General features: G+C 65.3%; 84 protein-coding genes and 1 pseudogene (2 of these 85 cut by a window edge). 31 read left to right on the top strand and 54 right to left on the bottom strand.

All coding sequences use genetic code 11. The features are described from left to right. Both WG208_RS00945 and WG208_RS00950 read right to left on the bottom strand, forming a co-directional pair. Positions 1-2,044, bottom strand: partial view of an insulinase family protein gene (locus tag WG208_RS00945; RefSeq protein ID WP_337169436.1) — the 5' portion only. The gene continues 767 nt to the left of window position 1, outside the view; the window shows 2,044 of its 2,811 coding nt (coding positions 1-2,044); its start codon is at positions 2,042-2,044; the stop codon falls past the left edge of the window. 236 nt (positions 2,045-2,280) lie between these two features. Further along, positions 2,281-2,628, bottom strand: coding sequence for a hypothetical protein (locus WG208_RS00950; RefSeq protein ID WP_337169437.1), 348 nt, complete (start codon positions 2,626-2,628; stop codon positions 2,281-2,283). Positions 2,629-2,645: 17 nt separating this feature from the next. On the opposite strand from WG208_RS00950, the gene WG208_RS00955 reads away from it, so the two are divergent. Then, positions 2,646-2,948, top strand: a complete 303-nt coding sequence (locus WG208_RS00955; RefSeq protein WP_337169438.1) for a type II toxin-antitoxin system RelE/ParE family toxin — start codon at positions 2,646-2,648, stop codon at positions 2,946-2,948. Positions 2,949-3,071: 123 nt separating this feature from the next. On the opposite strand, the gene WG208_RS00960 is transcribed toward WG208_RS00955, so the two are convergent. Beyond that, entirely contained in the window at positions 3,072-5,114 is a 2,043-nt protein-coding gene (locus WG208_RS00960) for an ATP-dependent helicase (protein ID WP_337169439.1), read from the bottom strand. A gap of 757 nt (positions 5,115-5,871) precedes the next feature. Between WG208_RS00960 and WG208_RS00965 the strand changes: the two genes are divergently transcribed. After that, positions 5,872-10,842, top strand: a complete 4,971-nt coding sequence (locus tag WG208_RS00965; RefSeq protein WP_337169440.1) for an Ig-like domain-containing protein — start codon at positions 5,872-5,874, stop codon at positions 10,840-10,842. A 223-nt stretch (positions 10,843-11,065) separates the two neighbouring features. Further along, positions 11,066-11,590 carry a hypothetical protein gene (locus WG208_RS00970; RefSeq protein ID WP_337169441.1) on the top strand — a complete coding sequence of 175 codons (525 nt, stop codon included), beginning with the start codon at positions 11,066-11,068 and terminating at the stop codon, positions 11,588-11,590. A 405-nt stretch (positions 11,591-11,995) separates the two neighbouring features. On the opposite strand, the gene WG208_RS00975 is transcribed toward WG208_RS00970, so the two are convergent. From WG208_RS00975 to lipA, 12 genes and pseudogenes are all read right to left on the bottom strand, one after another. Further along, entirely contained in the window at positions 11,996-14,263 is a 2,268-nt protein-coding gene (locus WG208_RS00975; protein WP_337169442.1) for a hypothetical protein, read from the bottom strand. 622 nt (positions 14,264-14,885) lie between these two features. Next, positions 14,886-15,266: a hypothetical protein gene (locus tag WG208_RS00980; protein WP_337169443.1), complete on the bottom strand. Its 381-nt coding sequence runs from the start codon at positions 15,264-15,266 to the stop codon at positions 14,886-14,888. Positions 15,267-15,272: 6 nt separating this feature from the next. Next, positions 15,273-15,599, bottom strand: coding sequence for a hypothetical protein (locus tag WG208_RS00985; RefSeq protein WP_337169444.1), 327 nt, complete (start codon positions 15,597-15,599; stop codon positions 15,273-15,275). 13 nt (positions 15,600-15,612) lie between these two features. Further along, positions 15,613-21,513, bottom strand: a complete 5,901-nt coding sequence (locus WG208_RS00990) for a choice-of-anchor D domain-containing protein (protein WP_337169445.1) — start codon at positions 21,511-21,513, stop codon at positions 15,613-15,615. Positions 21,514-22,078: 565 nt separating this feature from the next. Further along, positions 22,079-22,852, bottom strand: a complete 774-nt coding sequence (gene lipB / locus WG208_RS00995) for a lipoyl(octanoyl) transferase LipB (RefSeq protein ID WP_337169446.1) — start codon at positions 22,850-22,852, stop codon at positions 22,079-22,081. Further along, complete coding sequence (lpdA, locus tag WG208_RS01000; RefSeq protein ID WP_337169447.1) at positions 22,845-24,248, bottom strand: dihydrolipoyl dehydrogenase; 1,404 nt, start codon at positions 24,246-24,248, stop codon at positions 22,845-22,847. Before lpdA ends, lipB begins: the two co-directional genes overlap by 8 nt. A gap of 445 nt (positions 24,249-24,693) precedes the next feature. Further along, entirely contained in the window at positions 24,694-28,392 is a 3,699-nt protein-coding gene (locus tag WG208_RS01005) for a hypothetical protein (RefSeq protein ID WP_337169448.1), read from the bottom strand. A 184-nt stretch (positions 28,393-28,576) separates the two neighbouring features. Further along, complete coding sequence (locus tag WG208_RS01010; RefSeq protein WP_337169449.1) at positions 28,577-30,955, bottom strand: hypothetical protein; 2,379 nt, start codon at positions 30,953-30,955, stop codon at positions 28,577-28,579. Between the two features lie 236 nt (positions 30,956-31,191). After that, positions 31,192-32,517, bottom strand: coding sequence for a pyruvate dehydrogenase complex dihydrolipoamide acetyltransferase (locus tag WG208_RS01015; protein WP_337169450.1), 1,326 nt, complete (start codon positions 32,515-32,517; stop codon positions 31,192-31,194). A 12-nt stretch (positions 32,518-32,529) separates the two neighbouring features. Then, positions 32,530-33,552 (bottom strand): annotated as a pseudogene (locus tag WG208_RS01020) (pyruvate dehydrogenase complex E1 component subunit beta); the annotation flags it as partial. Continuing rightward, the gene (gene pdhA, locus WG208_RS01025) at positions 33,524-34,549 is read right to left on the bottom strand and encodes a pyruvate dehydrogenase (acetyl-transferring) E1 component subunit alpha (RefSeq protein ID WP_337169451.1); all 1,026 of its coding nucleotides are present in this window, start codon (positions 34,547-34,549) and stop codon (positions 33,524-33,526) included. The gene pdhA and the pseudogene WG208_RS01020, both read right to left, overlap by 29 nt. Before the next feature lie 81 nt (positions 34,550-34,630). Then, positions 34,631-35,518 (bottom strand): lipoyl synthase, encoded by an 888-nt coding sequence (gene lipA, locus WG208_RS01030; protein WP_337169452.1) that lies wholly within the window; start codon positions 35,516-35,518, stop codon positions 34,631-34,633. 216 nt (positions 35,519-35,734) lie between these two features. Here lipA and WG208_RS01035 point away from each other — a divergent pair, with 216 nt between their 5' ends. After that, positions 35,735-35,950, top strand: a complete 216-nt coding sequence (locus WG208_RS01035) for a hypothetical protein (protein WP_337169453.1) — start codon at positions 35,735-35,737, stop codon at positions 35,948-35,950. Between the two features lie 389 nt (positions 35,951-36,339). Here WG208_RS01035 and WG208_RS01040 read toward each other — a convergent pair whose 3' ends face one another. Next, positions 36,340-38,397, bottom strand: a complete 2,058-nt coding sequence (locus WG208_RS01040) for a glycosyltransferase (RefSeq protein WP_337169454.1) — start codon at positions 38,395-38,397, stop codon at positions 36,340-36,342. A gap of 152 nt (positions 38,398-38,549) precedes the next feature. Between WG208_RS01040 and WG208_RS01045 the strand changes: the two genes are divergently transcribed. Next, positions 38,550-39,140 (top strand): hypothetical protein, encoded by a 591-nt coding sequence (locus WG208_RS01045; protein ID WP_337169455.1) that lies wholly within the window; start codon positions 38,550-38,552, stop codon positions 39,138-39,140. A gap of 11 nt (positions 39,141-39,151) precedes the next feature. Next, positions 39,152-40,963 carry a hypothetical protein gene (locus tag WG208_RS01050; RefSeq protein ID WP_337169456.1) on the top strand — a complete coding sequence of 604 codons (1,812 nt, stop codon included), beginning with the start codon at positions 39,152-39,154 and terminating at the stop codon, positions 40,961-40,963. Between the two features lie 162 nt (positions 40,964-41,125). Here WG208_RS01050 and WG208_RS01055 read toward each other — a convergent pair whose 3' ends face one another. From WG208_RS01055 to WG208_RS01085, 7 genes are all read right to left on the bottom strand, one after another. Further along, complete coding sequence (locus tag WG208_RS01055) at positions 41,126-42,676, bottom strand: peptide MFS transporter (RefSeq protein ID WP_337169457.1); 1,551 nt, start codon at positions 42,674-42,676, stop codon at positions 41,126-41,128. Beyond that, positions 42,673-43,674, bottom strand: coding sequence for an ABC transporter ATP-binding protein (locus WG208_RS01060; RefSeq protein ID WP_337169458.1), 1,002 nt, complete (start codon positions 43,672-43,674; stop codon positions 42,673-42,675). Before WG208_RS01060 ends, WG208_RS01055 begins: the two co-directional genes overlap by 4 nt. Then, positions 43,671-44,666 (bottom strand): ABC transporter ATP-binding protein, encoded by a 996-nt coding sequence (locus WG208_RS01065; RefSeq protein WP_345786952.1) that lies wholly within the window; start codon positions 44,664-44,666, stop codon positions 43,671-43,673. Before WG208_RS01065 ends, WG208_RS01060 begins: the two co-directional genes overlap by 4 nt. A gap of 20 nt (positions 44,667-44,686) precedes the next feature. Next, positions 44,687-45,610 (bottom strand): ABC transporter permease, encoded by a 924-nt coding sequence (locus WG208_RS01070; protein WP_337169460.1) that lies wholly within the window; start codon positions 45,608-45,610, stop codon positions 44,687-44,689. Between the two features lie 25 nt (positions 45,611-45,635). Beyond that, complete coding sequence (locus WG208_RS01075; protein WP_337169461.1) at positions 45,636-46,646, bottom strand: ABC transporter permease; 1,011 nt, start codon at positions 46,644-46,646, stop codon at positions 45,636-45,638. Positions 46,647-46,648: 2 nt separating this feature from the next. After that, entirely contained in the window at positions 46,649-48,331 is a 1,683-nt protein-coding gene (locus WG208_RS01080) for a peptide ABC transporter substrate-binding protein (RefSeq protein ID WP_337169462.1), read from the bottom strand. 84 nt (positions 48,332-48,415) lie between these two features. Further along, positions 48,416-49,243 carry a hypothetical protein gene (locus WG208_RS01085; protein WP_337169463.1) on the bottom strand — a complete coding sequence of 276 codons (828 nt, stop codon included), beginning with the start codon at positions 49,241-49,243 and terminating at the stop codon, positions 48,416-48,418. Positions 49,244-49,355: 112 nt separating this feature from the next. On the opposite strand from WG208_RS01085, the gene gcvP reads away from it, so the two are divergent. Continuing rightward, complete coding sequence (gcvP, locus tag WG208_RS01090; protein WP_345786945.1) at positions 49,356-52,247, top strand: aminomethyl-transferring glycine dehydrogenase; 2,892 nt, start codon at positions 49,356-49,358, stop codon at positions 52,245-52,247. Between the two features lie 110 nt (positions 52,248-52,357). Here the strand turns inward: gcvP and gcvH are convergent, their stop codons facing one another. The 3 genes from gcvH to WG208_RS01105 all read right to left on the bottom strand — a co-directional run bounded on the left by gcvH (position 52,358) and on the right by WG208_RS01105 (position 54,862). Beyond that, positions 52,358-52,744: a glycine cleavage system protein GcvH gene (gene gcvH / locus WG208_RS01095; RefSeq protein WP_337169465.1), complete on the bottom strand. Its 387-nt coding sequence runs from the start codon at positions 52,742-52,744 to the stop codon at positions 52,358-52,360. A 27-nt stretch (positions 52,745-52,771) separates the two neighbouring features. Next, complete coding sequence (gene coaE, locus WG208_RS01100; protein ID WP_337169466.1) at positions 52,772-53,422, bottom strand: dephospho-CoA kinase; 651 nt, start codon at positions 53,420-53,422, stop codon at positions 52,772-52,774. Positions 53,423-54,046: 624 nt separating this feature from the next. Beyond that, positions 54,047-54,862 carry a helix-turn-helix domain-containing protein gene (locus WG208_RS01105; RefSeq protein WP_337169467.1) on the bottom strand — a complete coding sequence of 272 codons (816 nt, stop codon included), beginning with the start codon at positions 54,860-54,862 and terminating at the stop codon, positions 54,047-54,049. Between the two features lie 191 nt (positions 54,863-55,053). Here WG208_RS01105 and WG208_RS01110 point away from each other — a divergent pair, with 191 nt between their 5' ends. Beyond that, complete coding sequence (locus tag WG208_RS01110; protein ID WP_337169468.1) at positions 55,054-57,768, top strand: PAS domain S-box protein; 2,715 nt, start codon at positions 55,054-55,056, stop codon at positions 57,766-57,768. A 24-nt stretch (positions 57,769-57,792) separates the two neighbouring features. On the opposite strand, the gene WG208_RS01115 is transcribed toward WG208_RS01110, so the two are convergent. Both WG208_RS01115 and WG208_RS01120 read right to left on the bottom strand, forming a co-directional pair. After that, on the bottom strand, positions 57,793-58,404 hold the full coding sequence (locus tag WG208_RS01115; RefSeq protein ID WP_337169469.1) for a thymidine kinase: 612 nt from the start codon (positions 58,402-58,404) through the stop codon (positions 57,793-57,795). A gap of 3 nt (positions 58,405-58,407) precedes the next feature. Continuing rightward, positions 58,408-60,285 carry a DbpA RNA binding domain-containing protein gene (locus tag WG208_RS01120; RefSeq protein ID WP_337169470.1) on the bottom strand — a complete coding sequence of 626 codons (1,878 nt, stop codon included), beginning with the start codon at positions 60,283-60,285 and terminating at the stop codon, positions 58,408-58,410. A 219-nt stretch (positions 60,286-60,504) separates the two neighbouring features. Between WG208_RS01120 and WG208_RS01125 the strand changes: the two genes are divergently transcribed. Both WG208_RS01125 and WG208_RS01130 read left to right on the top strand, forming a co-directional pair. Continuing rightward, on the top strand, positions 60,505-61,695 hold the full coding sequence (locus tag WG208_RS01125; protein ID WP_337169471.1) for a pyridoxal phosphate-dependent aminotransferase: 1,191 nt from the start codon (positions 60,505-60,507) through the stop codon (positions 61,693-61,695). 31 nt (positions 61,696-61,726) lie between these two features. Next, a complete protein-coding gene (locus WG208_RS01130; RefSeq protein WP_337169472.1) occupies positions 61,727-62,005 on the top strand; it encodes an Lrp/AsnC ligand binding domain-containing protein in 279 nt (92 codons plus the stop codon). 13 nt (positions 62,006-62,018) lie between these two features. Here the strand turns inward: WG208_RS01130 and WG208_RS01135 are convergent, their stop codons facing one another. After that, positions 62,019-62,945: a hypothetical protein gene (locus tag WG208_RS01135; protein WP_337169473.1), complete on the bottom strand. Its 927-nt coding sequence runs from the start codon at positions 62,943-62,945 to the stop codon at positions 62,019-62,021. A 146-nt stretch (positions 62,946-63,091) separates the two neighbouring features. On the opposite strand from WG208_RS01135, the gene WG208_RS01140 reads away from it, so the two are divergent. From WG208_RS01140 to WG208_RS01150, 3 genes are all read left to right on the top strand, one after another. Next, on the top strand, positions 63,092-64,003 hold the full coding sequence (locus WG208_RS01140; protein WP_337169474.1) for a hypothetical protein: 912 nt from the start codon (positions 63,092-63,094) through the stop codon (positions 64,001-64,003). Between the two features lie 101 nt (positions 64,004-64,104). Then, on the top strand, positions 64,105-65,298 hold the full coding sequence (locus tag WG208_RS01145) for a metallophosphoesterase (protein ID WP_337169475.1): 1,194 nt from the start codon (positions 64,105-64,107) through the stop codon (positions 65,296-65,298). A 2-nt stretch (positions 65,299-65,300) separates the two neighbouring features. Beyond that, entirely contained in the window at positions 65,301-67,697 is a 2,397-nt protein-coding gene (locus WG208_RS01150) for an SMC family ATPase (RefSeq protein ID WP_337169476.1), read from the top strand. Positions 67,698-67,819: 122 nt separating this feature from the next. Here the strand turns inward: WG208_RS01150 and WG208_RS01155 are convergent, their stop codons facing one another. Beyond that, the gene (locus WG208_RS01155; RefSeq protein ID WP_337169477.1) at positions 67,820-68,710 is read right to left on the bottom strand and encodes a PEP-CTERM sorting domain-containing protein; all 891 of its coding nucleotides are present in this window, start codon (positions 68,708-68,710) and stop codon (positions 67,820-67,822) included. Between the two features lie 195 nt (positions 68,711-68,905). Between WG208_RS01155 and WG208_RS01160 the strand changes: the two genes are divergently transcribed. Beyond that, complete coding sequence (locus WG208_RS01160; protein ID WP_337169478.1) at positions 68,906-69,886, top strand: GNAT family N-acetyltransferase; 981 nt, start codon at positions 68,906-68,908, stop codon at positions 69,884-69,886. Between the two features lie 45 nt (positions 69,887-69,931). On the opposite strand, the gene WG208_RS01165 is transcribed toward WG208_RS01160, so the two are convergent. Continuing rightward, positions 69,932-70,120 (bottom strand): hypothetical protein, encoded by a 189-nt coding sequence (locus WG208_RS01165; protein ID WP_337169479.1) that lies wholly within the window; start codon positions 70,118-70,120, stop codon positions 69,932-69,934. A 446-nt stretch (positions 70,121-70,566) separates the two neighbouring features. On the opposite strand from WG208_RS01165, the gene WG208_RS01170 reads away from it, so the two are divergent. Genes WG208_RS01170 through WG208_RS01185 form a run of 4 tightly spaced genes read left to right on the top strand, consistent with a single transcriptional unit; the run spans position 70,567 to position 73,147 of the window. Then, a complete protein-coding gene (locus WG208_RS01170; RefSeq protein ID WP_337169480.1) occupies positions 70,567-70,980 on the top strand; it encodes a 6-carboxytetrahydropterin synthase in 414 nt (137 codons plus the stop codon). Positions 70,981-71,038: 58 nt separating this feature from the next. Next, a complete protein-coding gene (folE, locus tag WG208_RS01175; RefSeq protein WP_345786953.1) occupies positions 71,039-71,623 on the top strand; it encodes a GTP cyclohydrolase I FolE in 585 nt (194 codons plus the stop codon). Between the two features lie 19 nt (positions 71,624-71,642). Continuing rightward, positions 71,643-72,416: an SDR family oxidoreductase gene (locus WG208_RS01180; protein ID WP_337169482.1), complete on the top strand. Its 774-nt coding sequence runs from the start codon at positions 71,643-71,645 to the stop codon at positions 72,414-72,416. A gap of 29 nt (positions 72,417-72,445) precedes the next feature. Beyond that, positions 72,446-73,147: a hypothetical protein gene (locus WG208_RS01185; RefSeq protein ID WP_337169483.1), complete on the top strand. Its 702-nt coding sequence runs from the start codon at positions 72,446-72,448 to the stop codon at positions 73,145-73,147. 20 nt (positions 73,148-73,167) lie between these two features. Here the strand turns inward: WG208_RS01185 and WG208_RS01190 are convergent, their stop codons facing one another. From WG208_RS01190 to WG208_RS01205, 4 genes are all read right to left on the bottom strand, one after another. Then, positions 73,168-75,003, bottom strand: coding sequence for a long-chain fatty acid--CoA ligase (locus WG208_RS01190; RefSeq protein ID WP_337169484.1), 1,836 nt, complete (start codon positions 75,001-75,003; stop codon positions 73,168-73,170). Positions 75,004-75,079: 76 nt separating this feature from the next. Next, the gene (locus tag WG208_RS01195) at positions 75,080-75,790 is read right to left on the bottom strand and encodes a hypothetical protein (RefSeq protein ID WP_337169485.1); all 711 of its coding nucleotides are present in this window, start codon (positions 75,788-75,790) and stop codon (positions 75,080-75,082) included. 83 nt (positions 75,791-75,873) lie between these two features. Beyond that, on the bottom strand, positions 75,874-76,641 hold the full coding sequence (locus tag WG208_RS01200; RefSeq protein ID WP_337169486.1) for a ParA family protein: 768 nt from the start codon (positions 76,639-76,641) through the stop codon (positions 75,874-75,876). 3 nt (positions 76,642-76,644) lie between these two features. Further along, on the bottom strand, positions 76,645-77,190 hold the full coding sequence (locus tag WG208_RS01205; RefSeq protein WP_337169487.1) for a tetratricopeptide repeat protein: 546 nt from the start codon (positions 77,188-77,190) through the stop codon (positions 76,645-76,647). Positions 77,191-77,394: 204 nt separating this feature from the next. On the opposite strand from WG208_RS01205, the gene WG208_RS01210 reads away from it, so the two are divergent. After that, positions 77,395-77,934 (top strand): phosphoribosyltransferase domain-containing protein, encoded by a 540-nt coding sequence (locus tag WG208_RS01210; RefSeq protein WP_337169488.1) that lies wholly within the window; start codon positions 77,395-77,397, stop codon positions 77,932-77,934. Positions 77,935-78,015: 81 nt separating this feature from the next. Here the strand turns inward: WG208_RS01210 and WG208_RS01215 are convergent, their stop codons facing one another. Together WG208_RS01215 and ligA are read right to left on the bottom strand one after the other, a co-directional pair. Next, complete coding sequence (locus WG208_RS01215) at positions 78,016-78,585, bottom strand: hypothetical protein (RefSeq protein ID WP_337169489.1); 570 nt, start codon at positions 78,583-78,585, stop codon at positions 78,016-78,018. 109 nt (positions 78,586-78,694) lie between these two features. Continuing rightward, on the bottom strand, positions 78,695-80,737 hold the full coding sequence (ligA, locus tag WG208_RS01220; protein ID WP_337169490.1) for an NAD-dependent DNA ligase LigA: 2,043 nt from the start codon (positions 80,735-80,737) through the stop codon (positions 78,695-78,697). A 95-nt stretch (positions 80,738-80,832) separates the two neighbouring features. On the opposite strand from ligA, the gene WG208_RS01225 reads away from it, so the two are divergent. Both WG208_RS01225 and WG208_RS01230 read left to right on the top strand, forming a co-directional pair. Beyond that, a complete protein-coding gene (locus WG208_RS01225; RefSeq protein ID WP_337169491.1) occupies positions 80,833-81,123 on the top strand; it encodes a YtxH domain-containing protein in 291 nt (96 codons plus the stop codon). A gap of 91 nt (positions 81,124-81,214) precedes the next feature. Next, entirely contained in the window at positions 81,215-82,066 is an 852-nt protein-coding gene (locus WG208_RS01230; protein WP_337169492.1) for a CoA transferase, read from the top strand. On the opposite strand, the gene WG208_RS01235 is transcribed toward WG208_RS01230, so the two are convergent. Then, a complete protein-coding gene (locus tag WG208_RS01235; protein ID WP_337169493.1) occupies positions 82,050-82,898 on the bottom strand; it encodes a hypothetical protein in 849 nt (282 codons plus the stop codon). The genes WG208_RS01230 and WG208_RS01235 overlap by 17 nt on opposite strands. 5 nt (positions 82,899-82,903) lie before the next feature. On the opposite strand from WG208_RS01235, the gene WG208_RS01240 reads away from it, so the two are divergent. The 3 genes from WG208_RS01240 (at position 82,904) to WG208_RS01250 (ending at position 86,852) form a co-directional block, all read left to right on the top strand. Then, positions 82,904-84,238, top strand: coding sequence for a thymidine phosphorylase (locus WG208_RS01240; protein ID WP_337169494.1), 1,335 nt, complete (start codon positions 82,904-82,906; stop codon positions 84,236-84,238). Between the two features lie 61 nt (positions 84,239-84,299). After that, positions 84,300-84,545, top strand: a complete 246-nt coding sequence (locus WG208_RS01245) for a hypothetical protein (RefSeq protein ID WP_337169495.1) — start codon at positions 84,300-84,302, stop codon at positions 84,543-84,545. 186 nt (positions 84,546-84,731) lie between these two features. Beyond that, entirely contained in the window at positions 84,732-86,852 is a 2,121-nt protein-coding gene (locus tag WG208_RS01250; protein WP_337169496.1) for a cation:proton antiporter, read from the top strand. Between the two features lie 33 nt (positions 86,853-86,885). Here the strand turns inward: WG208_RS01250 and WG208_RS01255 are convergent, their stop codons facing one another. Further along, positions 86,886-87,419 carry a CHRD domain-containing protein gene (locus WG208_RS01255; protein ID WP_337169497.1) on the bottom strand — a complete coding sequence of 178 codons (534 nt, stop codon included), beginning with the start codon at positions 87,417-87,419 and terminating at the stop codon, positions 86,886-86,888. 186 nt (positions 87,420-87,605) lie between these two features. Here WG208_RS01255 and WG208_RS01260 point away from each other — a divergent pair, with 186 nt between their 5' ends. Together WG208_RS01260 and WG208_RS01265 are read left to right on the top strand one after the other, a co-directional pair. Further along, on the top strand, positions 87,606-87,959 hold the full coding sequence (locus WG208_RS01260; RefSeq protein WP_337169498.1) for a metalloregulator ArsR/SmtB family transcription factor: 354 nt from the start codon (positions 87,606-87,608) through the stop codon (positions 87,957-87,959). A gap of 2 nt (positions 87,960-87,961) precedes the next feature. Continuing rightward, positions 87,962-88,936 (top strand): SRPBCC family protein, encoded by a 975-nt coding sequence (locus tag WG208_RS01265; RefSeq protein ID WP_337169499.1) that lies wholly within the window; start codon positions 87,962-87,964, stop codon positions 88,934-88,936. An 82-nt stretch (positions 88,937-89,018) separates the two neighbouring features. Here WG208_RS01265 and WG208_RS01270 read toward each other — a convergent pair whose 3' ends face one another. Then, the gene (locus tag WG208_RS01270; protein WP_337169500.1) at positions 89,019-91,622 is read right to left on the bottom strand and encodes a serine/threonine-protein kinase; all 2,604 of its coding nucleotides are present in this window, start codon (positions 91,620-91,622) and stop codon (positions 89,019-89,021) included. A 43-nt stretch (positions 91,623-91,665) separates the two neighbouring features. Continuing rightward, entirely contained in the window at positions 91,666-93,348 is a 1,683-nt protein-coding gene (locus tag WG208_RS01275; protein ID WP_337169501.1) for a hypothetical protein, read from the bottom strand. A 209-nt stretch (positions 93,349-93,557) separates the two neighbouring features. On the opposite strand from WG208_RS01275, the gene WG208_RS01280 reads away from it, so the two are divergent. Beyond that, positions 93,558-94,109, top strand: coding sequence for a fasciclin domain-containing protein (locus WG208_RS01280; protein ID WP_337169502.1), 552 nt, complete (start codon positions 93,558-93,560; stop codon positions 94,107-94,109). Positions 94,110-94,225: 116 nt separating this feature from the next. On the opposite strand, the gene WG208_RS01285 is transcribed toward WG208_RS01280, so the two are convergent. Further along, entirely contained in the window at positions 94,226-95,767 is a 1,542-nt protein-coding gene (locus WG208_RS01285; protein ID WP_337169503.1) for a serine hydrolase, read from the bottom strand. Between the two features lie 240 nt (positions 95,768-96,007). On the opposite strand from WG208_RS01285, the gene WG208_RS01290 reads away from it, so the two are divergent. Together WG208_RS01290 and WG208_RS01295 are read left to right on the top strand one after the other, a co-directional pair. Then, on the top strand, positions 96,008-99,001 hold the full coding sequence (locus WG208_RS01290) for an amidohydrolase family protein (RefSeq protein ID WP_337169504.1): 2,994 nt from the start codon (positions 96,008-96,010) through the stop codon (positions 98,999-99,001). Positions 99,002-99,039: 38 nt separating this feature from the next. Beyond that, complete coding sequence (locus WG208_RS01295; RefSeq protein ID WP_337169505.1) at positions 99,040-100,410, top strand: amidohydrolase family protein; 1,371 nt, start codon at positions 99,040-99,042, stop codon at positions 100,408-100,410. A gap of 81 nt (positions 100,411-100,491) precedes the next feature. Here the strand turns inward: WG208_RS01295 and WG208_RS01300 are convergent, their stop codons facing one another. Further along, on the bottom strand, positions 100,492-102,675 hold the full coding sequence (locus tag WG208_RS01300) for a hypothetical protein (RefSeq protein WP_337169506.1): 2,184 nt from the start codon (positions 102,673-102,675) through the stop codon (positions 100,492-100,494). A 172-nt stretch (positions 102,676-102,847) separates the two neighbouring features. Here WG208_RS01300 and WG208_RS01305 point away from each other — a divergent pair, with 172 nt between their 5' ends. Next, on the top strand, positions 102,848-103,249 hold the full coding sequence (locus WG208_RS01305; protein WP_337169507.1) for a hypothetical protein: 402 nt from the start codon (positions 102,848-102,850) through the stop codon (positions 103,247-103,249). A gap of 691 nt (positions 103,250-103,940) precedes the next feature. Beyond that, positions 103,941-104,111: a hypothetical protein gene (locus WG208_RS01310; protein WP_337169508.1), complete on the top strand. Its 171-nt coding sequence runs from the start codon at positions 103,941-103,943 to the stop codon at positions 104,109-104,111. 198 nt (positions 104,112-104,309) lie between these two features. On the opposite strand, the gene WG208_RS01315 is transcribed toward WG208_RS01310, so the two are convergent. From WG208_RS01315 to WG208_RS01360, 11 genes are all read right to left on the bottom strand, one after another. Further along, positions 104,310-104,810 (bottom strand): hypothetical protein, encoded by a 501-nt coding sequence (locus WG208_RS01315; protein ID WP_337169509.1) that lies wholly within the window; start codon positions 104,808-104,810, stop codon positions 104,310-104,312. 1,736 nt (positions 104,811-106,546) lie between these two features. Beyond that, positions 106,547-106,918: a hypothetical protein gene (locus tag WG208_RS01320; RefSeq protein ID WP_337169510.1), complete on the bottom strand. Its 372-nt coding sequence runs from the start codon at positions 106,916-106,918 to the stop codon at positions 106,547-106,549. Between the two features lie 98 nt (positions 106,919-107,016). Further along, positions 107,017-107,496: a hypothetical protein gene (locus tag WG208_RS01325; protein ID WP_337169511.1), complete on the bottom strand. Its 480-nt coding sequence runs from the start codon at positions 107,494-107,496 to the stop codon at positions 107,017-107,019. A gap of 490 nt (positions 107,497-107,986) precedes the next feature. Then, positions 107,987-108,244 carry a hypothetical protein gene (locus tag WG208_RS01330; protein ID WP_337169512.1) on the bottom strand — a complete coding sequence of 86 codons (258 nt, stop codon included), beginning with the start codon at positions 108,242-108,244 and terminating at the stop codon, positions 107,987-107,989. A gap of 19 nt (positions 108,245-108,263) precedes the next feature. Continuing rightward, positions 108,264-108,752, bottom strand: a complete 489-nt coding sequence (locus WG208_RS01335) for a hypothetical protein (protein WP_337169513.1) — start codon at positions 108,750-108,752, stop codon at positions 108,264-108,266. Between the two features lie 180 nt (positions 108,753-108,932). Then, entirely contained in the window at positions 108,933-109,394 is a 462-nt protein-coding gene (locus tag WG208_RS18745; protein ID WP_345786946.1) for an RHS repeat-associated core domain-containing protein, read from the bottom strand. A gap of 471 nt (positions 109,395-109,865) precedes the next feature. Next, complete coding sequence (locus WG208_RS01340; protein ID WP_337169514.1) at positions 109,866-110,324, bottom strand: hypothetical protein; 459 nt, start codon at positions 110,322-110,324, stop codon at positions 109,866-109,868. 945 nt (positions 110,325-111,269) lie between these two features. Further along, the gene (locus WG208_RS01345; protein WP_337169515.1) at positions 111,270-111,590 is read right to left on the bottom strand and encodes a hypothetical protein; all 321 of its coding nucleotides are present in this window, start codon (positions 111,588-111,590) and stop codon (positions 111,270-111,272) included. 682 nt (positions 111,591-112,272) lie between these two features. Continuing rightward, positions 112,273-112,614: a ribonuclease E inhibitor RraB gene (locus WG208_RS01350; RefSeq protein ID WP_337169516.1), complete on the bottom strand. Its 342-nt coding sequence runs from the start codon at positions 112,612-112,614 to the stop codon at positions 112,273-112,275. Continuing rightward, a complete protein-coding gene (locus WG208_RS01355) occupies positions 112,611-113,405 on the bottom strand; it encodes a hypothetical protein (protein WP_337169517.1) in 795 nt (264 codons plus the stop codon). The genes WG208_RS01350 and WG208_RS01355 overlap by 4 nt, the downstream gene beginning before the upstream one ends. Positions 113,406-113,497: 92 nt before the next feature. Next, positions 113,498-115,343: the 3' end of an RHS repeat-associated core domain-containing protein gene (locus WG208_RS01360; RefSeq protein WP_337169518.1), read on the bottom strand. It continues 2,843 nt past the right edge of the window; the window shows 1,846 of its 4,689 coding nt (coding positions 2,844-4,689); its start codon lies off the right edge, out of view; it ends in the stop codon at positions 113,498-113,500.

The following is a 115,343-nucleotide window of genomic DNA, read 5'->3' on the forward strand; positions in this document are numbered from 1 at the left end:
CCGGTGTGAGCGGACGCACCCGCGGATGACCACCGGCGAGCGTCACCTGCACCGTGTCGGAGAACACCGCGCCGGGGTTGGCGTCCTTGTTGCGCAGCGCGGTTTCCAGTGGCGGCAGCAGCGCCTGGAACGCCGCGGTGTCGGCACGGGGCGATGTCATGCGCAACCACGTCAATTGCAGCAGCGTTTCCAGATCCTGCGGAGAGGCGCGTCCCGACAGATTCTCGCTGAGATCGCCGATGCTCGTGTTCACGCTGGCCGCTTTGCCGGTGAGCTTCTTGACGAGATCGGGAAGCGCGAACGCCCCCACGCCACCACGTTCGATCACGGTGGGGGTGAGCGATGTCTTGAAGACATCACGATCGCTCACGAGACTGGCGCCACCGGGACTCCATGCGCTCATGACGATCTGATCCGCGTTGAAGTCGGTGGGCTTCACGAGCACGCGGACACCGTTGGCAAGTGTCCAGTCGGTGACCCCGAGGGTGGCGATGTGTTTTTCGCTGGTCACGCGTCCCGGGGTCGGCAGCGTGGGCACGAGCGCCGCGTCGGAAACCGTTTCCACCCAGGGCGCGATCTCGGCCGCGACGAGGGTACCGAAGACGCGACGCACCTCGGCTTCCGTGGGAACGACGAGACCGTCCTTGTCGGGCACCGTCACCGTGACCACACGATTGGCGGCGCCGCCACGCGACTGCGCGAGGGCGTTCACTTCGGCGAGCGTGACGCCGGGAAGCAGCTTCTGCACCACGGCATACTCGAACGCGATGCCGGGAATCCCGTCACCCGTGAGATAGTGGTTCACGTATTCGTCCACGAACGCCCCCGAGGGGGTCTTGTCACGCTCCGCATGGGCGCGCTCGTAGCCGCGCAACATGTTGGTGCGGGCCCGATCGAGTTCGGCGGCGAGGAATCCATGACGCTGCACCCGTTCGGCTTCGGTGAGAACGGCCTGCAGCGATTCGACGACCTTGCCTTCCCGCGCATTGGCGTCGAGCGAGTAGTAGGCGCTGCCACGCACGAACGTGCCGCTGCTTGCGCCCGCGTTCACGAACGGCGCATCGGCCCTGAGCGCGAGTTCCGTGAAGCGCTGGTTGATCATGCGGTCGTAGAGATCGTCCAGCAGATCGTTGCGCAGATCGCCGACGGTGCGCGTGGGGGTTCCCGGCCGTTTCCACAGCACGCCCACATTCGAGGATGTCAGTTCCTTGTCGGTGGCTATCGTGACGAGCGTGGAATCGTGGCTGGGCACCGTGGCGAGCAGTCGTGCGCGCAGCGCAGTGCGTTTGGGGATCGGCGCGAACGTGGTGCGGATGAGCCGTTCGAGACGGGCAGGATCGGCATCCCCCACGGCGATCACGGCCATGAGATCGGGTCGATACCAGTCGCGCCAGAACCGTTTGAGCGGTCCGGGATTGGCGTGCTCGATGATGTCCGGCTTGCCGATGGGCAGACGTTCCGCGTACCGCGAGCCGCGGAAGATCACGGGGAACTGTTTGTCGCGCAGCCTCTCACCGACCCCAAGTCCATCCCGCCATTCGGCGAGCACCACGCCACGTTCGGCCACGACGTCGAGAGAGTCGAATCTGATGCCGCTGGCGACATCGCCGAGGAAGCGGAAACTGCGTTCGAGGATCCCGGCGCTGTCGGTGGGCACGGGCAGGATGTAGACGGTTTCGTCGAAACCGGTGTAGGCATTGAGGTCGGCGCCGAACCGTACGCCGATGGACTCGAGGTACTTCACGATGTCGTTCTTCGCGAAGTTGGTCGTGCCGTTGAACGCCATGTGTTCGACGAAGTGCGCCAGGCCGCGCTGGTCCTCGTCTTCCAGAATGGAACCGGCGTTCACGACGAGCCGGAGTTCGGCACGCTGCTCGGGCTTGCTGTTACGGCGCACGTAGTAGCGGATGCCATTGGGCAGTGTGCCCACGCGGACAGCGGGGTCCACCGGCAGCACCGCATTCAGCGCGAAGGAGTCGCGGGAAACAGTCCGGCGCGCCGGGGAGGCCGTCTGTGCCTCGGCGGTCGCGACCGAGGCAAGCATGACAGCCGCAAGGCATACGGTCCGCAGCATGGAACTGGGCATTGCGTGGGGCGAAGGGGGACCCGGATGGGTAACCTTGCAAGATGTGTCTGCCGGCCGGGCAATGGCAGGGGACACCGGTCTTTGCATGGGGCGGCAGGCCGTGAACGGCGCCCTGCGGGCGCGATACCAGCAGGATGAACAACAGGATACCTGCAGGATGAGTTCGGAGGCGTTCTCGGGGTCTTGACCGATGATCAATTGAGGTACAAAATACAGTACATAATTCTGTACACGACAAGATCGAGGGCTGCCTGATGCTCGCCAAGGACATCGTACCGCTGACCGAACTCCGTTCCCGTCTGAGCGAGAATTTTCAGCGGATTCAGGAGACGGGTCGGCCACTGTTCGTGACCACGAATGGCCGCACGGCGGCGGTGGTGCTGAGCCCGGAAACCTACGATGCGATGCGGACGCTCATCGATGAGATCGGCCAGAGGGAACTGGCCGAGAATCTCGCACTGATTCGAAAGGGCAGGCGGGACTTCGAAACCGGGCGTGTTCGCGATGCCCGTGAAGGCATCCGGCAGTTGGCTGAACGGCACGGGATCGATCTTTCGAGATGACCTACCGCGTCCTCTATGCTGAACAGTTTCACGAGAAACTGAATGACCAACTGACGTATTTCGCGGACCAGGGTGTACCCGAATCTCGCGTATCCAATTGGCTCCGCGGGTTGCTGTTCCAGATGGACAGCTTCGAACGGAATCCGGAACGTTATGCGGTCGCCGAGGTGGAAAGTGACATTGAGGGGATCGAACTGCGGAGGTTGGTCTACGGAGACTATCTGATCCTCTACCACGTCGAAGAGAATCTGAGGGAAGTACAGATCTACGGTTTCCGGCACGCTGCCCGGCTTCCCTGATGCCACACCAGAAATGATCCTGCTGTTATCCGCTGTTCATCCTGCCGGTATCGCCGCCGCAGGCGGCCCCTCATGGCGTGTGAGTGACCCAGTGCCGGCGGGTCGCCGCACAAGCCGCCCGCCCTACCCCCCAAACTTCCCGCGCAGCAGCGCGCGCAGATCCACCACCGGCTCCATGCGGGCGAGTTCGTGCGCACCGGGCAGCAGCAGACCGGGCACCTCACCCACCGTGACGCGCTGCATGGTCTCGCGCACACCCGGATCGAGAAAACGGGACAGCTGCGAATACGAAAAATCGGCGCCGGTCCGCGTCGCGTAGCTGTGCAGCGGATACGTCACGTACAGCTCGTTCCGCGCACGCGTCATCGCCACATACAGCAAACGACGCTCCTCGTCCACCTGCGCATCGTCCACGGCGGCGCGGGCCATCGGGAACACGCCATCGGACGCGTGGATGACGAACACGACGTCCCACTCCTTGCCCTTGGCCGAATGCACCGTGGACAGAATCAGCGCGTCGTCTTCATCGGTGCTGCCCACCGCCAGATCTTGCGTGTTCGACGGCGGCTCGAGGGCGAGTGTGGCGAGAAACTCGGTGCGATCGACATACCCGGCGGCGATGATCTCCAATTGATCGAGATCGGCGAGACGCGGGGGCGCGTCGTCGTACGTCGCTTCGAGCAACGGGTCGTACAACTGCCGCACGAGACGGATCGTTTCCGATGGATTGTGCGGCCGGTCGCCGCGTTCCACGCGCGTCATGCCGTCGAGCAGCGCCCCCAGCGCGTGCAGACCGGGACGGGCCCGGGCGGGGGCTTTTGCGGCGCCGATGACCATGGGGGCCCAGGCATGTTGCGCCAACAGGTCGATGACGTTGCGCGCGGTGGCGTCACCCACCCCGGGAAGCAGACGCAGCAGCCGGTACCAGCTCACTTCATCGCGTGGATTCTCGAGCAACCGCACGAAGGCGAGGATGTCCTTGATATGGGCGGCTTCGAGGAACTTGAGGCCGCCCCATTTCTCGTACGGAATGCGTCGGTTCGCGAGTTCGATCTCGAGATCGGCCGAGAGGTAGCCGGCACGGAACAGTACCGCGATTTCGCGCAGCGGTGTGCCCTGCTCGTGCAACTCCAGCAGACGATCCACGACGAATGCGGTCTGCGCGTTCTCGTCCCGCACGGTCACGAGCCACGGATGTTCGCCGTCCACCCGCGTGGTGAAAAGCTGTTTCGAATACCGTTCCATGCTGCGCGAGATGAGCACGTTGGTGGTATCGAGAATGTGCGGCGTGGAGCGGTAGTTCTGCTCCAGGGTCACGATGCGCGTGCCCGGAAACTCGTGCGGAAAGTCGAGGATGTTGCGGATGGTCGCGCCGCGAAAGGCATAGATGCTCTGGGCATCGTCCCCGACCACGGTGATGTGCCCGCTGGTGCAGAGGCCGCGCAGGATACGCGACTGCAGCGGGTTCGTATCCTGATATTCGTCCACCAGCACATGGTCGTACAGCGCCCGCATCTGCTCCGCGATGGGCGGGGCCTGTTCCAGCAGCAGGGCCCACGACAGCAGCAGGTCGTCGTAGTCGAGGAGATTGCGTTCGCTCTTGCGCCGCGTGTAGTCGGCAAAACAACGCTCGATGTCGCCGGTCCAGGCCTGGAAATGCGGCCACTGCTCGGCCAGCAGATCGGCCACCGGGCGATCGGTGTTGACGTGGCGCGAATAGACGGTGAACAGCGTTTCGGCGCGGGGAAACCGCGGGGCGGAGCGGGGCGCGTTCTTGAGGTCGCCGTAGCCGAGGGCGGAGCGGGCGAGTCCCATGAGATCGGCGGCGTCGCTCTGGTCGAGGATCGTGAAGTCGGCGGGGAGACCGGCGGCGGGGCCGAAACGACGGAGCAGCCGGTGGGCCACGCCATGGAACGTCCCGCCCTGCACCTGATGCGAGGCGGAGCCGACGAGCTGCTCGCAGCGGGAGAGCATCTCCTGCGCCGACCGCCGGGTGAAGGTCAGGAGCAGGATGCGATGGGCGGGGATGCCGCGTTTGATCAGGGCGGCGACCCGATAGATGAGCGTGCGGGTCTTCCCGGACCCGGCCCCGGCGACGATGAGCAGGGGGGAATCGCCGTGGGCGGCGGCGTCGGCCTGGGCGGGGTTGAGGGGGGCGGTGGGCATTGGGGTGGAAATTAGACAACGGGGACTGCGGGGGCTGGAACTACGGGAGCTGGAACTACGGGAGCTGGAACCACGGGTGCTGGAACTACGGTGCCTGTCCTGTGACGCTGTTGCGGGTGAGGCGTCCCTCCCTCTGTACCGGTGGACCGGAGGAGGGGCGGGGCAGAACGTGCTTTCCGGCGCCGAATCGCCAACCTGGCGGTGCCTCCTCAGACCCACCACCCGGCACCCGAAATCCGACGGTTCATCCCGAATCCATCCCCACAACCCCCCACCGGATTGTGGATAACTGGCCGAAAACGGGTTTTTGTGCCACCATTGTGACTGCCATTACAGGACACCAGGGGTTCCGCTGCTTGACCGTGTTGCGGATCACCCCTAGTTTCCGCGCTTGCTATTGTCGCGAGGAGTGTGTGCGTCACCCTATCCCGGAGTGACGCGCGCACGGTGCGCCGCAGTAGAAGCAGGTGTGGGGCTCGTGCCCCGGCGGAGCTTGGACCGTCCGGCGGCGTGAGTGCAGGGCTGTCGTGTGGCGGGTTTCCCGCCGGATGACAGGCAGGACATGACGGGCATCGCGTCTTTTCGCACGACTTCGATACTCCCATCGGCCGCTCCCCGAGTCGAGTTCAGGTCCCCTGTGAAGTGCACGTGATGAGACGCAGGCCGAGCGGCCGGCGTCTGTCACAGCAGAACGTTGTCGGCGGGCACCCGACCCTTCGACGGCAGCTACCTCCACTACCTCGCAAGAGGGGGATGAATGCAACTCTTTTCTCGGAACAAGACGCTCGTCGCCTTGAGCTTGGGTGCCCTCGTGGCACTCGGTGCTTGCGGTGACGACGTCACGGTGACGGAGACTCCGCCACCAGAAACGGTGTCCATCACGCCCCAGAGCGCCAGCATGAACGTTGGCGAATCGCTGAACTTCGCGGTTCTGATCTCGGGCGGCAGCGCAACCGCGGCCCCCACGCTCGCCAGCTGCACGTCGAGCAACACGGCCGTGGCCACGGCCACGTCGGCCGGCTCGGCCTGCCGCGTGACGGCAGTGGCGGCGGGTAACGCGACGGTGACGGCTGCGACCTCCACCGGCAAGGCGGCGGCGGCGTCGATCACGGTGGCGGCTCCGGCTGCGGCCATCAATACGCTGACGGTTTCGCCGACCTCGGCGAGCCTGGCGGTGAACCAGACGGTCACGATCGTCCCGAACGTCAACAAGGCGGCGTCGTCGGTCACGACCACGAACTCCTTCACGTCGTCCAACACGGCCATCGCGACGGTGACGTCCGCTGGTGTGGTGACGGCCGTGGCGCCTGGCGTCGCGACCATCACGGTGTCGGTGCAGGGTTCGGGCACGGGCTACACCACGACCACGCTCACGGGCGCGGCGACGGTGACGGTCACGGCGCTTCCCTCGGGCATCACGGCCCTGAACGTCCAGCCCAGCTCGCTGGTGATGGGCCTGCTCACGACGGCGCAGCTGTCGGCGTCGGTCCAGCAGCCGGCCGGTGCGGCGGCGGCGACGGTCACCTACGGCACGACGGCTCCGTCGATCGCCACGGTGTCGTCGACTGGTCTCGTGACGGCGGTGGCGTCGGGCACGGCGGTGATCACGGTGACGGCCACCTCGGCCGCCAACACGAACTTCGCCGCGTCGACGCTCACGCAGCAGGTGCCGGTGACGGTCTCGCCCTCGGCGAACGTCACGATCCAGACGATCACGCAGGGTCCGATCTCGACCTACTACTCGACGTCGTCGGGTGCGGAAGGTCTCGTCACGTCGGCCAACGCGCAGGTCAACCAGCCGGTCGACATCACGAACGTTCGTGACCAGATCCAGGTGGTGCTGAACCTCCAGCCGAACGGCCAGCGCGTCGACTCGGTGGTCGTGTTCATCGCCAACGCCGATGGCTCGAACCGCCGTCCGGCGGCCCGCCAGCTCTACTCGAACGGCACCGCGAACCAGGGTGACATCACGCTCTTCGTGAACACCGCGGACTTCACGGCGAACTTCGAGACGGGCGCGGCTGACGTCTTCTACCCGAACGGCCAGAAGCTCGTCTCGGCCTCGGTGTTCACCACGCAGGGTACGACGGCGCTGGAACAGCAGAACGCGGTCAACAACCGTCAGGTGCTGAACTTCAACAACCTCGACGGCTACGCGGCTCGTTACACGAACCCGTCGCGGTCGGCCATCCACGCGTCGAACAACCTCACCTGGTGGGGTGGTCCGGGCGCCGAAGGCACTGGCACGTACTCGATCGTCCCGGTCTTCTATACCCCGGGTCGTACGGTTACGCGCATCGACATCGGCCTGCGTGAAGGCCTGAACGGCTCGTCCGCCATCTGTAACCAGAGCGGCCAGGCCGATCGCACCCTGGCGCTCGGCGTCTCGAACGTCGACCCGCTCAAGACGGGTGAAGGCACCAGCTACGAGCGTTACACGGCGCTGCCGTTCAACGGTTCGTACAACAGCGAAGTGGGTCGCATGACCTCTTCGTCGAGCAACACGTACACCAACTTCTCGACGGCCGCGAACAAGGTCATCGAGTGCCGTGGTTACTCGCACCCGGCGTCGGATGCCTCGAACTTCGTGGGCGTCGTCGCGGGTACGGACAACTACAACAACCCGGCGCCGGTCGTGACCCGCGTCGACGGTTACCGTTTCTCGGCGCAGGTTGCGCGTATCCAGGCGAACCGCCTCGACTACGCCGGCCCGACGACCCGTGAGCCGGACATCCGTCGCACGGCCCCGACCACGACGGTGGCGCAGAACGCGATCTGGAACACGCCGGCCGTCACGGGCTGGGTGAACGCCGCGTTCAACTTCCAGTCGCAGACGGCTTCGTCGTCGGACAACGGCATCGGCCTCCCGGCCACGTCGTCGCGCGCCTGGCGTTTCTTCGGTTGCGCCGCGGGCACGGGCGGTTCCGCCGCTGCGATCGACACCGCCTCTGCGGCGATGCCGAACGCGACGGGTGCGGACATCCCGGAATGCTCGAGCGACAACCAGGGTGGTTGGAATCCGTCGGCCACGGCCGCGGGTGACTACAACCTGAAGACGCGTGGACCGTACACGGTGGGCTACACCGAAACGGACGTGCTGGGCAACCTGAGCTACTCGCCGCTGTCGCAGCGCCTCGGCGTCGACAAGACGGCTCCGCTCATCCGCTTCTCGACGGCCTCGGCTGCCGACACCGCGTGGGGCTCGGCCTCGCGTTCGGTGCAGGCGGAAGTGATCGACGAGCGCGCCGGCTTCATCGACAACAACGACCAGGACGCTGTCCTGCGTGTGTCGGCGTCGTCGACGTACCAGCTGCAGCCGTCGGTCTACGGCTCGTTCCAGCACTTCGCGACGCGTGGTGCCTCGAGCGCGAACCCGCAGACGCTGAACCGCGCCAGCTCGAACAACTTCAACTGCATCAACCCGAACAGCCTCGTGGCGATGAACACCTCGTCCACGAATCCGTTCGCGAACACCACGTCGACTGCGACGGGTGGATCGAACCCGGTGACGAACCCGTCGTGCCCGTTCATCAACCAGGGCAACAACGGCTTCTCGATCGGTATCTTCGGCGCGCTGGCTGACGGCTACCGTCAGGCGACGGCCGTGACGTTCGGCAACCCGGGCATCTACGCCTACCGCGCCAAGGTCTATGACCGCGCCGGTAACGTGTCGGAAGTCCTGAGCCGTGCGGTCGCGATCGACAACGGTCCGGCGCCGATCTTCGGCGACCTGAACGTCCCGGCGTCCATCGCCGCTGGCTCGGCCCCGGTCTTCCAGGCCCAGATCAGCGACGACGTCGAAGCGCGTGCCTACAATCTCAGCCTCCTGTGGCCGACGATTGGCAGCCGCTTCATCTACCCGCAGACGCTCCTGAACGCGCGCTTCAACGACGAAGTCGTGACGCCGTTCGCGGGTAACGTGCAGCTCCCGACGGGCGCGCCGTTCATCACGGCGCTCGAAACGACCACCGGCACGGTGCCCTCGTTCTCGAACAGCCCGGCCGCGCTGGCCAACATCACGAACATCCAGGGCACCGGATTCGACGTGAACAACGCCGCCTCGGCCGCGTACACGACGTCGTTCGGCGCGGTCGCGCTGAGCAACCTGAATTCGATCTCGGGTGTGAACGGCAACGCGACGGCGAACAACTACAGCAGCTGGACCGTGCTCAACACGCAGGCGTCCCTGCAGCCGGCCTTCCTCGCCCCCGCGGGCCTGAAGGCGCAGCTGACGGGTAACACCAACGTGCCGAACCCGCCGTTCAGCCGCGTGGAGTTCTTCCGTTACAACGCCACCTCGGGCAACTACGAGTACCTCGGCCAGGCCACGTCGGCGGCCCAGTCCGACCAGGGCGTGATCCGCTTCTGGACGTGGACGCTGACCTCGGATGCCTATGCCAAGACCCCGACGTCGCTCGAGACGACGCAGCGTCAGGTCGCGGTGAACGATCGTATCATCGCCATCGGCGTGCGCAGCAACGGCGCCGGCCTGGCGACCGATCCGAACGGCATCGTCATCGGTGGTGAGGCGATCGCGATCTCCGTCACGGGCCTCCCGGCCGGTGCGGCGGCTTCGATCACCATCTCCAACGGCCTCGGCTACACGCAGACCGTGACGGGCCCGGGCACGTACGTCGTCCCGGCGGCTGGCACGTACTTCGTGACCGGCTCGCAGGTGACGTTCAACAACAACAGCTACTCCGTCCAGTCGGTGACCCCGTCGGGCACGGTTGTGGTCAACGCGAACAGCGTCGGCTCGGCCACTGTCAACTACACGCTGTCCACCACGCAGGTCTCGGTGACGGTCAGCGGCGTCGTCGGCGGCGGTACCCCGTCGTTCACCATCGCGGGCCCGAACGGCTTCAGCCAGACGGTCTCGCAGGGCAACGGCACGCAGAACTACGTGGTCCCGGGTGCGGGCACGTACTCTGTGACGCCGACGGGCAGCTCGGTCCTCAACGGCTACACGCACACCGCTCCGGCCGCCGTCACGGGCCTGAACGTTGCGCTGCCGCCGGCTGCGGTGCCGAACGCTGCGCTCGCCTACACCAATACCACCAACCACATCCAGTTCAACGTGTCGGGTCTCCCGACGGGTATGAACCTGCCGAGTGCGGCTGGTTGCGGTATCGGTTCGATGGCCAACGGCAGCAACCACTTCCTGGTTGGCGCCAACGCGAACTGCACGCTCGCGGGTAACCAGAGCGCCTACGTCGCGGCTGACACGGCGTTCTACAGCACGACGTTCGCCAACCCGTACGCTGCGGCCGTCACGGCCTCGGGCTTTGGTACGAATGGCGCGCCGGCCTACAACGTGGCCTACACGAAGCAGAGTGCACAGATCACTGTGAACCTGGTGACTGCGGGCGGCGGCTCGAACAACCTGCCGAACGGTATCCCGTACACGGTGCGGTTCACGAGCTCGGCCTACGCAGCCACGGGCGGCTTCCGTGACTTCAGCGGCACGACCGGTACGCCGCTGGTCGTCCATGCTCCGACGGGCACCTACAACGTGTCCATCGCGATCACCCAGGTTTCGGGTGGCCAGACGTGGACCGGTACCACGGGTAACACGACCGCCTCTGGCGGTACGGGTACCAACAACATCACGACCGCTGGCTCGAACCTCGTGGTCCAGAACATCGTCATCTCGAATGCCCCGGCGACTGCCGCCGACATTCAGGCGACGGTGAACTTCGGCCTCACTGGTCCGACCGGTACGCCGTGATGATGGAAACGGTGGTGCTCTAACGGCCACCGTGCAGGAATGAGTTGGGGAGGCGTCCTTCGGGGCGCCTCCCCTTTCTCTTTCCCTCCATCCCAAGTGAGGAGTGGACGGAGTCGACGGCTCCCCGGTGGCGTGGTACAAAATCGCTGGCTCTCAATCGGTCGTTTTCCGATCGGGAACCTCCGCCCTACGAAAGCGTACCCAAGCTCACTATCTTTCTTTGTTGTGCGCGGCAGATCTCCTGCGCGTCAGCTCCCATCATCCGGCAAAAACCGTTCGTCACGTGATCCATATGAAACCTGCTCTTGTCCGTTCTCTTTCCGTGTTCACCGCGACCCTCACACTCAGTGTACTGGCCGCCTGTGGTCCTTCCGATATGGTCGGCAAGGAAAAGCTCGGCCCCGTCAATACGGGTATGACGATGGCGGATGTGGATGCCGTCATTGGCAAGGGCATGATCGAGCCCCTGCAGCCGGGCGACTCCCTGCGTCTCCACAATGGCTATCGCACCCAGGTGTTCCTCACCCAGGGCGAGCGCTATACGGTCGTGTGGTACCGCGACACGCCCGGCAGCATCGAAGACGAAATCAGCCGCACCACCGAGACGCCGATCCTGTTCAAAGGCAATCAGGTGCTCGCCAAGGGATGGTCGGATTTCGATGCGAAGGCGGAGGAGCTGAACATTCCGAATCCGTATCGTTCGCGCGAACGCCTCGACTCCATTTCGCAGGCGCAGTCGAAGCACTGAGCCGGATCGGTGACACCGCGATAGACAACGCCCCCGCGTCCACAGGATGCGGGGGCGTTGTGATGTCTGGGCGGACTGTCGATGTAGCAGTCGATATCGGGGTGACCGTTGAGATTCATCACGGGAACCCACCATGGTGACCTCGTCCAGATACGTCACCGCACTCGAGCACATCCTGTCGGTATCCTGTCGGTATCCCGTCGGCATCCCGCTGTTCATCCTGCTGGTATCCGCCCCGCAGGGGCGCCCTCGATGCCTGTGGTGACACACGAATCCGTGAGGCGCTCAATCTAGGCAAGCGGGATCGTCGAACGCGCGCCGCATGCACAACAGCCCCGCGGAGAGAGTCCGCGGGGCTGTTCCCAAGACCGGGTCGCTTCTTCGAAGTGACTCAGTTCAGGGAGTTCACGGCGTCAGGGTGATCGAGGCCGAGGCCTGTGTGAGCCCGGGATGTGAGGTGCTCGTGATCGCGAGGCTCTGTGTTCCCGCCGTCGTGCCGGCATACCACTGCACCGCCGCACCGCCGGAACTGTCAGTGGTCAGCAGGGACACGGTCTGTGGCACGGACGGGTGCAGGCTTCCCGCAGTCGCTCCCGGATTGAGCAGGAACTGAATGGAGACGCCCGCCATGTTGACGTTGTTGTTGAACGCATCCTGCAGTCGCACGGCGACGGCGCCCTGCCAGTTGCTCGCCGCGGTCACCGTGGAGGGAATGCTGCTGACGATCACGATCTTCGTCGGCGCACCCGGCGTCATCGTCGCCGTGAACGTCACCCCGCTCAGGCCAGACACCTGGGCCACCACCGACACGATGCCGGCGGTCGTGGGCAGCGTCCAGCTTCCCAGCGTGGCCACACCGTTGGTGTTGGTGGTCTGCACTTCACCCGTGATGGTGCCGGAATTGGAGTTGCCGAGGCTGAACGTCACTTCGGCACCGGCAATGGGGTTACCCGAGGCGTCGGTCACACGAACCGAGGGCAGCGTGGGCACGGCCTGACCGAATGCCACCACGATGTTGCCGAGGCTCTGGGTGCTCACCGCCTGAATCACGGACGCCGCGCCAGCCGTGGCCGTGGCCGTGAATACCACATCGGACAGGTTCGTCGCCCGGGCGATCAGCGTCTGGGTGCCCGCCGTACCGCCAAGCGTCCAGCCGCCGACCGTGGCGATACCGGCGTTGTTGGTCACGGCGGTGGCGCCGGTGACGGTACCGTTGCCGCTGCCGATCACGAAGGTCACGGTGATGCCCGAGACGGGGTTGCCGCGATTGTCCCGCAGGACCACTGAAGGCGGCACCGGAACTGCCGTGCCGACCGTGGCCGTCTGCGTCGTGCCGGACACGGCATTCATGGACACCGGCGTGCCCGGCGTGGCCGTGGCGCTGAAGAGCACGGGGTTGCCGGTGATCGTGCCGGAGGCCTGGACGGTGGCGCGCAGCTGGTTGCTGCCCACGTCGTCACCCAGCGTCCAGCCGCCCACCGTGGCGATGCCCTGCGCGTTGGTGACCGGACGACGGCCCACAGCGGTACCGCCGCCGCTCACGACTTCGAACAGCACTTCCACGCCCGCGATGGGGTTGTTGAAGGCATCCGAGACACGAACCGCGGGTTCGGTGGCGACGGTGCGTCCCACCACCGCCGACTGGTTGTTGCCCGCCGAGATGGCGACCTGGGCCACTGCACCGGCGCGGGCCGAGGCGGTGAACACCGCCGGGGTCAGCGAGCCGACCGTCGCGGTCAGCGTGTAATTCTGGACGGTGTTGCCCAGCGTCCAGCTGTCAGGCGACGCGAAGCCGTTGGCATCGGTGTTCTTGGCCGCGCCGGCCACCGCGGAGCCACCCGAGCCCGTGAAGGTGACCGAGACACCCGACACCGGGTTGCCGCCGGCATCCGTCACGCGGATCTGCGGCACCGGAGTCACTGCCGTCCCGACCGTGCCGGTGATGGTGGTGGCGTTCTGGGCCGTCACGGTCGCCGCGGCGCCCTGCGTGGCCGTGGCGTTGAAGGTGATCGGGTTGCCGGCCACGCCGTTGTAGACGGCCAGCGCGGTGAGGCGATTGGCGCCCACCGACGGGCCGAGCTTCCACTCGGTGACTGCGGCGACGCCCTGGGCGTTGGTGGTGGGACCGGCGCCCGACACGGTTCCGCCGCCGGCCGCCACGGTGAAGAACACCGAGACGTTAGGGACGGGGTTGTTGTAGCGGTCCTTGAGGACGACTGCGGGGGCGGTCGCGACGGCGGCACCCGCCACGGCGGTCTGATTGTCACCAGCCTGGACGGCGATGGTGGCCGGGGCGCCGGGGTTGGCGGTGGCCACGAAGTTCACGTCACCGGTCACACCCTGGGCAGTGGCGGTGACGCGCTGGGCGACTACCTGCTGACCAAGGCGCCAGGTCGTGCTGGCGAGACCGGCGTTGTCCGTGGTATCGATGGCCGGCGAGACGGACCCGCCGCCTTCGGCCACCGCAAACGTGACCTGAACTCCTGCCACGGCTCCACCACCGGCGTCGGTGACTTTCACCGTGAGCGGACCGACCGTTTCACCGACCGTACCCGTCAGTGCGGGGGAGGTGACGGACGTTATGACTGCTGGAGGCGGAGGACCGTCGTCCTTACAGGCGCTGACGGCCAGCAAGCCGAGCAGCGGGAGAGCGAGGCGGGCGATAGGGCGCATTGGAAGGCGGTTGGGGGGAATGACGCCAGCAAGGGGCCGACACACTGTGCTGCTATGACCCACGCTAGCACGCTGACAGTGCGTGGTAAAGGTTACAATCGGGGACGTGATGTGTATCGATGCCCGATGTGTAACGCAGCGCACATTCAGGTGCGTTGAGCGGGATGCATCACAGTCTGATGGAGACCCGCCGATACGCGGGGGCCCTATGCAATACCCGGTGAAACGGTGGTGATGTCACACGGAGAGCCTCGGCTCTGGTGTTGGGCTTGAGAGGTCCGAAATCAGTAGGTCAGAACTGAGACGGCGATCGAATGATGAGAAATCAGATGACCTACGAGATGAGAAGTCCGAGCACTTCGTCCGCGGGTAGGGTGCTGACGCGAGAGCCCGGCGTTTTGCGGGGCGCTTCACGCCCCGAGGGGCCCTGCGGGCGCCTGGGCGGTAGCCGGTGGCGCGCACGAACGGTCGTCGCCGCAGCGCTCAGATTTCTGAACTCGTGGTTGTCTGATCTCTCATCTTTCGATCGCCGTCTCAGTTCTGACCGGCTGATCTCTGACCTCTGACCCCGTCTGAAGATCTGAGGCCAGACCAGAGGCCCGAGATCATCCGCCATCAGTCCTCATTTTTCCACGTTGATCGTCACGCCGCGCTTCTGCAGTTCCTGCACGATCAGTTGCGCGTTGGCATTGCCTTCATCGGCCAGGCGCTTCGTCGATGAAGCCAGCGCGTCGAGCGCCTGTCGCACCTTCGCCGCTTCCGCGACGGATGTTTCCTGGTTGCCGGTGATCGTCGCCAGCTCGCCGCGTTCGCGCACCAACTGCACGGTCTGGAAGGCGAACCAGACCACGAGCGCCGTCGACAGCAGCATGAGCGGCGCGAAAATCGAATACTCGACAGGGTTCGTGTGGCGACGGCTGTGTGACACCGCGTCCCGGGCGACGGGCTGGATGAGCCGTTCGGACAGGTCCGTCCCTTCTTCGGCAATACTGGGCATGGTCATGTCCGATCAGCGCGTGGAGGGGGAAGGGGCGGGAGTGGACTTGCCGGTGGTGCTCCCGCCGGCAGGTCCGTTGCGTGTCACGGTGATGCCGTTGGCGGTCAGCAGGTCGAACACCCGCTGATCGTTGCTGCGGATGGCGAGTTCGGCGAGTGCCTTCGCGATTTCCGTCTGCAACACCTGCAACTGCGCGGCCTGCTGCACTTCGCCTTGCCGCACATTGATGGCGAGCTGCGCGCGTCGGTTGGCCGAGAACAGCACGCCGTTCGTCACCGCCAGTGCCAGCGCGAGGCCGGCCATGCCCATCAGTGAGAGATATCCGCTTCGGGTCAGCATGATGAGGACGGGATCAGAGAGTGTTGGTGGTCGCCGCGCGCGAACGCTTCCACTTCCAGCCCAGCACACACAGGCCGATGGCCAGCAGCACCACCGTGCTCGGCTCGGGCACTTCGGAGATGGGCGGCATGGCGGTCACGGTGCCGCGGATGGTGAGCTGCAGGTTGGACAGTTCGTCCTGGTAGCCGCTGGCGTTGCTGCCGAACCAGGCCAGGGTGATGGTGTGGCTGAATGATCCCAGGGTGTTCGTGTCGAACAGCACGCCGAGTCCATCGAACGTGAGGCCGGCGCCAAGTCCGGAGAACGCGTCGAAACCACTAAAGGCGAACACACTGAGGCCGAGTGGATCGAATGCGCCATTCAGTTCATCGGCCGGCCCGGTGACGGCATTCTTCACGCCGAGGAGAGTGGACAGCGGCGTGGTGCCCTGCTGCACTGATCCGAAGTCGAGCACGAAGCCGTTGTTGAGGAAGCTGAGCAGGCCGGCACCGCCGGTCTTGGTGAAGGCCGCGTTCGCGTAGTTGTTGACCACGCCTTCGAACGTCACCGTCTCGCTGCCGAGTGCGAGATCGGTCATGTCGTCGTTGTGGCTGCGGAAGTTCACCGCAGCGCTGCCGGTGTACGAGCCGGCCGTCGACGTGTTGAGACCGACCGTGAGGCTCGAGGCATTCGTGTTGCCGGCAGTGACGCCGCTGCCCAGCGTGCCGCCCACGGTGAACGCGCCACCACCACCGGTGATGTCGCCCGTGAGCACATCGTTGAGACCGGCCACCGCGGCGCCGTTCTTCACGGAGACGTTCCTGGCGGCCACCGCATCGCCCACGTGTACGATGCCGAAGTTGACGGTGTTGGTGTTGAGTTCACCCTTGGCTGCCGCGTACACCTTGCCGTTGAGGGCGACGGAACCGGATGCGAGGGTTTCGTCGGCGGCCATCGTGGTGCCAGCGCCGCTGGAGACGAGGTTCACCACGGCGTTGCCGCCGAATGCGCCGGCGGTACCCGTATTGAGTGCCACCTGGAGTGCGTTGCTGGTGGCCTGCGCGGCCAGACCCGTGATGGCGCCAGACGTGGTGAAGCCCACCGGCGTGACACCGCCGAAGGATGCGTTGAGTCGCTCAGTGTAGACGTCAGGCGACACGTTCGTCACGCCGATGCTGGCCGTGGGCGCGACATCACCGACGCGGGCCACGAGGTTGACCGGTGCGCTGTTGACGGAAGGATTGGCCAGACGGTACACCGCGCCGGACACGTTCACATTCTGCGAGGCGAGGGCGAGCTGACAGTTGGGCGCGCAACCGCCGATGTTGCTGGCGTCCGACACGAAGCCGATGGTGGCGGTGCCGTTCACCGCACCGGCGGTGCCGGTGTTCATGCCCACCTGCAACGCGCCTGCATTGGTCGCACCGGGCGCGAGCAGATTGAATGCGCCGCCGGCCGTCACCGGGCCGTTGCCGGTGATCGTCGCGTTGAGCGCGGCCTGCTGGTTGCCCGTGGCCTGGTTGGTGACGCTCACGAAGGCGGTGGGTGATGTGGCGTTCTGACGCACGTTGCCGAGGTTGACCGACGCCGTGTTGACGACGGGCAGGGCCTGATCGACGACATTCGCCACGGCCTGGATGTTGCCGTTCACGCCGAACTGCGAACTGCCCACGGCCAGCGTGCCCAGCCCGTTGCTGACGCCATTGACCGCACCGGCGCTGTAGTAGTTGACCGCGATGTTGCCGGCCACACTGCCTGCCGCCGATGTGTTCACCGACACCTTCATGGCGCTGTTGTTCGTGGCGCCGGCCTGCAGTCCGGAAATCGAACCCGAGCCATTGATGAGCGACGATCCGGTGCCCGTGGCGCTGCCGAAGCTCACGTTGAGATCTTCGACGAAACCGGCCGGTCCGGTGGCGCTGTTGGTGATGCTGAGGACTTTGCTCACCGACTGGCCGACCTGCACGGTGCCGAAGTTGAGCGGCGTCGAATTGAGTTGGCCCTGCGCGGCCTGGTAGACATTGCCGTTGACCGTGACGGTCTGGCTGCCCACCGACTCGGCGGCGAGGCCGCTGGTGCCGGTGCCGTCGGTGGCGTAGTTCACCGCGACCGTGCCGGTGCGCGCGCCGGCGGCCGAGGTGTTGAGTGACACACCCATGGCCGAGTTGTTGCTGGTGCCGGCGGTGAGCAGCGAGACCGAGCCGCCGTTGTGCGCGGCGTTGCCGGTGGCGTTGCCGAAGGTGGCGCTGAGCTTTTCGGTGAAGGTGCCGGTGGGCGCGGTGTTGGCGACGGCGATGTTACCGGCGAGCGTGCCGCCCACGCGGGTGTTGCCGAGGTTGACCGTGGCGGCCGTGCTGCCCTCGGCCATGTTGTAGGCCGCGGCGCCGCTGGCGAGCACGATGTTGAGCTTCTGATCGGCGATGTTCTGGAAGTTGCTCTGCAGATTCACCGCCTGTCCGCTCATGGGCGCGAGTACGCCGGCGGTGTTCGCGGTGAAGTTGACCGCCATGTTGCCGGAGTTCGTGCCCACGGCGACGGGGCCGTAGTTGCCGGCGGTGACACCGGCGCCGGAGAGACGCGCGTCGGTGATGTTGCCGCCGTTCACGGCGGTCTGGATGGCGCCGCGGAGGTCTGCGCCGTTGGTGCCGGTGTTGGCGATCTGGTAGTTGTGCGTGGACGTGCCGACGCGGACGTTGCCGATGGTGAGCGTGGCGTTGTTGGTGGCGCCATTGGTGACGGCCGCGCCGGTGATGGCCTGCGCCGCATCACCACCGGCGAGAATCTGTCCGGTACCGTTGACGCCGGCGCGTCGGTTGAAGCTGTTGCCCGAACCGGCAGCGACGTTGGTGTAGTCCTTGGTGATGGTGATGTTCTGATTGTTCGTGTTCAGCGTGGCGCCGGCGGCGCCCATGGCGAGGTGAGCCTGCGTGGTGGGGCCGGTGTTGGACATGTTCAGCACGCCCGCGGCGTCGACCTGCAGCTTGCCCGTGCCGGTGACGGCGGAGTTGAGCGTCAGCGTGCCGTTCTGCGCGCGCAGAGTGCCGTTGTTGGTGACGTTGATCGGGGAGACGGTGATGAGGCCACCGGCGTCGGAGGCGATGGTGCCGTTGTTGATGAGGGAGCGATCGGCGCCGTTCCCGATGCCGATGGTACCATTCTGTCCGCGGATGGCGGCATTCGTGCCGATGGTCAGCGTCGTGTTGTTGCCTTCGAGACGCACCGTATTTCCGGAGCCGGTGTTGCCGAAGACGATGGCGCCCGCGCCACCCAGCGTCTGATTGCCTTCGAACTGCAGCGTACTGTTGCTGTTGACGTTGGCAGTGCTGCCGGCGGTGAGCGTGAGGCCCGTGGCGCCGTTCACGCGGATCTGACTCTGCGACGTGGCCAGGTCGAGGGCGCCATTGACGGTGACGTCGTTCAGGACGTTGCCTCCGTGGTAGGCCGCGGTGAAGCGACCCCCACCGGTGGTGTTGATGGTCCCGCCGGTTACGGTGGCTCCATTCATCCTGATGACGCCGTTGTCACTGACATTCATCGTGCCGGTGGGGCCGTTGTTCACCGTGGTCGCCAGGCTGAGGAGGCCGCCGTTCTTCGCCTCGAGGGCGCCGTTGTTCGTGAATGTGGCCGACTGCAGGGAGATGGTCCCATCGGCGACATCGGCCGCGATGCGGCCGTTGTTGATCACGATACGGTCAGCACCGTTCCCAAGCCCGATGGTGCCACTGTGGCCACGGATGGCGGCGTTCGTGCCGACGGTCAGCGTCGTGTTGTTGCCTTCGAGACGCACTGTATTTCCGGAGCCGGTGTTGCCGAAGACGATGGCGCCCGCGCCACCCAGCGTCTGATTGCCTTCGAACTGCAGCGTACTGTTGCTGTTGACGTTGGCAGTGCTGCCGGCGGCGAGCGTGAGGCCGGTGGCGCCGTTCACGCGGATCTGACTCTGCGACGTGGCCAGGTCGAGGGCGCCATTGACGGTGACGTCGTTCAGGACGTTGCCTCCGTGGTAGGCCGCCGTGAAGCGGCCACCCGACGTGGTATTGATGGTCCCGCCGGTCACGGTGGCCCCATCCATCCGGATGACGCCGTTGTCACTGACGTTCATCGCGCCGGTGGCGTCGTTGTTCACCGTGGTCGCCAGACTGAGGAGGCCGCCGTTCTTCGCTTCGAGGGCGCCGTTGTTCGTGAAGCTGGCCGACTGCAGGGTGATGGTGCCGCCGGTGACATCGGCCGTGATATGCCCATTGTTGACCACCACGCGATTGCTGCCGTTCCCGATGCCGATGGTGCCATTCTGTCCGCGGATGGTGGCGTTCGCGCCGATGGTTAGTGTCGCGTTGTTACCGTCGAGCCACACATAGTTGCTGGCGCCGAAATCGCCGAACACTACGGCGCCCGCCCCCTCCAGTCTCCGATTGCCTTCGAACTGCAGGATGCTGCCGTTATTGATGTTGGCGGTGCTGCCGGCGGTGAGCGTGAGCCCCGTGGTGCCGTTGACGCGGACCATGCCCTGCGTCGTGGCCAGATCGAGTGCGCCGTTGATGGTGACGTCGCTCAGGATGTTGCCGCCGTGGTAGGTCGCCGTGAAGCGCCCACCCGAGGTGGTGTTGATAGTGCCGCCGGTCACGGTCGCCCCGTTCATCCGGATGACGCCGTTGTTGCTGGCGTTCAGCGCACCGCTGGGGCCGTTGTTCACCAGGGTGGCCAGATTGAGCATCCCACCATTCTTGGCTTCGAGGGCGCCGTTGTTCGTGAAGCTGGCCGACTGCAGGGTGATGGTGCCGCCCGCGACATCGGCCGCGATGTGGCCGTTGTTGACCACCACGCGATTGCTGCCGTTCCCGATGCCGATGGTGCCATTCTGTCCGCGGATGGTGACGTTCGGACCGATGGTCAGCACGGCGTCGTTGTTGTCGAGCCACACATAGTTGGCGGCGCCGTTAGTGTTGCCGAACACGACGGTGCCGGTGCCACCCAGGGTCTGGGTGCCGCGGAAGCCCACGATACTGCTACCCGCGCTCGTGCCGTTGATGTCGATGGTGGCGTTGCTCAGCGTGAGTCCGTTCTCCACCCACATCTGACTCGGGGCACTGGTCAGGGCCAGATCCGCGTGCCCGGCCAGCGTGACGCCGTTCAGGACGTTGCCGCCGCTGTTCGAGAAGGTGATGCGACCGGTGCCGGCCGTGAACAGCGTGCCGCCATCGATGCGGGCGCTTCTGATGTCGACGACGCCGCCGTTGCTGGTGGTGCCAGACGCCGTCAAGAAGCCACCTGTATTGGTCAGGGTGGCGTTGCTATAGGTGAAAGTGGAGCCATTGTTGGCATAGATGGTGCCGGTATTGACGAGATTCACCGACCGGGCGAAGAGTGCCCCGTCGCGGAATTCGATGATGCCATTGTTGGTGGTGAAGTTCAGTCCCAGTCCACCGTCCTGTTTCAGGATCTGCGCGGAGGGGCCGCTCAGGACCAGCGAGGTGCCGCTGGCGACGGTCACGATGGGATTCGGGTCGTTGAACTTGAGCGTGCCCTGAATGACGTATTCGCCACCGGACAGCGTGCCAGCGCTGAGGTTGCCGAACGTGCCGGTGTTGAGTGTCACGCCGGTGCCGACCACCAGCCGGGCGACCGGTGAGCCGCCGCCGCCGAGCGCGGGCGACAGGGTCAGGCCGCTGAGCGTGATGGTGTTGCCGGGGGCGCCGGTACCGACGTCGAAGGTGACCTGCCTGACGAAGGCCTGTCCCGTGACGCCTGGGATGGTGACCGTGTAGGTGTTGGCCCCGTTATTGGGGAACAGGTCGCCTCCGAGCAGGCCGGTCCAGTTGGCAGTGGCGTTCCAGTTGCCGCTGCCGTTGTAGGTCCAGGTCACGGCGGTCTGCGCCTCGGCCGTTGTGGCCGTGGTACCGGCAAGGGCGGCGGCCAGCAGGGAGAGGACGGCCATCCTCTTCAATTGCACACGTACGGACATCTCGGCTTCCTCGGGACGGAGACGGATCTGGGCTGGTCGGCGGAGGACCGCCCAGTTCACCGTACGAACAGGCGCAGCCGGAAAAGGAAGTCCCTCATTTTGGGGTGGGGGCTGGGCTCTGGGGTCTCGCCTCGGGGGGCTGGCCCTCCGGCCTCAGACCTTCAGACGGGGTCAGAGGTCAGAAATCAGCCGGTCAGAACACAGACGGCGATCGAATGATGAGAGATCAGACAACCACGAGGTCAGAGATCTGAGCGCTGGCGGTCGATGGAGTCGTGTGCGCCACTGGCTTTCGGCCGGGCGCCCGCAGGCCCCTCGGGGCGCACAGCGCCCCGCAAAACGCCGGACCCTCGCGTCAGCGCCCCACACGCAAGCGAAGTGCTCTGACCTCTCATCTCGTAGGTCATCTGATTTCTCATTCCTCTATATCCGTCTCAGTTCTGGCCTACTGATCTCTGACCTCTGACCCTGTCTGAGGATCTGGGGCCAGACACCAGACGCCAGAGCCAGAGGTCAGCCCCAGACGCCAGAGCCCAGCTCAGATCATGCCTGCCGCGTGCAGTGCGTCCACTGTCCACCCGTCCTCGGGAACCAGCGAAAACACGTCGCCGAACGCGGCGATCACGGCGGAGCGGACCGCTTCGAAGGTGGGCGGCTCGGCGCCCATGGCCGCGCGCTCCCGCGCCACGGTGCTCATTTCCACGCCGTCGATCCCACAGGGGACCGTGTAGCGGAACGTGGAAAGGTCATTGTCCACATTGAGCGCCACGCCGTGCCAGGTCACCCAGTCCCGGGCATGTACGCCGATCGATGCCAGCTTGCGCTTGCCGGCGGCATCCTCGCGCCAGACGCCGGTCTGTCCGGGCACACGGATGGTGGGCAGATCGAAGGGCAGCAACGCGCGCATGATGGCTTCCTCCACCTGGCGCAGATACCAGTGGAGATCCTTGCGGTGCCGCTTGAGATCGATGATGGGATAGACCACGAGCTGACCCGGCTCGTGAATGGTGACGTCGCCGCCACGCTCCACCTCGCGCACCTGAATGCCCCGGGCTTCGAGGTAGTCCGCGCTGGCCAGCAGATGGCCGGGCTTGGTGCTGCGCCCCAGTGTCACCACCGGCGGATGTTGCACGAGGATCAGCAGATCCTCGGCCAGCGCGCCGCCGATCCGTGCGGCAGCGGCGCGCTTCTGCAATGCCCAGGCTTCGTCGTAGGGCGTGAGGCCCAGGTGGAGGACGAAGAGTTTCGGGCATTGGGTTCGGGTGTTCTCCCGCAAACCCGCAACCCCAAACCCGTCACCGCTGTCAGGCATGCAACATCTTGCCCAACGAATCCAGCACCGCTTCGCCGATCGCTTCGCTGAGCGTGGGATGCGCGTGCATCGCGAGGTCGATCTCTTCCACCGTGAATTCGTTTTCGCGGGCGACGACGAGTTCGTGGATAATCTCCGTGGCGTGCGCGCCGACGATGTGCGCGCCGAGGATTTCACCGTACTTCGCATCGCGAATGATCTTCACGAAGCCATCGGTTTCGCCGCTGGTGCGGGCGCGACCGTTCGCACTGAAGGGGAACTTGCCGACCTTGTAGTCGAGCTTCTGATCCTTGCAGGCCTGTTCGGTGAGTCCGATGCTGGCCACTTCCGGATGACAGTACGTGCAGCTGGGCACGTTCTTGTAGTTCACCGGGTGTGCGTGTTCGCCACCGAGCAGATCGGCCAGCACGTGACCCTCGCGGGAGCCCTTGTGCGCGAGCATCTGGTTGCCGGCCACGTCACCGATGGCGTAGTAGCCGGGCGCACTGGTTTCGAACTTGTCGTTGATCTTCACGAAGCCGCGTTCGGTCTTGGCGATACCGACGGTCTCGAGGCCGATCTTCTCGACGTTCGGCGCGCGACCGGCGGCCACGAGGACCTTCTCCACTTCGATGGTCTGCGTCTGACCGCCCGATTCGACCGTCAACGTCGCGCCGTTCTTCCCGACCTTCACGTTCGAGATCTTCGCGCCGGTCAGCACGTCGATCTTGCGCTTCTTGAACGCCTTCGCGAGTTCGGCGCTGCAGTCGGCGTCTTCGAGGGGCAGGATGGTGGGCGCGACTTCGATGATCGTGACCTTGCTGCCGAACGACGCGAAGACGTCGGCGAATTCCACGCCCACGGCGCCGGCACCGACGACGGCGAGCGTGGCGGGCGCCTTGTCGGTCACCAGCACGTCATCGCTGGAGAGGACGACGTTCTTGTCGAGTTCGAGGCCGACCTGCGGCAGTCCCTTCACGCGCGAGCCCGTGGCGATGACCACGGCCTTCTTCGCGTCGTGCGTTTCTTTCTTGCCGTCGGCACCGGTGACGGTGACCTTCTTGCCTTTCTCCAGGACGCCTTCGCCGCGGATCCACTGGACTTTGTGCTTCTTGAACAGGAACTCGACGCCCTTGGAGTTCTGCTGGCTGACCGAGCGCGAGCGCTTCATGGCGGGACCGAAGTCGAACTTCACGCCGTCGATGGTGATGCCGTGTTCGGCCGCCTTGCCGATTTTCTGGGCGAGGCCGGCGCTTTCGAGGAGCGACTTGGCGGGGATGCAGCCCCAGAGCACACAGGTGCCGCCGAGCGCTTCCCGCTCGATGACAGCGACCTGGAGACCGAGTTGAGCGCAGCGGATGGCGCAGACGTAGCCGGCGGGGCCGCCGCCGAGGACGATGACGTCGAACGAAGCCATGGAAGTCAGGGAAAGACGGTGAATGCCTCCCCCAAACTAGCGCCCGTGAAGCAGAAGTCCGAGATGGGGGCCGGTGGCCGGGCTCTGGGGCTAACCTCCGGACTCTGGCCTCAGATCTTCAGATGGGGTCAGAGGTCAGAAATCAGCCGGTCAGAACTGAGACGGATATAGGGAGCAGGAAGAAGTGGTCAGAGGTCAGAGGTCCGAGCACTTCGCCGGCGGGGTGGGTACTGACACGAGGAATAGGTGTTTTGCGGGGCGCTTCGCGCCCCGAGGGGGCCTGCGGGTGTTTGGGCCGCAGGCCCGGGCCAGCGGGGCCGGTGGCGCGCACGATACCCTCGACCGTCAGTGCTCAGACTTCTGACCTCGTGGTTGTCTGATCTCTCATCATTCGATCGCCGTCTCAGTTCTGACCGACTGATCTCTCACCTCTGACCTCTGAGAGTCAGAACTCTGGTGTCTGAATGGTCCGGACTCCATCGCTGAACACGACGTGCACGCGTCGGCCCGCCGTGTGAACTTCCCGTCCGCTTTCCCGCACGAACCCGAGGATCTGCCCGGATGCCGCGTCGCGGACGAGGGCCATACCGTATGCGCGGTTGCGCCAACTGATGCGGAGCTGGCGGCCTTCGGTGGTGAGTGAGGCCTCCGGATCGTCGCCGGCCATCACGCGGGCTGAGGGGGCAGCCTGCGCGCCGGCCAGGCCGGGCGCTCGAGCGGAGCGCCGGATGGCCGAGCGGGTGGGAAGCCGGACATCGCTGACGCGCACGCTCTGCAGGCGCGCTTCGAGCGTGGCGGACCAGGGGACGACCACAGCGAACTGGCGTTCTTCATGGCCCGTCGCGTGGTCCACGAGCGCCGCTTCGATGGGAAGCTGGAGGAGCGAGGCTCCCGTTTCGTCCAGGAGATCGAGCCGGTGAGTGGGCACGGCGGCGGCTGGCGTGATGGGCGCCGAGATACGGAACGCGGGCTCGAGCTGAATGGCGCCGTTCACCACGCGTCCCCAGACCAGCAGGCCGTCCGTTGGCCCCGAAGGCGTCGTGGACCGGGCGGAGGCCACGAGATTGGTGTTGTTGCGGTACTGCAGGACCGCCGACCAGCTGTAGTCGCTGACCCAGGTGTTGTCGCAGTAGCTCATGAGATCCGTGGCCGTCGGAGCCACGAGTGTGTTCGTCAGGCTGTTCCAGCCCCAGTTGCCGATGATGCCGTTGGGGTACGGGTAGGACGGATCGCCTGCCACGCCGCAGGGCGCATGTTGCCTGGAGAAGTTGTGTCCCCACTCATGGGCCGCCACCCCGTCGCCACTGGGCAGATAGTCCCATCCGATCGCGGAGCGGCCCGGCACGTATCCCAGCCCGGCGATGCCGCTGGTGTAGGTGACCTTGAGGACGCCGTAGTAGTGCATGGCCGACGGCGCGCCATCGGCCGCGCGCAGTGCGTTGAGTTCACTCAGCACGGTGAGCCAGGCCCCGTTGTCGTCATTGGCCTGCAGCGTGGTCTGGCTGGACGTGAAGGGAAGCCGGACATCGGAGGCAATGTCCCGGATGGGCCAGAGTTGCCGAGCGGTGGCGAGGAACTGCTGGCTGTTGGCGGCGGATACGTTGCCCGTGCGGGTGCCGGTGACGATGGGTACGAACCGCACGTTGAACGTGGGCACGGTGAGCACCGGCATCGTCTGCGGAGTACCACCCGCGGGCCACACATTGTCGGACCGGTCGGCGTCGGAGAGCGAGTCGGCGGGATCGAGCTCCACCAGCATACGGAGCGAAGGCCGCATGTTGGCGGCGGGTATCCGCACGTTCCACGTGGAATTGAGCGTGCCTTCGGCCGTGATCGTCCGCACACTGGCTTCGGGTGCCGTGATGGTGCTGGTCTGCAACAGCGTCGGACCATCGTAGAGGCGCACGCGAACATCGGGACGCCCGCTGTTGGCACCACTGGCGGTCACGAACACCCGCAGCAGCGCTTCACGACCGGCCACCAGCGGCACGGCTCCATCGGGGCGCTGAATGGCCTGCGTGAGGTGGACGCCCGCAATCCGATAGTTGAGAGCGCCACCACCACCACCACCTCCTCCTCCGCCGCCGCCAAGCGCATAGGTGACCGTGGCTGGTGCGGCCACATTCGATGCGGCGACCGTGACGACCTGCGAGGCGGGTGACGGCGCATACGTGGCGGCGCCGACGGCGACTGAAGCGGCGGAGACCGTGTAGCTGCCCGGCACGAGTCCGGTGTAGGTCGTCGTACCGGTGGCGGTGCGGGAGAAGCCTGACGGACCACTGATGGTGACCGCACCGGCCACGCCATTGGGAAGACCCACCACGGCGAGTGCGAGGGCGCCGCTGTTCACGGCGTACCGCACGCCAAAATCGAGCGTCTCCCCCGGTCGTACGACGGAGTCGCGCGAAGCCGGGGTCGGAACATATGTGCCAAACGGTGTGGTCACCGGATTGGCGGTGAGGCGCCACCGGCCAGGCGTCACCGGCGCGAGCTGTTGTGTCGCGATGATGGAGTAGTGTTCGCCCGAGGGCCCGGTGAGTGAGATGGACGCGTTGTAACCCGCGGGCAGCCCGGTGACCGGGATATCGATGGTCGCGGGCAGCGATTCATACTGGAGCGAAACGACGACCGGCGTCGCGCTCGCCACGATGTCCACGGTCCGGTTGTTGAGGACGACGCCATACGTTTCGCTTCCCACCTGCACAGGGCGGGCGGCCACGGTGTAGCGTCCGGGAAGCAGTCCCGTGATGATGCCCGGGCCGTTCAGCGTCTTCGCATAACCATTGGGACCGCTCACGTTCACATCACCGGCCACGCCGTCGGGCAGGCCGCGCACTGTCAGCGCCAGTGAACCCGACGCGAGTGCGTAGGTGACGGTGGCCTTGCTCGACGTGCCGGTGGTGATGACGATGTTCTGCGACGCCGTCGTGGGGGCGTACCGATCGCCGTCGGCCACGATGGCGCTGGCGGTGAGTATGTAGCTGCCCACCGGCAGTGAATCGGCCGTGCCCGTGGTGGTGAGTGTGCGTGTGATGCCGTTGCCGGAAAGCGTGATGGCACCCTCCGCCGAGGACGGCAGACCATTCACGGTGAGCGCGAGCGTTCCCACCTGTGCGACGTAGGTGATCGTTGCCGGCGCGGCGGTGAGAGACGCGACCACGTCGACTTCGAGCGTATCGGCCGGGGCGCGGAAGGTGACGCCTTGCCGCACCACGTTACTGGCCACGAGGCGATAGTGTCCGGGTTCGAGCCCGGTGATGGTCGTGGTCCGGTCGACCGTGCGCAGGGTCCTGTCGGGCGCGAGGATCAGCACCTGGCCGGGCAGTCCGGCTGGCAATCCAGCCACCACGACGGCGAGAGCGCCGGTGGCGATGGTGTAGCGGACATCGACCCGTGCGGTGTCTCCGAAGGCCACGACCGAATCGAGTGCCGCACGTGAGGGGACGTAGCGCGCACCATCCACCAGGACCGCTTCCGCGGCGACACGCCAGGCGTCGGGTGTGTACTGACCGGAGGCGAGTTGCGGTGCGGTATGCAGCGCCGATTGTGTGACCGGCGTGCGCGTGCCGTTGGGGGGTGTGATGAACACTTCGGCCTTGGCCGATGCGGGCAGCCCCCCGATGTCGAGTGCCAACGCCGACGGCACCGCGCGATAGACCGCGACCGCGGGCGAAGGCGGGCCTCCCGCCGGCACGTCGACCTCGAAGGACGCCGGCGCACCGGCGAATGCTCCGGCGACTCCGCGCGTGTTGCGCACGCTGACCGTGTAACGACCGGAGGGGATATCCGTCCACGTGACCGGTGCCGAGGTGCTGCGTGAGAAAGTGGACCCGGGGTAGGGACCGACCACACTGGCCTGCAGGGCGACCCCATCGGGCAAACCGGACGCCGAGATGGCGAGGATGCCGGACGGGACCGGTGAAGGCGTGACGGGCGCCGTGGGAGTTGACGGCATACCGGGCGAACCGCTGCCTCCGCCATCGCCGCTGCCTCCGCATGCCGCCAGCAGCAGCGTGCCCGCCAATGACGCGATCAGTGCCTTGTTCAGTGCCCGGGTCCGTGTGCTCATCGTGCCCGTCGCGCCCATCAGGCTCAGGGCACGATACCGGACCTGGTGCACAGCAAACACGGCGAATGAACGCATGACCGAACGCACGACAGAACGCACGCGGGAATGCGTATGCGAATCGTGACGCGCTGGCGGGGAGGCGGGCGACGCAGACAGAGCAGGCGGCATGGCAATGGGAAATGGTCTGTCCGAAGACGACCGGGATGCACCGACGGGCACACCATATCGGCCTGCGTCATCGCCAAGTCAGTTCATTGCGTCATTTTTGCACCATGATGCGGCGGGAACGCACACCGTCCGACCAGGTCACCCGCATTCGTGCGGTGTCCCGTGGTGTGACGTTCGTGCCACGGATGAAACCGCGCACCGCACCCGTCCGCGCATCCTGCAGCAGTCCCATGACCGCGGATCCCGCACGATGTCCGATGGTCGCCACGATCGGTGAACGGACATCCTGAACACGGATCGTCGTCAGCGTGGAATCGTAGGTCGCGGCCCATGGCAGAACGACGGCGAAGTGTCCATCGTCGGCTCGGCCGTGATCCACCCGTTCCGCGGCAATGGGATATCGCTCCAGCACCTGTCCTGCGTCATCGAACAGTTCCACGAGGTGTGTGGGTGCGAGCGCGCGGGGCGTGACCGGCGCGTCGACATGGAATGCGGGTTCGACCACGAGGGTGCCGTTCACCACGCGGCCCCACACGAGAAGACCGTCACCCGGCGTTGCGGTCAGCGCTCTGGCGGTGCCCGCGGTGCTGTTCTGTCTGAACGTCAGTGCCCGGGTGTAGCTGTATTCCGATACCCATGCCGGTGAGCAGTAGCTCATGATGTCGGGTGTGTTGGCGGGTTGCAGTGCATCCCCGGCATTGTTCCAGCCCACCAGTCCCGTGGCGGCTCCGATGTTGGGATAATTCGCGTCGACATTGGGCGGGTCTCCGCAGGGCGCATGCAGACGACCGAAGTTGTGCCCCCATTCGTGAGCGGCCACGGTGCCCACGTCTTTCCGGTCCCATCCCACGGCCACGGGGGTGCCCACCAAGGCGAGGCCGAACATGCCCTCGGCATACGACGGATGCACCACGCCATAGTAGTGTGTGGGGGCCGGTGCGCCATCGAGCGTGCGCAAGGCGCGCAGCTCATTCAGCAGCGCATTCCACGCCCCATTGGCATCGGTGGGTTGCAGCGACGCCACCGAGGGTGTGAAGGCCGCCCGTACATCCGCGCTCACCTGCGCAATCGGCCACAGCGATCGGGCCACGGCGAGATACCGTTCCTGTGTGGCGCTCGTGATGTCACCCGTTGCCCCATCGAGCACGATGGGCACGAACCGCACGGTGAAGGGGGGCACCGTGGTCACCGTCAATGCGCGGGGCGATGCGCCCGCGGGCCAGAAATTGTCACTGCGTTGGGCTTCCCCGATCGTACTGTCCGGATCCACCTCCACCGATATGCGAAGCTGCGGGCGCATCAGATCGGCCGGGATGCGCGTGCGGTAGGTGGACGTGAGCACACCATCGAGCGGCACGGTGGGCACACCGGAGTCGGGTGGTGTCAGCAGCAGCGTGGCGATGGGTACGGTCCCGTCGAACAGCCGGGCGCGCGCCAGCGGTCGCAGCGTGGTGCGACGGTCGGCGCGGATGAACGCCCGCAGCAGCGCGTCGCGGCCCGTGATGAGTGGAATGCCATTGTCGGCACGCTGTACGGCCTGCGTCACCACCACGTTGTCGATCGTGATGTTGATGGGTGTGGTGACTTCCTGATACGCGAGTGCGAGCGAATCGCGTGCTCCGCTGGTCAGTGTGCGTGTCACACTCCTGGTGGCCGGCGTGAACAGTCTGGTCCCCACGGTGACGGGCTGCGGGGTGATCGTATAACTCCCCACGGGCAGTGCCAGCACCTCTCCGACCGTGCCCAGACGATCCACCTGCAAGGGGCCCTGCAGGCGGGCTGTCGGCCGCGTGGCGGTGGGAGCGGACGCCTCGGGGGGAAGACCGGTTGCCGTGAGCAACAACGCGCCGAGCACGTTGTCGTAGTGCACCGCGAGCGTCGTGGGGGTCGTGGACGCCATGACCAACACCTGAAACGCGCCGGTGCCTTTGAACGCGGTGCCGCCGGCGTTCACCGAATCGATGGCGATGGCATAGGTCCCCGGTGGCAGATCGCCAAAAATCACACTGCCGTTGGCGACACGGGACAGTCCGTTTCCGGAGATGCGCACCGAGGCGGGCACGCCACCGGGCAAACCATCGATCTGCACCGCGAGCGCCCCCGTGGCGACGCTGAACCGTGCGCGATATCGCAGCGTGTCTCCGGGCAGCAGCGTGGTGTCGATCTGCGCGGGCTGCGTGGCGTACGTGAAACCACCACTGCGGACGTCATTGAAACGCAACGTATAGCGGCCGGGTGTGACCGGTGCGATCAGATCGCTCCCTGTGAGGGTCCGGGCGAACCCACTTGGCCCGGTAATGCGCACATCGGCATCCGCACCTGGCGGCAATCCTTCGATGTTGATGGCCAGCGCGCCGGTGAGTTGCCCGGGGTCGACCGGCGTGCGCTCGTGACAGGCGCTCAGCAGCAGCACTGCCAGCACTGCGGCGGCCAGCCATGCACCGATCGGCGCATCCATCGACGCCCCCATCGATGTGCCGGTCGATAGGCCGGTCGATGGGACTTTTCGTGTGACGTACCACACTCCGCGGACGATCGCAGACACGAACGCCCCGACCGTGCGCGGGGGCGCAGCATGTCGGGGCGTTCGGTAGTCGACCATCGGCGGCATCCTGAAGGCAGTTCCCGAGTTGCATCCGGAGGTCTCCGTGCGATGATCAGCGCGGGATCCGGGGGGACGGGGGACCGACCGACAGGGGCTGCCGGTCAGAAAAGCATCATCAGCGGCGATTCCAGCAACTGCTTCAACGTCTGAAGGAATCGTGCCCCAACGGCGCCGTCAATGATCCGATGGTCGCAACTCATGGTCACCCGCATCCGCTCACGCGGCACGAAGGCGTTGCCATCCCAGACGGGCTTGGTTTCCGTGGTGCCCACCGCGAGAATCGCGGCTTCGGGGGGATTGATGATGGCGGTGAACTGATCGATGCCGAACATGCCGAGATTGGACACCGAGAATGTGCCACCCGAATATTCGGCCGGGGTCAGCTTGCGCTCCCGGGCCTTCCTGGCCAGCTCACGCGCATCGCGACCGATCTGGCCCAGTCCCTTGGCCTGCGCATCGCGGATGACGGGCACGATGAGGCCGTCGTCCGTGGCCACCGCCATGCCGACATGTGCGGCGGCAAAGTAGCGGATATGATCGCCCATCCAGTGCGCGTTGCACTCGGGATGACGGGTGAGTGCGATGGCCACGGCTTTGATGACGATGTCGTTGATCGACACCTTGAACGCATCGCCGGCGGCGACCATCTGTTCGCGCAGTTTGGCCACGTTCGTCATGTCGATTTCCGACGTGAGATAGAACGTGGGGACGGGGCCGATCGACTCGCCGAGGCGGCGGGCGATCGTCTTGCGCATCTGCGTGAGCGCCACGTCCTTGTATTCGCCGTCGATCTGGATGGCGGGCGCTGTCGAGGCTGTGGGCTTCGTGCCGGTGCTCGGCGCGGCCGTGGGAGCCGCCGCCGTCGTGCCTGCCACCGGCGCGGCCGCAGTGCCCGCGGCTTCGATGTCCCGACGGATCACCCGGCCGTTCGGACCGGAGCCGGCGATGGCCGCGAGATCGAGTCCGCGCTCGGCGGCCAGACGGCGCGCGAGCGGAGAGGAGCGGACCGCGGCGCCTTGGGCTGCGGTGGCCGCTGTTCCGGGTTCCGGGTTTGGGGCTTGGGGGGGAGCCGCCGGAGTGGCGGGTTGCGCGGCTGCGGGTTGTGAGCTCGCCGGGGCTTCGGGTGCGGGCGTAGCCGCCGCTGGAGCAGCCGGAGCGCCGCCACTCGTGAACGCGCTGATATCCTCGTCAGGCGCGGCAATCACCCCGATCACGGCGCCGATGGGACTGGTCGTTCCATCCTCCACGAGACGGGCGCGTAACACGCCATCGCCGCGGGCCACGAGTTCCATGATCGCCTTGTCGGTCTCCACCTCCGCCAGTGTGTCGCCGCTCTTCACGGCATCACCGACGTTCTTCACCCACTTCACCAGGCGCCCTTCCTCCATCGTGGGGGAAAGCGCCTCCATCATCACTTTCGTCGCCATGTGGCCGCCTGGTCAGTCGATGTAAAGAACCTGTTTGACGGCCGCGATCGTTTTCGGCACGTCGGGCTTCGCTGCTTTCTCGAGACTCTTCGTGTACGGCATCGGCGCGTCGGCCTGATGCACGCGCACGACCGGTGCGTCGAGATCGTCGAAGCAATAGCGCTGCACGTAATCCACCACCTGCGCACCCACGCCGCACAACTCCCATCCCTCTTCCACCACCACCGCGCGGTTGGTCTTCTTCACCGACGCGGCGATGGCCTCGACATCCATCGGCCGGACGGTGCGCAGATCGACCACGTCGCAGCGGATGCCGTCCTTGGCCAACTGATCGGCGGCCTGCATCGCCACCAGCACCATCTTCCCGTGCGTGATGATCGTGCAGTGATCGCCCTCGCGCTTGAGATCGGCCTTGCCGAGCGGGATGATGTAGTCGTCCTCGGGCACCTCGCCCTTGGTGTTGTACAGCATCTCCCCTTCCAGCACGCACACCGGATTGTCGTCGCGGATGGCGGCCTTGAGCAGCCCCTTCGCGTCGTACGGTGTGCCCGGCGCGACCACCTTGAGGCCGGGGATGTGCGCGAGCCACGATTCCCATGCCTGCGAGTGCTGCGCACCCAGTTGCAGCGCCGCCCCGTTGGGACCGCGGAACACCATGGGCATGGGGAACTGGCCGCCCGACATGTACAGCATCTTGGCCGCGGCGTTCACCACCTGATCGAGCGCCAGCAGCGCGAAATTCCACGTCATGAACTCGATGACGGGGCGCAGGCCCGCCATCGCCGCGCCGACACCCACGCCGGCAAATCCGAGTTCGGTGATGGGCGTGTCCACGACACGCATCTCGCCGAACTCCTGCAGCAGTCCCTTCGACACCTTGTAGGCACCCTGATAGACCGCCACTTCCTCGCCCATGAGGAAGACGCGGTCGTCGCGGTGCATTTCTTCGCGAAGCGCCTGATTGAGCGCGTCGCGGTACGTGATGATGGCCATGGTCGTTGCGCTCTCAGCTCGTGGTTTCGACGAGGATGTCTTCCATGAGCGCCTCCAGAGGCAACTCCGGGCTCGCTTCTGCGAAGTCGATGCTGTCCTGCACGATCTTCTTGATCTCTTCGTCCATCGCCGTGATCTCGGCCGCGGTGATCTCGCCCGCGTCTTCCATGCGCTGGCGATGCAGCGCGATGGGATCACGCTTGAGGTATTGCTCGAGCTCTTCCTTGGTGCGGTAGGTGCCGCTCACCGCGTCGGACATGGAATGTCCCATGAAGCGGTAGGTGCGGATCTCGAGCAGCGTGGGCATGCTCTCCTTGCGCGCGCGCTCGATGGCCTCCGTCATGGCCTTGCGCACCTCGAGCACGTCCTGGCCGTCCACCACGTCGCGCGGCATGTCGTACGACGCACCGCGCTTGTAGATGTCGTGAATGGACGATGCGCGCTCGAGCGCCGTGCCCATGCCGTAGCGGTTGTTCTCGATGATGAACACACACGGCAGCTTCCACAGCGCCGCCATGTTGAGCGCTTCATGAAACGCGCCCGTGTTCACCACCGATTCCCCCATGAAGCAGGCAATGACCTGATCGCCACCACGATACTTGATCGCGAACGCGACGCCGGCGGCGATGGGCACATGTCCGCCCACGATGCCATGTCCGCCCAGGAAGCCGAGCTGCTTGTCGAACATGTGCATCGAACCACCCTTGCCCCGGGCGCAGCCGTCCTGCCGGCCGAAGAGCTCCGACATCACCGCGCGGGGCGTCATGCCGCGTGCGAGCGCCTGACCGTGGTCGCGGTAGGTGGTGATGATGTAATCGTCGGGGCGCAGCAACGAGATCACACCGGTGGAGACGGCCTCCTGACCGATGTAGAGATGGCAGAAACCGCCGATGCGGCCAATGGCATACATCTCCGCGCACCGCTCCTCGAAGCGGCGCTGCAGGAGCATCGAATAGAGCAGGTCACGGTGCAGTGTCCGCTGATCGGCGCGCTGGTCCGGGCGCGGTGCCGACGCGGTGCCCTCCGATTTGGAGGGCACCGGGGTGTCCGATTTTTTCTTGGCTGGCATCTGGAGAGGCCGTGGTGGGATGTGCGACGCGTCTGTCGGGTGAGACGCGCGTCAGGCGAGCGCGGCGGCCTGGACCTGTTCCCAGGCGTGATAACTGGAACGCACGAGCGGGCCGCTTTCGACATGGCGGAAGCCCAGCTGCATGCCGACCTCGTAGAACCAGCGGAACTCTTCCGGCGTGACATAGCGGTCGAGTTCGATGTGGGAGTCGGACGGGCGCAGGTACTGACCCAGGGTCAGAATGTCGACGTCGACGGAGCGCAGATCCTTCATGACTTCCACGACTTCTTCGTTCGTCTCGCCCAGCCCGAGGATGATGCCCGTCTTCGTGGGAATGTCGGGCGCGATCCGCTTGGCGATGCGGAAGATCTCGAGCAGGCGGGGATACCGGCCGCCCGGTCGCGCCTTCTTGTACAGACGCGGGACGGTTTCGGTGTTGTGGTTGTAGATGTCCGGCCGCGCCTCGAGCACCGCACGGATGGAGTCTTCGTTTCCCTGGAAATCGGGCACGAGGACTTCCACCGAGCAGCCCGGAAGGCGCTGATGGATCTGCCGGATGGTCTCGGCGAAGATGTACGCGCCGAAGTCGGGGAGATCGTCCCGGTCGACCGAGGTGATGACGGCATGCCGGAGGTTCATCTCGGCGATGGCCCGGGCAACACGCGAGGGTTCCTCGATGTCGTAGGCCGGGGGACGTCCGTGCGAGACGGCGCAGTAGGCGCAGTTCCGCGTACAGACGCTGCCGAGGATCATGAAGGTGGCCGTACCGTGCTGCCAACACTCCCCGATGTTCGGGCAATGCGCTTCTTCGCACACCGAGTGCAGGTTGAGCTCCCGCATGAGGTGTTTGAGGCGGATGTAGTTCTCGCCGCCGGGCGCCTTCACCTTGAGCCACTGCGGTTTCCGCTCGGGGAGCGGATCGCGGCGGTGGCGCCCCATGATCTGAACGAGTTGCTCGGCCATTCCTTGCCAGCGTGTGGCCTGGAGGGACGGAAACCCCTCCGGGACGTGAACTGGTGAAGCTAGTCCGTGGCCCCATCCGGGGAAACAGCGGAGTAACCTTTTATCGTAAAATAGACAGAATCACAGGGGTGAGGAAACTTGTCCCGGCGGATAACGTAGTGTCAACGAACTTCTTCACGCGCTGAGGCGCTCATGCTTCGCACTCTGTTTTCCGTCGGGATCATCGCGCTGATCGGCCTGGTGGCGCTCAAGCTCGTTTTCGGGCTGCTCGGGCCGCTGGTGGCGCTGTTGTTTGCTCTGCTCTGGCTCGCCCTGCGCATCCTGCTGGTGGGCGCGGTGGTGTATTTCGTCATCCGCATCGTGAGCCCGGCCACGGCCGAGCGCATCGAGAGGGCGGTGCGGGGATAGCTGCGGGGAGCGGGCTCTGGCATCTGGCCTCCGATTTTCAGACGGGGTCAGAGGTCAGAGATCAGTCGGTCAGAACTGAGACGGCGATCGAATGATGAGAAATCAGACAACTACGATGTCAGAGATCTGAGCACTGGCGGTCGAGAGGATCGTGCGCGTCACTGGTACCGCTGCCGGCCGCCTGCAGGGTCCCCGGGGGCGCGAAGCGCACCGCAAAACGCAGAACTTTCGCGTCAGAACTCAACCCGCGGACGAAGTGCTCGGACTTCTGATTTCGTTGTTGTCTGATCTCTCATCATTCGATCGCCGTCTCAGTTCTGACTGGCTGATTTCTGACCTCTGACCCTGTCTGGAATCAGATGCCAGAACGCGTGGCCCCCGCCGCCCCGTCACTCGAAATCGCCCTCGGGGCTGCCGTCCTGCTCCGGTCCGCCTTCCGATTCCCCGTCGCCACGTTCGCGTCGGCCCCGTGAGCGTCGGGCGCCGCCCCTCCGTCCGCGCCGGCCACGACGCCGAGGACGCTGTCCCAGGTCCTGCGTGAGCTCCTGCTCGTACTCCTCGGCCAGCCCGTCCACCGCGTCGTCTTCCACGTCATTGGTGGCGGCCAGGTCGGCATCGTCCCCGTCGCCGGCCGGGCTGGGGATGTCACCGTCGGTCGCGCCTTCTTCCCCGTTGCCGGATGCTCCACGACGGCGACGCCCCCGACGGCTGCGACGATTGCGCCGACGCTTTCGTGGGGCGTCTTCCTGATCGCCGTCGGCATCCATTTCGGCGTCCGCTTCCGCGTCGGCATCGAACTCGTCGAGCGCCCCCGCATCCATGGCGTCGCTCGGTTCCTCCCCGGAACCGTCATCCACGGGCCGGTCATCGGTGACCGCACGCTTCGCGATCGCGGCAGCGGGAGTATCCTGATCGTCGCCCTGCGTTGGGAACGCATCGGTAATCGGGGCGTCGGATTCGACGGGCTGGGCATCGGAGGCCGCTGAGGACCGATCGCGACGAACGTCGCTGATCTCCCGGTTCTCGCGGGCTTCACGAACATCGAGGACCTGTTCGAGCCGGTCCCGCCGTGGCGGTGGCGGCGCGAAGGGGTCGTCCAGTTCGAGGGCGGCATCGGCAGCCATGCGCGGCGACTCGTCGCGGCGTCCGGAACGGGTCGTTGCCGGCCGCTCATTGGCGCGTTCGGGCGTGCGCTCGATCCCACGCTCCGTCCTGCGCTCGGAGACTTCCTGTGGCGCCCGCTCGGCCGGGCGGGGCTCGGTGGTGCGTTCCTCGGCCTTGCGGGCCCGAGGCGCCCGCGGAGTCCGGGGCTCGCGTGTGGGCGGCTCCGCAGGATCGATGAGGGGGAGATCGGCAGCAACGACCGGCCGCTGCCGTTCCGCCGGGCGCTCGCGGCGCGAGGATCGCTCCGAGGACCGGTCTGCCGACCGCTCGGTTGGCCGCTCCGGACCGCCTCGATCGGGGGCAGCCGGGTCGATGGCCTCGCGCTCCCGGTTCCGCTGACGTTCACGACGTGATTCCGGCGGGGGAGCGCCGTCCAGTCCGCGGGTACCCTCACGCTCGCGCACCTTCTCGCGCAGCCGTTCCACCGACAACTCGGGTTCGTCCCGTCGATCATGGCGACGGTCCTCACGCCGGTCTTCCCGGCGACGGCTGCCCCGCTGCTCCTCGCGGCCGCGACGGTCGTCGCCCCCTTCGGTCTCCGAGCCCACCACGGCACGCCGCCGGCGCGCCTGCCAGGCCCACTTGAGCACCGCGAGGCCATCGCGCATGGCCACCCGGCGCGTTTCCCGCATGCGCACGCCGTACGTGGGTTCCATGGGCACCGATTCGACCCGCCGGGCATACGGCGCCAGATGCAACAGCAGATCGGCATTGGCCGTCCAGCTGTCGCCACTGAGGAATGGCCCGTTGCCGGCGGCTCGCAGGGCATCCCGCAACGCGGCAATGCGCACCAGACGCATGGACGCCGTCAGATCACGCACCTGATCCACCCGGACGAAGGGACGCATCGCCCAGTGCGCGGCCTTGAACAGGCGCTTCACCGGCACCGGTGCGTCGGCCACCACGGTGCGTTCACCCACCACCAGATCGGCGCCGCCCTCGAAACGACGGGCGAACTCCGGCACCATGACCGGCGGATCGGTGAAATCGCCCTGCAGCAGCAGCACGGCGTCACGCCGCGGATACCGCGTGGCCTGCGCGATATGGCGCAGCAACGCGTCCGTCGCGCCGGCATACCCCAGATGCTCCCGCCCGCGCAGCACCTTGACCGGCATGGCGCGCTCGTACTGCTCGGCCACCTCCGCCGTTTCGTCGGTGCTCGCGTCGTCGTAGACGACCACCTCGTATTCCCGGGGGAATTCGGCGAGGACCGTGCGGAGCCTCCAGAGCAGGACGCCGATGGTGGCAACCTCGTTGTGTGCGGGGATGGCGAGGTAGAGCACGGGACCGGTTGCGGGGACGGAGATGCCCGGGAGAAACCCTGGGCGTGGGCGACAGGTCGATAATAACAGCAGAGGGCCGCCGGTGGTGCTGTTCCACGGTTCGGACAGGCCGTGGCCCTCCCGCGCCGCGCGGGTTCTCGTACTTTCCTCCCATGTTCGACGAGCTCCGCGACGCGCTTGGCGCGTTCTCCCACCGCCTCGACCCCGACGAGCGCCGCCGCGCCACCCACGGGATGCGCGAGGCCCTCGTGCATGCCCGGCTGGCGCTGAAAGACCTGACGGCGGCCGTCGGGGCCACCAGCACCCGCCTCCAGGCCGAACGCGCCGAACTGGAAACGGTCCGGCGTCGCCTGGGGTATGCCGCGGAGATCGACGATCACGAGACCGTGGCCATCGCCGAGCGGTTCGCGACGCAACATGCGGAAAAGGTGGCGATGCTGGAGACGAAGTTGATGGCGCAGCAGCAGGAACTCACGGTCACCGAACGGGAGTACGAAGCCATGCGCGTCGAACTGCGTCGGGTGATGTCGGGATTGCCGGCGCAGGACGCCGCCGCCTCACCCGAGGCTGCGGCGGCCCGTGAGATCGACGAGTTGCTCGGGGACATGCCATCGGCAGGACCTCCGGGCAGCGCCGCGGGCACCGCTTCGGGCGCCACCGCGCCGCCGCGCCGCAGCCGTGCCGAACGGGAGGCCGATGCCGACGCCCGTCTCGCGGATCTGAAGCGTCGCATGGGGAAGTGAGCCGAACACCCGTGCCGATGGTCTGTGCTCGTCTCTCCTTCGCCTCGCGCGGCACGTTGTGTGCGGCGCTGTGTACCGCCGTGAGCGCGCTCTTCACGCCGCGGGATGGCAGTGCGCAGAATGCGCGCCCCGATTCCGCGCGCCCCCGTCCGCGCCCGACGTCGAGTCAGGGGCGTCTGGCGGTCACGGGATGCTCGGGGCAGCCGATCAGCGATATCGTCATTCTTTCGCAGCCACCGTTCAAGGACCGTCTGCCCGCGCAACTCGAGTGGGGGCGGACGCTCGCGCGTACACTCCACATGGAGACCCGCGACGACGTCATCCGCAGATTCCTGCTGTTCAAGATCGGGGATGCCTGCAATCAGATCAAACGGGCGGAATCCGAACGCATTCTGCGTGCGCAGCCGTTCATCGTCGATGCGCGCATTCGTGCTTACGACGACGAGAAGGGCGGTGTGCGGCTCGAAGTCGAGACCCGCGACGATTTCACGCTGATCCTGGAGCCGCGGGTGCGCGCCTCGTCGCCGCAATTCCGCGGTATCCGGCTCGGCGATGCCAATGTCAACGGATCGGCCAAGCTGGCCGCGGCCGAATGGCGGGACGGGTTGGCGTACAACGACGTGTGGGGCGTCGAGTACAGCGACTATCAGTTCGGCGGAGGACGCAACGAACTGCATGCGGTGGCGCGTCGCAATACGTTCGGCCAGCGTCTGGAACTCGAGGTGGTGCGTCCCTACTACACCGACCTCCAGCGATTCGCGTGGCAGGCATTCATCGGCGGCACGCGCGATCCGCAACGCCTGTTCCGCTCGGGGTATCCCGACAACGCCGTGAACGTGAGTCGACGCTACAGCAATCTCAGTGCGCTGGCGCGCGTGGGACCGGTGGGTCGTCTCAAACTGATCGGCCTGTCGCTGACACGCGAACAGACGCACGCGGATTCGAACACGATCATGCTCACGCCGGAAGGGGTGCGACCCGACACGATCAAGGCGGCACCGCTCGATTTCCGTCGGCAGAATGTGGCGCGGGTGAATCTGCTGGTCGGCATGCGCGCCATCCGTTTCGTGACGGTGCAGGGCTTCGATGCGCTCACGGGTACGCAGGACGTCCGCGTGGGCGCCCAGGTGGGACTCGTGGGTGGACAATCGGTGCGTCTGGGGCCGGACTACGACAGCGATCGCTTCTTCTCGTCGAACATCTACATCGGCGCGGGCAACGAGCAGTGGTTCATGGCGGTACAGGGCATCACCGAAGCCCGCTACGATCTCGAGGCGCAACGCCTGCGGAACATCATCAGCAGCGGTCATGCCGCGTGGTATTTTCGCCCCGCCATTCGCCAGACCACGATTCTCGAAGCCAATTGGGCGACGGGACGGCGCATGCAAAGCCCGTTTCAGGTGTCGCTGGCCGACCCGGATGGCGGAGTGATGGGTCATCGCGCTTCGCGGGACCCCGGTGCCCGCCGCCTCGTGCTGCGCGGCGAGCAGCGTCTGGTCGTGCCCACGCGCTTCAATGTGGCGGACATGGGCCTGGCCGCCTTCGTCGAAGCGGGACGACTGTGGGCGGAGCGATCGGTCCCCTATTCGGTGGACTCTCCCTGGCGCGGCGCGGTGGGAGTGTCGGTGCTTGCCGCCGTGCCGCCGCGGTCCCGTCGTCTCTGGCGCCTCGATCTTGGCGTGCCGGTCTCGAGCGATCCCCGGCGGCGCTTCGAGATGCGCATCACGAGCTTCGATCGGAGCCGCACATTCTGGCGCGAACCCAACGATGTGACGATCTCGAGAGAAAGGACGGCGCCGTCCAGTTTGTTTACCTGGCCCTGAGGAATGCGGATGGGCGCCGAAGGCGCCTTTTATATCAAGAGGGAGCAGGAGGGAGCTGATCAGGAAGGAGATCGATAGCAACAGCTATGAATCTCCTTCCTGGCCAACTCCTCCCTGCTCCCTCTTGAAACAGAAGGCGCCTTCGGCGCCCGTCCTCTTTACTCAGGCTCCCGTTTCGTCCCGCACCCCCGCCATCATCCTCCGGATCGGCACGATCATGATCCCCAGGATCGCCGTCGAGATGAACAGCGCGATCGCCGTGCCGCTGAACACCGCCGGCGTCTGTTCCAGCTTGCTGGGGTCCACATGCCCGCCGACGAGACCGGCCACGAGATTGCCCACCGACGCCGCGAGGAACCAGATGCCCATCATCTGTCCCACATACCGGCGTGGTGACAGCTTCGTCATCGACGACAATCCCACGGGACTCAGGAACAGCTCGCCGGCAGTCTGGAAGAAGTAGCTCGCAATGAGCCACCACGGCGCAACGAGGACCGTGCCGCCGCTGGCGAGCACACGATTCGCGGCGAAGACCATGAGCAGGAAACCCACCCCGGCGAGCGCGAGTCCGATCGCGAACTTGGTGGGACTCGACAGATCGATCTTCCGCGCGGCGAGCACGCCCCACATGACGGCGAACAGCGGCGAGAGCAGGATGATGAACGCCGAATTCACCGACTGGAACCATGTGGCCGGCATCTCGAAGCCGAACAGATTGCGATCGGTGAAATCGTTCGCGAACAATTGCAGCGACGTGGGTGCCTGCTCGAACGCGGCCCAGAAAATGGCGGCGAACACGAAGAGCACGAAGATCACCGCGCTGCGTTTCTTCTCCGCGACGGTGAGGCCGCCGAAGGCGAAGATGTAGGCGAAAAACGCCACGGCGAGTCCGACGAGCACGAACGTCATCGCCCCGCCCACGGCCAGCGGATCGATGGTGATGATGCCGAGCGCCGCCAGCGCGAACACCAGCGCGAGCACGGCGAGTCCGCCCAGTGTGGTCTTCTTCACCTGGCTTTCGCGACGCGCCTGTACCGTGGGGTCGGGATCGCGCACGATATCGCCACCGATCGTGCCGAGCAGCCGGGGCGCGAAGAGCCAGAAACCGATCAGGCCGAACGCCATGCCGATCCCTGCGGCGCCGAACCCCCAGTGCCAGCTCACCCGTTCACCGAGATATCCGGTCACCAACTGCCCGATGAACGCACCGGTGTTGATGCCCATGTAGAAGATCGAGAATCCGGCATCGCGGCGGGCGCCGCCTTCCGGATACAGATCGCCGACGATGGCCGAGATGTTCGGCTTGAGCAGTCCCGTGCCGAGCACGATCAGAATGAGACCGAGGAAGAAGAACGGTTTGCCCATTCCCTCCCCCGCGAAACCGGAAATGCCGATCGCCAGATGGCCGCAGGTGATGAAGACGGCGCCCACCAGAATGGCCCGACGCAATCCGAGCCACCGATCGGCCACCCATCCGCCGGGCAGCGACGCGAGGTACACGCAGGCTGCGTAGATGCCCACGATGGTCGACGCCTGCGTGCGTTCGAATCCGAATCCACCCTTGGCGAGGGCGGCCGACATGAACAGCACGAGCAGCGGCCGCAGCCCGTAGTAGGAGAAGCGCTCCCACATCTCGGTCGTGAACAGCAGACCGAGTCCCTTGGGATGACCGAAGAACGAATGGTCCTGACTTGGTGCGACGGGAGAAGTCACGTGGCGGGGACCGGAGTGGAAGGTTCCTTGAGGCAGGCGACGAAGTGACCGGGACTCTTCTCTTCGAGCGGAGGCACGAGCTGGGTGCAGGCCGCATCCTTCAGCGGATGGGGACACCGCGGATGGAACACACAGCCGCGTGGTGGGTTGGCGGGTGACGGTGGGTCGCCGGGAAGCAGGATACGTTGCCGCGCGGCACCCGGTTCCGGAACCGGCACTGCGGAGAGCAGGGCTTTGGTGTAGGGCATTCGCGGCGTCCCGAACAACGCCCGGCGCGGCGCCAGTTCCACGATACGACCCAGATACATCACGGCCACACGATCCGCCATATGCGCCACCACCGCCAGGTCGTGCGCGATGAAGAGATAGGCGAGGCCACGATCGCGCTGCAGATCCTGCAGCAGATTCACCACCTGCGCCTGCACACTCACGTCGAGTGCCGACACGGGTTCGTCGCAGACGATGAAGCGCGGCTCCACAGCCAGCGCACGCGCGATGCCGATGCGCTGTCGCTGTCCACCGGAAAATTCGTGCGGGTAGCGCGCCGCATACTCCGGACGCAAGCCCACTTCATCCAGCAGACGGGCCACGCGGCGATCGGCCTCCGCGCCTTCGGCCAGGTGATGCACGATGAGCCCTTCACGGATGGCCGCACCGACTGTCATGCGGGGATTGAGCGATCCGTAGGGATCCTGAAACACGATCTGCAGGTGCCGGCGCATGCGCCGCAGGGCTTCTCCACGCAGCGCGAGCAGATCCGTACCGTCGAAATGCACGCTGCCGCTGGTGGGTTCGATAAGACGCAGGAGCGTGCGACCGGTCGTGGTCTTGCCGCACCCGGATTCTCCCACCAGCGCCAGCGTCTCGCCGGCCGCCACATCGAACGACACATCGTCCACGGCTTTCACCGCACCCGTCACCCGCTGCAGCAGTCCCGTACGGATCGGGAAGTGTTTGGTGAGATGACGAACCGAAACGAGAGGCGCCGCCGTGCTCATGCCGCGCCCTCCACGATGGCCAGACGACGTTGCGGCTCTTCGACCAGATGACACCGCGCGGTGTGTCCCGGCGCGATGGACAGCAACCGCGGCTCCTCGCGTGCACAGCGGTCGAAAGCATGCGGGCAGCGATCGCGGAACGTACACCCGCTGGGCAACGCACCGGGCGGCGGCACACTGCCGCGGATCGTGTTCAACCGGCTCCGCTCATCGCCCAGACGCGGCATCGCGGCCATCAGTCCTTCGGTGTACGGATGTGTCGGCGCGGCAAAGAGCGCCCCCACCGGAGCTTCCTCCACCACCCGACCGGCATACATGACCAGCACCCGCGACGCCATCTCGGCCACCACACCGAGGTCGTGCGTGATGAGCAGCAATCCCATCCCCGTACGCTCCCGCATCGTGCGCAGCAGATCGAGAATCTGCGCCTGGATGGTCACATCGAGCGCCGTGGTGGGCTCGTCGGCAATCACGAGCTTGGGGGACAGCACCAGCGCCATCGCGATCATCACGCGCTGGCGCATACCGCCCGAGAGTTCGTGCGGATACTGCCTGGCGCGTGCCGCCGGATCGGGAATGCCCACCTGACCGAGCATGTCCACGGCACGCGCCCAGGCCTCCCGCGCGCTGCACTTCGTGTGCACCCGCACCACCTCGGCGATCTGATCGCCCACGGTCAGTACGGGGTTGAGCGCGGTCATCGGTTCCTGGAAGATCATCGCCATCTGTCGTCCGCGAACGGAGCGCAGGGCACGATCGTCCATGCGCAGCAGATCCTGACCATCGAAGCGGATGTGCGAACCCGTGGCGATACGTCCCGGCGGTGGCACCAGCCGCAGCAGCGAGAGCGCCGTCATCGACTTGCCACACCCCGATTCCCCCACCAGGCAGACGGTTTCACCGGCAGCGACCGTGAAGTCCACGCCGTCCACGACGCGGACGTCGGCCGGGGATGCAGGGAACGCGATGCGCAAGGCCTGCACATCGAGCAGAGCGTCGGGGGAAGGAACAGTCACGTCCGGGGAACGGAGTGGTGGGCAGAAGGCGGGGGAGCCGCAATATCTCGAAGATCTCTGGCAACGTGCGCCGGGGCGAAGCGGTCGCGCAAGACGTCTCCCAGCACATTGCACAGAAGGACGGCCCCCACGGTGGCCAGGCCCGGGAACACGGCAATCCACCACTCGGTGTCGAACGATCCTGATCCGTCGTGCAGAATGGTGCCCCAACTCGCGGTGGGCGGTTGAATGCCGAGTCCCAGGAAGCTCAACCCGGCTTCGAGCGCGATGGTATTGGCCACGGCGAAGGTGCCCGTCACCGTCAGAAGGGGCGCGAGATGTGGCAACAGGTGGCGTCCGAAGAGACGGGGACCGCGTACGCCCATGGCGCGTGCCGCCAGCGCGAACTCCCGGCTCTGCAGCGCGTCGAGTTCGTCGGTGACCTGTCGTGCGGTGGCAAACCAACCGGTGAGGGCCACCAGCAGCACCAGTCCCGGAACGGACAGCGGACCCAGGAACGCGGTCACCGTGAGCAGCACCAGCAGACGTGGCACCGACATCGCCACGTCGATGGCCCGTCGCAGCGCGGACGACAACACACGCGGTGCAAAGGATGTCAGCGCGCCGTACACCGTGCCAAGGACGAGACTCAGCAGCACCGCCGCGGAGGCGAAGCCCAGCGATACCCGTGCGCCATGCAGCACGCGACTCAACAGATCACGCGAAAAACTGTCGGTGCCGAAGGGATGGGCCGACGACGGGGGCACGCTGCGCAGCGCAAGAATGTCGAGTTGCGCGTCCGGTGGATACGGCGCCAGCCATGGAGCGCCGATGGCCAGCAGCGCGAGCGCCGCCACGAGCAGCCAGATCAATCCACGTGGACGTGCAGACATGTGGATCCGTCGACGCAGCGCCGTCGGTGAGATCGTCGTGGTGCTCATGCCGCGCCCATGCTCATACGCATGCTCACGCGATTCGCTCCGCGACCTGTGCCGCCGTGTGCCCGGCAGAAAGCCCGGGCGCCACACGCAGTCTCGGATCGGCCCGCTCACGCAGCCACTCCGCCAACCAGGCGCCGAGTGCCGTGAGCGTGCTTCCCAGCACCACACAGGCTGCCACGACCGCATAATCGCGCGCCGAGATCGCGCGCAACAGGGCGTACCCGAGTCCCGGCCAGTTGAAGATCTGCTCCACGAAGACCACGCCGGCGAGATAGGAGGGCAGCAGAATCCCTCCCAACGTGATCACCGGCAGCAACGAGGCGCGCCAGGCGTTGCGCAGCACGCGCCGGCGTCCCAGTCCGCTGGCTTCCGCCGTGCGTACGAAGGGCAGACCGACGGTCTCCTGCATGCTGGCACGCTGATAGCGGGCGAAGGTGGCGATCCCGATCGACGCCACCGATGCCACCGGCAGCACGAGATGCCGCAGCCGGTCGAGGAGCCGTTCACCGGGCGACAGATATGCGTACAGCTCGCTCGTGACGCCCGTGGCCGGCAGCAGGTGCCAGGTGCGCGCGAAGACCAGCAGCAATGCCATCGCGAGCCAGAACTCGGGAATCGAGTAGATCACCAGCAGCAGCGTCGACGTGACGCGATCGCGTCGTGAACCCGCCCGCGCGCCCTGCCAGGCTCCGATCCACAATCCACCGAGCACACTCAGCACGAAAGCCGGCACGATCAGCATGAGCGTATTGGGCAACGCATCGCGCAGCACGGCGGACACGGGCCGCTGCTGCTGAATGGACCACCCCAGGTCGCCGCGCAGCAGAGCGCCCAGCCATCGCAGATACTGCGTGCCGAGCGGTTCGTCGAATCCGTACAGCGCCCGCATGCGGGCTTTGACTTCGGGCGGGACACTCTCGCCGAGTGCCGAGGCAGGATCGCCCGGTGCGAGATGCAGGCACAGAAATGCCAGCGTGGCCGCCGAGAGAATCACCAGCGCGCACTGCCAGGTGCGTGCGAGCAGGCGTGACGACACGATCAGCGGGACGCGGCCGCGAGTCCGATTCGATCGCGATCGATGCGCTGTGCCGGATCCACCCGCCAGTCGGCCAGATCCGCGTACCATCCATCGGGACGCAGCGGCGGCACGATGAATCGTTTGTGCAGCGCCACCGGCGCCCGCTGATCCACCAGCCAGATGGCCGGCGCATCGTCCACGATCTGCTGGAAAGCGCGGGCCCAGTATCGGTGACTGGCCGCCGGGGCGAAGCTGGTCAGGGCACTGTCCACGAGCGCATCGAAAGCCGGATTGCGATAACGCCCCACGTTCCCCGATCCCTTGCTCGTCCACGTCTGCCTGGTGCCTCCCAGCCCGGGCACCACCGACCAGCCGCCCATGTAGGTATCGAACTGCCCGGTATCCGATCGGGTGGAGAAGGTGTTCACCTCGAGCACGAGCGGTTTGGCCTCCGCACCCACGGCGCGGAACTGCTCCTGCAGCAGCACCGTCAGACTGCGACGGCCCGCGCTGGAACTCGGCACCAGCATCTCGAACGACAAGCGGCGTCCTTCACGTTCGCGGATGCCGTCGCCGTCGCTGTCACGCCATCCCGCGGAATCGAGCAGCGCGCGTGCATGCGCGGGATCGTGAGGCAATTGTGTGAACGCGGTGGTGTCGGGAATGAGTGCGCGCGGCGCCGGACCGAGCGCCACGGCGCCCAGGGAATCGAAGACGTTGCGCACGATGCCCGCCCGGTCCACCGCCATGTGCAGCGCCCGACGCACCGCGGCGTCGGCGAAGAGCGGGTGCGGCTGGGAGGGATTGCGGGGATCGCGGAAGTTGAAACCCAGGAAGAGGTATTGCAGCGCGCGATTGTCCACGAGTCGCAGCGAGGGCGTGCGCGCGATCTGCCCGAGATCGCCCGGTCGGATGTATTCGAAGAAATCGGCTTCCCCCGCGAACAGCTTCACCGTCGCGGCACCAAAATCGGCCGCGATGCTCCAGATCACCCGGTCGAGCATCGCGCGTCCACGGGGATTGGCCGTGTCGGCCACGATCTCCACCCGCTGGCCGGCTTCCCAGTTGGCGAAACGGAAACGTCCGCTGCCCACCGGCTTGCGCGCGAAGGGCGAAGCCGGGAGATCCTTCATGGGAATGGACGCGAGCAGATGCGACGGGAGGATGTACATGAAGTACGTCGCTTCCTGGAACTGCTGCGGCGTGCGGCGCTTGAACCAGAACACCGCCGTGCGGGCATCGCGCACGGACACCGAATCGATATTGCCCAGCATCGCGCGGTTGTTCACCGCGAGCGAGTCGGAGGTGTACACGCGGAACGTGTAGCGCACGTCCGCGGCCTCCACCGGCTGTCCGTCGTGCCAGCGCGCCAGCGAGTCGATCGTGAAGGCGATCGACAGGGAATCGTTGGCCCAGGCCCATGAGGACGCGAGACGCGGACGGAAGCCGCGATCTCCGAAGGTCTCGAGTGTCGGCCCGATCTCGGCGAGTCGATCGAAGATGGCATTGATGACCGCGGCATCCTGATTCGCGTCAGACACCGGCGGCAGCAGCGTCGTCGGTTCCGCCGGCATCGCGATGATGAGCGTGCCCCCTGTTTCGCCGGCCGCCACGCCACCACGATCGGCGTCACCACAGCCGACGAGCATGGCGAGCGAGGCGAGCAGGAACAGCGGACGGCGCGAAAAACGGACCGGGAGCATGGCGTGCGGGCGGAGGCGGGGGCAAAGGACCACGTACGACACGACGATGGAGATAACCGAGATATCTACGATGCGAAGTGTACGTCAGCGGCGCCAGAGTCGATCACGATCGAGGAACGCGACACGTCGCGTTTCGATCTCTTCGAGCAGCGACGCCGGAGGCATGAAGTCCGTCACGACCGCATCGGCATCCGGCTCGGAGCGCCCTCCGGCAGGCATCGATCGCAATCGCCGCCGGACCGCCGCGTCCAGGGCCTCCTGCAGTTGCGTTTCATCATGATGGGGCAGGAGTGTGCACAGGGCGGCCGCGGGTGGTGCTGGTGGCAAGGGCTGCACGGCCGCCCGGCTCAACAGCGCCTGATCGTCCTGCAGCAGAACGCTGCCGTGCTGCAGATAGTGTGTCCCCTGCCGCCAGACGGCACTGCCGACGAGTTTGCGGCCCGCCACCACCAGCTCGCCTTCCGCCGGCATGTCGAAGCAGACCGGCCCGTCGGGGGCCACGGGTGGCTGTGCGCCGGCCCGCGTCACCGGTACGCCAAGGTCCTGCAGGGCACCACAGAGAATGGCGTTGATGGCGTCATACGCGTCCCGCCAGCCCAGGTCCTCGTCCAATGCGCATGTGACGCTGTAGGTCACTTCCCGGGCATGCAGCAACGCCCGCCCGCCGGTTGGGCGGCGTACGGCGGTCAGCCCCAGGTCGGCGAGACGGGCCTCATCGAAACGTCCCTGCACACGTTCGTTGCGCCCGAAAGAGATCGTGGGGGCCGACCAACCATACCAGCGCCATACACCCACGCCTGGCGTCACCATGGCCATGAGCGCGGCATCGGTGGCCATGTTGTGTGGACCATCGGCGGCGGCGTGGGGCCAGACCGACCAGGCACGCGGGAGGACCGTTCGGCGGAGGGACATTCCGGTTAAATTAGAGAGGCTGCGGTAAAGTCGGTCGCCGCGGCCCAGCCGACAACGCTGCTTCCCGCTGCTTCCATCGGGCGTGGCCGCGAGGCCCCGTTCGCTCCTGAGGATGGTCATGGCCCTGCGTACCATCTCGTCCGCGTCTACGACGGGCGATTCGTTCATTCCGCGTCATCTGGGTCCCAACGCCGCCGAGCAGAAGGCGATGCTCGTCGCACTCGGCTACCCGTCTCTCGATGCCTTCATCGACGCCGTCGTGCCAGAGGCGATCCGCTTCCGGGGCACGCTCCAGACCGGAGCCGGCCAGACCGAGGCCGAGGTGCTCGCCTCCCTGCGGGCCATGGCCGCCCGCAATCGTATCTACCGGTCGTACATCGGCATGGGCTATTACGGCACGCACACGCCCAATGTCATCCTCCGCAACGTGATGGAGAATCCGGCCTGGTACACGGCGTACACGCCTTATCAGGCGGAGATCGCGCAGGGGCGACTCGAAGCGTTGCTGAACTACCAGACGATGATCGTCGATCTCACCGGCCTCGAGATCGCGAATGCGTCGTTGCTGGACGAAGGCACTGCGGCAGCCGAAGCGATGGCGCTGGCCTTCGGAGCCCGCGGGAATGCCAGTCGCAATCTGTTCCTGGTGGCGACCGATTGTCATCCGCAGACGATCGCCGTGGTGGAAGCCCGCGCGCAGGCCCGGGGTATCGAGGTCAAAGTGGTCGACGCGACGCAGATGGTGTGTGACGACACCGTGTTCGGCGTGCTGCTGCAGTATCCGGGCACCGACGGCGCCGTGGTGGACTATCGTGGGCTCTGCGAACAGGCGCATGCCGCGGGGGCGATGACCATCGTGGCCAGCGATCTGCTCGCGCTCTGTCTGCTCACACCGCCGGGTGAATGGGGCGCCGATATCGTCGTCGGCAGCTCGCAGCGGTTTGGCGTGCCCATGGGGTACGGTGGCCCGCACGCCGCGTTCTTCGCCACGCGCGATGAATTCAAGCGGTTGCTGCCCGGGCGCATCATCGGTCTCTCGCGCGACGTGGAAGGCACACCCGCGCTGCGCATGGCGCTGCAGACGCGTGAGCAGCACATCCGCCGCGAGAAGGCCACCAGCAACGTCTGCACGGCGCAGGTGCTGCTGGCCGTCATGGCCGGCATGTACGCGGTGTATCACGGCCCCGAGGGGCTCACCGCCATCGCCGAACGGGTGCACGGTCACGCCGTCACGCTGGCCGCGGGTCTCGAGAAGCTCGGGTTCGCGATCATGCACGAGAACTACTTCGACACGGTGCGCGTCGAGGTGGGCACGCATGGGCAGCAGGACATTCTCGCCGCCGCCGAAGCGCGGCAGATGAATCTGCGCGTCCTCGAACCGGGCACGCTCACCATCTCGCTCGACGAGACCACCACCGCAGCCGACATCGCCGATCTCTGGGCGGTGTTCAACGGCAATACGGCTCCCGACTTCGGCTACGATGACATCGCCGCCGGTATCGATGTGCGGTACGACGAGCGCTTCCGCCGTGTCTCGCCCTTCCTCACGCATCCCACGTTCCATCGGTATCACAGCGAGACGGAGATGCTCCGCTATCTCTACTCGCTGCAGGCGAAGGACTTCTCGCTGGTGCACGGCATGATCCCGCTGGGCTCGTGCACGATGAAGCTCAATGCCACCGCGGAGATGATTCCTGTGACGTGGCCCGAGTTCGGACAGCTTCATCCCTTCGCGCCGCGTACGCAGGCCGAGGGCTATGCGCAGATGTTCCGCGAACTCGAGCACGACCTGGCCGAGGCGACGGGCTTTGCGGGTGTGTCGCTGCAGCCCAACGCCGGTTCACAGGGTGAGTACGCGGGATTGCTGGTCATCCGCGCCTATCATCACGCCCGCGGCGACACGCATCGCACGGTGTGTCTCATTCCGCAGTCGGCGCACGGCACCAACCCCGCCAGCGCGGTCATGGCCGGTTTCTCGGTCGTGGTGGTGAAGACCGATACCGACGGCAACATCGATGTGGCGGATCTCGAGGCCAAGGCCGAGCAGCACGCGGCCAACCTCGGCGCGTTGATGGTGACCTATCCCAGCACGCATGGCGTGTTCGAAGCCAGCATCAAGGACATCACGGCCATCATCCACAAGCATGGTGGCCAGGTGTACATGGATGGCGCCAACATGAACGCCATGGTGGGCATCGCGCGCCCGGGCGATCTCGGTGCCGACGTGTGTCACCTCAACCTGCACAAGACGTTCTGCATCCCGCACGGCGGCGGTGGCCCGGGCATGGGCCCCATCGGTGTCGCACCGCAGCTGGTGCCCTTCCTGCCCACACATCCGGTGGTGCCGGTGAGCGGGGATCAGGCCATCGGGCCGGTGTCGGCGGGGCCGTGGGGCAGCGCGAGCATCCTGCCCATCTCGTACGTGTACATCAAGCTGATGGGCGGCGAAGGACTCGCGCTGGCCACGAAGATCGCGATCCTCAACGCCAACTACATCGCGAAGCAGCTCGAGGCGCACTACCCCGTGCTCTATCGGGGGCAGAACGGTCTGGTGGCGCATGAGTGCATTCTCGACACGCGCGGCGTGAAGGCGGCCGGCATCGAAGCCGAGGATCTGGCGAAGCGTCTGATGGACTATGGGTTCCATGCCCCGACGCTGTCCTTCCCGGTGGCGGGCACGCTCATGGTGGAGCCCACCGAGAGCGAGTCGAAGGCCGAGCTCGATCGCTTCATCGAAGCGATGATCGGTATCCGCGGCGAGATCGCGGCGGTGGAGCGTGGTGATGCCGATCGTGAGGACAACGTGCTGAAGAACGCCCCGCATACGGCCGCGCACTGCACCAGTGACACCTGGACGCATCCGTACTCGCGTCAGCAGGCGGCGTATCCCACGTCGTGGACGCGCGACCGCAAGTTCTGGCCGGCCGTGCGCCGGGTGGAGAGCGCGTACGGCGATCGCAACCTCATCTGCGCCTGCCCGCCGGTCGAGGAGTATTCGGCGTAGGTGGTGTCGGGAGACGATACGGCCCCCGGTCACGCGATGTGATCGGGGGCCGTGTGTTTTTTGCGGTGTACTCTCGCGGCGTGTGTGGCGCCGCGGTGTGCTGCGGGAACTCAGCCGCCGATCTGCGCCTGGTATTCGTCGGCCGACAACAGACCAGCGTCCCCATCGGGAGCCAGACGCACCTTGATCATCCAGCCGTCGCCGTACGGGTCGGTGTTGATCAGCGCGGGTTCACCGTCGAGACGGCCGTTCACTTCCACCACTTCGCCGGCCACCGGCATGAACAGTTCGGACACCGCCTTCACGGCTTCCACGGTGCCGAATACGTCATGCGCGCCATAGGTGGCGCCCACCTTCGGCAGTTCGACGTACACGATGTCGCCCAGCTCACCCTGCGCAAAGTCGGTGATGCCGATGGCAACGATCCCGCTGTCATCGGTGGAACGGACGTACTCGTGATCCTTCGTATAGCGCAGGTCGGCGGGGATATTCGACACGGTGACTCCACGGGAAAGGGAAAAGCTTCAACCGGTAGTAGTATCCGCTTCGGACGCCCGTTGCGGAAGCGGGCCGCGCGGGGGCAGGGTCCGCAATTGCTCCCAGAGCGCGTCGACACGCTCCTGGAGTTCCGCCAGGGAGCCATCGTTGTCGATGATCCAGTCCGCTCCGGCACGTTTGCGCTCGGCCGGCCATTGGGCATCGATCATGGCCTGCGCCTCGGCGGGGGACAGTCCCCGGTCGCGCACCATGCGCTGGAGCCGCAGGGGTTCGGGGGAATCCACCAGGATCACACCGTCGAAGGCATGCTCGAGACCCACTTCGAAGAGCAGGGGGATGTCCGAAATGACCAGCCGGTCCCCGCGCGACTCGGCAGCCTTCACGGCCTCGGCGCGCAGACGTCCCACGGCAGGGTGCACGATAGCATTCAGCGCATCGCGGGCCACCGGATCGTGAAAGACCAGGGTGCGCATGGCTGCCCGGTCGAGCGAACCGTCGGCCTGCAGCATGCGTGCACCGAAACGTTCGACGATGGCTTCGAGCCCCGGTGTGCCCACCGCGACCGCATCGCGCGCGAGTCTGTCCGCATCGATGATCGTCGCGCCATGCGTTGCCAGCATGGTGGCCACCGTGGATTTGCCCGAGGCGATGTTGCCGGTGAGTGCGAGGTGGAGCATGGTGAAGCATGCGGTGTGGAGTGGCGACGGACCAGCATCTGCCGCTAATCTGCGATGGAAATGGGGTCTTGCATATGGGAGCTGACCGTTCCGTGGTACGATGTCGCTTTCTGCAGAGATCTGTGACTGTGAGTGCTGGATGGACTTTTTCCCTGCCTCGGAGGCGCGACAGATGAAGAAACGATTCTGGCGTATGGGCTTCCTCGTCTTGCTCTCCGTGCTGGCGCAGGGATGTCAGACCGACTGTGTCGGGGTGGATGGGTTGGGTTTCGAGCTCTATCTGATCGATGCGTCCTCTCGACGGCCGATTTCCAGTGGGGTTTTCGCAACGGCTACTGAGGGCGCACGGGTCGATACACTCCAGCTATTCCCCGGTGTGGAGCCTCCCTTTTTTTACGGAGTCGCACGGGAAGGTGTATTTCAGCTCCGTGTGGAAGCAGAGGGATTCGAACCATTTGTGCGGGACAACATGCCTGTCCGTCAAACGGGCGAGTGTGGGTCGTTGGTAGGAAACCGGCTGACCATTCCACTGGTTCGACGTCCGTAGCGGATTCCCTCATGCAAACAACACGAGCCCGGGAACACATTCCCGGGCTCGCTTTACACTCAGCTTTCGACGCCGACTCAGGCCGCGGCCGAGTCCTGCAGTTCGTCGTCGTGATCGGCGATCTGTCGGCGCTTCTCGCGGTTGACGAGCAGCTCCTGGATGACCCACTGCGCGCCGCCACGCAGACGGATCTGGTGCGGGGTGCACCCCAGATACCGCTGACACGTATTGCGGAACGCACTGCCCGACGGAAAGTCGAGCGCGCTGGCCACGCCGTCCGCGCTGCGTGAGCCGTCTTCCAGCATGCTCGCGGCCACGATCAGGCGTCCCCAGGTGAGCAATTGATGCGGCGGCGGCAACTGGGCGCCCTCCAGCCGCTTCGACAACAGGCGACGCGACACCGCGATCAGACGCGCCAGGCTGTCGGGCGTCAGACGCTCGTGCGCGCGCGTCACCGACAACATCACCGCGTCACGCACCACACTGCGCAGCCCCGCCAGATGCGGTTTGAGCAGACTCGACACACTGCGTGCCTCGGCCTGGTCGAGCAGCGCCGCCAGCAGTTGTGGCGTGTCGGTCTCCTCGGCCACGATGAGCACGTCGATGCCGCAGCGACCGGCGTCGAACATGTCGCGCGCGCGCTCACGCGTGACATCGACATACGCCACCAGCGCCGCGCGGGGGACACGAACGCGCAGTTGACGCACCCGTTCGAAGTCCGCACGACCGTCGACGTACAGGTCGAAGACCACGACATTGATCGGCCCACGCTCGCAGGCGCGGGTCAGGGAGGTCCAATCTTCGCACGGAATGAACCGATACCGGTCACGCGCCGCGGAGCGCAGCCGTGCGAGCCGGGGTTCGTGTGCGAGCAGCGTCGCGATTACGCCCATGCGACGATCCGTTCAAAGGGAGTGAAGAGGATTCTGGAAAGCATCACCTTCAGGACGCGGCACCCGCGGGATGCGTCACAGCCCCGGCTCGCCAGGCGAACCGACAGCTCCGTTCCGATCCGCGAACCCCCATGACATCGCGAGCCTCCTTCGGCACATTTCCGGATCTGCCCCCAACGCCGCCCTCCCCCGTGTCCGCTTCCCCCTCCTCCTCGTCGCAGGTCGCAGACCTGATCGGTGCCGCCGACCTGCTCGGCGGCATCCTGCTCGTGCTGGACGATGCGGGCCGGATCGTGGGCGCCAATGCGGGAGCCAGGCGTCTGTTCGGCACCGCGCTGTCGTCTCCCTTTCCGTGTCCGCTCGATGCCGTGCGGCCACATCGACCGGAGCTCGTGGCCTGGCTGGAAGCAAGTCTCACCGGACAGCAGGCTTCGCCGTTCGAGTTCGAAGCCCCGGGGGAGGACGGGCCCACCTGGTGGACATCGGTGCTCACCCAGGCTCCCCGGACGGCTGGCGGTACCCGCCTCTGGCTCTGGCGGGCGCACGACATCACCGTCTGGCGACAGCCGCGGCGCGTGGTGTCCGAACAGGCCTACGCCGCCGCACTGGCCGAATCCGAAGCCCGTCTCCGCGGCGTGCTGAATGCCGGGTTCGATGCCGTGTGCATCGCCCGCGCGGTGCGCGGCCCCGACGGACGCATCGAGGATTTCATCGTTCTCGACGTGAATACCCGCGCCGGGGAGCGTGCCGGCATGACGCGTGACGCCATGATCGGCAAGCCACTGCTGACCGTGTTCCCGCTGAGTCGGGCGTGGGGATTGTGGGAGGAGTGTTGCCGCGTGCTGCTCACCCGCAAACCATTCGAGACCACACACGAAGCCCCGATCGGCGATCAGCAGGTCCGGTGGTTGCGGCGCCTCGTCGTGCCCATCGACGGGGATGCCGTGGCGATCAGTTCCCGTGACGTCACCGATCGTCATCTCGAACAGACCGCCCTGGCCGCCAGCGAAGCCCGTCACCGTCAGTTGTTCGAGCACAACGGCGCCATCCAACTCCTCGCCGACGCCGAGACCTCACGCATCCTCGACGTGAATGCCGCTGCCGAAGCGTTCTACGGCTGGCCACGCGAGACGATGCGCGAGATGTACGTCATCGATCTCGATCCGTCGTCCATCGATCAATGGCGCACGGCGACCACCGGCATGGCGACCGGCACCGGCAAACGGGTTGCGCGGGATCATCGGCTGTCCACGGGAGCGCGCCGGCGCGTGGAGACCTTCCTCGGCGTTGCCGAAGTGGACGGTCGCCGCATCGTGCACATCATCGTGCAGGACATCACCGAGCGCACGCAGGCCGAACGTCGATTGCGGGAATCGGAAGCCCGGTTCCGGGCCGTGATCGGCGGCATGCGCGAAGGCGTGCTGCTGTACGACGACGCGGGCATCATCCGGGTGTGCAATCCCAGCGCCGAACGCATCCTGGGCATCGATGCCGATCGACTGATCGGCGTGGACTCGTCACGTGTGGATTGGCATGCGGTGCGGGAAGACGGATCGCCCTGGCCCAACGATGCGCTGATCGGATTGCTGGCGCTGCGTTCGGGAGAGAGTCAGCCGCAGCAGTTGATGGCCGTCCAGCGCAAGGACGGCGAGACCGCGTGGCTGAGTGTCACCGCCGATCCGCTGACGCGCCCGGGAGAACCGCAGCCCTACGGGGCCGTCGTGGTGTTCACCGATGTCACCGAGATGCGCGTCTCCAACGAACGGTTGCGGGAGGCGCAGAAGCTGGAGGCGGTGGCACAATTGGCGGGAGGCATCGCTCACGATTTCAACAATCTGCTCACCGTCATCACGGGAGCGACGAGCTTCCTGCGGGATTCGCTCGAGTCCACCTCACCGCTGCTGGAAGACGTGGCCGCCATCGAACGCGCTGCCGAACGCGCCGAGGAACTGACGAAGCGCCTGCTGGCCGTCGGACGCCGTCAGATGTTGCGCAAGGAAGCAGTGGAGCTCAATCACCTGCTCGAGGAACAACTGGCTGCCATCCGGGAGGAGTTGCCGGCGTCCATTCAACTGCATTGTGATCTGTCCATCGTCCCGGTTGCGGCGACGCTCGATCGTTCCCGGTTGCTGGACGCGATTCAGACACTCGTGCACAACGCACGCGAGGCGATGCCGCAGGGCGGGTCGCTCACGTTGCGCACCGGCCAGGTGGTGCGGACACATCCGCACGAACCCCCCTCCGAAGCGCTGCCGCGTGCTTTTGCGGTGCTGTCCGTACACGACACCGGCGTCGGCATGGAGGAGGAGACACGCGCGCGATTGTTCGAACCGTTCTTCTCCACCCAGCCGTTCGGCAACAATCGTGGGATGGGACTCGCGTCGGTGCATGGCATGGTGCACCAGAGCCGCGGCTTCATGGAGTGCGAATCCCAACCCGGACTTGGCACCACGCTGCAACTGTATTTTCCGATGGCGACCGTCACGCCACCGGCGCGTCCCGCGGCCACGTCTGTCGGGCGCGATCGCGCGTCCGGCGCCGTGCTCGTGGTGGACGACGATCCGATGTTGCGCGAACTCGGACGTCGCATGATCGAGAAGATCGGCGAGAAGGCATTCACCGCGACGTCGGGTGTGGATGCGCTGGCCTTTCTCGAGAAACGCTCGGCCGAGATCTCGACGGTGATCACCGATCTGACCATGCCCGACATGGGTGGTCTCGAACTCATTGCCCGACTCGCCGAGCGGTATCCCGCCTTGCCTGTCGTGGCGATCAGCGGCTTCGCGGTGCAGGTGGGCGCCAGAGCCACGCTCGACGCCCGCCAGGTGCCGTTCGTCGCCAAACCTTTCACGATGCCTGAATTGGCGCAGGCGTTGACGGTGGCCCGGGCCCGCGTGGCTCGCTGAGCATATCGCGGGCCGTCTGGCCGTCTAGAGCAGTTGCTGCTGCCCTTCGTCGCGTCGCGGCACGATGTGGCAGGCGCGGCAACGGGCTTCGTAGGAATCGGCCGCACCGACCATGATGGTGGGCGATTCGTAGGGCGCCGGCTTGCCGTCGATCAATCGCTGATTGCGACTGGCCGGCGATCCGCACAACACGCAGATCGCGTGCAGTTTGTCGACCATTTCCGCCACGGCCATGAGCTGGGGCATGGCGCCGAACGGTTCCCCGCGAAAATCGGTGTCGGTGCCGGCGAGGATGACGCGACGTCCCCGGTCGGCCAGACTCGACGCCACCTGCACGACACCGGCGTCGAGGAACTGCGCCTCGTCGATGGCAATGACCTGCGCCATCGGGTCGAGGCGCAGCAGGATCTGCGCGGATGAGTCCACGGGGGTCGCCTCGAAGGTCCGCCGGTCGTGGCTGGATACGGCCCACAGACCGGCATACCGATCATCCAGGTGCGACTTGAACACCTGCACACGTTTGCGCGCAATGGTCGCGCGGCGCACACGGCGGAGCAGTTCCTCCGTCTTGCCGCTGAACATCACGCCGGCGATCACTTCCATCCAACCGCCGGCGACCTGGAACCCCCCACTCATCCGTCAATCCTCGGCGTCGAAGTCTCCACCGCGATCGAACGACGGACGGGCCGGGCGGCGCGCATGCTTCATGCGCTCCGAACGTTCGGCCCATTCCGCACGCCCCTCCACGCGCTCGCGCACGGGACGATCGCCGAAGGCGCGACGTTCGTCATCGGCCCGCGGAGGACGACCGCCGCCGCGCATGCCGCCGCGATCGCCCCGATCATCACGACCACCACGCTCGCTGCGCTCACCACGACCCTCGAAGCTGCCACGGGGGCCGCGTGGGCCACCAAAACCGCCGGAGCGTCCACCTGGACGGTCACCGCGATCGCCACGATCACCACGATCGCCACGATCACCACGATCACCGCGCGGTCCGCCGAAACTCCGTCCGCGACCACCCTCACGGCCACCATCCCGGTCGCCCCGATCGAAGCTGCGACCAAAACTCCGCTCGCCGCGGTCACCACGATCACCGCGGTCACCACGATCGAAACCGCGGCCGCGCTCACCGCGTTCGCCTCCCCGTTCGCCGCCACGCACGTCGATGCGGGCACTGAGACGGCGGCCGCGCAACGTGCTGCTCGCCAGCGCGCCCACGGCCTTGGCTGCGTCCTCCGCGCTCAGTTCCACGATGGCGTGCGACTCGAACAGCTCCACCTGACCGATACGATCGCCCGGAATCTCCACTTCGTTGGCAATGGCACCCACGATGTCGCCCACACGCACGCCATCACGCTTGCCCACCGCGAGGAAGACCCGCTGACGGCCCGCCGATGGCCCTTCTTCACCGCGCGAGGCGTCACGTGATGCCTCACGCGAAGGCTTGGCGCCGGCGGCCGCATGACGGGCGCGCAATGCGATGCCATCGCGACGGGCGCCTTCGTAGAGGCGCACCGCGGCGGCCGCGATTTCGAGGGCGTCGTTCGTCTCCAGCAGCGGTGCGAGCAGCGCCAGCTCACTTGCCGTCGCACCACCATTGGCCAGCGTCGAACGCAGCGCGGTGCGCAACTGCTGCACACGCTCTTCCGCACTCGCCTTGCGCACCGCTGGCGTCCAGGCTTCGGCCAGCCCCTCCGTGAACAGACGGAACGTCGGCAATTCCTCGGGCAACAGCAGGGCCACCGCGTCCACCGGACGCATGGCCACCGCTTCCACCAGCGCGTCGTACGACGCGGGCGCTTCCCAGAGCACCGTCAACGCCACGTGCTGTGCGCTGGGTTGACGTGTCACCTGCACACTGGTGCCGTCCACCGACAGGCCGAGGCGCTCGAGGGCCACCACCGCATCGGCGGCGCCGGCATCGGTGCTGGCCACGATCGCCAGTGACGGCGGATCCTGCTCGTCGAGCAGGGCGCGCAGGGCATCCGCGCGACCACCGGCCGAGGTGAGGAGGAAACGTGGCGTGATCGCCAGTGGCGTGTCGCCGACGATCACCGGTGACAGACGGCGTGCCCGCCGCAACTGCGCTTCGATGAAGGCGGTCGTCTCTTCGGTTTCGGTCTCCAATGTCGCCACACGCATCACATCACCGGGCGCGTCACCCAGCAGCGCCTGCAGGGTCTCGGCCCCATTGGCGGCGAGCACTTCGTCGAGTCCGATGATCACCACGACCTGCAGGTGCTGCAGATCGAGCGCCGCATCGCGACGCAGACCGAGGAGGTCCGTGGCTGTACCGGTGACGACGGCCACCGGCCCGGTGGCCAGTACACGCCGGGCCCGCAATACACCGGTGACCGGCACGACACGACCGGCATCGGCACCGAGCAGCCGGCGGGCCTGCGCCGAGGCGGCCAAGGCCTGTTCGAGAGTGGGTGTGATCACGAGGCAGGTGGGAGCAGCGGCATCGCCCGCCTCCCGGCTCCGTTCGATTCCCGGCCGCATCGCGGCGGCCATCATCCGCAAATCCGCTGGGCCCTGCAGCACCACGTGCTGGCTCCGCGTCGCCCCTGGCGACGTCTCTTCCCGTTCCTGCTCGCTCACGTCCCGCTCCTTCAGTTGTCGGTCAGCCCGGCCGCCCAACGGCCGGCATCTGGTTGCGCCCCATGGCGCACACCTGTGAAAGTTACACGGATCCGCCCGCGAAACCCACTCCACTCCACTCCTGGTTTGCTCATGTCACTGGTTTTCCAGCCCTCGCAGAACATCGTCCGCCTCAAGGAATCCGCCACCCTGGCGGTCGCCGCGAAGGCTCGTGCGCTCAAGGCTGCTGGAAAATCCATCATCGACCTCGGGGCCGGTGAGCCCGACTTCGACACCCCGGTTTTCATTCGCGAAGCAGCGGTCGAGGCCATGAATGCGGGCCACACACATTACACGGCTACCGAAGGGGTGCTGCCGCTCCGCGAAGCGATCGCGGCCGACGCCAATCGCATCCAGGTGCAGGGCACACCCGTCACACCCGCCGAAGTGGTGGTCTCGAACGGATCCAAGCAGTCGCTCTACAACGCCTGCGTGTGCTGTTTCGGCCCCGGCGATGAAGTGCTCGTGCCGACGCCCTCCTGGACCAGCTACTACGAGATGATCGAACTCGCGCGCGCCGTATCGGTGCCGGTGTTCGGCGATCCCGCCAACTCGCTCAAGGTGACGGCCGACCAGCTCGCGGCGGCGGCCACGCCGCGCACCCGGGGGCTGATGCTCAACTCCCCGAGCAATCCCACCGGGGCGGTGTATTCGCGCGCCGAACTCACGGCCATTCTGACGCTGGCCGCCGAGCGGGGATGGTGGGTCATCGCCGACGAGATCTACCTGCGCATCGCGTACGAAGGGGGCGCGCAGTCGGCGCTCGAAGTGGCGCCCACGCGCGAGAATCTCATCGTCATCAACGGGGTGGCGAAGGCCTACGCGATGACCGGCTGGCGCATCGGCTGGTCCATTGCTCCCGTCGCGGTGAGCAAAGCCATGACGGCATTCCAGTCGCACACCACGTCCAATCCCTCGTCGATTTCACAGTATGCGACGCTGGCGGCGCTGGCGCGTCGCGACGAAGCCGATGCCGCCGTGAACACCATGGTGCAGGCTTTCCGTGAACGCCGTGATGCCGTGGTCTCGGCGCTGCGCGCGTTCCCCTCGGTGCGTTACGTGCATCCGGCCGGCGCGTTCTACGTGTACGTGAACGTCGAGGGCTTCCGCGGCGCCGACGATCCGGGTGCGACGTTTGCCGCGGCGGTTCTCGAAGAACATGGCGTGGCGGTGGTGCCGGGCAGTGCCTTCCTGACACCCGGCTGGATTCGCGCCAGCTACGCCACGACTCAATCCGTGGCCGTGGATGGCGTGACGCGCATTGCACGGTGTCTCACGCAGTAATTCTTCTTCCTCCTCTATCTCCAACGGCCCGATGATCACGACGATCGTGCTGGTGCAAGCCGACCCGAAGGCCATCCCCGCCTGTGCCACCGCCCTCGCGGGGATCGACGGCGTTGCCGAGGTCTATTCCGTGTCCGGTGCCTGGGACCTGGTGGCCATCGTGCGCGTGCCCGATCTCGAACGGGTGGCCACCGTGGTCACCCTGGAGTTCGCCAATGTGCCCGGCATCGTGCGGACGCAGACGCTGACCGCGTTTCGCACGTACAGCCGCAACGACCTCGAACAGGCCTGGGACATCGGCATCGAGTGAAGCTGGTCGCTGCCTATCCGCAGCGACCGCGTTCGTACTTCCAGGACTCGAGCCAGGTGTCGCCTTCGAAACGGAAGGCATACGTCACCAGCGGGAACTGCGGCAACTGCACGCCGAAGAACAACTCGGCCTTGCCATCGCCGTCGGCATCGAGCGCGCCGAGGAATTTGCGACGCGGCTGGATGCGACTCGACGAGACATCGGTGTACGTGTACGACGGCTTGTAGCCGTAGATGCCCTTGTCCAGCACGACCATGAAGTGATGCGGCCGTTCGGTGATGCGCGTGGCCGAATCGGGGAGCGCCTCGGGGTCATCGTATGTCACGATGATGGTCGGACGTGGTGATGCGCCCGTGGCCACGACGTACACGTTGCGCTTGTAGTTCGCCATGCGAGACAGCGGAATGCCCGCCGTGGGCGCCACGAGGGTGTTCACGGTGGCGAGCACGCCCTGCAGTTCGCCGTCGCTCAGTGCCGCGGCAGCGGGGCGGGCAATGGGCTTCGTGCCACTCGTCAGCAATTCCACGCGCGGATCGAGCGCAACCTGTGCGGCGGGCAATGGCGAAGGGCAGGGCAGTGTGTCGAGGGCGGCACCTTCCCACATGCCCCGCGTGCTGCGCACCGCCGATGTCGGTTCTCCGTACCGGTAAGGGACGAAGCTCGCGCTGCTCTGCAGATAGTCCAGATCGAACGCGCGCCATCCGCGTCCGCTCAGACGCAGTGAACGCAAGCCCTTCTCCCCGATGGTCGCGATGGGGATCACGCGCGGCGTGGCATTGGCGCGATCCACGCGAAACAGCGCCGTCGGCTGGGCCGCGAGCAGTGTGCTGTCGCTCTGCCAGGCCGTATCGGTCTGGGGCGGGTTGAGCGCCGTCTTGACGCGGTCACACCCCGCCAGGCTCAGGGCGAGAATGATGAACCGCAGGGGGCGTGTCGGCATGCGAGGACGGAAAGAGGGAGTCACACAGGCAGTTTCGGCCGTTCGCCGCCGGAAGTCCACACCCCACGGAGCATCGGTCGGCATGAGGGGTATGCGGGGAGGAAACACATGGGTGTCTGGAGGCCCGGATGGTGAGATGCAGGGCGGTGGTCGCCGTGCTCCTGGTGATGACATGGTATGGCGGGAGCGGCGCGTCCATCGGGGCGGCGCAGTCCTCCGCGTCCAGACCCGGAGGATCCGGCGATGGCCGCGAAATGGTACGACTGATGGTGCGCCCGCAGGTGGGGGATACGCTGTACCTGCAGATGGAGCAGACCATCGAAATGCGCGGGCGTCGTGGCGGAAGTGGGGCCCGGGGCACCGACGGTGCCTCCCGCTCTCCCGAGTATGGTCCCCGGATTGGCACCACCGGCCGGGTGACCCGGTTGCTGCTTTTTGCCCACTCGCTCGTGGAATCGAGCGATCTCGCCGGCACCACCGTGCTGGCCACGAGCGATTCGGTCGTGATGTGGCTTGGCACCACCGCCGACATGGGGCCGCCACAGCGACAGGCGCTGCAGGACGATGCCCGGCAGGTACGCGTACGGGTCATGCCCGATGGCTCGATGCGCATGCACAATCCGCCGCCGGGCGCCGCGTCGCTCGGCGCGACCCTGGCATCGGTGCCCGGCTTGCTTCCGGAGACACCCGTGGCCGTGGGCAGTGAATGGATGCGCGACATGGCCCTCCCCACACTGCCGGTGAGCGGCTTCCGGGCCGATGGGGTGGTGCAGGTGAAGCTCCGGCTCGATTCCCTGACCCGCGGTGGACGGGATGCATGGGTGACGCTCTCCGGAGTGCTGCGCCGCGGCGGTACGTCGCCCGACTGGCCCCCCGGTACACGGGTCGTGACGTCAGGAACCATTCGAGGGCACATGCTCATCGATCGTCAGCGGGCATGGATCATGAGCGCCCTCACCGAACTCGATGTCTCCAGCGAACTCGCGCCCGGCACGACGTCGGGCAATGCGCCGACGCTGCTCGACATGCACATCGTGCAGCAGGTGCGCGTGCGCTGAGGGCCCGCTGAACGTCGGGCGGTCGCGCATACGTTCCCCTGCTGCCTGCGCCTCCCCGCGCTTCCCCGCTCATCCCATGACGCGTCGTTAAGTTTGCCCGCATGCGTCTGGTGCACCTCGCCGATCTCCATCTGGGATTCCGCCAGTATCAACGGCTCACCGCGGCCGGTGTCAATCAGCGCGAGGCGGATGTCGAAGCCACGATCCAGCGCGCGGCCGATCAGATCACGGCGCTGGCTCCCGATGTGATCGTCATCGGCGGGGACATCTTCCACACGGTGCGTCCGCCCAATCCGGCCATCCTGCATGCGTTCCGCATGCTCTCGGGATGGCGCACCGCGCTGCCCGACACGAAGATCGTCATGGTCGCGGGCAATCACGACGCGCCGCGCACATCGGAAACCGGTTGCATCCTCCGCCTGTTCCGCGAGATCGGCGTGTATGTCGCCGACATGGACACGGAGCTGTTCACGTTTCCCGAGCAATCGCTGGCCGTGCTGGCGGTGCCCGATGTGCCGGGCATCGTGCGACCCTCGCTGGTGCCACCCGAGGGATTCCGGCACCGCGTGTTGCTCATGCATGGGGAAGTGGCCGGCATGCTCCCGGCCCATCTCGCCACCCCCGAGCGTGCGGCCATCGAGATTCCGGTGTCCGATTTGCATGTGGAGGCGTGGAGCTACATCGCGCTCGGGCACTACCATGTGTATCGACAGGTGGCGCCGCACGCGTACTACAGCGGCTCGCTCGACTACACGAGCAGCAATCCCTGGGGGGAGAAGCAGGAAGAGCACACGAACGCTGTCCCCGGCAAGGGATTCATCGAGCAGGATCTCGAAACGGGCGTGCATCGGTTTCATCCTGTGTCACCCGCGCGTCCACTGCTCGATCTCACACCCATCGAAGCCACGGGCATGAGCGCCGTCGATCTCGATGGCGCCATCCGCGCCCGGGTGGACAGTGCGCCGGGGGGGATCGATCACGCCATCGTGCGACTGACCGTGCACAATGCACCCCGTCATATCGTGCGGGAGCTCGACCACGCCGCGCTGCGTGAATACCGCCGGCGTGCCACGCATTTTCAACTCGATACGCATCGCCCGACGCCCATTCTGCACCGGGTGGGCGGTGGCGCCGCGATCCGGCGCGCCACGCTCGCCGACATCGTGGCCGAACGTCTGCGTGAACGTACACTGACCGCGGGGGTCGACCGCGACGCCTTGGTCGCGCTGGGACTGCAGTATCTGCAACAGGCCGAACAGGCGGCCATGGCCGCACTGCCCGCGGTGGACGGCTGATCGTGCGTCTGCATTCCCTGCACCTGATCAACTTCCGGCAGCACGCCGACACCCGCATCACGTTCGATCGCGGATTGACCGGCATCATCGGTCCCAACGGCTCCGGCAAGAGTACGCTGCTGGAAGCGATTGCCTGGGCGCTCTACGGCAACAGCGCAGCCCGTGGCACCAAAGACTCCATCCGCCGATTGAGCGCCGAAGACGTGCGTGCGCCCGTCCGTGTGGAACTCGTGTTCGAGCTGGCGGGACATCGCTATCGTGTCGTGCGTTCGCTCTCCACCGCCGAATGTTTTCTCGATGGTGCCGAACAGCCCATCGCGAGCACGGTGACGGGGGTTTCGGAGTTCTTGCAGCGACGGCTCGGCATGACGCGCAGCGAGTTCTTCCACACCTACTTCACGGGGCAGAAGGAACTCGATGTCATGAGCGCGCTCGGGCCGGCCGAACGCGCGCGCTTTCTCTCCCGCGTGCTGGGCTACGATCGACTCAGTACCGCGCAGGAGTCGGTCCGTGAGCGCCGACGGACCCTCACCGCGGAGATCAATGGGTTGCGGCAGGGCATGGCCGATCCCGAGGCGATCTGGCGGGCGGTCAGTGATGCCGAAGCACGCCTGGCCGTGGCCACGGTCCGGGCCGCGGAAACGGAGCAGCAGCGTGCCACCGCCGTGGCCTTGGTGGAGACGCTCATTCCACAGTGGCGTGATGCGCAGGCCGAACGGGAACGTCTGCAGCAACTGCAGGCCGAGCGCCGCGTCACCGAAGGTGAACTGCTGGCACGGGCCCGCGATGTCGAACGCCTGTCGCGTGAGCTCGAGAGCATGGAGCAGGCGCAGCTGCAGCTCGAACCGCTGCGTGCCGAGGCGGGGCTGTTGCGCGATGTGCGGCAGGCGCTCGACGCCATGGAACAACTGGCCACCGCCGACGTGCGTCGTCAGACCTGGCTCGATCGGGTGCGGCATCTTGCCGACGAGGACGCGCGTCTGGCGGAGCGTATGGAACGATTGGGGCAGGCCCCGGCGCTGGAGCAGGAAGCCACCGCGCAGGTCGCGACGTTGCGTGAGCAGCTCACGGCGGTGGAGCACACGCTCGACGAACAGCGCACCGCCTGGGCCCGGGATCGCCAGGAAGCCGAGACACGCCTCGAGGCGCTGCGCACCCAATACACCGATCTCTCGGCGCAGCGCACCACGCTGGAGGGACTGGGAGCGGAAAGCCCCTGTCCCACCTGCGGGCGTCCACTCGGGGAGAGTTATCTCGCGGTGCTCGAAACCGTGCGCGAGCAACTCGAGACCGTGCGGCTCGATGGCAACTACTACAAACAGCGTGTGGCGCAGTTGTCCACGGCGCCATCGATCATCGAGACGCAGGAAACGACACGACGGCAGCTGCAGGCGGAATGGCAGAACGGCGAACGGCGGTTGCAGCGTATCCAGGCGGCGCTGGTGGAAGCCTCCTCGATCGGCGCGCAGCGCGCGGAGCTGGCCGAGCGACTGACCGAGGCCACGAAGGCGCTGGCCGATCTGCCGACGGGGTATGATGCGGACCGCCACACCTCGCTCAAACGGGATGCCGCGCGGTTGCACGAACTCGAAACGAGTATGGCACGTATCGGTGCACAACTCGAACGCGATCCGGAACTGCGCGCGGAACACCGACGCTGTCTCGCCACGCAGCAGACGTTGCGCGAACGTCTGGCGGAGATCGAGCGGGCCATCGGTGCGGTCAGCGTCAGCGACGCGGGTTTTGCGTCCGTGCGGGAGAGTTACGAACGTGCCGATGCGGCGGCCCGTCAGGCGGAGCTGGAAGCCCTCACGGCGCATGGAGAGGCGAAACGTTCGCGGACGGCGCTCGATACGGCCGAGGAGGGGCGGCGCGAACTGGCGCGTCGTCAGGATCTGCTGGATGGACTCGAACGCGATCGCCGGTTGCACGATGAACTGGATCGTGCGTTCACCGACATCCGCACCGATCTCAATGTGCAGCTGCGACCGGAACTGGCCGACATCGCGTCAGGGTTTCTCTCCGAACTCACCGACGGTCGCTACAAGTCGCTGGAGTTCGACGAGGAATACCGGCTGCTCGTGCTGGAGGACGGCGTCCGGAAACCGGTGATTTCCGGCGGCGAGGAGGACCTCTGCAATCTCGTGCTGCGTCTGGCGATCTCGCAGATGATCGCCGATCGTGCGGGGCAGGCATTCTCGCTGCTCATTCTCGACGAGGTGTTCGGTTCACTCGACGAGGGACGGCGCACCAACGTGGTGGAATTGTTGCGTCATCTGCACGATCGGTTCGAGCAGGTCATCGTCATCACGCACATCGAGCAGGTGCGGGAAGGGCTCGATCGTGTGGTGCCGGTCCAGTTCGACGAGACGCGGCGGATCAGTGTCGTGACAGCCTGAGAACACACTGAGTGCCCACTGAATGCACGCAGGGCCGACCTGAATGGCCGGCCCTGCGAACCCGCTCTTTCGGACGGCGTCACCCGCTGGAGGTGACGCCGGTGTGACGAAGATCTGCCCGATCAGCCGTTGCGGCGACGGCGACGCGCCGCCATGAACAGCGCTCCCAGGCCGGCGGCCATCAGCGCGTAGGTGCTCGGCTCCGGCACGGTCGATATCGACTTGCCCGGCGTCGTGATCTGGAAGGCGATGTCGTTGTAGTCCCAATCGCTCTTCCAGGACTTCGGCGTGCTCCACTCCTTGCACGTGCTGGTCGGCTTGCCCCGCCAATCGGTCTTGTACTTCAGGCAGGTTTTGGCTTCGGTGAAATCCCGCGTGTCCTCGAGACCCATGATGTAGTGGGAGTCGTAGGCGTAGTTCAGCGTGTTGCCGGAGAAGCTGCCGTCGTTGTTGAAGGCAAAGAGCGCGAACTGCTTGTCGCTCGAGTTGCCCGAGTAGGCATAGCTGCCGTCGACCAGCTGCACCCAGAGGCCCCAGATCGATTCGAAGGTGACCGTCGTGGCACCGATGCTGTTGAGTTCCGCGTTGGTGCTCAGGTCGAACCGTGAGACACCGCTCCCGGAGCCGGTGTAGTAGCCCCAGCTGGTGTTCTCGCCCGCGATGTCACCACCCGGCTTCGCGCCCGGCAGCAGGGCAAACGTATAAGTGCCTTCGGCGAACGTGAACTTCTGATAGCCGCCACTGCCGTTGTTCAGGTAGTGCGTGGGCTTGTCACCCGCATACGGCAGCCAGTTGCCCGGGCGCTGGTTCGCGCAGGCCTTGTTGCTCGACGAACCGGCCGTCTTGTTCAGGACATACCCGATATTGCAGTAGGTGCCGTCGGTCGACTTGTTGTCCCAGAACTGGCCACCGTTGTTCGCGGGGGTCACGTTACTGCTCCAGGACTGTGCGGAAGCGGTCATGGCCGGCGCCAGCACCACCGCCGAGGCGAACAGGATACGCGTGAAACGCATTGAATCTCCGAAAGGGGTTACTCACCCCTGAAGCAAACGGGATGCCAATTGTGACGCAGGTCGCATACTGTCATAACCAGTTGTTTTTCAACACCTTACGCCGAACACGAATAGCTCAGCCCGCAAACCTGTAGTTTGTATCCCACACGCGGTGTTCACGGCCACCACGGCATTTTGCAAGACTGGAGTCCCACCATGACCAGCGTCAGTCCCCGCCCCTCGCGCAGCCTCCAGTCCATCCGTGGTCCGGAGGTCGCGACGATCGACGAGATCCCCCAGCTCAACGAGGTCTTCGCCGAGGCCTTCACGGAGCGGTATCGCAAGGATGGCATGGTGGGTGTGCGGGTGCCGCCCCTGAGCACCGCCATCTGGCGCTATGCCATCGAAGACGCGGGGGAGGGCGCGCTGTGCTGGCGCGATGCGTCCGGGCGCATCATCGCCTTCAACATGGTGCACCAGTCGGGCACCGAAGGCTGGATGGGTCCTCTCTGCGTGGCGCCCGGGCACCAGGGGGCGGGCCTGGGCAAGGTCATGGTGCAGACCGGCATGCAGTGGCTGCGTCTCCGCGGCGCATCGGTCATCGGCCTCGAGACCATGCCCCGCACCATGGAGAACATCGGCTTCTACTCGCATCTCGGATTCGTACCGGGACGTCTCACGGTCACGCTCACTCTCGAAGCCACCACGGCCGAGCACCCGCCGCAATTGCTGTCGCGTTGTTCATCGCAGCAGAAGGTGGCCGTGGTGGAGGCCTGTCGCGCACTCACCGCGCAGGTGATGCCGGGATACGATTTCACGCGCGAAATCGAACTCACGGACAAACACGCCCTGGGCGACACGGTCATCATCGGCTCGCTCGAGGAACCGGACGGATTTGCGCTCTGTCATTCGGCGCCACTCGTGGACGGTCGCACGCGCGACGAACTGCGGGTGCTCAAGCTCGTGCTGGCGCGGCAGGCCAATCTGCCGCGATTGATCGGCGCGCTCACCGACCTGGCGCGACGTACCGGCACTCGGCGCCTCGCGGTACGGTTGCAGGGCGATTACCCCGATGCCTATCGCGCGTTGATCGCGTTGCGCGCGCGTGTCCGATGGACCGACCTGCGTATGAGCGTCTACGGCTGGAGCGAACTGCCGCCGGCCGATGGCATGGTGCTCTCGAACTGGGAGATCTGACGGCGGAGGTCGTGGCCGGTCAGGCCCCCGATCGCGCCGAGGGGTCTACCGCTTGCCGCTGCGTGTGCGGTCTTCGGCGGGGCCGTCCGGCGTATCACGCACCACGATGCGCCAGATGATGAGGAACACACCACCGGTGAGCAGCAGATGCACCACACCCGGTGCGTCCGTGCCGATCGTCAGCCCGCCCCAGGCGAGCAGCATCACGATTCCCGCGGCGATGTAGATGTCCATCTCTGAAATCTACTTCGCACCCCACGCCCCCGCCATCGATGTTGCGATTGCGGTTGCTATTGCGGTTGCTATTGCTCTCCCTCCTGACCAGCTCCTCCCTGCTCCCTCATGGATATCATGACGCCGTGGCGCCGAGTCCATCCGGATGCCCGGCACAGTCGGCGCACTCCACACATTGCGTGCCCCGCGCGCCATTGGTAGCTTCTCCGAAGTAGCGGGGCGGAGAGACTTACTTCTTGAGCCGATAAGCTCATAGAGAGGGCTCGACAAACGGTGTGAACGTCATGCCCCAGTGCGGGGAAGGCGGAAGCGCGGTGAGGGTCTCATCCTTTCCATTGGGCTTCAGGAACCCCTCTTCGTTCCCGTGTTTTTCCGAGGGCCCCGTCCATGTGGCGGGGCCTTCGTCTTTGCCGGAACTCCATCCTCCTCACGTTGGTTCAAACGGCATGCCCATTGTCACCGTGACCCGGCGTCTGCGTTTCAACGCGGCGCATCGTGTCCACAACCCGGCGCTCTCCGACGCGGAAAACGCGCGACTGTTCGGCAAGTGCAACAATCCGAACTGGCACGGGCACAATTACACGCTCGATGTGTCCGTGCGCGGGCCGGTGGATGAACGCACGGGGTATGTGATCGATCTGGGCGTATTGCGGGGCATCGTCGAACGCGAAGTGCTCGACCACACCGATCACCGCAATTTCAATCTCGATGTCCCGTACATGCGGGACATCAATCCCACGACGGAAAACATCATCGTCGCCATGTGGCGCGTGCTGGCGCCGGCGATCGCGCCCGCCACGTTGCAGCGGCTGCGACTCTGGGAGACCGAGAACAATTATGTCGACTATTCGGGGGAGTGAGCCCGTGCGCGACGGCGCGTCGAATCAGGCGGCACCGATCGCCGGGGATCCCGACGAGATGCCGCTCACCGGCCCCTGCACGGCGGAGTTCGAGCAGATCGTCCGCCGGCAGCTCGAACTCGTCGGGGAGGACCCCACCCGCGACGGGTTACTCAAAACTCCCGGCCGCGTGGCGCGCTCCATGGCCTGGCTCACGCGGGGGTACGATCTCGATCCACGCTCCGTGATCGGCGATGCGCTGTTCGAGGAAGACCACGAGAACATGGTGATGGTGCGTGATATCGAGATGTACTCGATGTGCGAACACCACATGCTGCCGTTTTTCGGCAAGGTCCACATCGCCTACATCCCCGACGGCAGGATCGTCGGTCTCAGCAAGCTGCCCCGCGTCGTGGAAGTGTTCGCGCGCCGGTTGCAGGTGCAGGAGCGCCTGGGGGAACAGATCGCCAACGCGCTGGTGGAGGTCCTGCAGCCCAAGGGTGTCGGCGTGGTGATCGAGGCCGTGCATCTCTGCATGATGATGCGCGGCGTGGAGAAGCAGAACTCGCGCACCATCACCTCGTCGTTGCGCGGCGTGTTCCGCGACGATGCCAAGACCCGCAGCGAATTCCTCCGTCTGGCCCACCCCTCGGCGCACGCCTGAGACTCACCTCCGCATCTCCATGGCACACCAGGCGATCCCTGCGCTGACCGGGCGGCGCGCACTCGTGACCGGCGCTTCGCGCGGCATCGGGCGGGCGGTGGCCCGTGCACTGGGCGCCGCCGGTGCCACCGTGCATTTGCTGGCGCGTTCACGAACGGCACTCGAGGCGGTGGCGGCGGAAATCAGTACCGCCGAGGGGCCTGCGCAGATGCCTGATCAGCTGCCCGCGCATGTGCCGGCCCATGTGCACGTCGGTGACGTGACGGATCCCGTGTCGATGAACCGTCTGCTGGAGGAACTGCAGACGGCGAAGCATCTCCCCGATATTCTCGTCAGCAACGCGGGGCTGTTTCCGCTCGCCGCCGTGAGCGACACGGATCCGGCGCTGTTCGAGCAGACACTTCAGGTCAATCTCATCGGACCCTTTCGTGTGCTGCATGCGCTGCTGCCGGCGCTCCGTGCAGCGGGACGTGGTGACATCGTGACCATCGGGTCGGTATCCGACCGGCACATCTTCGGAGGCAATGGCGCCTATGCCGCCTCGAAGTTCGGAGCCCGCGCCCTGCACGAAGTCTTGCGCACCGAACTCGCCGGCAGTGGTGTACGCTGTACGCTCATCTCACCGGCCGCCACCGACACGCCCATCTGGGATCCCATCGATCCCGACAACACGCCGGGTTTCCCGCCCCGCGCCGCCATGCTGCGCGCCGACGACGTGGCCGATGCCGTACTGTGGGCTCTCACACGCCCCGCGCACGTCAACATCGACGAGCTGCGGTTGAGCCGGACCTGACGGCTCGCGCGTTCACGGTATCGCTGGCGATGCACCGGGATCTTCTCGACGCACTGCGCTGTCCTCAGGACCACGCCGAGTCATGGCTGGTGGCCATGGTGCATCGTGCGGACGGCACACGACTGCTGGAAGCCGATCTCGCCTGCCCGGTGTGTGGCGCCGAGTTCCGCGTGGAGGATGGCGTAGGACTCTTTGGTGGGGCATCGCCCCCTGTGTCATCCACGGCGTCGCCGCCGCCGGATGGCATCGGTGCGGCGCAGGGGGCACCCGACGTCGTCCGACTGGCCGCGCAGCTCGGTGTGCTGGGAGGACTCACGCCGGTGTTGCTCGCCGGACGATACGCCGCGGTGGCGGATGCGTATGCCGCACTCACCGGTGCACCGGTGGTGGTTGTCGACACCACCATCACCGGAAACATCTTCACGGAACCGGGTGTCTCCATGCTGCAGATCGGCCCGCGTCTTCCGTTGGGCACCGGTACGCTGGCTGCGGCAGCATTCGATCGGACGATGTTTCCGGCGACAGGTCAGACGTCGCCTTCACTCGCTGCCGGTATCATACGTGCGGTGAGGACGGGTGGCCGGCTCGTCACGCCAGTCACGCCCGCGCTGCCGCCGGAAACGATCGTGGACGTGCGCACGGTCGCCCGCGATGACGTCGAGTGGGTGGGTGAAGTGACGGTCGCCACCGGCGGCCTCGTGACACTGCGCCGTCAGCCGCCGGAGACGTAACGCGTCCCCCGAGGCGCCTCTCAGTGGGCCTCGGCGTACAGACTGTCGATGAGATCCTTGTACGTCTTGTCGATCACACGACGCTTCACACTCAGCTTCGGTGTGAGCTCGCCCCGCTCGATCGTGAAATCGTGTTCGAGCAACGCGATCTTCTTGGGCATCTCGAAGCTGGCCAGGCCGGTGAGCTGCGACTTGACCTCCTTCTCCATCTTCGCGTGGATGGTCGGCATCTTGAGGAGTTCGGCCCGTGATGTCCACACGATGCTCTGGGCCGCCGCCCATTTTTCGAGCTGATCCCAGTTCGGCACGATCAACACCACCGGGAACTTGCGCTTGTCGCCGATCATCACGGCCTGCGAGACGTACTTGTTCGTCTTGATCAGGTTCTCGATCGGCTGTGGCGCGATGTTCTTGCCGCCGGCCGTGACGATGATGTCCTTCTTGCGATCGGTGATGCTCAGAAATCCGTCGTTGAGCACGCCGATGTCACCCGTGTGAAACCATCCTTCGGCATCGATGGATTCCGCGGTGGCCGAAGGATTGTTGAAGTAGCCGTGCATGATGTGCGGGCCGCGCGAGAGGATCTCGCCATCGGGAGCGATCATCACTTCCACACCCGCGATGGGACGGCCCACGGTGCCCAGCCGATACGCGGTGAGCGTGTTGCAGGTGATCACCGGTGAGGTTTCGGTGAGGCCGTATCCCTCGAGAATGACCAGCCCCGCCGCGTAGAAGAATTTGGCGATCTCGGGCGCCAGCGGCGCACCACCCGACACGAAATACCGGAGATTGCCGCCGGTGCGTTCTCTGAGTTTCGAGAACACCAGCTTCTGTGCGAGGTCGTACTGCAGGGCCAGCAGTCCGCCGGGATCGCGTCCCGACGCCAGCTTCTGATCGGCCCAGCGCTCGCCCGTGCGGCGGGCCCAGTAGAAGATGCGCTTCTTGAGCCCCCCGCCGGTGACGGCATTCTCCAGCACACGCGCGTAGATCTTCTCGTAGAGACGCGGAACCGACATCATGAGCGACGGCTTGAGTTCGCTCATGTTCACGGGCACCGTGTCGATCGATTCCGCATACGCGATGCGACAGCCCACCGCGAACAGGAAATAGTCGCCCGTGCGCTCGAAGATATGACTCAGGGGCAGGAAGCTGAGGGCGAGATCCGACGTGCTCACATTCAGGATCTGCCGCACGGCCTCCACGTTCGAATGGATGTTGTCATGCGTCAGCATGACACCCTTCGGATTGCCAGTGGTCCCCGAGGTGTAGATCAGTGTCAACAAATGATCGGGGGCCGCGCCGAGTGCGGCTTCCTTGAACAGCGTGGCGCGCTCCGGGGAATCCTCCGCGGCCCCCATGGCCTCGAGCTCCGCCAGCGTCATGTCGCAGCCGTCTTCCTTGCCGGCCGAGAACCCGATCACCCACTGCACGCCCGGTACCTGCGAACGCACCGACTGGATCTTCCGCGCCTGCTCGGGGGTGGACACGAACACCACACGCGCCCCCGAATCGTTGAGCAGATAGGGGATCTGTTCCGCCGGCAGCGTCGAGTAGATGGGGACGTCGGTGAAAGAACTGCAGGAGCAGGCGTAGTCGACGATCAACCACTCTGGCCGGTTCTCGGAGAGCAGGGCCACGCGTTCATGGGCTGCCACGCCGAGTTGCGCCAGGCCCAGCGCCGTGCGACGCACCCGGTCGAGAATCGTCCGATGGCTCAACGGTTCCCAGACACCGTTGACTTTGTGTAATACGGCGTCCGCACGATCGAAGCGCTCGACCGCATCGAAGAAGAGACGGTTGATCGTGCCGGGGGCGGGGCGGGGGCCCCCCGAAGCGTATTGGGTGGGAGAGGACATACTTCGGAAAGTGCGGCCGGGGGACGAAGGGCGGGAGGGCCCTTCGGGAGATCCCGGCAGGAGATCTCCCGCGGAATCAGCGACTGACCGGCGCGACCAATCGGAGTGGTGTGCCGCCCACCAGCTGGCCCTTGTACCGCACGGTCACCTGCACGACCACCGAATCCGTTGCTTTGGGCGTGGACGGATCGGGAAAGAGCAGGGGGCGCACCCGCACACGGCGCGAGGCCGTGCCGCCACTGTCGGTGGTATCGATGACCGATGCCGACTGGCTTTCGCCGCTCACGAGATAGGCTGCCGCGCTGGTGTCGTTGGAGGGGTTGGCCGGATGCAGCAACTGGTACCGCACCACCCATCCATTCACATTCGACGGGGTGCCCTTGGTATGCCGCACCGACACGGCGAACCCCTGGGTGGTGTTCTTGCTGGCCGTGTCGGGCACGATGAGTTCGAGTTTACCCGGCGCGGTGCCGGTGACCGTGTCCGGCGCCTCTGTGACGATGATGGAGCGCAGGACCTGCAGATTCGAGCCGATGCGGGCGGCAATGCGGCCCTCGGGCAACGCCAGGGCTTTGTGGGCCACGATCACGCCGCCCACCGAATCCACGGTGATGGCCGAATCGCGATTGAAATCGGCGTAGAGATAATACGGGCGGGCATCGGCGATCTCGTCGCCCGCGCTGTTCCGCACGATGGCGTGCACGGGCGTGACCACGCCGGCTTCGTTGCGCAGCGTGTCACCGATGACCACCGATGGCGACGGGAACGGTCGCAGCTCGATGGACATCGGAACGTCAGGGCCCGATCCGACGTCCGCGCAGGCCCCTGCAACCAACAGGCCGGCGATGAGGACGCCGGGGATCTTCAGTTTCACGCGAACCGTTCAGCGAGTCGGGTGGCGATGTTGATATACGCCTGACTGGCGGGGTCGGCGGGGGTCCGCAGTACCACCGGCTGTCCGGCGGCGAAGGCATCGGCCGTGGCCGGTGTTCTGGGAACCGGCACATCAAAAATCAGATGTTGCGGCAGATGCTCGCGCACATAGTGTACGACGCGCTCGGTCGCCGGGTTCCCTTCCTCATGCATCGTGAGGAGAATCCCTTCGAGGGTGAGCTCGTCGTTCTCGGCAATCACATCCTGAATGGCCCGTAGAATCTGTGGGGTGGTCTGCAACGCGAGGGGTTCGCACTGCAGGGGCACCACCACGTGCTGACTGGCGGCGAGCACCCGGCGGGTGATCGCCCCCAGTCCGGGCGGGGTGTCCACCACCACCACATGGCATCGTTCACGCGCCATCGCGAGCAGGTCCCCGAGCATGCTGGTCTCGCCGACCGCACGCTGGAATGCGGTGTGATCGGCCGTATCACTCACCGAACCGGCGAGAATCACACGCAACCAGGGCAGCGCCGTGGGCAGAATCACTTCCCGCAGCGACCGTTCTCCGCGCAGATAGTCGTCGAACCCCACGGTCGGATGCCCCCGACGCAGCCCGACACCGTAGCGAACCGCCCCCTGGGGATCGGTATCCACCAGCAAGGTCTTGAGGCCGCGTCGTGCGAAGGCCACCGCGAGGTTCACCGCGGTCGTGGTCTTGCCAACTCCCCCTTTCTGACTGACGATCGACAGGACCCGTCCCATGGATCAGTGCCCGCCAGCGGATTGTGTGTCCGGACCGGCATCGCCGCCGTCATTCCAGTCACCCGCATCACCACCGGTGTCTCCGGAGGTCTGGTCGCCCGGGATGCCGCCGTCCGATTCCATCGCCGAGGCATTCTGCAACTGCTGCAGCGTGCGTTCGGCGTGCGCGCGGAACTTCGCCGCCTGCGGATCGTCGGCGCGGCTGGTGCGCAGATAGGCATCGAGGTGCATGCCGGCGTGTACCGTGTCACTGCGTTTGAGCAGCAGGAACGCGAGGCCGTAGTGTGCGCCCGCCAGATCGGGATCGAGCTGCAGCGCCCGGCGGTACGTGCGGATGGCCTCCTCCGGTTGTCCCGTCTTGGAGAAGGCGATGGCGATGTTCTGCAGAACTCCGAGGTCGTCGGGGCGTTCACGCAATGCCAGACGATACGATGTGAGCGCGTTGGCGTAATCCCCGCGCGCTTCGAGATCGAGCGCTTCGGTGAGAAAGTCGGGTCGCCCCGAGCCCCGTGCCGACGAGCCGCCCACGAGGCGGCGCCACCAAGTCATGCGCTCGCAGTGATTCGTGAGGGAAAAGAGGTGCGACGACCGCGCAGGGCAATCGTCGCCAGTCACGTGCCAAGCTCTCAGCCAGCTCATGCCAAGCTATCGCGCGGTGAGCGCGCCTACAAGTTGGTGCAAAGACCTCGTTGCGAGCGCCATGCCGCGGGGGCTAGACTCCGCGATACGCCATCGTTTTCACCGGAGCCGTCGATGTCCACACCGCAGCCGTACGCCCCCGATCCCAGCAAAGGGGTGCTCATCGTCGATTGGCCGCTCTTCGGCGAACTGGCGCGCGCGCTGGCCGTGCGGGTTGCGCGGGAGTGGACACCGGATCTGGTGATCGGTGTCGCGACCGCCGGTGTCGTGCCCGGGGCGGCCGTGGCAGCCATTCTCGATTGCCCGTTCCACTCCATCCTGATCTCGCGACGCTACAGCGCCGAGCAGGTGCGGGAGACGCCCGCGGTGTTTGGCGCGGCACCGGCGGAGGTGCGCGGCAAACGGGTGCTCGTGGTCGACGAGACCTGCGATTCGGGGCAGACGCTCCGGCTGGCGGTGGGCGCCGTGGTCAATGCGGGGGCCCGCGAAGTGCGCTCGGCCGTGAGCTTCCGCACCGGCCCCTACGCGCCCGACTATCACGCGCTGGCCACGCAGGCCATGATCGTGTTGCCGTGGGACCGGGAGATCCTGGTGGACGGGGAACTCCGCCCCAATCCGAAGTACGCCGGGTTGTTGCCGCAGCCGGTGGTCTGAACCCGGCGCCGGCGAACGCGCCGGATTCGCTGGCGGCGCCGGGCGTCAATCGCCGCGCATCAATCGCCGCGCGTCGGGCCGTCAGGCGCTCGCCGCGGCGTGCTCGTAGGGGATGCCGCGTTCCATGGCTTCCCAGACGTACTCCAGGACGTCCACTGAGCCCAGGAGAAACCGGCTGCGCCCCGGGGCCATATCGGGCGGGTCCACTTCCAGCACACAAATCGGCGCCGCGGCCAGACGGCCGAAGAAGCCGGCGAACAGTCCGGTGGTCACCAGACACCCTTGCCCGGCATGGAGGCCGCTGGCTTCACTCCAGTCGGACACGTCGAGGGCCATCACGGCCTCGCTGACCGGCACGAGTTCGGCCCGCCCCCATCCCTGCGCGTGCAGGAAGGCTTCCAGCAGCCAGGGGAACCGCCCGTCCGCCACATCCGCCGGCGCTTCTTCACCCTGCTGCGCGAGCCATTCCGCAAAGTGATCGAAGAGCGCCTGACCGGCGGCGTAACCGGCGTCACGAATGGCGTCGAGCGACGAGAGATCGCCGCCCTCGCGAAGCTGATGCACGGCCTGCTGGAGTCCCGTGAAGAATTCCAGGGGGACGGTCACGGTGCGCGCGGCAACCGGCAACTGGGCGGAGATCGAGGTGCTCATGTTCCCGTGACGCTCGCGCACTGGGCCCGTCACGTCAAGCGGCCGGCAATGTCCTGCTGTGTGACGGAGCATGCCGGGCGCATATCGAGGTGGGGTTCCGGTCTCCCCATCACCCCTCGCCCGCCAGCCGCTCCAGCAGCCCCGCTTCATCCAGCACCGGCACCTCGAGTTCCCGCGCCTTGTCCAGTTTGCTGCCGGCCTCCTCGCCGGCGACGACGAACGTGGTTTTCCGAGAGACGCTGCTCGTCACCCGCCCTCCGGCGTTTTCGATGAGCGCCGTGGCTTCGCCGCGCGAGAGCGTGGGAAGGGTGCCGGTGAGCACCACCGTCGCCCCCGTCAGCACACCATCGGCCTTGACCGCATTGGGTTCATCGAACCGGAGTCCGCGCACGCGCAGCCGTTCGATGAGCGCCCACGTGGTGGGATCGGCAAAATAGGCGGCCACCGAACTGGCGATGATGTCACCGATGCCACGCACCGCTCCCAGTTGCTCGGGGGACGCCGCCATGATGGCGTCGAGTGAGCCATACTGACGCGCCAGCAACTGCGCCGCCTGTGCGCCCACATGACGGATGCCCAGTCCGAACAGCAGACGCGACAACGGTTGCTGCTTCGCCGCGGCGATGGCCGCCACCAGATTCTCGGCGCTCTTCTGCGCGAACCGGTCCAGCGTCACCAGTTGATCGGCCGTGACGTCGAACAGATCGGCCACATCGTGCACGAGCCCCGCATCGAGCAATTGCTGGATGCGGGCGTAACTCAGACCATCGATGTCGAGCGCGTCCTTGCTCGCGAAGTGCACCAGCCCTTCGAGCTGCCGCCCCGGACACGACACGTTGGGGCAGTAGATCGCCACATCGTCGCCATACCGCACCACGGCCGTTCCGCATCGGGGGCAATGGGTGGGCATGCTCCAGGGCTGCTGCGAACCATCGCGCTTCTCCGGCACGGGTCCCAGCACGTACGGAATCACATCACCCGCCCGCACGACCTGTACGATGTCGCCGTCGCGCAGATCCTTGGCGGCGATCTGATCGGCGTTGTGCAGCGACGCGAACGTCACCGTGGCCCCGCCCACCTCCACGGGTTCGAGCACGGCAAAGGGCGTGAGCACACCCGTGCGCCCGACATTCACGTCGATACGGCGCAACGTGGTGAGCGCCATGTCCGGCGCGAACTTGCGCGCCACGGCCCACCGTGGCGTGCGATCGCTGCGGATACCGAGTTCGTTCTGCAGCGCCACGTCGTTCACCTTCACCACACCGCCGTCGATGGCAAAACCCAGCGTCGCCCGCGTTTCGTGTTCCACGGTGCGGGCCCACGTTTCCGCCTCCTCGATCGTGCGGCACTGCTGGCGATGCGGCGCCACCGGGATGCCCCAGGCCGCGAGTTGCTCCAGCAATTCCCACTGCGTGCGCGCCGGTACGCTCCCGTCGGGGAGGACCGCCGCGTAGCCGAAAAAACGCAGGGGGCGGGAGGCCGTGATGGCCGGATCGAGCTGACGCATCGAGCCCGCCGCCGCATTGCGCGGATTCACATACACGGGCTCGCCAGCCGCCACGCGCGCCTCGTTCATCTGCTCGAAGCCGGCAAAGGGCAGGTACACCTCGCCGCGCACCTCCATGAGCGGGGGGTGCCCCGAACCCAGCAACCGGAGGGGGACGCCGCGGATCGTGCGCACATTGGCGGTCACCTCCTCGCCATCGGTGCCGTCGCCCCGCGTCGCGGCCGTGACGAGGACCCCGTCCCGGTACGTGAGGGCAATCGCCGCGCCGTCGATCTTGAGTTCCACCGTGTAACCGCCGGTGTGCACCGCATCACCAATCACACGTTTGACGGACTGTTCGAAGGCTTCCAGCTCGCTCTGGTCGAACGCATTGTCCAGGGACAACATCCGCACGAGATGATGGTGCGTGCGGAAGACCGACTGCACGGGGGCGCCGATCCGTCGGGTGGGTGAATCTTCCGTGTACAGCGTGGGGTACTGCGCTTCGATCCCCTGCAGTTCGCGGAACAGCCGGTCGTATTCCTGATCGGACAGCGTGGGGCGATCGAGGACGTAGTATTCGTACTGGGCGTTGCCGAGCCGGTCGCGCAGTTCGCGAGCGCGCTCGGCCGTCTGGTGTGGTGGAGATCCCGATGGCGCGGTCATAGGGGGAATCTACCATTCCCGTTGGGGAATCCCGTAGGGAGTCCCCTCGTGACTCCCTACGGGACTCCCATCATCGAATCGAGGAGGAACACGAGATGGCCGATATGAGACGTGAGAGCGCACGCCAGGAGGCACGCTCCTTCGGACTGGGATTGTTGATCGGTGCGGCCCTCGGTGCCGGCGCCGCCCTGCTGCTCGCGCCCGCCACCGGCGAGGCCACCAGACGTCAGCTCCGCCGCGGCGCCCGCAAGTTGTACGAGCGGGGTGAGGATACGCTGTCGGAGTTGGTGGAGGATACGGATCGCAATGCACGCCGGTTCGCACGTCGCGGTCTCAAGCGGGGCCGCAAGCTCGTGGCTGACGCGCGCGATACGGTGGGTTGGTAAGTCGATGCCGCGGCCCCGCTATCGGCACATCCCGGATTCGCTTTCGTCGGTGAACCGGTAGCGGTTGCCGTTGGCTGCCACATCGTCTGTGGTGTTGTCCGCTTTCCTGCGCGGTGTCCATGTGGTCACCCTGGCGCAGAATGTTCCGGGCCCCCTCGCGGCGCAGCGGCTCGCGCGGGGCGGCGCCAGCGTGCGCAAGATCGAACCACCCGCCGGTGATCCGCTGCTGACGCTGGCGCCCGCGTGGCACGCCGAAATGCATGTGGGCGTTTCCATCGAACGCCTCGATCTCAAGCTGGATGCGGGACGGGCGGCGCTGCTCGCGCACCTGGCGCATGCGCAGGTGTTGCTCACGAGTCAACGTCCATCGGCACTCGTCCGCCTCGGGCTCGATACGGAAACCCTGCATCGGGCCGTACCTGTCCTGCGGATCCTGCGCATCGTCGGCAGTCTCGAATATCCTGATGAACCGGGACACGATCTCACCTATCAGGCGGCCGCGGGGCTTCTGGGTGACGACATGCCGCGGGCACTGGTGGCCGATGTGATGGCCTCCGAACGGGTCTACGCCGGGGTCCTGGCTCTGCTGCGGATGCCGGAGGGCACCGTGCTCGATGTCGGCATGGTGGAGAGCCTCGACGCCATGCAGGCATCGCTGCGCCATGGTCTCACCGTGCCGGGCGCCGCACTCGGTGGCGGGTGGGGGCAGTACGGATTGTACGATTGCCGGGAAGGACGGGTGGCCGTGGCCGCGCTCGAACCCCACTTCGCCGCGCGTCTGCGTGACACGTTCGGCAGCACGGAACGTCAGGTGCTCGCCGCCCGTTTTCTCGAACGCACCGCCGACGAATGGGCGCAGTGGGCCCGACAGCAGGATCTGCCCATCACGGCAGTGTCCTCTTCAGAATCGACAGTCTTCCCGACGCTCACCGCAGCGCCCTGAGCTCTTCTTCGGCGGCGCGTCGGTAGTGATCGTCGTTGGCGTCGAGCAGGGGCGCGGCGAGAGCGGCCTGATAGGCGGTTCGCGCATCCTCCCGGCGTCCCATGTCGCGATAGATGCGCGCCAGATCGAGTCGGTGAATGAGGCGCTCGGGCTCGATGGCCACGGCCTGCTCGAGGCACCGCACCGCCTCCGCCCAGCTGGCCGAACCCATGACCTTGCCCCCCATGAAGGCCTTCGCGAAGGCGCGGGCAATGCCGTTGAGACGCATGACCTCGGCATTCCACACGCCCACGATATGCAGGGCGCCGGCGTGTTTCGGATCGCGGGCGAGCGCATCGATGGCGTGGGTACGTACCTCCACCGCGTATTTCACGCGGTCACGCGCGCTGGCCGCCATGGCCGTGCGGCCTACGGCCCGCGAGACGTGGAAGTGCACGTCGGCCTGTTCGGGGTGTTCGGCCATCGCGCGCCGCGCATACACTTCGGCCTTCGCATAACGCGCCGTCTGCACCTTCCGATCCGTCTCGAATTCGCCCAGATCGACCAGCTCCCGGGAAGCCCGCCAGAGTGCGTCGAAGGCCATCGAATCGCGCTGCAGCACCTGCTCGTACAGTGCCAGCGCCTGCGCGGGCTGTCGGGCCGCGCTGGCCCGATCGCCGCGCGCAATCAGTTCCGCCATCTCACTGGGAACGACCGTCGGGTGAACACCCACACTGGCACGCGGAGACGTCTGCGCCGCACCGAGAGTCGGTTGGGCACTCGCGATCAGCATCGCCGTCACGAGCAGGAACGCTGACCGTGCAGGCGGGATCGAACGGGTGTAGGTTGGCATGACGTATGGAAGCTCGCGCACTCGTTGAACGGAAGCGTGATGGCGGACGGATCTCGCCGTCCGAATGGCGTGCCCTCATGAGGGCGTACGCCGCGGGAGACGTGCCCGACTATCAGATGGCCGCGCTTGCCATGGCGATCTTTTTCGTCGGACTCGATCGTGACGAGGTCGTCGCTCTGACGGACGCGATGCTCACCAGCGGCGCAACACTCGACCTCGATCACCTGCGGGTGGGCCGGGTCGACAAGCACTCCACGGGCGGAGTGGGCGACAAGGTGTCACTCGTGCTCGCCCCCCTCGTGGCCGCGTGTGGGGTGGCCGTGCCCATGATGTCCGGACGTGGGCTCGGTCACACGGGCGGTACCCTCGACAAGCTCGAATCGATCCCTGGATTCCGCACCGATCTGCCGCTGGCGGTGGCCACCGCCCAGATTGAGCGGATCGGCTGCGCGCTCATCGGGCAGACGCGTGAGATCGCGCCGGCGGATCGCAAGCTCTACTCTCTGCGCGACGCCACGGCCACGGTGGAGAGCATCCCGCTCATCGCGGCCAGCATCATGTCGAAGAAGCTGGCCGAAGGGCTCACGGGCCTGGTGCTCGATGTGAAATGCGGGTCGGGAGCGTTTCTGCCCGAGATGGACCGCGGCCTCACGCTCGCGCGCACCATGATCGAACTGGGGGTCGATCACGGATGTCCCGTGGTGGCGCTGCTGACGGCCATGGACCGCCCCCTGGGACGGGCCTGCGGGAACGCGCTCGAAGTGGAAGAGTCCATCATGGCGCTGCGCGGCGAAGGGCCGGCCGACCTCATGGCGGTCACCTATGCCCTGGGAGCGGAAATGCTGCTGCTGGGGGGCGCCGCCCGCACGCGCGACGACGCCCGGCGGCGCATGGAGGTGGCCATCTCCAGCGGCGCGGCGCTGGAGCGATTCCGGCAGATCATCCAGGCGCAGGGGGGCAACCCGGCGGTGGTGGACGAGCCGTCACTGCTGCCGCAGGCGGCGGAGTGCGAGTTCTACCTCGCTCCGCGGGACGGCGTCGTCGCGCAGGTCGAACCCAGAGCCATCGGGCGGGGCATCACCGCGCTGGGAGGGGGACGCACCCGCGTGGAGGATGTCATCGACCCCTCGGTGGGGTTCGTGATCACCGCGCGTCCGGGTGATGTGGTGCGCGCCGGTGAGCCGCTGGCCACGATTCTCGCCCGCGATGCCGCCGGTGTGGCCAGCGGTCGCGATACCCTGGCTCGGGCCATCGTCGTGGCCGATGATGCCGATCCCCCCTTGCCCCTCATTGCCTGGCGGGTGACGGAGGTGGGGGAGGAGCGCTGGGTGGACGAATGACGGGGCAGGTTGGTATTTTGGAGGATATCCGGTTTTCACCTGAACCACGGTTCTGAACGCGATGCTTGCTCCATCCATCAGTCGTCTGTTGAGCTTTGCCGCGGCCGCTGCCGTGTTGCCGCTGCTCGGCATCTATGCGTTGCTGCTCTACATCGCCACGCCCAGTGCCACCGGTGGCATGGAGCCGACCGTCACGATGGTCTGCTACATCGCGTTCACCATCATCTTCGGTGCGCTCATCACCGTGGCACTCAACTTCTCGCGTCAGCTTGGCCGCGAAGCCAAGGGTGAATTCCAGACGCCCTGAACGCGTCGGCATGGCTTTGGCACGACGTCTGAACGACTGCTGAAACCGTGAGGGTCCCCGATCCCGGTCACCGATATCTTCGGCGACCGGGATTCTTGTTTTGTGCCGGTTGACCCCGATCTTGGCTGATCGGACGCGCCAACCATTTTCCTGTTCCGTCTCGCTCCGTCCCGCCCCCGAGGTCCAATGCATGATGCGCACGCCTTTCTGGCGAACCTGACGCTCGTTCTCTGCGTCGCCGCATTCACCACCTACCTGTTCCAGCGTATCCGGCAACCGGTGGTGTTCGGCTATCTGATTGCGGGGATGATCGTCGGGCCGCACGTCGGCGTGCCGCTGTTTGCCGATCGCACCATGGTCACCACTCTCTCCGAGCTCGGCGTCATTCTGCTGATGTTCGGACTGGGGCTCGAGTTCAGTCTGCGCAAGCTGGTGCAGGTCGGCCCCACGGCCGGGTTGGTCGCACTGGTCGACACCAGCGTCATGTTGCTCTTCGGATTCTTCACCGGGCAATTGCTCGGCTGGAGCATGCTCGAGAGTGTGTTCTGCGGCGCGATCGTGGCCATCTCCTCCACGACGATCATCGTGAAGGCGTTTGCCGAACAGGGCGTGCGGGGTCGCTTCACGGAGCTCGTCTTCGGCATCCTGATCAGTGAAGACCTCATCGCGATCCTGTTGATCGCCATTCTCACGACGGTGGCCACCGGCGGTGGGGTTTCGGCAGGCGCCGTGGGGCTCACGGCCGGGAAGCTGGTGCTGTTCCTGGCCGCATTCGTGGGGTTGGGGCTGCTGCTCGTCCCCCGTCTGGTGCGTGGCGTGGTGCGTCTCGATCGTGCCGAAACCACGCTGGTCGTGGCGCTCGGGATCTGCTTCGGTGGCGCGCTGCTCGCGCTGTCCGCGGGCTATTCCGTCGCACTGGGCGCATTCATCGCCGGATCTCTCGTGGCCGAGTCGGGCGAAGCCCGTCGGGTGGAGCATCTCGTTTCCGGCGTGCGCGACATGTTCGGCGCGATCTTCTTCGTGTCGGTGGGCATGATGATCGACCCGCGCCTCGTCATCGAACACTGGGGCGCGGTGGCCGTGCTGTCCGTGGTGGTGATCGCCGGCAAATTCATCGCGGTGTCCACCGGTGCGTTTCTCACCGGCAATGACGTGCGCACATCGGCGCAGGCCGGCATGAGTCTCACGCAGATCGGCGAGTTCGCCTTCATCATCGCCGCGCTGGGCATGTCCAGCGGCGTGGTGCGCGAGTTTCTCTATCCCGTCGCGGTGGCCGTATCGGCCATCACGACCCTCACCACGCCGCTGCTGATCCGCGCGTCGGGACCGTTCGCGTCGTTCATCGACCGGAACCTGCCGCGCTCGCTGCAGACGTTCGTGGGGTTGTACGGCACCTGGATCGAACGTCTGCGCATGGCGTCGGTCGATGCGGGGATGGCGCCGCTGGTGCGTCGCAAGGTGTTCATGCTGGCGATCGACGCCTTGCTGCTGGCCGGCGTGGTGATCGGCGTCGCTTTTGCCAGAGACCCCATGGCCGCGTATCTGTCCCAAGCCATGGCGCTCTCGCCCGCGGTGAGCATCACGGTGTTGTATGCGGTCGCGGCACTGGTGGCGATTCCCTTCATCATCGGCATCGTGCGCGTTTCGGCGGCGTTTGCCTCACTGCTCGCGTATCGCGCGCTGCCGCTCTCGGCCGGCAATCGTCTCGACTATGCCCAGGCACCGCGGCAGGTGCTCATGGCCACCTTGCAGCTGGCCCTGGTGACGGTGAGCGGTTTGCTCGTCGTCGTGGTGACCGGCCCCTTCGTGCCGCTCGGGCGTGGTGCCATCGTGCTGGCCCTCATCGTGGGCTGGCTTGGCGTGGTGTTCTGGCGGAGCACGGCCAACCTGTATGGTCATACTAGGGCCGGCGCCGAGGTGCTGCTGGCGGCGCTGGCAAAGAACATGGCCGCGCCGGCCGCCACGGAGCACGGCGAACCCGCTCCCGTGCCGGCGCGCGATCTGGCCGTGGTGCATCGCATGCTGCCCGGACTTGGCGATCCGGTGCCCATGCTGTTGACTGTCGACAGCCCCGCCGTGGGACGTTCGCTGGGTGAACTGCAACTGCGTTCACTCACCGGGGCGGTGGTTCTGGCCGTCACGCGCGGGGGCGAACGGGTGATGCTGCCCGTGGGCAGTGAACGCCTGCAGGTGGGTGATATCCTGGCCCTCGCCGGCACGAGCGATGCCATCGACGCCGCACGGGAGGTGTTGTTGGGCCACGCCGACGAGACTGGTCACGCGGAAAGTTCAGGGCACGCGGCGTGACCAGGTGCCAGCCATCCACCGGTCGTCTTTCGACTATTGGCCGGCCGTCGCGCGCACCTGCCCACCCACCTCGATGCCCGGCGGCGATTGTTGCGTCGTGATGCTGACATACGCATTGCCGCTTTCGAGCGCGGCGATGAGCGTGCTCCGTGCCTCGGCCACCGACTTCTCATGCCGTTGCAGAAATGTCGGGGTGTAAGTCTGTGCGCGATCGAGGTTCACCTCGAAATGGTGAGAGCCCTGTTGCTGCCGGTACTGCGCGATGGGGTCCCTGAGACACAACGCCACATCGTTCGACGGTCCCGGCGAGTCGGGGCGCTTCACCCAGATGCAGATCGACTGCGGATGATGCTGGAGGTCACTCCACGACACACGCACATCGAGCGTCTTGTCGACGAGGCTGATGAGCGCCTGGCCATTGGCCGGTGAATTGTTCGCGGGCACGCCCGATTGTGCGAGCAGTCGACTCGACCACATCTGACCATGCACGGTGGCAGGCGCCATCGAGGCCAGCAGAATCGCCACCAGAAATACCGTGGGACGGGAAACGCGTCGGGGAGCGGACATGGGAATCTCCGTCAATGACGATCAGCGAATGATCGGCCGGCCGGAGCCGGAACGGATCAACGGCACTGCTCCTTGAGAAGATTTCGCGCGCATCCTTCCCGCGCCAGAAGACATCCGTGCGGATGCGTGAAACATGTCACCAACAGTCCCTTGCGCTTCGCTTGGAGTTTCATAATATACAACCATATGGTTGTACGTTCTTCCCTCACCGATGCCGAACTGGACCGGCTCTTCCGTGCGCTCGCCGACGCCACCCGCCGCGATATCGTGGCTCGGCTGCTCGCCGATGAGCCGGCGTCCGTGTCGGCGTTGGCTTCGCGCTACGACATGTCCTTTGCCGCCGTGCAGAAACATGTCGCCGTACTCGAGGAGGCCGGTCTCGTGACCAAGCATCCCCAGGGACGTGAGCGTCTCGTGCGTGGCAATCCGGAGCGCATCGCACAGGCGCGGACGCTGTTGCTGCAGCTCGAACAACTCTGGATGTCGCGCTTCCGGCAGCTCGACGCCATCCTCGCCGAACCCCGCCCACCCAAGGAGTAGTCATGCCGATCACCGAAGTGGTGTCGAATGCGCTGGATCTCACGCTCACCGTCGTTGCCGACTACCCCGTGCCGCTCGAACGGTTGTGGGATGCCTATGTGGATCCCCGTCAGCTCGAACGGTTCTGGGGTCCCGAGCAGTGGCCGGCGACATTCACGCGGCACGACATGGCCGTGGGCGGACGGTCGCACTACTACATGACCGGCCCTGACGGTACAAAGGCGCATGGCTGGTTCCGTTTCCTCGCCATCGAGCCGCTGCAGCGCATCGAAGTGGAAGATGGATTCGGCGCCGAGGATGGGTCGCCCAATCCCGAAATGCCCACCATGCGCATGGTCTTCACGTTCGAACGCACGGCCACCGGATCGCGCTTTCGCAGCGTGACCACGTTTCCCAGTGTGGAAGCGATGGAGCAGCTCGTGCAGATGGGCATGATGGAGGGCATGAAGTCCGCCATGGGGCAGATCGATACCGTGCTTGCCGACCTCACGTCGTTCGCGGCATCCCGTGACACCGAAGCGCAGCTGCTGAACGATACGCAGATCCGTGTGAGTCGCGTGATCCGCGGCAGCGTGGACCAGGTATGGCGCGCCCATCATGATCCCGCCCTGCTCACGCGCTGGCTCACCGGCCCCGATGGATGGAACATGCCGGTGTGTGTGGTGGCCACGAAAGTCGGCGATCGGTACCGCTACGAATGGGAGAAGATCGACGGCACGCAGCGGTTCGGCTTCGAAGGGGAACTGCTGGAGTCGGCCGCCCCGCATCGCGCAGTGACCACCGAGCAGATGATCGACACCGATGGTCCGGCTACGCGCAACGAGATGACACTCACCCCCGTGCAGGGCGGCACGCTGCTGAGCATCGTCGTCACGTATCCCAGCCAGGAGCTGCGCGACATGATCCTGGGAACGGGCATGATCAACGGCATGGAAACAAGCTACGCGCGCCTCGAGCGCGACGTCCTGGCGGCGTAGCGCCGTTCGGAGCGATTCAACGAGATTCCCAGAGATTCACAGAGATTCACAGAGATTCAGCGCAGCACCCGCAGGAAGTCCGTCAGCGTTTTCCCCCGTCCGGGCTGTTCTGCCCAGGCGGGGGAGTCGCGACGGCCTCCAGCGAATCACGCCGCAGCGATGCGGCTTCGCTTTGATTGCCCCGCCGACCGGCAAATGCCGCCCGGTCGCCGATGGCGGCGAGTGTCAGCACATGGGTGGGGCCAAGCCGCTCACGGGCGATCGTATGGGCCTGCTCGAGCGCGGTGCGCGCGGCGGCCATCTGCCCGCGCGCTTCGTGCAATCGGGAGAACTCCGTGTGCATCGCAATGGCCGGCAGCGTCTGTGTGTTCCCCATGCTGTCCAGCATCGTGCGCACCCGCGTGAGCAGCCGCCCGGCGTCATCGAGCTGTCCGCTCTTTCTGGCGACGGCGGCACGCAGTCGGAGGGCGTTGCCGAATTCGAAATAGTTGCGCGGCACCAGTGTTTCCTGCACGGCAATGGCGGAATCCGCCAGGGCGCGTGCCGCATCGAGGCTGTCGAGTCGGATCAACTCGTCACCCAGTCGCTGCTGGAAGGTGGCCGTGAGCGAATGGGTGGGGCCGTATATCTCCCGTAATGCGCGGAGACCATCGCGTTTGAGCGCCGCGGCACGGACATGGCTGCCTCGGCGCCCCATCGCCGTGCCCCAATTGAGCAGCACGAATGCGAGTTCGCCTTGGGAGCGCACGGAATCGCGACCGATGCTGGCGACGGCGCGACCGAACGCCGAATCGGTGGCAGCGACATCGGGTCCCGTCATGAGTGTGGTGGCCAGGGCAGACTGTGCGAGCCCCAGCAGCGCCCACCGTGGAGCGTCGCGACGCAGCTCCCGCTGTTCCGCTTCCCTGAGCAGCGCGGCACCTTCCTCGCGCTGCTGCATGCCCACGCCGAGTACCTGTCCCAGCGACGCCATCACATCGGTGACTTCCGTGTCGGGCGGTGCCGGCAGACGACGATACCGTGCCAGGGCCTCACGCAATCCCGTCAGGGCGAGGTCCGAGCGTCCGGTTTCCTGATGCAGCAGCGCACGGTAGTGGACATCGCGTGCCACATCGATGGAATGCTCACCCAGCGTCCGGCTGTGCAGGATGCGGGCCGAATCGAGCAGCCGGATGGCCACCGCATGTTTGTTGAACACGCGGAACGCATTGCCGAGCGTCCAGTACATATCGGCGCGCACCCGCGGTTCGTCCACCAGATCGCGTTCGACACGCGCGAGTGTGGAGTCGAGCACCTCCGACAGCATGACATCGCTGCGCCCGGTGCGGAACGTACTGTAGTGCGAAGGATCGGCCGCTCCCACGATGGCGCGGAGATACTGCGACATCAACGTGGCGCGGCGGGCTTCCTCGCTGGCCACGCTGGCCGATCGAATGGAAAACACCGTGGCGCCGATCAATGCCAGGATGGCGATGGACGCCGCGACCACCACGGTACGCTGCCGCCGCACGAACGTGCGCGCCCGGTAGCCCAGCGTATCGGGCCGCGCCTGCACCGGCTGCCCTTTGAGATAGCGCAACAGATCCTGCGACAGCGCCGCAACGCTGGCATACCGCCGCTCCGGTTCCTTGCGCAGTGCCATCAGCACGATGGCATCGAGTTCACCGGTGAGGAGGGAACGCAATCGGCGCGCCGACTCGATGCCTCGATCACGGGCACTGGCTTCGCTCACCGCCTCGCTGGGCGTGCGCGGCGGTTGCGTGCTGAGAATGGACAGCACCTCGCCCGCCGATTTGCCCGTGACATCGTACGGCGATGCGCCGGTCAGCAGGCGATACAGCACCACGCCGAGCGAGTAGACATCGGCGGCCGTGGTGATCTCTTCACCGCGGGCCTGCTCGGGGCTGGCATAACCGGAGGTGAGCGGCGCGAGTCCGTCGCGGGTGACTTCGGGTGCCGCATCGGTGGACGGTTCCGGCGTCAGGAGTTTGGCCACGCCGAAATCGAGCACTTTGACGACGCCGTCCGCGGTCACCAGTACGTTGCTGGGCTTGATGTCGCGATGGACGACGAGTTTGCCGTGCGCGAACTGGATCGCGTCACAGACCTGACGGAACAGATCGATGCGCTGGGCGATGGAGAGATGGCGCGCATTGCACCACGCGTCGATCGGGACACCCGGAACGAATTCCATCACCAGATACGGGATGCCGTCGTCGGTGGTGCCTCCATCGTACAGCGCGGCGATGTTGGGATGAGAAAGTCCGGCGAGGATCTGGCGTTCCCGCTTGAATCGCCAATGCAGCTCCGGATGATCGAATCCCACCCCGAGACTCTTGATGGCGACGCGCTGTTCGAACTGCTGATCGACGCGCATGCCCTCATACACCACGCCCATGCCGCCGCGGCCGATCTCGCTGGTGACGCGATACACACCGAGCGTCCGGCCGAGCAGGGCCGGACGATGGCTGAGCGCGTCCAGATCTTCGGTGCCGAGTATCCGGAGCAGCGGATCGTCGAAGATGCCGCTCGTGCGGTCGGACGCGGCGACCAGCTCTTCGACTTCGGCCATGACGGTCGCGTCCCCGGCGGCCAATTCGCGAAGCAGCACCGGTCGTTGCGCCGGATCGGCGGCAATCACCTTGTCGAAGATCTCGTTGATACGGGACCAGCGTGTGTCGTTCATGTGTCGTTCATCGGCACCGAATCAGCAACGGATCAGAGTCGGATCAGAACCGCATCGGAATGCGCGATCCCTGCAATTCGATGTCGGCGAACTGCCAGGCGGTGGTGAAGTGCTCGCGGTGGCGGGCCGCTTCCGTCGTCTTGCCCTGCGCGTCCAGCGCGAGGGCCAGCCCCAGCGTGGACCAGCCGTTGTGGGGATACTGCTGCAGGTCCTTCTCGTACACGGCCTGTGCCTCGGGCGCCCGTCCGGCCTCGAGCAGCGCCGCACCGAGCGACTGACGGGTCGGATAGTACCAGAAGGGCGGCTCGGTGTAGGGCAGGGCATCCTGACCCGCGACCGCCGCGGTGAACTTCGCAATGGCGGTCGGCATATCCTTGCTGGCCAGCGCGATCTCACCCCGCAGCAGATCTTCCGCGATCTGCAGCAGCGCACTGGCCGGATAATCGTTGCCGTCGAGCGTCATCACCTTGGGGTTCGCCTTCAAGGCAACGAGCGCGGCCAGTTCCGTCTTCGCGCCGGCCACCTTGCCCGTGTTGGCGAGGGCCATGCCGCGGGCATAGCGCCAGATGGCATTGGAATAGCCGAGATCCGCACGCGGTTGCGCTTCCTGCAGGATCTCGTCCCAGTGTCCGAACTGGACGAGTGACAGCAGCGGGATGGTCTTGAAGAACTCCACCGTCGGATACTGATCGATCTGTCCGAGGTTGACGTTGTCGGCCAGCTTCCGCGCCGCCTCGATGGCGACCTTGCTCTGCCCCTGCATCGAGGCGGCCGACCAGAGGAAGTGGATGTTGTGCGGATAGTACATCGCCGGATAGAACCCCTGGGCGTTGCACTGCCGGATGTATTCCTCGTCGATCTTCGCGGCCTGCACATTGGCTTCCGCGGCATCGTGATATCGACCCACACGCCAGTAGATGTGCGCCGGCATGTGCACCAGATGACCCGATCCGGGCACGAGTGGATAGAGCGCGTCCGCCGCCTTTTCGGCTTTCTCCGGCGTGGCCGATGCTTCCATGGCGTGGATGTAGAGATGCAATGCCAGCGGATGCCGGGGGCTGCGTGCCAGCGTCTCCTCGAGTTTGGCGATCACCGGAGCGATTTCCGGCCGCGGCGTGGTCGCATCGGACCAGTAGTCCCACGGCATGGTGTTCATCCAGGCCTCGCCGTAGAGGGCCGCGATATCGTCGTCATCGGGATACTTCGCCACCAGCGCGCCCAGTGCCGCCGCATAGGCATGATCCAGTGCCGTGCGGTCTTCCACCGGCTCCGCCGCATACCGTGTCGCCAGCGCGGCGATCAGATCACGCTCCTTCTCCGGTTTCGAGGCCGCGAGCTCCTGCGCCCGTGTCAGTGCCGCCCATGCCGCGCGCTGCTCATCGGGCGACATGATGGCTTTGCCTTTGGCCGTGACATTGATGTTCGGACCGGTGGCCAGTGCCTCGCCCCAGAAACACATGGCGCATGCCGGATCGAGCTTCTGTGCCGCGCGGAAGGACCGGATCGATTCGGCATGATTGAAACCGAACGCGAGCACCATGCCCTGATCGAAATACCGCTGTGCGCCTGGGTCCCGGGTGTCGATGGGGCGATGGAATTCCCCCATGCCTGTGAACAATGGAGCACCGGCGCGGGCCGTCAGCGCGGCGTCGGTCTCACTTCGGGGTGCACACGCAGTGAGGCAGGTGAGCAGAACGGCAACGGCGGCGAACGGGATCGGGCGCATCGGGTCCCCCATGGAATGGTGCGATATGGTAGCACGCGGCATGGGACCTGAACAGGAGCCCGGCAGGCATGTCCTGCGTGGTTTCCTCACGTCCCTGACGGACTTGTCAGGGCACAGCCGATGGTGAGGTACCGGAAGCGGGGGAGATTGCGGCCATGTACCAGCTCATATCCCGCTTCAGACCCTCAAAAGTTCACCCCGGAACTTCCATGCGACTCTCCGTCCTGCTCGCCTGCGCCACCACTATGTTGATTGCCGCCTGCTCGGGCGGTGAGAAGGCTACGGCCGACGCGGCCGCTCCGGCCGCCACGGCTTCCGCCGGTCAGGCGGCGGTGGAAGACGAGGCCTCCGTTCCGAACGTCGTGCGTGTGGCGGTCGGTTCGCCCGATCACACCACGCTGGTGACTGCGCTCAAGGCGGCCAATCTGGTCGATCCGCTCGCCAACCCCGGTCCCTTCACCGTGTTCGCGCCGACGAACGAAGCCTTCGCGAAGTTGCCCGCCGGCACGGTGGACAATCTCCTCAAGCCAGCGAACAAGAGTCAGTTGGTGGCCATCCTGCAGCATCACGTCACCACGTCCGCGCTCGACGTCGACTCGTTCACCGATGGACAGGAGCTGGGCATGGTGGCCGGCGGCGCCGAGAAGATCACGAAGAAGGATGGCGCCACGTATATCGGCAACGCCAAAATCGTGGCGTCGGTGCGCGCCTCGAACGGTTGGGTCCACGTGATCGACGGCGTATTGGTCCCCCCGCAGTGATGCCGTCGTGATGTCGTGCGTTCATGTGGGTCCGCCGTGTCCACGCGGTGCCGGTATTTCCCTCGTTCGTGTCACCGGCACCGCGCGGAACGGCTGCTCATCGCACGACTTCCAGGCTACTTCCTGAATTCCCCCACACCGGGCACGTCCACCGCCACCACCCGGGCGAGCGGGTCGAGCCGGAATTGCACGAACGACGTGCCCACGCCGCCATCCTCGTCGGGATTGCCCATGAGGAACGTGTCGAAGTGGAAATGGGCGAGTCGGGCGTTCACCGCACGTTCATAGCGGATATGCAACGCGCCGTTTTCGATCGACACCGTCGCCTCGCCGTAGATCTCGCTGCGATACGTACCGGCGTATTGTTCGAGCGGACGTGACGGCGATGTATTGGGCACTCGCTGCGCCAGTCGCGTTTTCACCGCGGCCAGCGCCCGTGCCTCCTGCTGGTTCGTCTGCGCCAGCGCGATCGCACTCCAGTCCCGATCCGGGCCACCGAGGAAGGCGTTGAGTACGCGTGTGGGCAGTGCGGTGTAGAGATTGTTGTGTCCGAACGTGTTGGTGAGCACGACGACGCCGAACTGGCGCTCGGGCACGAGGGACACGCTCGACAACATGCCGTCGACCCCGCCGGTGTGCTGCAGCACCTTCACACCCTGCATGTCGATGATCATCATGCCCTGCGCATAGAGCGTGAAATGACGGCTCGGATCGAGTGAATCGCTGGCAAACGGCGAGATCGACTGTGGAGACGTGAGTTCGGCGAGTGTGGCCGGTTTGAGCAGCGGTTGTCCGTTCGCTTTGCCACCGGCGAGGAGGAAACGCATCCACTTCGCCATGTCCTGCGCCGTGGAGTTGATCGAGCCGGCCGGTCCGATGTTGTCGACGTCGAGATACGCGATCGGCTTCGGATTGCCATTCACGTACGTGTGCGGCGCGGCCACATTTCCCCCGCTGGGGATGTTGCGGATGGACGTGCTCGATGCCGTCATGCCGAGCGGCTGGAAGATGCGTCGGGCGATGAGATCGTCCCAGCTCATGCCGGCCGCGGCGGCGCAGGCCTCGCCGACACCCAGGAACATGATGTTGTTGTAGCCGAAGGCCGAACGGAACGACGTCTGCTGGGGCAGGTAGCGGGCGCGCCGCAGCACCTCGGCGCGATCGAAGCGGGTGGAGTACCAGAGGGCATCGCCGCGGGACATGCCCGTCCGGTGCGACATCATGTCGCGGAGCGTCATCTCGCGGCTGGCGAACATGTCGGCCGTCTGGAAGGTCGGCAGGTAGGCGGTGACGCGGTCGGTGAGCCGGAGTTTGCCGTCGTCCTGCAGCATGCCGGCGACCACCGCGGTGAAGAACTTCGTGTTGGAGCCGATCGCGAAGACCGTCTGGTCGTCGACCGGATCGGGCTTGCCGCGCTCCCGCACGCCGAAGCCCCTGGCGTAAATGACCGCGTCGTCCTTGACGATGGCGATGGCGAGACCGGCGCCGTTCCACTCCGCGAGCGCTTTCGGGATGTAGCGGTCGAGATCGGCAAGAATGGCCTTCGTGTCGACGGCAGCCGGCCGCTGCGCCGGCACCTCGGTGGCCAGGACGATCCCGGCGAGCACGAACAGGGCCCAAACGGAGGAACGCCGGAGGAAGCGCGGGGAGGGATTCATGGATACAAAATTGCATCCAAAATGGCCGTTTGCCAAAACGGGCGCCCGGAGGGACGAGGGAACCGACGCCTGAACGCCCGCCATCGCCGGTCGTCCCTGGAGCGGCGGATTTGATCCCGCCGGTGTTTGGGCGCATTCTACAGAGTGACCGATGGCGCCGCCTTTGTCGTCGGCATCTCTCGCACCCCCTCCATCCTTCGCCACCGACGGCGTACGCCCGCGCCGTCCTGGGAGTCCCTCGTGAAAGTCGTTCGTTTCCTGCTGAGTCTCACCGTGCTGGCTGCCGGCACGCTCGGGGCGCAGCAATCTTCCCGGACCGAGCCGGTCACGGCCCTTCGCGCCAACGCGACGGGCTACCATGCGCTCGTCGGGGCCCGTGTCGTCACGGCCCCGGGGCAGGTGCTCGACAACGCCACCATCGTCATTCGCAATGGTGTGGTGACCGCCGTGGGAACCGCCGTCAGCCCGCCCGCCGGAGCGCGTGTGTGGGAGCTCAAGGGGCTCACGGTCTACTCCGGCTTCATCGACGCACACGCCGATCTCGGCGGTGATGCACCGCCGCAGGGTGGTGATGTCGGCCCCACGCACTGGAACCCGCAGGTGCGCGCCTGGTTCAGCACCACATCGAACCTCAAGGACGACTCCACGCGCCGCATCGCCCTGCGTTCGCTGGGCTTCGGGACGGCGCTCGCCGTGCCGCGTCAGGGCATCTTCCGCGGCACGGCCTCGGTCGTGAGCCTGGGTGATGCCGGTGTGCGCGAACGGGTGCTGCGCCCCGATCTGACGCAGACCATCGGCTTCCAGCGGTCGTTCACTCTCGGTGGCATGTATCCCAACTCCACCATGGGCACGCTCGCGCTCATGAAGCAGACGTTCCTCGATGCCGAGTGGTACATCCGCGCATGGGGAGCCTACGAAGCGAGTGGCCGTTCCATTCTGCCGCCCGAAACCAGCGAGGCGCTGGCCGCACTCGGCAAGGCGGTGCAGGGCAAGCAGCCGGTGCTCTTCCAGACGGGCAGCGAAGAGGAGTATCTGCGCGCCTACAAACTCGCGACGGAGTACAAGCTCACGCCGTGGTTCCGCGGCAGTGGCCAGGAGTATCGTCTGGTGGACGTGCTCAAGGGACGCACGCAGCCGCTCATCATACCGCTGGCGTTCCCCGATGCCCCGAATGTGTCGAACCCGGAAGCGGCGCTCAACGTGACGCTCGGTGATCTCCGGCATTGGTATCTCGCGCCCACCAATCCGGCGCAACTCGCGTCCGCGGGGATTCCGTTCGCGATCACGGCCGACGGACTCTCGTCGCTCAATCAGTTCCTGCCCAACCTCCGTGTGGCCGTGGCGCGTGGCCTTGCGCCCGACAAGGCGCTCGCCGCGCTGACCACGGTGCCGGCCGGATGGCTCGGCATCGAACGCACGCACGGCACCATTGCCGTGGGCAAGGCGGCCAATCTCGTGGTGGCCGAAGGGGATCTCTTCACCGAAGACGGCACCATTCGTGATGTCTGGGTGCAGGGCGCGCACTACGGCGTCACGCGTCCGCCGCAGGTGGATCCGCGTGGTACGTGGACCATTTCGTCCGACGATCCCGGGACGTTCAAGTCCGCCACGCTGCGTCTGGAAGGCCCGCTCAATCGTATCCGCGGCACGTTCGAAGCGCCGAGTCGTCGTCCCATCAACATCACGTCGGCGCGTATCATCGCCGAGACCGGTCGACTCGAAGCCACGTTCAACGGTGAGCCCCTCGGCCTCGAAGGTTCCGTGTTGCTCACCGGTTCGGTGCAGGGCAACGAATTTTTCGGCTGGATGTCACTCCCCAACGGAACCGACGCCAACTATCGCGGCACGCGCACCGAACCGTTCGAAGGACCGGCCCGCGGTGTCGTCGCAATGAAGGTGCCGAAGATCGATCTGCCGTTCATTCGCCCGTCCATGGAGTTCGGACGGAGTGCGCCGCCCGTACAGCCGGCGGCCGTGCTCGTGCGCAACGCCACCGTGTGGACGCAGGGACCGCAAGGTCGTCTCGAGAACGCCGATCTGCTCGTGCAGGCCGGCAAGGTGGTGCGCGTGGGGCAGAAACTCAGTGCACCGCAGGGCGCCGTGGTGATCGACGCCACCGGCAAGCATGTCACGCCGGGGCTCATCGATCCGCATACGCACGGTGGCGTGAGTTCCGTGAACGAGACGGGGTTTGCCATCGTGCCCGAAGTGCAGATGGGCGACGTCATCACGCACAACAACATCTGGTTCTATCGTCAGCTCGCCGGTGGTCTCACCACCACGATGATCAAGCACGGCTCGGCCAATCCCATCGGCGGCGAGAACGTGTACGTGAAGCTGCGCTGGGGTTCACTGCCCGACGACTACAAGATCGTGGGAGCCCCGCGCACCGTGAAGTTCGCGCTTGGCGAGAACCCCAAGCGTAGCCCGACGCGGTATCCCAAGACGCGCATGGGCACGCAGGAAATCATCCGCGATCACTTCCTCGCCGCGCGGGACTACGAGAAGGAATGGAAGCGCTGGGAGAAGGAGAAGACCGGCATTCCGCCGCGCCGCGACCTGCGCATGGAAGCCATTCTCGACATTCTCAACCAGAAGTTGCTCATCTCGTCGCACGGCTATCGCGCCGACGAGTTCCTCGCGCTGGTGCGACTGGCCGAGGAGTTCGGCTTCAAGGTGCAGACGCTGCAGCACGGCGTGGAAGCGTACAAGATCGCGAGCGAACTCAAGGCGTCCGGCGTGGCCGCGGTGGTGTGGAGCGACTGGGGGGCGTTCAAGCTCGAGGCGTACGATGCCACGTCCTACAATGCACGCCTGCTCATGGAAGCCGGCGTGGTCACGTCGCTGCATTCCGACGACAACGAGATCTCGACGCGCATGAACTGGGAAGCGGGCAAGCTGCTGCGCTCGGGTGTGGACGAGATCCAGGCGATGTCGACGGTCACCAATCAGTCGGCCAAGGCCATCGCGATCGACAATCGTGTGGGTTCGCTGGAAGCCGGCAAGGATGCCGACTTCGTCATCTGGAACGGCAATCCGCTGTCGCAGTTCACGAAGGCCGAGCAGACGTGGGTGGACGGGCGCCGGTACTTCTCGATCGAGGAGGACAAGGCGTTGCGTGAAGAGATCACGCGGCAGCGTGCACAGCTCATTCAGGCCGTGCTCGCCGCCGCGCCGGCGGACGCACCGGCTGGCGGTGCGCCGGCACGTGGGCGTGGCTCGGAGGGCAAGTAACCATGCATTTCACCAGGACTCATTTCGGAACGCTGACCATGCACACCGCTGCTCGTCTGGCCGCGCTCGCTCTCGCCGTGGGGGTCGCCGGACTGGCTGCCCCCACCGTGACCGGGGCGCAGGTCGTGATTCCCACGGCGCCGCAGGAGCAGGCCGTGGTGTTGCGTGGGGCCACGATTCATACGGTCACCAAGGGGACCATCACCAACGGCACCATCGTGATGGAGCGGGGCAAGATCACCGCCATCGGAGGCCCCGAGGTCGAGGTCCCACGGGGCGCGAAGGTCGTCGATGTGGCCGGCAAGCACATCTACCCCGGCCTCATCGACGCCTACAGCACGGTGGGCATCTCGGAAATCGGCGCGGTGGACGTGTCGAACGACATCAACGAGATCGGTGACTTCAATCCGAACGTGCGGCCGGAAGTGGCGGTGAACGCCGAGAGCCGGCACATTGGCACGACACGGTCGGCCGGCGTGCTGGTGGCGTTCGCGACACCAGGCGGTGGCGTGATTTCGGGATTGTCTTCCGCCATCTCTCTCGAAGGCTGGACCTGGGAGGAGATGTCCATGAAGGGCGCGGCCGCGCTCAACGTGAACTGGCCCGATCCCAACGCCCGTCCCCGCGGTCAGGGTTTTGGTGGCGGTCCTCCGGGAGGCCCGGGGGGACGTGGCGGCGGACAGCCCGCTCCCAAGACCTACGCCGAACAGGTCGAGAGCATCCGCAACTTCTTCGCCGAGGCGCGTGCCTATCGGGATGCGGTCAAGAGCGGACAGGCCGTGCGGACCGATACCCGCTATGCCGCGATGATTCCCGCGCTCAACGGGGAGATTCCCGTGGTGGTGGCAGCCGAAGGGGTGGCGCAGATCAACGACGCGGTCACCTGGGGCAAGGCAGAGGGCGTGAAGCTCGTGATCCGTGGAGGGCGCGATGCCATTCACGTGGCCGATCGTCTCAAGGCCGAGAACGTGCCGGTGATTCTCACGGCCACCATGTCGGCACCGCCACGCAGTGACGACGGATACGATGGGGCATACAGCACGCCGGCCGCGCTGCACAAGGCCGGCGTGAAGTTCGCGATCTCCGGAGCGGGGGATGCGTTGTACAGCTATCGCCTGCCGTGGGACGCCGGCGTCGCCGTCGCCTTCGGTCTCCCCGAAGAGGAAGCGCTCAAATCGGTGACCATCAACGCCGCCGAATTCATGGGTGTGGCCGACAAAGTCGGATCGCTGGAAGTGGGCAAGGAAGCCACGCTGCTGATCACCACCGGGACGCCGCTCGACATGACGACCAACATCATCCAGTCGTACATCCAGGGTCGGGAGATCGACATGAACGACATCCAGAAGCAATTCTTCAAGAAGTACATGGAGAAGCTCAATCAGCAGAAGAAGAAGATCACGAGCTGAGGGCGCATCTGCATCGGCATGTTGAACGGGAGGGGGCGTCGAAGTCGGCGCCCCCTCCCGTTCATTGTGCCTTGCTCAGGTCTATCGGCTTCGGCTCAGTCCCACCAGAATGCGCGTCTGATTGAACAGATTGATGCCCTGCAGCTCGACATTGAGAAACAGGGGCCTGGCGCTCGACGAACGCAGTGCAAACGACGATCCCACAGCGGTATTGACACCGAGGACCGTTGGCGAAAACACCCCCGCACCGATCGTGGCGTAGGGACGCAGCGCGGTGCTGCCGCCGATGGAACCGAACGCATACTGCGCATTCGCGAAAGCCAGTACCGACAGATCTCCCTGACCGAAACCGACCGCCAGCTCCGGCGTGAAGTGCCAGCCGCTGTTCGGACGCACCGGACCGAGGTCGGCGCGCGAACCGAGAATGAACTGCACATCACCATCGTCGAAACCGAGTCCGATATACGGACGGAGATCGCTGGCACGCGTGCTCTGCAGTCGCTGGAACACCGGAGTGGCATAACGATCGGTCACGACGGTGTCACGCGCACCCGGCTCCGTCGGCGCGATCACGGTGATGTTGGGTGCGCCACTCGGCGCCACGGTCGCCGGACGTTGCAGGGCATCGATACGCGCGGAGAGACGACGCTCGAGCTCGCGCAATTCGGCGCTCAGATCGCCCGTGGGAGGCGAGGCCGGAGCGGCTGATGGCATCACCACGGTGTCACGGCGCGTCGTGGTGCTGTCCATACGCCGTGTCGTCGCCGTGTCGCCAGCACCGGCGCGGGGCGGCACACCATAGCGGAGAATGATCTCTCCCTGTGCCGGCACCGGGATGGTGATCCACCGACCGTCCGGTGCTCCTCCCCGAACCATCGGCTGCACCATCGGCGCCCGACCGGACATGATGATCGAATCGCGCTGGATACGCATGCTGTCTTCTCGCGCCCGTTCGGCACGTGGGTCGCGGTCCCACTGCCCGCGTCCCGCCGGCTCCCGCATCCCGTCTCGATCACGCGCCTCGCGCCGGCGATCGTTCCGCTCACGTTCCTCACGCAGCGCCTGACGTTCGGCTGCGAGTTCGCGCTCGCGCTGCTGTATCGAAGGGGTCGACTTGCCACCGAAACTGATCGTCAGGCCCGCGGTGATCATGGTGTTGTGCGTGAGATCACCGGTGCTGGCGACATTGTCGAGATTGTCGTCGACCGTCATGACATAGTCGCGGATGGCGCCATTGACGCGAAGGCGATCCGTGAGCCGGAAGCTAGCACCGCCGCCGAGGATGAAAGCCGTTTTGTCGACCCGCGGGACACCGAGTGAGTCGGTGAAATCCTTCTTGTAGTCGATCTGACCCGCGCCCACGATCAGGTAGGGCAGCAGGCCCGCGCCAGTGGAGAGATTGAACTGGGCTTCCCCACCATAGCCGGCGACCGGTGCCGGACCATCCCGGTCATCGTTCACGCCGCGCCAGTAGAATCCGCGAATGCCGAACACCGGGGAAAAATCGATACCGGTCCGGACGCCGGCCACTTCGAGATTGGGCAGATTGTGCTCGCTGGCGTATTTCAGACGGCCGACGAACGGTTCGAGGGGAGCCGTGGATCCGCTGATGCCGCCGGCGTTGCCTTCATCTTCGCGCATGGTGCTGAGCGGGATCGTGACCGCGGCGCCATACACCAGATTGTGCAGTGTCGCGAGGTTCGCGCCCGTTGCCGTGTCCTTGCCGAAGAGCGAATGCGGATTCATGCGAAATCCCATGCGTTCCGCGAACAACTCGGCATTCAGGCCCGCCACGCCGAAACGCACACCACCACCCGCACTCACGGTGATACGGTCCTGACGTTCAGCCGAGTCCGGTTCGAAACGCAGCACACCCGCTCCCACGCGGGCGAATGGAATGAACCCGGATTCCGCAAAATTGAGTTGCAGACTCGTGCCGTAGTGCTTGAGATCCACCTGACGGCCAGTGGACAACGGACCGAATACCGATGGGGCCCGCGCGCTGTCGACGCCCCACCCGGCACGCTGGAAGTAGAACGGCTGCAACTCCACCCACTTGCCGAAGCGCAGGGCGAGTCGTCCGCCGTAGAGATAGTTGTCGGTCAGCGCGAAGTCGTCACTCCACTGGATGCGCTCGGCGCTGGGGAGAGCGGAGACGCCCACCTGCTGCGCGTGGGCCGTCTGTGTGGCCGGAACAGCGAGCGCGGACGCCAGAAGAACGCCAAGCGCTTGCCGGACTGAGCGAATGGGACGAATAGTCGACATATGATCACGGATACGATGTGAGTTCCAACGCGGTGTGAATTCACCCTTCACCCGGAAAGGGTTTCAGTCGGTACGACTCCCATAATGATGAGCAAATACCGGTGCGCGCCGCATCGTCCAAAAGGGGGAAATGGGGATCGTCCGATTGAGAGAACATCACTGCAGCGTGAGAATGGATTTCATTTTTGGCGAATTCGATTTCGCACATTTTCGAATGCAATTCGCGGTACAATTACGCCCATTCGTCATTCAGTTGTTTCGTCGGCCAACCTTATCACTTGGGCAGCCACGCTCTTATCTATTATTCGGGCTGAACATCGAAGATCGATTGGAGGTCTATCACATCGTTCTGCTCGAGCGCTCGCGCCAATCTCTCCAGTTGCGTCGACGTGAGCGCGCTTGTCGTCTGACGGATCGTTCGTGGCCATCGCTGAGAGCTTACGAACGAGAGGAACGCGCCCTGGGAAATGATCCCGGTAAGAAGCTTCCGGATCATATCGCTTGCCCGGTGTCGATCCGCGAGGAGTTCCATCAGCAATTCGACTTGATCGTTGGAGGACGCGAGATCAAGTAGGCTGCACCAATCGCCGGCCACGGTGACCAATCGGTCGGATGTACTGCCAGACGTACTATTGATGGCATCCAGTCGTTCTACGATCAATCGGATGACCCGTTGATCCTCCGAATCCCAGGCAACTGAGGCGGACGTCAGTACTTGCCGCAGCAAGGTGTTTAGGTGCGAGAGAGGGTCGGAGGCGGCGAGCGCCGCTCTCAGTCCACGTGATAGCTCTACTCGATCTTGATACATCGAACCTCGGTGGGCCTCCTCCCGATGGACTATGGTTTGCGCCCCGGATCTCTTGAACTGTAATACTCTTTTCCATTCTTCGGGGCGATATATACTCTGTATTCACGAGGTGCGGAGCTGCTGCCGTCGCAGGCTCAAGATGTGAATGCGTCTCTCTCCAGCTCACAGAGCGCATTTCCGTTCCGCATCGACTTGTTTTCCGAGCACTACGCCGATGGATATCACGATTACCAGGACACACACGGAAGCCGTGATCCGTGCGTTCTTTTCACCAGAACGACAAGACCGGTATCTCGGGCTCTCGCAATCACAACGGGGACGCGAGAAGCTGTGTCGATCTCTCGCGCATCTTCGCGCACTGGACCCGCGATACACTCATCCCGTACCACGAGATGCTCTTGATGCTTCTGCCGTCGCGCGGCTGCTGAGACAATACGGGGCACCCGAGACCTGCTATGTGCTGGCGGAGAATCAGGCGATCGACGATCGCATCTTCCCGTTGCAGGAAGCCTTGAGCGCCGTAGTGGGGCGTGGATCCGGAGCGATCCTTTCGTGTCTCCCTGGCGAGCTGGCCTACTACGAAGGGGAGGGCATGCACGATCGGTATGTCTTGCGGCGGAAACTCTGATTGAGAGACGCCTGCTTGGATGTCAGAGGCTGTGGGCCACTCGATTCTCCCGGCCCGCGACGTGGTGTAAAACCAAGACGGTATTCTGTCTTGGACGATCCCTCCGACAAGTAGTTGCGGTACCCAAACCACGAAGTAGAACACGCCTGTCTCGACCCATCCACCGTCGCCGTTACTCGGCTCCTTAGGACCATCTGCTTAGGGCCATCGGCTACGTCCTCTGCCGTCCGTAGGTTGGGGGGCCGGAACCACCCTGTGCTCGAGGAAGTCCAGGCGACTACGCAACAGGACCGCGTTCTCCCTGGTCGGCGCGACATTCACAGGGATCAGGTCACTCACGGATTCCCCTATCTCCGCTGCCGTCACCCAGGCACGCATCTCTGCGATGTACGAGGACAGGGCGATAGCCGGCGTTGGCGCATCATCCGTCACCAGGTATGCCGGTGGCACATCCCCGACGATCACCCACAGCCACTCGTCCACATCGGGGAGCGTGGGCTTGATCTCGAACAAAAAGACCCCCACGACCCCAGCGACCGTGATCCCCTCGAAGACATGTTCGATGGCACCACACCAGCGGTAGCTCGAGAGATACTTCCGAGCCTTCTCGGCGAGCTGTCGCAGTTCCTCGCGTTCCTCCGGGTCGGCGTCGGCGAAATCGCCAAGCGGGATCACTTTGTCCATGTCGATGCTGGCCATTCTCACTCCGATGGAAGACCTCACCGGTGAACTTACCCGAAGAGTGCAGATGTATGGTTCGCATCATATACTACGTGGCTGCTTCCTCGGCGAAAGTCCAGATGTTCTCAAGTTCTTGAATCGAGCGCCCCCGAAAGCGCACGTCACTGGATACTGTCGGAATCTTTCCGCATGAAGACTCTTTGATCGGCGCTCCACAGGTAGCGCTCTAGCGGTGGATTCCGATCGACCGCAGACCGTCGATTCGCTTGCGTCAGATGTACCAAACGGCGCGTGATCACTCCACTCGTGTCGAAAGTCACCATGGCACTGTCATTCACGGAAGGACTCGTGAACGATTCCCGGCGGGTCTCCGTGCTCCATATGAGGTGGGGGATTTCGTCGGCAACTGAAAACAGACTGATGTTTGTCGCACGGTATGACGTGGCCTGCGTACCCGTGGAGAGCACCGCCACAAGCTGCGGTACGCCGTGGCCAAGTTCCGGCAGCCAGAGTGAATCGATCCGACCCGTTGGAGTAGCACCGGCAAGGCTGCCATTACATGTGAACACCAGCAATGCCCCCGCATTGGGTGCATTCCAGGATGCGCCGACGACCACCCGCTCGTCACCCTCGTTGCCTAGAGGCACCCAGACAGTGGAAGAGTCCGGGAAGGTGGCCCGGCCCAGCTGGAGGCGGACGTCTGAGCGAGCGAAAACGCGCGCAGCCGCCCACTGCAGGGAGTCGCAGGCTACGATATCATCCGACCTCTCCCGTGTGTTGTCGTGGTGTTCTCCATCCCAACACGCAAGGGCTGCCACGATCGCGATGAGCCAAGCAGCACGGAGACGGGTTCTCATCAACCAGAGAACTCCTGGTGGATGTGGCATTGTACACCGATATGCTCCGTACTCAGTCGATCGATTGTAGAAACGCGCCGGAAGTGGTGTGAGGTCAACCTCATCTCTCCAGTAGAGCCCTGTATAGTCGTCGACCGCAAGGCCGAGGACAAATGGCATCAATGTTCATGCGCGATTGAATGTGTCGGTGGTCACGGCGAGCCCGCCAGCGTATGCGTCCAACAGTGACCAGGCCGTTGGCCACGGGTGTCTGATGCACGAACGCTACGCCGATGGCTCAGACCGGCGGACATAGAGATCGATGTCCACTGACGCTCCGATCCCGGCAAGTTCGCGTAGAAGATCTGCGGGGAGGTGAAGAGCGGGAGCACCATCTCGAAGGTTGACGACCACGGAGAGTTCCGCGTACCACCTCTCGCAGACCTGCTGCAACGGCTCCAGACCCAGAGGGAAATGCGACAGTAGCCAGCGAACATGGGCTTCCAGGTCAGGAAAATCGGGGGCTGCGGAGGAGCGCAGGGACCAACCATTCGACTTCCGCCGTATTTTGCTCGGTGGTATCGGATCGCCCTCACTCCATATGCTGGTCGGTGTTACTCCCAGCGCTTGGGTGATCTCTTTGGGGTTGCACGAGAATGCGTGTAACGAGAACTCCACTTGCATGTCTGTGTGTGTGCTCATCGCAGATAGTCCTGGATGTTCAGCCCTGTTTCTCCGTCGGGACCACGCCCCCCTTGGCAATCCAGCCAAGCCTGCAAGACCCGCCACTTCGGCAAACGTCTGGGTGATGAGGGGTCGATCTTTCAGGGGCTGGGGCAGTTTGAAGATCATCCGATCCGGATGGGCCGTGGTGCGGCTACTCACGGCCTCCAAGTTGAGACTCGAGCGCGCCGCCCGTCACGACTGCGGTACGTCGATGTGGACGCCGTACAGGGCTTCCACGTCGTCGGCATACTCTCGCCCCGCCGAGGCAAGCACGCCACGGCGCCACCAGTAGGGCGAGTCGGCCTTGACCTCAACCACCGGGCGCAGGATTGCCCGAAACCGAGCGTCGATGTTGTCGACCTCCCGCCGGAACTCACCAAGCTCCGCATACTGCTGGAACTCCGGGGCATCGAGAAGGCGCTGGATCTGATCACGGACTCCGATGTCGTTGTCGTACTCGTAGATGCTGGACGAGTAGCCGTCTTCACACTCGCGTATTACCAGATCCCACTGGCCGAGGTGCGCAGCTGGCGAGCGCACCGTCGCCGCCGAAGAGTTGTTCATCACACTCTCGACTCGAGCGAGGAATGATCCGTTCATATCGTCTCCGGAGCGAGGTTTCACTTGAACGATTGTCTCTGATGAGTGCATCGATCCCGCCGCTACGGCAGCTCCATCTTACCGCACTCCAGGATTGCCGCGACACTGTCTTCGCGCGTCACGTAGTTGAGCCCGATGCCGTCGCCGAGGCCGACTTCGCAGCCGGACTCGTACACCCAGTCGCACAGCTCATGCGATATCGCATCTTCCCTCAGATCCAGGGGAGCCACCAAGATCACGTCATCCGGCTTCAGGAGCCGTGGCTCTTCTCTGAATAACCACACCTCATCGAAGCCGTTGAAGAGGTTGAACTCTTTCCCGATGCGAGCAAGTAAGTCTATGGGAACCACCAAGCCCGTACCAAGGAAGCCGCACTGAGGGTAGCGCTGCACGATCATCTGCCCCGTCGGCAATCGCCGCAGATCGGCCGCGCTGTCGATGCTTGTGATGAGTGCGTACGCAAAAGATACAACGATTGCTCGCTGCGTCTCCAAGAGCGAGTGGATGCTCGTGTCCACCCATCCGAACTGCAGATCATCCATGCGTTTCACAGGCTACCGTCTCCGATTCCTTCGGATTGGCCGGCCCGGCAGTCGCGGATGTCTCTGCGTTCAATCCGAGTTCAGCCGCACCAGCCACCATGCCGATCAGTGGGACCACATCTTCCTACTGAGGCGGGCAATCACCACACCGCCGACACCACCACTGCTCCAGCACCCCTTCACGTGATCGCACACTAAATATCGTCCTTCGCGAAGAGGCACAACACAAACGGGCGGAGGAGTGCCGAATCACGGGCGCATAGCCGGTACCAGTTCACCACCCGAGATCACGGCTGCGTCCGCAAGGGCGGGCTGTTCCACCAGAAGTTCGAGGCGATAGTCCAGCGCAACGAAGGGGTGACAATCAAGGCGCTGGCGCCGCTCTCGCGCGAGGTGCTCAAGATCATGTACACCTGCCGGCGCGGCTCTGGCGATCCGGGTGAAGCCACCCACGACCTCCAAGTTGAGACTCGAGCGCGCCACTGTCCCTCTATGTCGACCGCCCGGGGGGCGTCTGGCGTTCGTGTACGGTGAGCCACTCACGGAATTCCGTCGGCGTCACCCATCCATACCCCCGCTCCTCGGCGGTCGGTGCCTGTGTGGTCCACTCGGCTTTGTCATGGACTGCCCCGTAGTGGTCCACCTCTTCAGGCGAGAAGGCCGCGTCGGCTTCCTCGTCGATGTAGCACGCGGAATACGTGTGCTGAAACTCCTCGAAGGACATCGCGCCGCCGAGAAATGCGGCCATGATCTCGTCCAACTTGGCCCTAAAGTCTGTCATCATGCGGCCCTTCCGCGTGAGGTTTCATTGTTGCCGCTCGCGCCTCGACCCTACGTTCCAGTTCCGGAAACACGGTGAAATCGCCTCGCATCACATCTGCCGCGTAGCGACAGAGAGCATCAGCGTACTGAGCCAACAATCGACCCGCAGCCACGTCGTCCCGTGTACTGATCATCTTGCCGACCGGCGAGGGGCTCGCCTCCCTCAGCTGCAGAAGATCATCAGCATCGAACGACAGCATCGAACCTTCGTACCGTGCGAGGGCAGTTGCAGTATCGCCACTGCGACGCTGATGGACATGTACGAAGGGACGGAACTCGAACCAGTCCACAGCGACATTCAATCCAGTGGTGTCGTTCGCATAGGATACCTCAGCGTATCCTCGGCTCGCGCTTCGCTGGGTCACCTTGAGTCCAAACTCAGCCGCGAGCGGCTGCATCGCCGACTCGATGGCAGTCAAGGTTGATTCGCTCATGGCTGTGGAGCTGAAGTTACAGGATAGCCGCGCTGTTCGATAATGGCCTTTTCAGTCTTGTAGATAAGATTACAACTTTTCCGCGGGATCGTTCTGCTGCTTCCTCGGCGCCGAGAGTTAGCCGACCGAGTGTCCGAGCCTTGCTGGCAAGATCAGCTCCGACAGCCCCGAGAGCTGCATCTACCGCCGCGTCCTTCCAGGTGTAGTCGCGTCTGGTGAGCTGCGTGATGGCCCACCCGGTAGCGACACCAGTGGCGCGCCGATACAGGACGGACACAACCCAAACGGGTTGACCGGATTACTTCCCGCAAACCCGTACAGGTTGAGCCCGCCTGCCAGGCCGATCGGATCTTCCTGCGTGAACCGACCCGCTCCTGGATCCATAGTACCGGTGCCGCAGATACTGCCCACCACGTCGCACCGTCGGCGCGTCCGCGCCCTGCGCGCGGCCATCACCGTGGCCACATGCCCTGGCCACATGCCCTGGCCACGCCAGACACGCCGCCCCACCGCCACGCACGTCGCGCCGCTCGCGTTCGTACCATAGCTCCCGCGCCCCGAACTCGTGGCGTACCGCTTCAGCACGCTCGCCGGCTCATCGAACTCCAGTGCATGCGCGTGCGCCACGATACATAGGGGCATGACCACCACTTGCTAGGATGCGAGCCGGAGTACGCTGACGACACGTAGACTCTCGAAGCGGAGGACTACGCTTGCCAAGGCAGCACCTGCCGGTCTTGCACCATACCGACCACACTGCTCATGCTACCATCAGGGCGCGAGACGGCTGGCAGGCGCGCGGGGATCGGCGATTGCACCTGCGAGACGGTATCGCATGCGCTGAGTGAGACTTGCTGCTCCGTCTCACCGCCGCGCCGTTGGGCGCAGGCCACTCCGGCCCACACCGCCCCTGAAGATGCCAGTACCGCAAACATGTTTCGCATTTTTGATGAAGGCACGCGGTAGCTGCGGTTGACTACTTGACGTGGCACCGCTGGCTCCGCGCCTGTCGCGGTCCGCATGACCGCACGAGCTCGCAATTCACGCCCTGCGCGCCCGTGAGTCAGGGGAGCCGAGGTGCACCAACCCCCGGTCCCCTGCCCACGTGGGCGACTACTGCCGATGCACAATCTGAAATACGAGGTCGTTGAAGTCTGGCTCTCCCCAACCGTCACTGCATCGTACGAGGATGGAGGCGTCCGGCTGCGGCACGAGTTCCATCGCGGCGTTGTTCACCCTGTACATCGTCGAACCATACTTCTCGTCTCGCCACTGATTGAAGAAGATCACGTGCGCGTCGGTCCTTGCCTTCACGACCTCGAGCGTCACGGTTCTGGGGGCTGTGTCCGCCCAGAGTCCGATGCGCTTCGCCGTCGTGCTCGCGACCCGGATCTCACACTTCTCACATGTGATGCCGATACCTTGTACCGGGCGTTCGGCTGAGCGAAGAAAGCGCAGTTCGATGGTGTCCCCGTTCTTCACCTGAAAGGCGAGTTTCGCGTGGAGTTCGCGGCCGTCGTACCGGATCGGGGCTCCGTTGGTGGACTGAAACTGGTCGGCGAAAGTAGTCATGGGTGTGTTCCTGAGTGCGATCACCGGACTGGTTGTGCCCGATGAGCCCTGTTCCTTCGCTGGGGCCACGCCCCCTGGATGTAAATACCTCCGCTGCCACCTTTGTAGAAATCGTGCTTTGAGGACTCACCCCCTTTCCTGACTACAACCGATCGAACAGTAGCCCAGCCAAACCCGCAAGTTTCGCCACATCGGCAAACGTTTGGGTGACGAAGGGTCGACCTTTCAAGGACTGGGGCAATTTGAAGATCATCTGATCGTTCAGTGCCTCCCGTGTTTGGGTGTCCAAGTGGATCTTATCGTCTCCCCTTGAAACAAGGCCTCGACATCAAAATCGCGTTCGTCGACCATCGTGAGCCACTGAAAACGGTCCGCGTCTGGGCGTAGTTGATAGATCGTCATGTCAGTCTCGTTAGAAACGTCCGTTGCGAATGTCGCGCTTGATCTGATCAAGAACCTCCAGGGCCTCAGCACGTGAACCTGCTGCTCCAAGGCGCGAGTTGATCTCGTCATAGTACCGGCTTGTGTGGATTCAAGCTGTTGCCCGCTTGGTAGGAATAGGTGTTCGCTTCCCAAGGCGGATCCGGGTGCCGCGCGTCCGCTGCGTGACTAACCACCGAGGACCTGGCCAGCCGCAAGTATAGGGGCGAGGCCTCTCACCAGGAGATGCCTCGCCCACCCGTGCTGCTGATCTTTGCTCGGCGCGGCTCCGGCGACCAGAGTGAGGCGTGGTGCACGACAGCCTTCGTCCCAAGAAGGCTGCGCGGGGGACGACTTCGTAGTCACAATAGAGACCCCTCAACGCCATGCCGCACGGGCCCGAGACGATGGACAGTCTCGAGCCCGAGGGCTCATGCGCAGCAATAGCGGGCCTCCATGATCGGGTGCGGGAGGCCGACGCGGTCCTTCACGTCTAAGAGGCTTGATCGCCCGCATCTGCCTACATCAACGCTCGCTGTCGGTACCCGAGTTTAGCCACTCCGTGATGTCCACGGAGCCATCCGACTGCAGTTCGCCCTGCTGGCTCATCGTGCTCCAGAAGGCGGCGTTGAGCGACTCATCCTGCGCACGCTGATCCCGCCACGTCTGGCTTTCGTTTACCGCTGCCGTAGCTGCAGCCATGTCCATGGACGTTGCATCTGTAAGGGCGATAAAAGATTGTCCCTTGGAACAGCCTGCATCACGTAGCAGCGCAACTACCTGATCAAGTGATTGGCCAGAGTCGAGTGCGTTCCGAACCCGCTTGTAGAGCTCTACGTTTTCCATCGTGGAACCTCCTACCTGAGCCGCGTCAGTTCGAAGTGCACGCACTCCCACGAGACGCGCGCAAGGTCTTGAGCGTACAGCATCATCGCCGCCTTGGGTCGATGCGTATGAGGGACCAGTAATGGTCATCTGAATAATGCACTCCCCCCGAACTAGACGCCGTAGCGCTCGGTTACGCGCAGCTAGGGTGATTCGCATGTGTTGTCTCGGGGTATCCCCGCGTCGCGAATGTCCTTCTCGAAGGCGCGAATCTCGGTTTCGAGGTGTCGGAGTCAATCCTGGATGATGTGGCTCTGGATCTCCTCGATGGGTGCGCTCCCGAGGAATCCCCTATTGTCGAAGGCATCGGGATCGCGACGGCAGGCTTCCAGGTCTTACCGATGCTCGTCAAGCTGATTTTGCAACTTCCTGGTATTGCTTTCGTCCTCTCCACTGCGACCAGCACTTGCATTCTCAGAGAGGAGGACACCCGGGATGGCTTGCCGGCGGCGAAGCCCCATGCCGCCCGTCGCCGTGCACTGCGCCTCTCTGTCCGCGCACGCCACGAGGCCGAATTTGCCCAGCGCCGTCGACATCGACGACAGCACTACGAAAGTCCACAAAAGCGTGGCAGCGGCACTGACTTCCTGCGTCGCGGAAGAATGGAGGGTGATGCGCTACGGTGTCTAAAGTAAAAGAACTTCTAGTCTGCGAGCTCTGCCCCCCAGCCGTCGAAAATACAAGAGAAGTGTGCGCCCGCATGTACCATCCAGTCGACCCATTGCTCCAGCATTTCGAGATCGACGGTCATCGTTGGAATGACCCCACTGACCTTCCATTCGTCTTCCCATGCGTGAACGCGACTCGTGTACTCCGTCTCCGCTGAGAGAAAATATTGCAATGCGATGCCACTCGGCTGTGACGCTGCCCGAAAGAAAAACTCGATGTCGAGTGTCTGCTGATCCCCGGGTCGAATGGCTTGAATACGCTGCCAAAGAACCCGTGTCCACTCGACCTGGGATACAACGATGTCAGGTATATTCATGGATGGTCGACCGAATTGGCTGAAGGAGCGATGGCGACACCGATGGCCTCTCTGGTAAGCGAATAGTGACGACGGTTCTGAAATGAAACTTTTTGTAGACTCGGCAAACGGAGAAGCATATCAAGGTTGCCATCGTCGATATAGGTCGTGCCATAGAACAGCACTTCTCGGAGATTGGGTAGTGAAGCTAGTGGATCGAGCGAGGCGATATGTCCAGCATCGTTCAAATGTAGCGTCTCCAAACGGGTGGCGTTCGAGAGCTGCGCAACGTTTCCGAGTCGTCCACACCCGGTAACGAAAAGTCTCTCCAATTGAAGCAATTGCTCAAGACCGTCCAAGGACCTAAGCGCACGGAGGTTGTACAATCCCAAAGTCGTGAGGCGCTCGAATGCGCCGAGATCCTGGATATCCGATACAGCACTATTGGCAACCTCAAGGGAAATGAGTCCGGAGAGTGCTTTCAAGGAAGACAGGCTCTTTCCGTCATAACGATGTATAAAGAGCGTTTCCAATGACCTTGCATCGAAAAGGCTTTCGCTCCCCGCTCTCCAATACAACACACAGCTCTGCAGTTCGGGCCAGCAAGAGAAGTCCAGTGGCGTCAAACAGTATGTCTCGATACTGAGGTCCCGCAATCGAGGCAGTGTATGGATCACGCTGATATCCTCAATGGTGAGATCGAGAATCTTGAGCCCATCCAACCAAGGCACTTCGCGAAGAAAATCAATACCCGTATCACTCCATCCTCGAGCCGGGTTGAGGTGCAGCTCACGAATGCCCTCTCTGCGCATGAAGTCTCCTATGTCTGAATGCCAGCGACCGAGGAGAACCAAACGTGTGCCGTTCCTGCCCGACTCAAGGGTGAAGTGATGTGAGGTCAACCTTATCTCTCCAGTAGATAACGACGTTTGGGGCCAAGCGGGTTGATCTTGTTTTCCAGGTTTGTGATTCCACCAAGCTCGTTGATTCGTCGCTGTTCTGCGACTTCGCGTGCGAGCTTGCCGCCGAGTACTTCGACGCGCCTTACCGCAGCCATATCGGATTGAGCGAGCTTTCCGCTACGAACATGCTGTGTGAGACGCAGAGAAATATTGCTCGACTGACCAACGTACGTCTTTCCGGTGGTCGCAGTAAATTCATAAATCGCTTCCGTTATGAGCGCTGATCGGGAGATACCGACAGCGGCCCCCGATCGGAGTGCCTGCCCCAGCCTAAGGACTTCGATCGACATGCCCCCCGCGGCACCACCGACCGTCAACGGTAGTGTTGCGAGAGTACCAAAGACCTCGAGCGGTCCTTCCACCGGCGCGAGCCGTCGACCGATCTCCTGAAAGACGCCCCCGCAACTCGGCGGACAGGTGAACAACCCAAACGGATCCGAAAAATTCGCCGGATTACTCCCCGCAAACCCGTACAGGTTGAGCCCGCCCGCCAGGCCGATCGGATCTTCCTGCGTAAACCGGCCTGCCCCTGGATCATAGTACCGGTTCCGCCGATAGTGCGTTCCAGTGGCCGTCTGTTTGTCGTCCAGCAGCGTCCCGCTGAACGCGCTGGGCAGGTACTTCGGCCGCTCGTACGCGAACCACATGTTCGGCAGACCAATCTGCAGATTGGCGGTGCGGGTGCCTCCTCCCGCGAGTGAGATCGTTCGGCTGCATTCCGCCTTGCCATCGGCACATGCCGCCACGCCCACCTTGCCGAGCGCCGTCCACATCAGGGAGACCGTCGTGGGCGGAAATACGATGCTCGAATCGCCCTGGAAAAAGTCCACGTAGTTGTAGCGTGTCAGCGCCACCGGCTGATCGAGTGTCAGCCCATACGTATACACCAGTCGTCCGAAGAAGGGGTTCGGATCCTGCGCGTTCAGGACGCGCGGATACTTCGGAAGAAACAGGTCGTTGTCCAGCACGCTATCCGGTTCGGCGCTCCGCGTGGGCACCTTGACGGGCACCTGCAATTCGATCAGCTCGCGCTCGTCTTCCCACACCGTGCGCCGCAGGGTGCTCATGTCGCAATTGAGTCGATCGCGGCCCACGTCGTTGGCGAGGAAACACTCCCGGTCCACGCGCACCGATACCCGGCGCCCGAGAGCGTCATAACGATAGGTCTCGAACACCCGTCGACGATCATCGTCCAGCGTCATCGAGCGCCAGCGGTAGTCCGCAGCAGCCAGGGTGCCATCGGCCGCATAGTACGAGAGACGCCGCTCACGAAACCGGCTGTCACTCGTACTGCCGTCGGTGCGCTGATACGCCTGGGTGTTGCCCGCCGCATCGTACGTGTAGGTGCGCGCCCCTCCCGTGCCCCCAGCCTGCCCGGTGATCCGCCCTACGTTCGCCTGATAGCTCGCGGAATAGGCGAACGACTGTGAGGCGCTGCTCACGCCGGGGTTGAGACTACCGCCGGTCCGCGAGCTGTTGAACGTGGTCGTCGAGTCGGTCAACATGTTGCCCAACGCATCGTAGGTCAGCTTCTCACGGCTGCCCACTCGCGCACTGCCGCCCTGGATCGCGCCCTGCTGGCTCATGCTGCTCGACGCCAGGTGTCCGAGACCCGTATACGTGAACTGTGCGGTGTCGCGGAAGCCGGCCGCATCGTAGCGCCACCGGCGGAATCCGCGTGCGTCGAATGCGGAGCGTGCCGAACGCACGGGGGATACGCCGATACGGCCGTTTGCCGTACTGGGATTGGTGATCACGTCGAGGCTGTCGTAGCCCGCCGCGCTGTAC

It is taken from the genome of Gemmatimonas aurantiaca (genome assembly GCF_037190085.1).
In the GTDB taxonomy this organism is placed as follows: domain Bacteria; phylum Gemmatimonadota; class Gemmatimonadetes; order Gemmatimonadales; family Gemmatimonadaceae; genus Gemmatimonas; species Gemmatimonas aurantiaca_A.

What these genes read in the sequence shown, in the direction of transcription:
- WG208_RS01165 (WP_337169479.1), bottom strand. Translation starts at nt 70,120, where the DNA reads ATGGACATCTACATCGCCGCGGGAATCGTGATGCTGCTCGCCTGGGGC.
- WG208_RS01115 (WP_337169469.1), bottom strand. Translation starts at nt 58,404, where the DNA reads ATGAGTGGGGGGTTCCAGGTCGCCGGCGGTTGGATGGAAGTGATCGCC.
- WG208_RS18745 (WP_345786946.1), bottom strand. Translation starts at nt 109,394, where the DNA reads ATGCCCCTATGTATCGTGGCGCACGCGCATGCACTGGAGTTCGATGAG.
- WG208_RS01160 (WP_337169478.1), top strand. Translation starts at nt 68,906, where the DNA reads ATGACCAGCGTCAGTCCCCGCCCCTCGCGCAGCCTCCAGTCCATCCGT.
- WG208_RS01325 (WP_337169511.1), bottom strand. Translation starts at nt 107,496, where the DNA reads ATGGATGATCTGCAGTTCGGATGGGTGGACACGAGCATCCACTCGCTC.
- WG208_RS01045 (WP_337169455.1), top strand. Translation starts at nt 38,550, where the DNA reads ATGTTCGACGAGCTCCGCGACGCGCTTGGCGCGTTCTCCCACCGCCTC.
- WG208_RS01330 (WP_337169512.1), bottom strand. Translation starts at nt 108,244, where the DNA reads ATGGCCGCATTTCTCGGCGGCGCGATGTCCTTCGAGGAGTTTCAGCAC.
- WG208_RS01190 (WP_337169484.1), bottom strand. Translation starts at nt 75,003, where the DNA reads ATGTCCTCTCCCACCCAATACGCTTCGGGGGGCCCCCGCCCCGCCCCC.
- WG208_RS01260 (WP_337169498.1), top strand. Translation starts at nt 87,606, where the DNA reads ATGGTTGTACGTTCTTCCCTCACCGATGCCGAACTGGACCGGCTCTTC.
- WG208_RS01355 (WP_337169517.1), bottom strand. Translation starts at nt 113,405, where the DNA reads ATGCGCAGAGAGGGCATTCGTGAGCTGCACCTCAACCCGGCTCGAGGA.
- WG208_RS01240 (WP_337169494.1), top strand. Translation starts at nt 82,904, where the DNA reads ATGGAAGCTCGCGCACTCGTTGAACGGAAGCGTGATGGCGGACGGATC.
- WG208_RS01200 (WP_337169486.1), bottom strand. Translation starts at nt 76,641, where the DNA reads ATGGGACGGGTCCTGTCGATCGTCAGTCAGAAAGGGGGAGTTGGCAAG.
- WG208_RS01005 (WP_337169448.1), bottom strand. Translation starts at nt 28,392, where the DNA reads ATGCGTTCATTCGCCGTGTTTGCTGTGCACCAGGTCCGGTATCGTGCC.
- WG208_RS01315 (WP_337169509.1), bottom strand. Translation starts at nt 104,810, where the DNA reads ATGGCCAGCATCGACATGGACAAAGTGATCCCGCTTGGCGATTTCGCC.
- WG208_RS01340 (WP_337169514.1), bottom strand. Translation starts at nt 110,324, where the DNA reads ATGACTACTTTCGCCGACCAGTTTCAGTCCACCAACGGAGCCCCGATC.
- WG208_RS01155 (WP_337169477.1), bottom strand. Translation starts at nt 68,710, where the DNA reads ATGCGTTTCACGCGTATCCTGTTCGCCTCGGCGGTGGTGCTGGCGCCG.
- coaE (WP_337169466.1), bottom strand. Translation starts at nt 53,422, where the DNA reads ATGCTCCACCTCGCACTCACCGGCAACATCGCCTCGGGCAAATCCACG.
- WG208_RS01130 (WP_337169472.1), top strand. Translation starts at nt 61,727, where the DNA reads ATGATCACGACGATCGTGCTGGTGCAAGCCGACCCGAAGGCCATCCCC.
- WG208_RS01170 (WP_337169480.1), top strand. Translation starts at nt 70,567, where the DNA reads ATGCCCATTGTCACCGTGACCCGGCGTCTGCGTTTCAACGCGGCGCAT.
- WG208_RS01080 (WP_337169462.1), bottom strand. Translation starts at nt 48,331, where the DNA reads ATGCTCCCGGTCCGTTTTTCGCGCCGTCCGCTGTTCCTGCTCGCCTCG.
- WG208_RS01275 (WP_337169501.1), bottom strand. Translation starts at nt 93,348, where the DNA reads ATGCGCCCGATCCCGTTCGCCGCCGTTGCCGTTCTGCTCACCTGCCTC.
- WG208_RS01250 (WP_337169496.1), top strand. Translation starts at nt 84,732, where the DNA reads ATGCATGATGCGCACGCCTTTCTGGCGAACCTGACGCTCGTTCTCTGC.
- WG208_RS01300 (WP_337169506.1), bottom strand. Translation starts at nt 102,675, where the DNA reads ATGTCGACTATTCGTCCCATTCGCTCAGTCCGGCAAGCGCTTGGCGTT.
- WG208_RS00985 (WP_337169444.1), bottom strand. Translation starts at nt 15,599, where the DNA reads ATGCTGACCCGAAGCGGATATCTCTCACTGATGGGCATGGCCGGCCTC.
- WG208_RS01255 (WP_337169497.1), bottom strand. Translation starts at nt 87,419, where the DNA reads ATGTCCGCTCCCCGACGCGTTTCCCGTCCCACGGTATTTCTGGTGGCG.
- WG208_RS01125 (WP_337169471.1), top strand. Translation starts at nt 60,505, where the DNA reads ATGTCACTGGTTTTCCAGCCCTCGCAGAACATCGTCCGCCTCAAGGAA.
- WG208_RS01135 (WP_337169473.1), bottom strand. Translation starts at nt 62,945, where the DNA reads ATGCCGACACGCCCCCTGCGGTTCATCATTCTCGCCCTGAGCCTGGCG.
- WG208_RS00960 (WP_337169439.1), bottom strand. Translation starts at nt 5,114, where the DNA reads ATGCCCACCGCCCCCCTCAACCCCGCCCAGGCCGACGCCGCCGCCCAC.
- WG208_RS01270 (WP_337169500.1), bottom strand. Translation starts at nt 91,622, where the DNA reads ATGAACGACACACGCTGGTCCCGTATCAACGAGATCTTCGACAAGGTG.
- WG208_RS00980 (WP_337169443.1), bottom strand. Translation starts at nt 15,266, where the DNA reads ATGACCATGCCCAGTATTGCCGAAGAAGGGACGGACCTGTCCGAACGG.
- WG208_RS01145 (WP_337169475.1), top strand. Translation starts at nt 64,105, where the DNA reads ATGCGTCTGGTGCACCTCGCCGATCTCCATCTGGGATTCCGCCAGTAT.
- WG208_RS01085 (WP_337169463.1), bottom strand. Translation starts at nt 49,243, where the DNA reads ATGTCCCTCCGCCGAACGGTCCTCCCGCGTGCCTGGTCGGTCTGGCCC.
- WG208_RS01335 (WP_337169513.1), bottom strand. Translation starts at nt 108,752, where the DNA reads ATGAGCGAATCAACCTTGACTGCCATCGAGTCGGCGATGCAGCCGCTC.
- WG208_RS00975 (WP_337169442.1), bottom strand. Translation starts at nt 14,263, where the DNA reads ATGCGCCCTATCGCCCGCCTCGCTCTCCCGCTGCTCGGCTTGCTGGCC.
- WG208_RS01015 (WP_337169450.1), bottom strand. Translation starts at nt 32,517, where the DNA reads ATGGCGACGAAAGTGATGATGGAGGCGCTTTCCCCCACGATGGAGGAA.
- WG208_RS01245 (WP_337169495.1), top strand. Translation starts at nt 84,300, where the DNA reads ATGCTTGCTCCATCCATCAGTCGTCTGTTGAGCTTTGCCGCGGCCGCT.
- WG208_RS01350 (WP_337169516.1), bottom strand. Translation starts at nt 112,614, where the DNA reads ATGAATATACCTGACATCGTTGTATCCCAGGTCGAGTGGACACGGGTT.
- WG208_RS01285 (WP_337169503.1), bottom strand. Translation starts at nt 95,767, where the DNA reads ATGAATCCCTCCCCGCGCTTCCTCCGGCGTTCCTCCGTTTGGGCCCTG.
- WG208_RS01210 (WP_337169488.1), top strand. Translation starts at nt 77,395, where the DNA reads ATGTCCACACCGCAGCCGTACGCCCCCGATCCCAGCAAAGGGGTGCTC.
- WG208_RS01225 (WP_337169491.1), top strand. Translation starts at nt 80,833, where the DNA reads ATGGCCGATATGAGACGTGAGAGCGCACGCCAGGAGGCACGCTCCTTC.
- WG208_RS01195 (WP_337169485.1), bottom strand. Translation starts at nt 75,790, where the DNA reads ATGTCCATCGAGCTGCGACCGTTCCCGTCGCCATCGGTGGTCATCGGT.
- gcvP (WP_345786945.1), top strand. Translation starts at nt 49,356, where the DNA reads ATGGTCATGGCCCTGCGTACCATCTCGTCCGCGTCTACGACGGGCGAT.
- WG208_RS01070 (WP_337169460.1), bottom strand. Translation starts at nt 45,610, where the DNA reads ATGAGCACCACGACGATCTCACCGACGGCGCTGCGTCGACGGATCCAC.
- WG208_RS01185 (WP_337169483.1), top strand. Translation starts at nt 72,446, where the DNA reads ATGCACCGGGATCTTCTCGACGCACTGCGCTGTCCTCAGGACCACGCC.
- WG208_RS01345 (WP_337169515.1), bottom strand. Translation starts at nt 111,590, where the DNA reads ATGGAAAACGTAGAGCTCTACAAGCGGGTTCGGAACGCACTCGACTCT.
- WG208_RS01205 (WP_337169487.1), bottom strand. Translation starts at nt 77,190, where the DNA reads ATGACTTGGTGGCGCCGCCTCGTGGGCGGCTCGTCGGCACGGGGCTCG.
- folE (WP_345786953.1), top strand. Translation starts at nt 71,039, where the DNA reads ATGCCGCTCACCGGCCCCTGCACGGCGGAGTTCGAGCAGATCGTCCGC.
- WG208_RS01215 (WP_337169489.1), bottom strand. Translation starts at nt 78,585, where the DNA reads ATGAGCACCTCGATCTCCGCCCAGTTGCCGGTTGCCGCGCGCACCGTG.
- WG208_RS01265 (WP_337169499.1), top strand. Translation starts at nt 87,962, where the DNA reads ATGCCGATCACCGAAGTGGTGTCGAATGCGCTGGATCTCACGCTCACC.
- WG208_RS01060 (WP_337169458.1), bottom strand. Translation starts at nt 43,674, where the DNA reads ATGAGCACGGCGGCGCCTCTCGTTTCGGTTCGTCATCTCACCAAACAC.
- lipA (WP_337169452.1), bottom strand. Translation starts at nt 35,518, where the DNA reads ATGGGGCGCCACCGCCGCGATCCGCTCCCCGAGCGGAAACCGCAGTGG.
- lpdA (WP_337169447.1), bottom strand. Translation starts at nt 24,248, where the DNA reads ATGGCTTCGTTCGACGTCATCGTCCTCGGCGGCGGCCCCGCCGGCTAC.
- lipB (WP_337169446.1), bottom strand. Translation starts at nt 22,852, where the DNA reads ATGCCTGACAGCGGTGACGGGTTTGGGGTTGCGGGTTTGCGGGAGAAC.
- ligA (WP_337169490.1), bottom strand. Translation starts at nt 80,737, where the DNA reads ATGACCGCGCCATCGGGATCTCCACCACACCAGACGGCCGAGCGCGCT.
- WG208_RS01010 (WP_337169449.1), bottom strand. Translation starts at nt 30,955, where the DNA reads ATGGGGGCGTCGATGGATGCGCCGATCGGTGCATGGCTGGCCGCCGCA.
- WG208_RS01120 (WP_337169470.1), bottom strand. Translation starts at nt 60,285, where the DNA reads ATGGCCGCCGCGATGCGGCCGGGAATCGAACGGAGCCGGGAGGCGGGC.
- WG208_RS01320 (WP_337169510.1), bottom strand. Translation starts at nt 106,918, where the DNA reads ATGAACAACTCTTCGGCGGCGACGGTGCGCTCGCCAGCTGCGCACCTC.
- WG208_RS00955 (WP_337169438.1), top strand. Translation starts at nt 2,646, where the DNA reads ATGACCTACCGCGTCCTCTATGCTGAACAGTTTCACGAGAAACTGAAT.
- WG208_RS01280 (WP_337169502.1), top strand. Translation starts at nt 93,558, where the DNA reads ATGCGACTCTCCGTCCTGCTCGCCTGCGCCACCACTATGTTGATTGCC.
- WG208_RS01295 (WP_337169505.1), top strand. Translation starts at nt 99,040, where the DNA reads ATGCACACCGCTGCTCGTCTGGCCGCGCTCGCTCTCGCCGTGGGGGTC.
- WG208_RS00965 (WP_337169440.1), top strand. Translation starts at nt 5,872, where the DNA reads ATGCAACTCTTTTCTCGGAACAAGACGCTCGTCGCCTTGAGCTTGGGT.
- WG208_RS01305 (WP_337169507.1), top strand. Translation starts at nt 102,848, where the DNA reads ATGGATTTCATTTTTGGCGAATTCGATTTCGCACATTTTCGAATGCAA.
- WG208_RS01180 (WP_337169482.1), top strand. Translation starts at nt 71,643, where the DNA reads ATGGCACACCAGGCGATCCCTGCGCTGACCGGGCGGCGCGCACTCGTG.
- WG208_RS01235 (WP_337169493.1), bottom strand. Translation starts at nt 82,898, where the DNA reads ATGCCAACCTACACCCGTTCGATCCCGCCTGCACGGTCAGCGTTCCTG.
- WG208_RS01035 (WP_337169453.1), top strand. Translation starts at nt 35,735, where the DNA reads ATGCTTCGCACTCTGTTTTCCGTCGGGATCATCGCGCTGATCGGCCTG.
- WG208_RS00990 (WP_337169445.1), bottom strand. Translation starts at nt 21,513, where the DNA reads ATGGCCGTCCTCTCCCTGCTGGCCGCCGCCCTTGCCGGTACCACGGCC.
- WG208_RS01105 (WP_337169467.1), bottom strand. Translation starts at nt 54,862, where the DNA reads ATGGGCGTAATCGCGACGCTGCTCGCACACGAACCCCGGCTCGCACGG.